This is a genomic window from Campylobacter sp. BCW_6877, from assembly GCF_001762445.1.
Taxonomy (GTDB): domain Bacteria; phylum Campylobacterota; class Campylobacteria; order Campylobacterales; family Campylobacteraceae; genus Campylobacter_D; species Campylobacter_D jejuni.
Genome location: NZ_MJWW01000011.1, coordinates 1 through 107,569 on the forward strand (window position 1 = coordinate 1; position 107,569 = coordinate 107,569).

The 107,569-nt window shown below is 29.9% G+C and carries 109 protein-coding genes, 3 tRNA genes and 2 pseudogenes; 71 read left to right on the forward strand and 43 right to left on the reverse strand.

Annotated features, from left to right (window positions below; all coding sequences use genetic code 11):
- The first annotated feature begins 231 nt into the window (after positions 1-231).
- The gene (locus tag AJ936_RS10445) at positions 232-588 is read left to right on the forward strand and encodes a site-specific integrase (protein WP_148116010.1); all 357 of its coding nucleotides are present in this window, start codon (positions 232-234) and stop codon (positions 586-588) included.
- Positions 589-1,102: 514 nt separating this feature from the next.
- Here AJ936_RS10445 and AJ936_RS09835 read toward each other — a convergent pair.
- The 6 genes from AJ936_RS09835 to AJ936_RS00545 form a co-directional block, all read right to left on the reverse strand.
- A complete protein-coding gene (locus AJ936_RS09835) occupies positions 1,103-1,402 on the reverse strand; it encodes a hypothetical protein (RefSeq protein ID WP_002881695.1) in 300 nt (99 codons plus the stop codon).
- A gap of 8 nt (positions 1,403-1,410) precedes the next feature.
- A complete protein-coding gene (locus tag AJ936_RS09840) occupies positions 1,411-1,803 on the reverse strand; it encodes a tyrosine-type recombinase/integrase (RefSeq protein ID WP_079860827.1) in 393 nt (130 codons plus the stop codon).
- Positions 1,804-1,823: 20 nt separating this feature from the next.
- Positions 1,824-2,096 carry a phage integrase central domain-containing protein gene (locus AJ936_RS10730; protein ID WP_374220172.1) on the reverse strand — a complete coding sequence of 91 codons (273 nt, stop codon included), beginning with the start codon at positions 2,094-2,096 and terminating at the stop codon, positions 1,824-1,826.
- The gene (locus AJ936_RS09845) at positions 2,093-2,308 is read right to left on the reverse strand and encodes an Arm DNA-binding domain-containing protein (RefSeq protein WP_002881691.1); all 216 of its coding nucleotides are present in this window, start codon (positions 2,306-2,308) and stop codon (positions 2,093-2,095) included. The genes AJ936_RS10730 and AJ936_RS09845 overlap by 4 nt, the downstream gene beginning before the upstream one ends.
- A 182-nt stretch (positions 2,309-2,490) precedes the next feature.
- Positions 2,491-2,576 (reverse strand) — tRNA-Leu (locus tag AJ936_RS00540).
- A 36-nt stretch (positions 2,577-2,612) separates the two neighbouring features.
- The gene (locus AJ936_RS00545) at positions 2,613-2,951 is read right to left on the reverse strand and encodes a F0F1 ATP synthase subunit C (RefSeq protein ID WP_002853683.1); all 339 of its coding nucleotides are present in this window, start codon (positions 2,949-2,951) and stop codon (positions 2,613-2,615) included.
- 231 nt (positions 2,952-3,182) lie between these two features.
- Here AJ936_RS00545 and AJ936_RS00550 point away from each other — a divergent pair, with 231 nt between their 5' ends.
- Genes AJ936_RS00550 through argH form a run of 5 tightly spaced genes read left to right on the forward strand, consistent with a single transcriptional unit; the run spans position 3,183 to position 10,679 of the window.
- The gene (locus AJ936_RS00550; protein WP_044779223.1) at positions 3,183-4,517 is read left to right on the forward strand and encodes a sodium-dependent transporter; all 1,335 of its coding nucleotides are present in this window, start codon (positions 3,183-3,185) and stop codon (positions 4,515-4,517) included.
- A gap of 12 nt (positions 4,518-4,529) precedes the next feature.
- Positions 4,530-5,870, forward strand: a complete 1,341-nt coding sequence (locus tag AJ936_RS00555) for a sodium-dependent transporter (protein ID WP_044779224.1) — start codon at positions 4,530-4,532, stop codon at positions 5,868-5,870.
- 30 nt (positions 5,871-5,900) lie between these two features.
- Complete coding sequence (locus tag AJ936_RS00560) at positions 5,901-7,700, forward strand: biotin/lipoyl-containing protein (RefSeq protein WP_002861624.1); 1,800 nt, start codon at positions 5,901-5,903, stop codon at positions 7,698-7,700.
- 12 nt (positions 7,701-7,712) lie between these two features.
- Complete coding sequence (gene pckA, locus AJ936_RS00565; RefSeq protein WP_004305981.1) at positions 7,713-9,287, forward strand: phosphoenolpyruvate carboxykinase (ATP); 1,575 nt, start codon at positions 7,713-7,715, stop codon at positions 9,285-9,287.
- A 9-nt stretch (positions 9,288-9,296) separates the two neighbouring features.
- A complete protein-coding gene (gene argH / locus AJ936_RS00570) occupies positions 9,297-10,679 on the forward strand; it encodes an argininosuccinate lyase (protein ID WP_053872310.1) in 1,383 nt (460 codons plus the stop codon).
- Between the two features lie 21 nt (positions 10,680-10,700).
- Here argH and ychF read toward each other — a convergent pair whose 3' ends face one another.
- From ychF to rpiB, 6 genes are read right to left on the reverse strand one after another with little or no spacing between them, the layout of a single operon-like run.
- Entirely contained in the window at positions 10,701-11,804 is a 1,104-nt protein-coding gene (ychF, locus tag AJ936_RS00575; RefSeq protein ID WP_053872309.1) for a redox-regulated ATPase YchF, read from the reverse strand.
- Positions 11,801-13,252: a leucyl aminopeptidase gene (locus AJ936_RS00580; RefSeq protein ID WP_053872308.1), complete on the reverse strand. Its 1,452-nt coding sequence runs from the start codon at positions 13,250-13,252 to the stop codon at positions 11,801-11,803. Before AJ936_RS00580 ends, ychF begins: the two co-directional genes overlap by 4 nt.
- Positions 13,249-13,845, reverse strand: a complete 597-nt coding sequence (locus AJ936_RS00585; RefSeq protein WP_002861619.1) for a DedA family protein — start codon at positions 13,843-13,845, stop codon at positions 13,249-13,251. The genes AJ936_RS00580 and AJ936_RS00585 overlap by 4 nt, the downstream gene beginning before the upstream one ends.
- Positions 13,846-13,863: 18 nt before the next feature.
- Entirely contained in the window at positions 13,864-14,412 is a 549-nt protein-coding gene (gene apt / locus AJ936_RS00590; RefSeq protein ID WP_044779227.1) for an adenine phosphoribosyltransferase, read from the reverse strand.
- Entirely contained in the window at positions 14,409-14,741 is a 333-nt protein-coding gene (locus AJ936_RS00595; protein ID WP_002853247.1) for a membrane protein, read from the reverse strand. The genes apt and AJ936_RS00595 overlap by 4 nt, the downstream gene beginning before the upstream one ends.
- Complete coding sequence (rpiB, locus tag AJ936_RS00600; protein ID WP_002861617.1) at positions 14,741-15,178, reverse strand: ribose 5-phosphate isomerase B; 438 nt, start codon at positions 15,176-15,178, stop codon at positions 14,741-14,743. The genes AJ936_RS00595 and rpiB overlap by 1 nt, the downstream gene beginning before the upstream one ends.
- Positions 15,179-15,341: 163 nt before the next feature.
- Here rpiB and AJ936_RS00605 point away from each other — a divergent pair, with 163 nt between their 5' ends.
- The 9 genes from AJ936_RS00605 (at position 15,342) to kcuS (ending at position 23,282) form a co-directional block, all read left to right on the forward strand.
- Positions 15,342-15,896 carry a CheB methylesterase domain-containing protein gene (locus AJ936_RS00605; protein WP_053872752.1) on the forward strand — a complete coding sequence of 185 codons (555 nt, stop codon included), beginning with the start codon at positions 15,342-15,344 and terminating at the stop codon, positions 15,894-15,896.
- 15 nt (positions 15,897-15,911) lie between these two features.
- A complete protein-coding gene (locus tag AJ936_RS00610; RefSeq protein WP_053872753.1) occupies positions 15,912-16,700 on the forward strand; it encodes a CheR family methyltransferase in 789 nt (262 codons plus the stop codon).
- 135 nt (positions 16,701-16,835) lie between these two features.
- A complete protein-coding gene (locus AJ936_RS00615) occupies positions 16,836-17,564 on the forward strand; it encodes an amino acid ABC transporter ATP-binding protein (protein WP_052858624.1) in 729 nt (242 codons plus the stop codon).
- 21 nt (positions 17,565-17,585) lie between these two features.
- The gene (gene peb1A / locus AJ936_RS00620; RefSeq protein ID WP_070273946.1) at positions 17,586-18,365 is read left to right on the forward strand and encodes a bifunctional adhesin/ABC transporter aspartate/glutamate-binding protein PEB1a; all 780 of its coding nucleotides are present in this window, start codon (positions 17,586-17,588) and stop codon (positions 18,363-18,365) included.
- A gap of 1 nt (position 18,366) precedes the next feature.
- The gene (locus AJ936_RS00625; protein WP_002853332.1) at positions 18,367-19,119 is read left to right on the forward strand and encodes an amino acid ABC transporter permease; all 753 of its coding nucleotides are present in this window, start codon (positions 18,367-18,369) and stop codon (positions 19,117-19,119) included.
- Positions 19,120-19,129: 10 nt separating this feature from the next.
- Complete coding sequence (locus AJ936_RS00630) at positions 19,130-19,789, forward strand: amino acid ABC transporter permease (protein ID WP_053872756.1); 660 nt, start codon at positions 19,130-19,132, stop codon at positions 19,787-19,789.
- A gap of 107 nt (positions 19,790-19,896) precedes the next feature.
- The gene (locus tag AJ936_RS00635; protein ID WP_002861611.1) at positions 19,897-20,826 is read left to right on the forward strand and encodes a ribose-phosphate pyrophosphokinase; all 930 of its coding nucleotides are present in this window, start codon (positions 19,897-19,899) and stop codon (positions 20,824-20,826) included.
- 166 nt (positions 20,827-20,992) lie between these two features.
- Positions 20,993-23,104 carry a carbon starvation CstA family protein gene (locus AJ936_RS00640; RefSeq protein WP_070273947.1) on the forward strand — a complete coding sequence of 704 codons (2,112 nt, stop codon included), beginning with the start codon at positions 20,993-20,995 and terminating at the stop codon, positions 23,102-23,104.
- The gene (kcuS, locus tag AJ936_RS00645; RefSeq protein ID WP_002867452.1) at positions 23,085-23,282 is read left to right on the forward strand and encodes a KCU-star family selenoprotein; all 198 of its coding nucleotides are present in this window, start codon (positions 23,085-23,087) and stop codon (positions 23,280-23,282) included. The genes AJ936_RS00640 and kcuS overlap by 20 nt, the downstream gene beginning before the upstream one ends.
- 39 nt (positions 23,283-23,321) lie before the next feature.
- Here the strand turns inward: kcuS and AJ936_RS00650 are convergent, their stop codons facing one another.
- On the reverse strand, positions 23,322-23,735 hold the full coding sequence (locus tag AJ936_RS00650) for an acyl-CoA thioesterase (protein ID WP_052949397.1): 414 nt from the start codon (positions 23,733-23,735) through the stop codon (positions 23,322-23,324).
- Between the two features lie 61 nt (positions 23,736-23,796).
- On the opposite strand from AJ936_RS00650, the gene ciaB reads away from it, so the two are divergent.
- The 3 genes from ciaB to cysM all read left to right on the forward strand — a co-directional run bounded on the left by ciaB (position 23,797) and on the right by cysM (position 27,053).
- Entirely contained in the window at positions 23,797-25,629 is a 1,833-nt protein-coding gene (gene ciaB / locus AJ936_RS00655) for an invasion protein CiaB (protein WP_060816510.1), read from the forward strand.
- Positions 25,630-25,730: 101 nt separating this feature from the next.
- Entirely contained in the window at positions 25,731-26,027 is a 297-nt protein-coding gene (locus AJ936_RS00660; RefSeq protein ID WP_002861608.1) for an HU family DNA-binding protein, read from the forward strand.
- Positions 26,028-26,153: 126 nt separating this feature from the next.
- Entirely contained in the window at positions 26,154-27,053 is a 900-nt protein-coding gene (gene cysM / locus AJ936_RS00665; RefSeq protein WP_070210065.1) for a cysteine synthase B, read from the forward strand.
- 6 nt (positions 27,054-27,059) lie between these two features.
- Here cysM and AJ936_RS00670 read toward each other — a convergent pair whose 3' ends face one another.
- The 4 genes and pseudogenes from AJ936_RS00670 to AJ936_RS09850 form a co-directional block, all read right to left on the reverse strand.
- The gene (locus AJ936_RS00670; RefSeq protein WP_070210066.1) at positions 27,060-27,620 is read right to left on the reverse strand and encodes an SCO family protein; all 561 of its coding nucleotides are present in this window, start codon (positions 27,618-27,620) and stop codon (positions 27,060-27,062) included.
- Positions 27,617-28,069, reverse strand: coding sequence for a hypothetical protein (locus tag AJ936_RS00675; protein ID WP_053872823.1), 453 nt, complete (start codon positions 28,067-28,069; stop codon positions 27,617-27,619). The genes AJ936_RS00670 and AJ936_RS00675 overlap by 4 nt, the downstream gene beginning before the upstream one ends.
- Positions 28,070-28,072: 3 nt before the next feature.
- Positions 28,073-28,492, reverse strand: coding sequence for a copper chaperone PCu(A)C (locus AJ936_RS00680; RefSeq protein WP_053872822.1), 420 nt, complete (start codon positions 28,490-28,492; stop codon positions 28,073-28,075).
- A gap of 86 nt (positions 28,493-28,578) precedes the next feature.
- Positions 28,579-29,035, reverse strand: a pseudogene (locus AJ936_RS09850) (hypothetical protein).
- A gap of 153 nt (positions 29,036-29,188) precedes the next feature.
- Here AJ936_RS09850 and AJ936_RS00690 point away from each other — a divergent pair.
- From AJ936_RS00690 to AJ936_RS00705, 4 genes are all read left to right on the forward strand, one after another.
- Positions 29,189-30,166, forward strand: coding sequence for a murein L,D-transpeptidase family protein (locus AJ936_RS00690; protein WP_004305957.1), 978 nt, complete (start codon positions 29,189-29,191; stop codon positions 30,164-30,166).
- Positions 30,167-31,153 (forward strand): alanine racemase, encoded by a 987-nt coding sequence (locus tag AJ936_RS00695; RefSeq protein WP_002861602.1) that lies wholly within the window; start codon positions 30,167-30,169, stop codon positions 31,151-31,153.
- A 2-nt stretch (positions 31,154-31,155) separates the two neighbouring features.
- Positions 31,156-31,623: a tRNA (cytidine(34)-2'-O)-methyltransferase gene (locus tag AJ936_RS00700; protein WP_053872821.1), complete on the forward strand. Its 468-nt coding sequence runs from the start codon at positions 31,156-31,158 to the stop codon at positions 31,621-31,623.
- Between the two features lie 103 nt (positions 31,624-31,726).
- On the forward strand, positions 31,727-33,193 hold the full coding sequence (locus tag AJ936_RS00705) for a sodium:alanine symporter family protein (protein ID WP_070273948.1): 1,467 nt from the start codon (positions 31,727-31,729) through the stop codon (positions 33,191-33,193).
- 27 nt (positions 33,194-33,220) lie between these two features.
- On the opposite strand, the gene AJ936_RS00710 is transcribed toward AJ936_RS00705, so the two are convergent.
- On the reverse strand, positions 33,221-33,949 hold the full coding sequence (locus tag AJ936_RS00710) for an amino acid ABC transporter ATP-binding protein (RefSeq protein WP_070210068.1): 729 nt from the start codon (positions 33,947-33,949) through the stop codon (positions 33,221-33,223).
- Complete coding sequence (locus AJ936_RS00715; protein ID WP_002861598.1) at positions 33,942-34,685, reverse strand: amino acid ABC transporter permease; 744 nt, start codon at positions 34,683-34,685, stop codon at positions 33,942-33,944. The genes AJ936_RS00710 and AJ936_RS00715 overlap by 8 nt, the downstream gene beginning before the upstream one ends.
- Positions 34,686-34,767: 82 nt before the next feature.
- On the opposite strand from AJ936_RS00715, the gene AJ936_RS00720 reads away from it, so the two are divergent.
- Both AJ936_RS00720 and AJ936_RS00725 read left to right on the forward strand, forming a co-directional pair.
- A complete protein-coding gene (locus AJ936_RS00720) occupies positions 34,768-34,947 on the forward strand; it encodes a hypothetical protein (RefSeq protein ID WP_079860285.1) in 180 nt (59 codons plus the stop codon).
- Positions 34,940-35,509 (forward strand): DJ-1 family glyoxalase III, encoded by a 570-nt coding sequence (locus AJ936_RS00725; RefSeq protein ID WP_070210070.1) that lies wholly within the window; start codon positions 34,940-34,942, stop codon positions 35,507-35,509. Before AJ936_RS00720 ends, AJ936_RS00725 begins: the two co-directional genes overlap by 8 nt.
- Before the next feature lie 29 nt (positions 35,510-35,538).
- On the opposite strand, the gene AJ936_RS00730 is transcribed toward AJ936_RS00725, so the two are convergent.
- Positions 35,539-35,904, reverse strand: coding sequence for a histidine triad nucleotide-binding protein (locus AJ936_RS00730; protein WP_070210071.1), 366 nt, complete (start codon positions 35,902-35,904; stop codon positions 35,539-35,541).
- A gap of 123 nt (positions 35,905-36,027) precedes the next feature.
- Here AJ936_RS00730 and pheS point away from each other — a divergent pair, with 123 nt between their 5' ends.
- From pheS to abc-f, 10 genes are all read left to right on the forward strand, one after another.
- Complete coding sequence (gene pheS / locus AJ936_RS00735) at positions 36,028-37,020, forward strand: phenylalanine--tRNA ligase subunit alpha (RefSeq protein ID WP_002852567.1); 993 nt, start codon at positions 36,028-36,030, stop codon at positions 37,018-37,020.
- A complete protein-coding gene (gene pheT, locus AJ936_RS00740; RefSeq protein ID WP_070210072.1) occupies positions 37,017-39,338 on the forward strand; it encodes a phenylalanine--tRNA ligase subunit beta in 2,322 nt (773 codons plus the stop codon). The genes pheS and pheT overlap by 4 nt, the downstream gene beginning before the upstream one ends.
- Positions 39,335-40,621: a 3-phosphoshikimate 1-carboxyvinyltransferase gene (gene aroA / locus AJ936_RS00745; RefSeq protein WP_004305942.1), complete on the forward strand. Its 1,287-nt coding sequence runs from the start codon at positions 39,335-39,337 to the stop codon at positions 40,619-40,621. The genes pheT and aroA overlap by 4 nt, the downstream gene beginning before the upstream one ends.
- Positions 40,611-41,444 carry a 4-hydroxy-3-methylbut-2-enyl diphosphate reductase gene (locus AJ936_RS00750; RefSeq protein ID WP_002861592.1) on the forward strand — a complete coding sequence of 278 codons (834 nt, stop codon included), beginning with the start codon at positions 40,611-40,613 and terminating at the stop codon, positions 41,442-41,444. The genes aroA and AJ936_RS00750 overlap by 11 nt, the downstream gene beginning before the upstream one ends.
- Positions 41,445-41,576: 132 nt before the next feature.
- On the forward strand, positions 41,577-43,247 hold the full coding sequence (locus AJ936_RS00755) for a 30S ribosomal protein S1 (RefSeq protein ID WP_053872271.1): 1,671 nt from the start codon (positions 41,577-41,579) through the stop codon (positions 43,245-43,247).
- Entirely contained in the window at positions 43,247-43,735 is a 489-nt protein-coding gene (locus tag AJ936_RS00760; RefSeq protein WP_044780501.1) for a hypothetical protein, read from the forward strand. Before AJ936_RS00755 ends, AJ936_RS00760 begins: the two co-directional genes overlap by 1 nt.
- Positions 43,732-45,315, forward strand: coding sequence for a phosphoglycerate dehydrogenase (gene serA / locus AJ936_RS00765; RefSeq protein WP_044780500.1), 1,584 nt, complete (start codon positions 43,732-43,734; stop codon positions 45,313-45,315). The genes AJ936_RS00760 and serA overlap by 4 nt, the downstream gene beginning before the upstream one ends.
- Positions 45,302-45,964 carry a response regulator transcription factor gene (locus AJ936_RS00770; RefSeq protein WP_004305935.1) on the forward strand — a complete coding sequence of 221 codons (663 nt, stop codon included), beginning with the start codon at positions 45,302-45,304 and terminating at the stop codon, positions 45,962-45,964. Before serA ends, AJ936_RS00770 begins: the two co-directional genes overlap by 14 nt.
- Entirely contained in the window at positions 45,958-47,247 is a 1,290-nt protein-coding gene (locus AJ936_RS00775) for a sensor histidine kinase KdpD (RefSeq protein ID WP_044779238.1), read from the forward strand. The genes AJ936_RS00770 and AJ936_RS00775 overlap by 7 nt, the downstream gene beginning before the upstream one ends.
- Before the next feature lie 3 nt (positions 47,248-47,250).
- Positions 47,251-49,182: a ribosomal protection-like ABC-F family protein gene (gene abc-f / locus AJ936_RS00780; RefSeq protein ID WP_044779239.1), complete on the forward strand. Its 1,932-nt coding sequence runs from the start codon at positions 47,251-47,253 to the stop codon at positions 49,180-49,182.
- A gap of 30 nt (positions 49,183-49,212) precedes the next feature.
- On the opposite strand, the gene AJ936_RS00785 is transcribed toward abc-f, so the two are convergent.
- Together AJ936_RS00785 and AJ936_RS00790 are read right to left on the reverse strand one after the other, a co-directional pair.
- Positions 49,213-49,287, reverse strand: a tRNA-Gly gene (locus tag AJ936_RS00785).
- A gap of 10 nt (positions 49,288-49,297) precedes the next feature.
- A tRNA-Leu gene (locus AJ936_RS00790) sits at positions 49,298-49,384 on the reverse strand.
- 180 nt (positions 49,385-49,564) lie between these two features.
- On the opposite strand from AJ936_RS00790, the gene flgL reads away from it, so the two are divergent.
- Together flgL and AJ936_RS00800 are read left to right on the forward strand one after the other, a co-directional pair.
- Positions 49,565-51,814 carry a flagellar hook-associated protein FlgL gene (gene flgL / locus AJ936_RS00795; RefSeq protein WP_044779240.1) on the forward strand — a complete coding sequence of 750 codons (2,250 nt, stop codon included), beginning with the start codon at positions 49,565-49,567 and terminating at the stop codon, positions 51,812-51,814.
- A gap of 107 nt (positions 51,815-51,921) precedes the next feature.
- A complete protein-coding gene (locus AJ936_RS00800) occupies positions 51,922-54,762 on the forward strand; it encodes a DNA translocase FtsK (RefSeq protein WP_070273949.1) in 2,841 nt (946 codons plus the stop codon).
- A gap of 85 nt (positions 54,763-54,847) precedes the next feature.
- Here the strand turns inward: AJ936_RS00800 and rpsO are convergent, their stop codons facing one another.
- Complete coding sequence (gene rpsO / locus AJ936_RS00805) at positions 54,848-55,120, reverse strand: 30S ribosomal protein S15 (RefSeq protein ID WP_002852579.1); 273 nt, start codon at positions 55,118-55,120, stop codon at positions 54,848-54,850.
- A gap of 174 nt (positions 55,121-55,294) precedes the next feature.
- Here rpsO and AJ936_RS00810 point away from each other — a divergent pair, with 174 nt between their 5' ends.
- Genes AJ936_RS00810 through AJ936_RS00830 form a run of 5 tightly spaced genes read left to right on the forward strand, consistent with a single transcriptional unit; the run spans position 55,295 to position 59,776 of the window.
- Complete coding sequence (locus AJ936_RS00810; RefSeq protein WP_044780498.1) at positions 55,295-55,705, forward strand: RrF2 family transcriptional regulator; 411 nt, start codon at positions 55,295-55,297, stop codon at positions 55,703-55,705.
- On the forward strand, positions 55,692-57,866 hold the full coding sequence (gene flhA / locus AJ936_RS00815; RefSeq protein WP_002852599.1) for a flagellar biosynthesis protein FlhA: 2,175 nt from the start codon (positions 55,692-55,694) through the stop codon (positions 57,864-57,866). Before AJ936_RS00810 ends, flhA begins: the two co-directional genes overlap by 14 nt.
- 8 nt (positions 57,867-57,874) lie before the next feature.
- A complete protein-coding gene (locus tag AJ936_RS00820; RefSeq protein WP_070210076.1) occupies positions 57,875-58,921 on the forward strand; it encodes a DHH family phosphoesterase in 1,047 nt (348 codons plus the stop codon).
- Positions 58,905-59,147 (forward strand): hypothetical protein, encoded by a 243-nt coding sequence (locus AJ936_RS00825; RefSeq protein ID WP_002852415.1) that lies wholly within the window; start codon positions 58,905-58,907, stop codon positions 59,145-59,147. The genes AJ936_RS00820 and AJ936_RS00825 overlap by 17 nt, the downstream gene beginning before the upstream one ends.
- Entirely contained in the window at positions 59,144-59,776 is a 633-nt protein-coding gene (locus AJ936_RS00830; RefSeq protein ID WP_070210077.1) for a hypothetical protein, read from the forward strand. The genes AJ936_RS00825 and AJ936_RS00830 overlap by 4 nt, the downstream gene beginning before the upstream one ends.
- Here AJ936_RS00830 and AJ936_RS10170 read toward each other — a convergent pair.
- Entirely contained in the window at positions 59,764-59,904 is a 141-nt protein-coding gene (locus AJ936_RS10170) for a hypothetical protein (protein ID WP_002861506.1), read from the reverse strand. The two genes, AJ936_RS00830 and AJ936_RS10170, sit on opposite strands and share 13 nt — an antisense overlap.
- 201 nt (positions 59,905-60,105) lie before the next feature.
- Here AJ936_RS10170 and AJ936_RS00840 point away from each other — a divergent pair, with 201 nt between their 5' ends.
- On the forward strand, positions 60,106-61,092 hold the full coding sequence (locus AJ936_RS00840) for a c-type cytochrome (RefSeq protein WP_044779283.1): 987 nt from the start codon (positions 60,106-60,108) through the stop codon (positions 61,090-61,092).
- Between the two features lie 34 nt (positions 61,093-61,126).
- Here AJ936_RS00840 and AJ936_RS00845 read toward each other — a convergent pair whose 3' ends face one another.
- The 3 genes and pseudogenes from AJ936_RS00845 to dsbI all read right to left on the reverse strand — a co-directional run bounded on the left by AJ936_RS00845 (position 61,127) and on the right by dsbI (position 63,357).
- Complete coding sequence (locus tag AJ936_RS00845) at positions 61,127-61,768, reverse strand: thiol:disulfide interchange protein DsbA/DsbL (RefSeq protein WP_044779244.1); 642 nt, start codon at positions 61,766-61,768, stop codon at positions 61,127-61,129.
- An 87-nt stretch (positions 61,769-61,855) separates the two neighbouring features.
- Positions 61,856-62,405 (reverse strand): annotated as a pseudogene (locus AJ936_RS09855) (aryl-sulfate sulfotransferase); the annotation flags it as partial.
- Between the two features lie 160 nt (positions 62,406-62,565).
- The gene (gene dsbI / locus AJ936_RS00850) at positions 62,566-63,357 is read right to left on the reverse strand and encodes a protein-disulfide oxidoreductase DsbI (RefSeq protein ID WP_070210078.1); all 792 of its coding nucleotides are present in this window, start codon (positions 63,355-63,357) and stop codon (positions 62,566-62,568) included.
- Positions 63,358-63,917: 560 nt separating this feature from the next.
- On the opposite strand from dsbI, the gene AJ936_RS00855 reads away from it, so the two are divergent.
- The 6 genes from AJ936_RS00855 to AJ936_RS00880 all read left to right on the forward strand — a co-directional run bounded on the left by AJ936_RS00855 (position 63,918) and on the right by AJ936_RS00880 (position 70,353).
- A complete protein-coding gene (locus AJ936_RS00855) occupies positions 63,918-64,982 on the forward strand; it encodes a tyrosine-type recombinase/integrase (protein WP_002860519.1) in 1,065 nt (354 codons plus the stop codon).
- Entirely contained in the window at positions 64,972-66,756 is a 1,785-nt protein-coding gene (locus AJ936_RS00860) for a bifunctional chorismate-binding protein/class IV aminotransferase (RefSeq protein ID WP_070273950.1), read from the forward strand. Before AJ936_RS00855 ends, AJ936_RS00860 begins: the two co-directional genes overlap by 11 nt.
- The gene (locus tag AJ936_RS00865) at positions 66,753-67,319 is read left to right on the forward strand and encodes an aminodeoxychorismate/anthranilate synthase component II (protein WP_070273951.1); all 567 of its coding nucleotides are present in this window, start codon (positions 66,753-66,755) and stop codon (positions 67,317-67,319) included. Before AJ936_RS00860 ends, AJ936_RS00865 begins: the two co-directional genes overlap by 4 nt.
- Before the next feature lie 126 nt (positions 67,320-67,445).
- Complete coding sequence (gene fspA2 / locus AJ936_RS00870) at positions 67,446-67,874, forward strand: flagellum-secreted nonflagellar protein FspA2 (RefSeq protein WP_070233343.1); 429 nt, start codon at positions 67,446-67,448, stop codon at positions 67,872-67,874.
- A gap of 65 nt (positions 67,875-67,939) precedes the next feature.
- Entirely contained in the window at positions 67,940-69,196 is a 1,257-nt protein-coding gene (gene murA, locus AJ936_RS00875; protein WP_044780758.1) for a UDP-N-acetylglucosamine 1-carboxyvinyltransferase, read from the forward strand.
- On the forward strand, positions 69,193-70,353 hold the full coding sequence (locus tag AJ936_RS00880) for a molybdopterin molybdotransferase MoeA (protein WP_070252950.1): 1,161 nt from the start codon (positions 69,193-69,195) through the stop codon (positions 70,351-70,353). Before murA ends, AJ936_RS00880 begins: the two co-directional genes overlap by 4 nt.
- Positions 70,354-70,374: 21 nt before the next feature.
- Here the strand turns inward: AJ936_RS00880 and lepB are convergent, their stop codons facing one another.
- Together lepB and folD are read right to left on the reverse strand one after the other, a co-directional pair.
- Positions 70,375-71,223 carry a signal peptidase I gene (lepB, locus tag AJ936_RS00885; protein ID WP_070210083.1) on the reverse strand — a complete coding sequence of 283 codons (849 nt, stop codon included), beginning with the start codon at positions 71,221-71,223 and terminating at the stop codon, positions 70,375-70,377.
- Between the two features lie 9 nt (positions 71,224-71,232).
- A complete protein-coding gene (gene folD, locus AJ936_RS00890; RefSeq protein ID WP_070210084.1) occupies positions 71,233-72,081 on the reverse strand; it encodes a bifunctional methylenetetrahydrofolate dehydrogenase/methenyltetrahydrofolate cyclohydrolase FolD in 849 nt (282 codons plus the stop codon).
- Positions 72,082-72,160: 79 nt separating this feature from the next.
- Here folD and AJ936_RS00895 point away from each other — a divergent pair, with 79 nt between their 5' ends.
- From AJ936_RS00895 to AJ936_RS00925, 7 genes are read left to right on the forward strand one after another with little or no spacing between them, the layout of a single operon-like run.
- On the forward strand, positions 72,161-72,508 hold the full coding sequence (locus AJ936_RS00895; RefSeq protein ID WP_070210085.1) for a c-type cytochrome: 348 nt from the start codon (positions 72,161-72,163) through the stop codon (positions 72,506-72,508).
- The gene (hemL, locus tag AJ936_RS00900; RefSeq protein WP_070210086.1) at positions 72,505-73,779 is read left to right on the forward strand and encodes a glutamate-1-semialdehyde 2,1-aminomutase; all 1,275 of its coding nucleotides are present in this window, start codon (positions 72,505-72,507) and stop codon (positions 73,777-73,779) included. Before AJ936_RS00895 ends, hemL begins: the two co-directional genes overlap by 4 nt.
- A complete protein-coding gene (locus tag AJ936_RS00905; RefSeq protein WP_002852414.1) occupies positions 73,776-74,105 on the forward strand; it encodes an AtpZ/AtpI family protein in 330 nt (109 codons plus the stop codon). Before hemL ends, AJ936_RS00905 begins: the two co-directional genes overlap by 4 nt.
- A complete protein-coding gene (locus tag AJ936_RS00910; RefSeq protein ID WP_070210087.1) occupies positions 74,105-74,608 on the forward strand; it encodes a hypothetical protein in 504 nt (167 codons plus the stop codon). The genes AJ936_RS00905 and AJ936_RS00910 overlap by 1 nt, the downstream gene beginning before the upstream one ends.
- Positions 74,586-75,773, forward strand: a complete 1,188-nt coding sequence (locus AJ936_RS00915) for an MFS transporter (protein ID WP_070210088.1) — start codon at positions 74,586-74,588, stop codon at positions 75,771-75,773. The genes AJ936_RS00910 and AJ936_RS00915 overlap by 23 nt, the downstream gene beginning before the upstream one ends.
- On the forward strand, positions 75,766-77,940 hold the full coding sequence (locus AJ936_RS00920) for a flagellar hook-length control protein FliK (RefSeq protein WP_070273952.1): 2,175 nt from the start codon (positions 75,766-75,768) through the stop codon (positions 77,938-77,940). Before AJ936_RS00915 ends, AJ936_RS00920 begins: the two co-directional genes overlap by 8 nt.
- On the forward strand, positions 77,937-78,218 hold the full coding sequence (locus AJ936_RS00925) for a FlhB-like flagellar biosynthesis protein (RefSeq protein ID WP_002852641.1): 282 nt from the start codon (positions 77,937-77,939) through the stop codon (positions 78,216-78,218). The genes AJ936_RS00920 and AJ936_RS00925 overlap by 4 nt, the downstream gene beginning before the upstream one ends.
- On the opposite strand, the gene AJ936_RS00930 is transcribed toward AJ936_RS00925, so the two are convergent.
- Both AJ936_RS00930 and AJ936_RS00935 read right to left on the reverse strand, forming a co-directional pair.
- On the reverse strand, positions 78,215-79,015 hold the full coding sequence (locus AJ936_RS00930) for a phosphatidylserine decarboxylase (protein ID WP_070210090.1): 801 nt from the start codon (positions 79,013-79,015) through the stop codon (positions 78,215-78,217). The two genes, AJ936_RS00925 and AJ936_RS00930, sit on opposite strands and share 4 nt — an antisense overlap.
- Positions 79,012-80,136: a metallophosphoesterase gene (locus AJ936_RS00935; protein ID WP_070233334.1), complete on the reverse strand. Its 1,125-nt coding sequence runs from the start codon at positions 80,134-80,136 to the stop codon at positions 79,012-79,014. The genes AJ936_RS00930 and AJ936_RS00935 overlap by 4 nt, the downstream gene beginning before the upstream one ends.
- An 85-nt stretch (positions 80,137-80,221) precedes the next feature.
- Between AJ936_RS00935 and gltX the strand changes: the two genes are divergently transcribed.
- From gltX to AJ936_RS00950, 3 genes are read left to right on the forward strand one after another with little or no spacing between them, the layout of a single operon-like run.
- Positions 80,222-81,517 carry a glutamate--tRNA ligase gene (gltX, locus tag AJ936_RS00940; RefSeq protein WP_044780349.1) on the forward strand — a complete coding sequence of 432 codons (1,296 nt, stop codon included), beginning with the start codon at positions 80,222-80,224 and terminating at the stop codon, positions 81,515-81,517.
- Between the two features lie 2 nt (positions 81,518-81,519).
- Positions 81,520-81,801: a YggT family protein gene (locus AJ936_RS00945; protein WP_002852501.1), complete on the forward strand. Its 282-nt coding sequence runs from the start codon at positions 81,520-81,522 to the stop codon at positions 81,799-81,801.
- Positions 81,798-83,423: a lytic transglycosylase domain-containing protein gene (locus AJ936_RS00950; protein ID WP_074469977.1), complete on the forward strand. Its 1,626-nt coding sequence runs from the start codon at positions 81,798-81,800 to the stop codon at positions 83,421-83,423. Before AJ936_RS00945 ends, AJ936_RS00950 begins: the two co-directional genes overlap by 4 nt.
- Here the strand turns inward: AJ936_RS00950 and AJ936_RS00955 are convergent.
- Positions 83,320-83,805 (reverse strand): hypothetical protein, encoded by a 486-nt coding sequence (locus tag AJ936_RS00955; RefSeq protein WP_044780347.1) that lies wholly within the window; start codon positions 83,803-83,805, stop codon positions 83,320-83,322. The two genes, AJ936_RS00950 and AJ936_RS00955, sit on opposite strands and share 104 nt — an antisense overlap.
- Before the next feature lie 96 nt (positions 83,806-83,901).
- On the opposite strand from AJ936_RS00955, the gene mobB reads away from it, so the two are divergent.
- The 5 genes from mobB to AJ936_RS00980 are packed head-to-tail and all read left to right on the forward strand — an operon-like array spanning position 83,902 to position 88,268.
- On the forward strand, positions 83,902-84,393 hold the full coding sequence (mobB, locus tag AJ936_RS00960) for a molybdopterin-guanine dinucleotide biosynthesis protein B (RefSeq protein ID WP_002861481.1): 492 nt from the start codon (positions 83,902-83,904) through the stop codon (positions 84,391-84,393).
- Between the two features lies 1 nt (position 84,394).
- Positions 84,395-85,237, forward strand: a complete 843-nt coding sequence (locus AJ936_RS00965) for a class 1 fructose-bisphosphatase (protein ID WP_044780346.1) — start codon at positions 84,395-84,397, stop codon at positions 85,235-85,237.
- Positions 85,230-85,427, forward strand: a complete 198-nt coding sequence (locus AJ936_RS00970) for a hypothetical protein (protein WP_002867482.1) — start codon at positions 85,230-85,232, stop codon at positions 85,425-85,427. Before AJ936_RS00965 ends, AJ936_RS00970 begins: the two co-directional genes overlap by 8 nt.
- A gap of 9 nt (positions 85,428-85,436) precedes the next feature.
- A complete protein-coding gene (gene metG, locus AJ936_RS00975) occupies positions 85,437-87,323 on the forward strand; it encodes a methionine--tRNA ligase (protein ID WP_070273953.1) in 1,887 nt (628 codons plus the stop codon).
- Between the two features lie 3 nt (positions 87,324-87,326).
- Positions 87,327-88,268, forward strand: a complete 942-nt coding sequence (locus AJ936_RS00980) for a hypothetical protein (protein ID WP_044780343.1) — start codon at positions 87,327-87,329, stop codon at positions 88,266-88,268.
- Here the strand turns inward: AJ936_RS00980 and AJ936_RS00985 are convergent.
- Positions 88,260-88,712, reverse strand: coding sequence for a methylated-DNA--[protein]-cysteine S-methyltransferase (locus tag AJ936_RS00985; RefSeq protein ID WP_044780342.1), 453 nt, complete (start codon positions 88,710-88,712; stop codon positions 88,260-88,262). The genes AJ936_RS00980 and AJ936_RS00985 overlap by 9 nt on opposite strands.
- Positions 88,713-88,766: 54 nt before the next feature.
- Between AJ936_RS00985 and AJ936_RS00990 the strand changes: the two genes are divergently transcribed.
- The 5 genes from AJ936_RS00990 to trmA are packed head-to-tail and all read left to right on the forward strand — an operon-like array spanning position 88,767 to position 96,157.
- Positions 88,767-91,313, forward strand: a complete 2,547-nt coding sequence (locus AJ936_RS00990; RefSeq protein ID WP_044779266.1) for a bifunctional aconitate hydratase 2/2-methylisocitrate dehydratase — start codon at positions 88,767-88,769, stop codon at positions 91,311-91,313.
- Positions 91,314-91,372: 59 nt separating this feature from the next.
- Positions 91,373-92,611, forward strand: a complete 1,239-nt coding sequence (locus AJ936_RS00995) for an ankyrin repeat domain-containing protein (protein WP_044780338.1) — start codon at positions 91,373-91,375, stop codon at positions 92,609-92,611.
- Positions 92,608-93,357, forward strand: a complete 750-nt coding sequence (locus tag AJ936_RS01000) for an SDR family NAD(P)-dependent oxidoreductase (protein WP_002861474.1) — start codon at positions 92,608-92,610, stop codon at positions 93,355-93,357. The genes AJ936_RS00995 and AJ936_RS01000 overlap by 4 nt, the downstream gene beginning before the upstream one ends.
- Positions 93,354-95,087: a Na+/H+ antiporter NhaC family protein gene (locus AJ936_RS01005; protein WP_002861473.1), complete on the forward strand. Its 1,734-nt coding sequence runs from the start codon at positions 93,354-93,356 to the stop codon at positions 95,085-95,087. Before AJ936_RS01000 ends, AJ936_RS01005 begins: the two co-directional genes overlap by 4 nt.
- Positions 95,084-96,157: a tRNA (uridine(54)-C5)-methyltransferase TrmA gene (gene trmA, locus AJ936_RS01010; RefSeq protein ID WP_002861472.1), complete on the forward strand. Its 1,074-nt coding sequence runs from the start codon at positions 95,084-95,086 to the stop codon at positions 96,155-96,157. Before AJ936_RS01005 ends, trmA begins: the two co-directional genes overlap by 4 nt.
- On the opposite strand, the gene AJ936_RS01015 is transcribed toward trmA, so the two are convergent.
- Positions 96,144-96,560: a membrane protein gene (locus AJ936_RS01015; protein ID WP_002861471.1), complete on the reverse strand. Its 417-nt coding sequence runs from the start codon at positions 96,558-96,560 to the stop codon at positions 96,144-96,146. The two genes, trmA and AJ936_RS01015, sit on opposite strands and share 14 nt — an antisense overlap.
- A gap of 118 nt (positions 96,561-96,678) precedes the next feature.
- Between AJ936_RS01015 and AJ936_RS01020 the strand changes: the two genes are divergently transcribed.
- Together AJ936_RS01020 and ilvA are read left to right on the forward strand one after the other, a co-directional pair.
- Positions 96,679-97,092: a CoA-binding protein gene (locus tag AJ936_RS01020; protein ID WP_002861470.1), complete on the forward strand. Its 414-nt coding sequence runs from the start codon at positions 96,679-96,681 to the stop codon at positions 97,090-97,092.
- Positions 97,092-98,303 (forward strand): threonine ammonia-lyase, encoded by a 1,212-nt coding sequence (gene ilvA, locus AJ936_RS01025; protein WP_070273954.1) that lies wholly within the window; start codon positions 97,092-97,094, stop codon positions 98,301-98,303. The genes AJ936_RS01020 and ilvA overlap by 1 nt, the downstream gene beginning before the upstream one ends.
- Here ilvA and truA read toward each other — a convergent pair.
- From truA to glmU, 7 genes are read right to left on the reverse strand one after another with little or no spacing between them, the layout of a single operon-like run.
- Positions 98,300-99,025, reverse strand: coding sequence for a tRNA pseudouridine(38-40) synthase TruA (gene truA, locus AJ936_RS01030; RefSeq protein ID WP_079861673.1), 726 nt, complete (start codon positions 99,023-99,025; stop codon positions 98,300-98,302). The genes ilvA and truA overlap by 4 nt on opposite strands.
- Positions 99,022-100,047 carry an LptF/LptG family permease gene (locus AJ936_RS01035; protein ID WP_002856798.1) on the reverse strand — a complete coding sequence of 342 codons (1,026 nt, stop codon included), beginning with the start codon at positions 100,045-100,047 and terminating at the stop codon, positions 99,022-99,024. Before AJ936_RS01035 ends, truA begins: the two co-directional genes overlap by 4 nt.
- Positions 100,047-100,823, reverse strand: a complete 777-nt coding sequence (locus tag AJ936_RS01040) for an A24 family peptidase (protein ID WP_044780335.1) — start codon at positions 100,821-100,823, stop codon at positions 100,047-100,049. The genes AJ936_RS01035 and AJ936_RS01040 overlap by 1 nt, the downstream gene beginning before the upstream one ends.
- Positions 100,820-101,488 (reverse strand): polyprenyl diphosphate synthase, encoded by a 669-nt coding sequence (gene uppS, locus AJ936_RS01045; protein ID WP_044780334.1) that lies wholly within the window; start codon positions 101,486-101,488, stop codon positions 100,820-100,822. The genes AJ936_RS01040 and uppS overlap by 4 nt, the downstream gene beginning before the upstream one ends.
- A gap of 3 nt (positions 101,489-101,491) precedes the next feature.
- Positions 101,492-102,109 (reverse strand): hypothetical protein, encoded by a 618-nt coding sequence (locus AJ936_RS01050; RefSeq protein ID WP_002877171.1) that lies wholly within the window; start codon positions 102,107-102,109, stop codon positions 101,492-101,494.
- Positions 102,106-103,260 (reverse strand): bifunctional phosphopantothenoylcysteine decarboxylase/phosphopantothenate--cysteine ligase CoaBC, encoded by a 1,155-nt coding sequence (coaBC, locus tag AJ936_RS01055; protein ID WP_002866965.1) that lies wholly within the window; start codon positions 103,258-103,260, stop codon positions 102,106-102,108. Before coaBC ends, AJ936_RS01050 begins: the two co-directional genes overlap by 4 nt.
- Entirely contained in the window at positions 103,257-104,546 is a 1,290-nt protein-coding gene (gene glmU, locus AJ936_RS01060) for a bifunctional UDP-N-acetylglucosamine diphosphorylase/glucosamine-1-phosphate N-acetyltransferase GlmU (protein WP_002866966.1), read from the reverse strand. The genes coaBC and glmU overlap by 4 nt, the downstream gene beginning before the upstream one ends.
- A 143-nt stretch (positions 104,547-104,689) precedes the next feature.
- Between glmU and fliP the strand changes: the two genes are divergently transcribed.
- Positions 104,690-105,424 carry a flagellar type III secretion system pore protein FliP gene (gene fliP / locus AJ936_RS01065; protein ID WP_002852529.1) on the forward strand — a complete coding sequence of 245 codons (735 nt, stop codon included), beginning with the start codon at positions 104,690-104,692 and terminating at the stop codon, positions 105,422-105,424.
- A 15-nt stretch (positions 105,425-105,439) separates the two neighbouring features.
- Here the strand turns inward: fliP and AJ936_RS01070 are convergent, their stop codons facing one another.
- Both AJ936_RS01070 and AJ936_RS09860 read right to left on the reverse strand, forming a co-directional pair.
- Positions 105,440-106,210 carry a transporter substrate-binding domain-containing protein gene (locus tag AJ936_RS01070; RefSeq protein WP_002868799.1) on the reverse strand — a complete coding sequence of 257 codons (771 nt, stop codon included), beginning with the start codon at positions 106,208-106,210 and terminating at the stop codon, positions 105,440-105,442.
- A 93-nt stretch (positions 106,211-106,303) separates the two neighbouring features.
- On the reverse strand, positions 106,304-107,569 hold a 1,266-nt coding region (locus AJ936_RS09860), incomplete at its 5' end, for a Cj0814 family flagellar-dependent secreted protein (protein ID WP_083265133.1).

Genomic DNA, 107,569 nt, shown 5'->3' on the forward strand with positions numbered 1-107,569 from the left:
AAAAAAACAAAAATAACTTATTTGAGAGTATTAACTAGCTTTTTTTCTTTTATAAGCGATAATAATGATGATTTGTTTGTTTTTTCCTTTGATATGAAGAAAATTAGATTTAGAACAGAAAAATCAGAAGAAAATTAAATTATCTTAATGAAAATGAAATTATAAGGCTAAATAATGTTTTAGAGAAAGAAAAAGCAAAAAAGAAGTTTACAATAGTTTTAGAAAAAACTTATGCTTTATGGAGGACTTAGAATTTCTGAAGCTTTAAATGTAAAACTTTGTGATTTTGAAGAGGTTGATGATGAAATATTAAAAATATCCATAATAGGCAAGGGCGGTAAAGAACAATTTGCATTTATTAAAAAAGAAGAAGTAGATGATGAGCTTGAATATTTTAAAGAAAATATCCAAGATAGTGATTACATAATGCAAACTAGCACAGGAAAACATTTAAATAGAAGCAATGCTTTTTTGATTGTAAATAATATTTACGCTAAAGCTTTGATCAGCAAAAAAGGACTTCATTTGCTTAGACACACTTTAGCCATGAGATTAACAGCCAAAGGAACAAACCTTGTGGAATTCTAAGACATGCAAAACTAAATACTACTGCTATATATGCCAAAGCAACAAATGATACAATAAAAGCTGCGTTATTGAATAATTAATTTTTCTAAAATTGAGTATTTGCATAGACTTCAAGAAGAAGTCTATGTGTTTAAAATTGTTCTAATAAAAGTTTAGGTTCTCCGCCAAGTATTTTGATGAAATTTGCAATTCTTGATTGTATTATTTCTACGGAATACATACCTCCTAAACCGCCTAAAGCATAAAATAATTCTTCGAAAATGTCTTCTTTGTTAAATTCAAGTTCTTCTATGTCAATAAGAACAGGAGTTCGGCTACATTTTTGTAAATTTTGATATATTTTGACTAAAATCTTGATTTTTTGTAGATTACTTTCAGCCTCTAAATAAGAATTTAAGTGTATTATTAGGGTTTTTATGAGTTTTTCTCTATTTTCTTTATTTTCAAGAAATTCACCCCCCCCCCGCCCGAGTGAATGCTTCTTTTAAATATTTGTTTTTCATATTATTCCTTTTTATATAAAATCAAGTAAAATAAAATCTTTTAATTTTGGGCATATTTCGCACAAATAATCACTATACCATTGCATCAACTCCCTTCTCTCTTTTAAATTTTGTGCAAAATTATATGAAGCTTTAACCTTATTTTTTTCCGTATGCGCCAAACACATTTCTATAATATTGCTACTAAACTGATGTTTTTGAATATTTTCGTGAGCTAGAGTACTAAACATAGATCTAAAACCATGTGGAGTAAAATCTTCATTTGAATATCCCATTCTTCTAAATACCATTCTTACTGTATTATCACTCAAGATCTCATTTAGTCCATCGCCTTTCTTTTTTGTTTAATGGATTTAAATAAAAGATCATGATGACTTATTTGTTTGTATTCTTTTAATAATTGCACTGCAATATCACTTAGATGTATACAATGCGCTTTTTTCATTTTCATTTTTGAAGCAGGTATGTTCCACAAGCCATTTTCTAAATCAATATCTTCCCAAGCAGCACTTCTTATGCTAAAACTTCTTTGCGCAGTAAGAAGCGACAATAAGATTGCCATTTTTGTATTTGTATCACATTGTATATAAATAATATTTTCAATTAATTCTTTAATTTTTGAAACTTCCGTAATAGTCGCAAAATGTCTTGTTTTTTTGTTATAGACCAAATCCTTTCTTTTTATACCAAGCATAATATTATTTTCAATCATCTCTTTGTTAACTGCATAAGTTAATGTTGTAAATATTTTTTTACCGACTTCGGATTTTTTTGTAGTTTTATTTTTTCAAGAACATTTAAAATGTCGCTTCTTTTAAGATTACTAATGGGAATATCTCCTATAATAGGATAGCAATGATTTTCCATTCGCTTAATAGACTCATTGAGAGTGCGTTTTGTTATGTCGTTTTTTTGAAGAAAATACTGTTCAGCAATTTTTCTAAAACTTGTATCACATCCTTCTTTTTTTCTTATACTTTCATTAGTTTTTAGTAAAGTTTTTATCTCATTTTTTTATCTCGAGCTTCTTTAATTGATATTTGCGGAAATTGCCCCAAAGTTATTCTTTTTAATTTTCTTGTTTTTGGATCTTTACAATCAAATACAAAAGACTTTTTGCCGCTAGGATAAACTAATACAAATAAATTATCACTATCGCTAATTAAAAATTTTTTATCTTTTGGACTAATATTTACTATATCTTTCTGTGTAAGCATTTAAAAATAGACTCCTTGTGGTAATTTCTCCTAACTTTTTAGAATAAAAAATAAAAAGTTAGGAGAAAAGTTTCGAAATGAATTTTAACGGAAAAAACTTTAATTTAGGCTTTATATAGCTATAAATGCCTATTTTATCGATATTTTATAAGCATGATATTTATAGTAGTTTATAGTATCGATGGTGCGGTTAGCGAGATTTGAACTCGCACACGCGGAGCGCACCACCCCCTCAAGATGGCGTGTCTACCAATTCCACCATAACCGCATAGAAAAAAGCCCAAAAAAAGGGCTTTAATAAGTTTTATTGTAAAACTATAAAAGGATTTGCATAAAGTGCTATTAGCGCGATAACAAGAGCATAGATAACTTGTGCTTCAATCATCGCTAAAGCGATAAACATAGTTGTCATTAATTTTGGCCCAAGACCAGGGTTTCTAGCTGTTCCTGCAATTGTTGCCGCTGCAGTATTACCCATACCGATAGCACCACCAAGTGCTGCAACACCAAGACCTAAGCCTGCTGCAAGAACTGAAAATGCTTTAATCCATACATTAATAGCTTCTTGCTCTACTGGAGCATTAGTTTCAGCTGCAAAAGCTACTGCTGCACATGCTAATAATAAAAAAAGAACTTTTTTCATTGTCTTAACCTTTCTATAAAAAAAATTTTTCAATTTTTAAATCAGTTCGGCTTGCGTATCCCTACTTAAGACTTAAAAATAAAGCCGAATTATAACCAAAAGTATCTTTATTTTTATTGAAATTTACAAAAATTCACATTTTTGATTTAAATTTGATTGTTTTCAATAAAGCTTAAAAGTTTTTTTGCTTTAATAATATTTTAAAATAATTTTTAAGTTAAGGTTGTAACATTGAGTTCTAAATTTTCAAAAATAGGTTTCATTTTAGCGGTAGCAGGTTCAGCGGTGGGCTTGGGTAATGCTTGGAAATTTCCAACATTAGTAGGTCAAAGTGGTGGATCTGCTTTTATCTTGCTTTATATAATTCTTACTTTAGGTGTAGGTTTTGTGATATTTTTAGCTGAGCTTAGCATAGGAAAAATTAGCGAAAAAGATCCGGTTAATGCCTATGAAAAGTTAGCACCTTCAAATAAAAAAGCTTGGTCTTATGTTGGTTTTACTATGGTGGGGGCGATTTTAATAGTTTCTTTTTATACCTTGGTGATTGGCTGGATAGTTAAATATGTGTTTTTAAGTATCACTGGAAATTTGCCTATGGATCTAGAAGTAAGTAAAGCACAGTTTGGATTTTTTACAAGTGAGGATTTTTTAAGTCAGTTTATTTGTTTTACTTTGGTTTTTTTATGTGTTTTTTATATTGTTTCTAAAGGTGTTAAGAATGGGATTGAAAAGTTAAATGTTTGGATGATGCCTTCATTGTTTATTTTACTTATTTTGATGCTTGTTTATGCTATTAGTAAAGATGGTTTTATGATGGCGGTTAAATTTCTTTTTGTACCTGATTTTTCCAAAATCAACACTTCAAATGTTCTTGAAGCCTTAGGACTTGCTTTTTTTAGTCTTTCTTTGGGCGTTGGAACGATTATTACTTATTCTGCTAGTCTGCCTGATAAAACCAATTTTATTACCAGTACTTTAAATATTATTTTTATCAATCTTTTAGTTGGTTTATTAATGGGTTTGGTTGTTTTTACTTTTATCTTTGAATTTGGCTACAATCCTAATCAGCAAGGACCAGGACTTGTTTTTATTTCCTTAGCTACTTTATTTGAAAAAATTGGGGTGATTGGTTGTATTTTTGGAGCAGCATTTTTTATTTCTTTAATCTTTGCTGGTATTACTTCAGCTGTTTCAATGATAGAGCCTTTTGCTTTTTATCTTATTAATACTTTTGGCATGAGCCGTAAAAAAGCTTTGATTTTAATAGGAATTGTTGTTTATATTTTAGGAATGTTGTGTATTTTATCTTCTTTAAAAAGTACTCAGTTTGGATTTTTTGGAATGAGTTTTTTTGATTTGCTTGATAGTGTTTCAAGCAAGGTTATTATGCCTTTAGGTGGAATTTTGGCAGCTATTTTTGTGGGATTTGTGATGAAAAAAGATGCTTTAAAAATTTTATTTGAACCTTATATGAGCGGTATATTTTTTGAACTTTGGTATGTGTTTTTGAGATTTATTTCCCCTTTGGCTGTTGTTATAGTTATGATAGCCGCTTTTTTAAAGTGAGTTTGAAAAATAATGAGAACATATTTTTCAAAAATCGGTTTTGTATTGGCTGTTGCTGGTGGAGCCGTTGGTTTAGGTAATGCTTGGAAATTTCCAACTTTAAGTGCAGAAAATGGTGGTTTTGTTTTTGTGCTTTTATATTTGTTTTTTACCTTAACTATAGGATTTAGTATTTTTTTGGCTGAAGTGGCTATGGGACGTTTAAGTAAAAGTGATCTTGCAAATGCTTATTCAAATCTTGCTATAAAATATGGCAATAGATGGCGATATGGCGGCGTTTTTATGTTAGGTGGTATTTTTGTCCTCTCTTTTTATCTAGTTATCATGGGATGGGTTTTAAAATATACTGTAGTGAGTCTTTATTATCTTCCTAAAACTTTAGATGAAGCAGCAAGTAATTTTCAGAATTTAATCACTACAAATTTGACAAGTTCTGTTTTTTTCTTCACTTTATCTTTTTTTCTTACTTTATTGATAGTATCTAAAGGTTTAATCAAAGGGATTGAAAAATTAAACGTTGTTATAATGCCTAGCTTATTTTTAATGCTTGTTTTTATGTTGTTTTATTGCATGGGATTTAAGCAAGGTTTTGCAAATGCTTTTTCTTATTTATTTTATCCTGATTTTTCACACTTTAAATTTAGCTCTATTGCCGAAGCCTTAGGGCTTGCATTTTTTACCTTATGCTTGGGAATAGGTTGTATAGTTACATATTCATCAGCCTTGGATAAAAAAACAAATTTTATAAAAAGTTCAGTGTATATTGTTTTGATTAACTTATTGATTTCTTTTATTATGGGACTTATTGTTTTTACTTTTATCTTTGAATTTGGAGCCGATCCACATACTCAAGGAGCGGGGATTGTTTTTGTATCCTTGATGAGTTTGTTTAATCAGCTTGGGATTTTAGGCTATATTTTTGCATTTTGTTTTTTCTTAGCACTTTTTTTTGCTGGTATTACTTCAGCTGTTTCAATGATAGAGCCTTTAACTTTTTATATGATTAATAACTATCAAATTTCTCGTGCTAAAGCTCTATTTTTAATAGGTTTATTTGTTTTTGTTTTTGGAATTTGTTGTATCTTGTCGTTAAATTTAAATTTTTTTTCTATGTTTAGTTTTTTTGGCAAAGATTTTTTTACTTTATTAGATAAATTAACTTCAAATTTTTTACTTCCACTTGGTGCTATAGCATGCTCTATATTTGTAGGTTTTTTTATGAATAAAAAACAAATTTATAAAATTTTTTCTAAATTTATAAGTCGAAAAATTTTCTTAATTTGGTTGTTTTTTATTCGTTTTATATCGCCTATAGCAATAATTTTGGTAATGTGTTATCAAATTTTTGTATAATAATGAAAAAATATTTTTTAAGGAAAAATAATGGCTAAAAAATTCATCGATGTAATGGATACAAGCTTTAGGGATGGTTTTCAGTCTGTTTATGGAGCTAGGGTTTTAATGGATGATTTTTTTCCTGCAGTAGAAGCAGCAAAAGAAGCAGGCATTACACATTTTGAATTTGGCGGTGGTGCTAGATTTCAAAGCTTGTATTTTTATCTTAATGAAGATGCTTTTACCATGATGGATAAATTTAGGGCTATTGTAGGAAAAGATACCAATCTTCAAACTTTAGCAAGAGGGGTCAATACCGTTACTTTAGATACTGGAAGTAGTGAACTTATTGATTTGCATGCAAAACTTTTTGCAAAACACGGTACTACAACGATAAGAAATTTTGATGCCCTTAATGATGTAAATAATTTAAAATTTAGTGGTGAATGTATAGTAAAACATGGGTTAAAGCATGAAATTACTATCACTTTAATGGATTTACCGCCAAATTGTAAAGGTGCCCATGATGTGCCTTTTTATGAAAAAATTTTAAAAGAAATTTTAGCAGCAGAAATTCCTTTTCATAGTATTTGTTTCAAAGATGCAAGTGGGACTTCTAATCCAAATAAAATTTATGAAACCATTAAAATGGCTAGAAAAATTTTACCTCAAGATACACACATTAGACTTCATACGCATGAAACTGCAGGAGTGAGTATAGCCTGCTATCTTGCAGCACTTGAAGCAGGGGTTGATGGTATCGATTTGGCTGCGGCTCCAGTAAGTGGCGGAACCTCTCAGCCTGATATTTTAACCATGATGCATGCTTTAAAAGGCAAAGATTATGATTTAGGCGGACTTGAGGAAGAAAAAATTCTAAAATACGAAGAAGTTTTAAAAGATTGTTTAAAAGAATATTTTTTACCACCTGAAGCTACTATGGTAAATCCACTTATTCCTTTTTCTCCTATGCCAGGAGGAGCTTTAACAGCAAATACACAAATGATGAGAGATAATAATATCTTAGATAAATTTCCACAAGTCATTCATGCTATGAGAGAAGTTGTAGAAAAAGGTGGATTTGGTACTTCGGTTACTCCAGTTTCTCAATTTTATTTTCAACAAGCTTTTAATAATGTGATGTTTGGACCTTGGAAAAAAATAGCAGAAGGTTATGGAAAAATGGTGCTTGGTTATTTTGGAAAAACTCCTGTTACACCCGATGCAAATATTGTTGAACTTGCTTCAAAACAACTTAATTTAGAACCTACTACAGAGCTTGCTATTAATATAGCTGATAAAGATGAGAGTAAAAGTATAGTTTATACCAAAACCTTGCTTGAAAAAGAGAGTATAGAAACGAGTGAAGAAAATATATTTATTGCAGCAGCTTGTAAAGAAAAAGGTATAGCATTTTTAAAAGGAGAGGCAAAGGTAAATGTACGCAAATTAGCTAGTATGCCAAAGCCTATGAGTGTAGATGAAAACAAATTTACCGTAGCTGTAAATGGTAATAAATATCATGTAGAGGTAAGCTATGGTTTTGATAAAGATGTTAATGTTAAAAGTGTAAAAAAAGTAGAAGAAAATAAAAATATTGTTTCTTCAAATTCAACAAGTTCTGTAGATGCTGAAAATGAAGTTTTAGCAGGTATTTCAGGTAATGTCTTTAAAATTTATGTTAACGAAGGTGAAGAAGTAAAATCAGGTCAAGCCATCATGGTTTTAGAAGCAATGAAAATGGAGATTGAGGTTAATGCTCCAAAAGATGGAATTATTTCAGAGCTTTGTATTAAAATAGGCGATACTGTTAACGAAGGCGAAGTATTAGCTATCTATAAGAATTAAAGTGAGGGAAAGATGAAAAAATTTGATAATTTAGGTTTGGATAATATAAAAGAAATTTTTCATAATTTAAGTTATGATGAATTAAATGCTCATGAAAAAGCAAATAATGAAGGTTTAAGTACGGATAATGATACTTTTTGTGTAGATACAGGGATTTTTACAGGTAGAAGTCCTAAAGATAAATATTTTGTAAAACAAGATCCATCTAGTAAGTATATTGCTTGGGGAAAGGTAAATCAGCCCATTACAAAAGAATTATTTGATAAGCTTTTGACCAAAGCAAAACAAGAATTAAGTGGAAAGAAAATTTATGTTCAAGATGCTTTTTGTGGCGCTTCTTTGCAAAGTCGCAAAGCAGTAAGATTTGTTACTGAAATTGCATGGCAAGCGCATTTTGTTAAAAATATGTTTATTCGCCCAAGTCAAGAAGAACTTGAGAATTTTAAAGCAGATTTTATTGTTTATAATGCTTGCAAATGTATCAATGAAGATTACAAACAAGATGGTTTAAATTCAGAGGTTTTTGTAATCTTTAATGTTGAAGAAAATATAGCAGTTATTGGTGGAACTTGGTATGGCGGAGAAATGAAAAAAGGTATTTTTTCTATGATGAATTATTGGTTGCCACTAGAAAATAAACTTTCTATGCATTGTAGTGCAAATGTCGGAGAAAAAGGTGATGTAGCACTTTTCTTTGGACTTAGTGGCACTGGAAAAACTACACTCTCAACCGATCCAAAAAGAAAACTTATAGGTGATGACGAACATGGTTGGGATGATGAAGGTGTATTTAATTTTGAGGGTGGTTGTTACGCAAAAACAATCAATCTCGATCCTGAACATGAGCCTGAAATTTATGGTGCCATTAAAAGAAATGCACTTTTAGAAAATGTAGTTTTAAGAGCCGATAAGAGTGTTGATTATGCTGATGCTTCAAAAACAGAAAATACAAGAGTTTCTTATCCTATAGAGCATATTGAAAATCATGAGCCTAGTCTAAAAGCAGGGCATCCAAAAAATATTATATTTTTAAGTGCAGATGCTTTTGGAATTTTACCTCCAGTAAGTAAACTAAGCAAAGAGCAGGCTATGTATTATTTTTTAAGTGGTTATACAGCAAAAGTAGCTGGAACTGAGCGTGGTATTTTAGAACCTCAAGCAACTTTTTCAGCTTGTTTTGGAGAACCTTTTATGCCTTTGCATCCAACGGTTTATGCGAGATTACTTGGTGAAAAGATTGAAAAGCATGAAGCTAATGTTTATCTTGTTAATACAGGCTGGAGCGGTGGAAGCTACGGTGTGGGTAAAAGAATGAGCATTAAGGCTACTAGGGCTTGCATTAATGCTATTCTAGATGGAAGTATTGCAAAATGCGAATTTGAAAATTTTGAAGTGTTTGATTTAGCTATTCCAAAAGCTTTAGAAGGTGTAGAAAGCACGCTTTTAAATCCTATAAATACTTGGTCAGATAAAAATAATTATATTGCAACAAGAGATAAATTAGCACATATGTTTATACAAAATTTTAAACGTTATGAAGATGTCAAAGAAGGCATTGAATTTAGCAAATTTGGACCAAAAATTTAAGGCATTTAAATGAAAAATGAAATGTGGTCAGGACGCTTTAGTGGTGCAAGTGATGAGCTTTTAAAAGAATTTAATGCAAGTTTAAATGTAGATAAAACTTTGTTCAATGAAGATATACAAGGTTCTATAGCACACGCTACAATGCTTGAAAGTTGTGGTATTTTAAAAAAAGAAGAATTAGATGCTATTATAAAAGGTTTAGAGCAGGTTAGAAGTGAAATAGAGCAAGGCAAATTTATTTTTGATATTAAAGATGAAGATATTCATATGGCTATAGAAAAGCGTTTAAGCGAGCTTATAGGTAGTGAAATTGGTGGAAGACTTCATACTGCAAGAAGTAGAAATGATCAAGTGGCTACTGATTTTAAACTTTTTGTCAAAAAATCTCATATTGAACTTATAAAGCTTTTAAAAGAATTGATTCAAACCATGCTCGAACATGCCAAAGTGCATAAAAAAACTATTATGCCAAGTTTTACACATTTACAACACGCTCAGCCTGTGAGTTTTTCTTTTTATATTTTAGCTTATGCTTTTATGCTAATGCGAGATATTAAGCGTTTGCAAAATAGTCTAGAACTCGCTGATTTTTCGCCACTTGGGTCTTGTGCGTGTGCAGGAACAAGCTATGCCACCAATCGTGAGTTGAACGCTAAAATTTTAGGATTTAAAGATATTATGCCAAATGCTATGGATGGAGTGAGTGATAGAGATTTTGCTCTTGATTTACTTTATGATATAGCAGTTATTTTTACACACACTTCAAGACTTTGCGAGGAAATGATTTTATTTTCAAGTTCGGAATTTTCTTTTATATCCATAAGTGATAGTTTTTCAACAGGAAGTTCTATCATGCCTCAGAAAAAAAATCCCGATGTTTGTGAACTTATACGCGGAAAAACAGGGCGTGTCTATGGAAATCTGATTTCTCTTTTAACTATAATGAAAGCTCTACCTTTAGCTTACAATAAAGATATGCAAGAAGATAAAGAAGGGCTTTTTGATAGTGTAAAAACCGCTAAAGATAGTTTAATCATCTTAAATGCAATGTTAAAAGAAATACGAATTGATAAAGAAAATATGCTTAATGCTTGTAAAAAAGGTCATTTGTTGGCTACCGATTTGGCGGATTATTTGGTGCGTGAAAAAAATATTCCTTTTAGAAAAGCACATTTTATAGTGGGAAATGTTGTTGCACAAGCTGAAGCACAAGGTATTGATATAAGTGAAATTAAAGATCTTTCAAAAATAGATCCTGTATTTGATGAAAAAGCTATGGAACTTTTAAATTTTGAATTTTCTTTAAATTCTAAGCAAAGTGAAGGCTCAAGTTCTATTGCAAGCGTAGAAAAGCAAATTCAAATTTTGGAAGGTTTTATTCAAAATTTATAAATATTGTTTAGGCTATTTTGCCTAAACATTGAATCTAAAATGCATTACATCGCCGTCTAAAACGATATAGTCTTTTCCTTCAAGGCGTAGCTTTCCTGCTTCTTTGGCGCCATTTTCGCCTTTGTATTGGATATAGTCTTCATAGGAAATAACTTCAGCTTTTATAAAGCCTTTTTCAAAGTCATTATGAATCACGCTCGCTGCTTTTGGTGCTTTCCAGCCTTTTTTGATTGTCCAAGAACGCACTTCAACTACACCAGCGGTAAAATAACTGATCAGTCCAAGCTTAGTAAAAGCAGTGCGTATGATTTGATCAAGACCGCTTTCGTTAACTCCTAGAGAACTTAAAAATTCATGGCTTTCTTCATCGCTTAATCCTACTAATTCTTCTTCGATTTTTGCACAAAGCTTGATAACTTCATGATCATTTTTTTTAGCATATTCTTTTAAAGCTTTTACATAATCATTATCTTCACTAATACCATTTTCATCAACATTTGCACCATAAATCACTTCTTTAGCAGAAAGCAGTCTTAATTCTTTGCTTAAGGCTTGATAAATTTCGTTTTCTTTTTCAGGATAAGAACTTGCAGCTAAGCCTTTGTTTAAATGATCAAGTAAAGAATTTGCAAGTTCGAGGCTTTCTTTAGCACCCTTTTGGTTGGCTTTGGTTTCTTTGGTGAGTTTTTCTATTTTTTTACTAAGTTGTTCAATATCTGCTAAAATAAGCTCTGTATTGATAATTTCTACATCACGCAAAGGATTAACTCCACCTTCAACATGGGTGATATTTTCTTCATCAAAACAACGCACTATGTGTAAAATAATCTCAGTTTCGCGTATATTTGAAAGAAATTTATTTCCTAAGCCTTCACCCTTACTTGCACCTTTAACAAGTCCAGCGATATCTACAAATTCTATTAAAGAATGCATAATTCTTTCAGGTTTTACGATTTTAGCAAGTTCATTAAGTCTTAAGTCAGGAACTTCAACCATGGCTTTGTTAGGCTCTATGGTACAAAAAGGATAGTTTGCACTTTGGGCATTTTGTGCTTTAGTTAAAGCATTAAAAGTCGTTGATTTGCCAACATTTGGAAGTCCTACTATACCTACGCTTAAACTCATTTAGCTTTCCTTAAAATTTGAATTAGATAATTAACACACATTCTAACTCCAGCTCCACCTGCACCAAAACTAGAATATCCCCAAGATTTTTCCGTATAAGCAGGTCCTGCTATGTCAAGATGTAACCATTTGTCTTTATATTCTTTACGAATAAATTTATCTAAAAATAACCCCGCGGTAATTGCGCCTCCATAGCGACTAGAGGCAGTGTTGCTAATATCGGCAATATTTGATTTTATAAGTTCTCTTAAGTGGGGGTTAAAGTGTAAGATTGTAGTATATTCTCCACTTTTTTTAGAGCTTAGATAAAAATCATTTTGCAATTCTTCATTGTTTCCCATAATAGCACTTGTAAATTCTCCAAGTCCTACAACACAAGCTCCAGTAAGTGTTGCCATATCGATAAGTAAATCAGGTTTTAAATCTTGTGCAAAAGAAAGACAATCAGCTAAAACCAAGCGTCCTTCTGCATCTGTATTTCTTACTTCTATACTTACGCCTTCGCGACTGATTAACACATCATCAGGCTTATAAGCATTGCCGCCTATCATATTTTCAGTTGCACCTAAAATACAATGCACTTCTAAATCTAAAGCAAGCTCGGCTACGGCTTTTATGATCCCCATTGCTGCTGCTGCACCGCTTTTATCAGCTTTCATTGTAAGCATAAAATCAGCTGGTTTTAAGCTTAATCCACCGCTATCGTAAGTTAAGCCTTTTCCAACAAATACAACACGTTTTTTTGCATTTTTGGCTTTATAGCTTAGATGAATGAGGCGTGGTGGATGTACCGAGGCACGATTGACTGCCAAAAAAGCATTCATTTTTTCTTTGGCCAAAAATTTTTCATCATAAATTTTACAAATAATGTTTTTATTTTCTTTAGCTAAATTTTGCGCATCTTCTGCCATTTTTAAAGGGGTGTAAATTTCAGGAATTTCATTGACTATATTTTTGGTAAAATTTGTAGCATTGGCTAAAATTTCTCCACGCTCTAAACCTATCTTAGCTTCATCTTTATTAAATTTCTTACCATTTAATTCTTCACTTGAAATAATAAATCTTTCTAAAGTTCTTGTTTTTTTCTCGCTTTTATATTTGTCAAATTTATAAGCTCCAAAAAGTACGCCTTCAACTAAAGATGTAAAACTTCTAACTACACAATCTCCTATTATGCTAGGAAGTTTTACGCTTTTTATATTAAGCTTTTCAAGAGTTTTATATGCTGTGCAAAGACTTAATCTTATATCCTCATAAGCAAGGCTTTTAAGCTCTAAATAAAGCTTTTTATTGTTTAAGTCTAGTAATACACCTTCGCCTTTGTAATTATTAAGTTTAAAAAAATCTTTTTCTTTGTTAAAATTTTTTAAATTTTTATCCTGTATAAAAATAAGTTCAAAGTCTGCTTTTATAGCATCTAGTTTTTTATCGTTTAATTCAAATTTCATGATTTTTTCCTTTTATCTTTAAGTATAGCTTTTTCCATTTGTTTAAAACCAAATAATAAAAGGGATAAAAAAGCTATAATAATAATGGCTGCATAATACCAATGTTCTTCAGCCCAAGTCACCATCTTCCAAATTTGTTCTCCAAAATACCAAGCTAAAAGTATAGTGATTGATGCCCAAACCCAAGCACTAAAAAGATTGATAATAGCAAATTTTTTTGCACTATAACGCGTGACTCCTATACTCATAGGTATAATGGTTCTAAAGCCATACATATAGCGTTGTATAAAAATAATAGGCCAACCAAAACGTTGTAAAAGTAAGTGTGCTACTGCAAATTTACGCCTTTGGGTTTTTAATTTTTTTTGTATGTAGCGTTTATTATATCTTCCTATATAGAAATAAATTTGATCGCCTACAAAACCACCAAGTCCTGCTATAAATATAACAAAGCCTAAATTTACATGTCCTTGATGGGCAAAAATACCTGCCAAAATTAAAGCCAACTCCCCTTCTAAAATACACCATAAAAAAATAATAATATATGCTAGATCTTTGTATTGGTAAAGTAAATTTTTTAAAAATTCTTCCATTTGCGCCTTTCTATAGTTTTAAATTTCTAAAACACTATAAACTGAAGTAAGTTTTTCAAGTTTATTTGCTCCATTTAAATCTTTAAGATTCATTAAAAAACAAGCTTCAACGCATTTTGCTCCAGCTTTTTGAATGAGTTCATACGAAGCTATAGCTGTTCCGCCAGTTGCTATTAAATCATCTACAAGTAAAACCTTTGCATTTTGAATATTTTTAAATGCATCTTTATGAAGTTCTACTTTATCGCTGCCATATTCAAGATCATATTCGCAGCTAAAGGTTTCAAAAGGGAGTTTTCCAGGTTTTCTAATAGGCACAAAAGGAAGATTAAGTTTTGCACAAATCATAGATGCAAAGATAAATCCTCTGCTTTCTGTTCCTGCTATGAAGTCTAGATTGTAATCTTTGTAGCGTTCTTTTAAATGTTTAAGTAGAAAATTTAAAGCCTCTTTGTTATTTAGTAGAGTGGTAATATCTCTAAAAATAATTCCTTTTTTTGGAAAATCAGCAATAATTCTAATGCTATCAAGCAGGTATTTTTGTTCTTCTTGTGTTAGTTTTATCATAATAATGCCTCGATTTTTGCTTCTAATTCTTTAATTCTTTGTCTTAGTTTGTCATTTTCTAAACGATATTGAGAATTTCTAGTTCTTAAAGATGTAAGGTCTGCTTTGATTTTATTAAGCTCTTCTGTGAGTATATCTATATTTCCAAGACTTCTTTGAAGTTGGATTTGTAGTTTTCTAATAACAATCTCAGTATCATCAAGATTGTTTTTGATAAAATCTTTTGATGTTTTTTCTTTATTAAGTAGAGTTTTATAGTAAAACAACATTACAATCAGATAGATAGTTGCACAAATTAATATAGTTAAAACAAGCCAGTTTGTAAACATTATATTTTTACCTCAATTTTTTGAATTCTTTGCATATGTCTCCCTTCTTCAAAAGGAGTTTGAATGAATTTTTCTATAATATCTGTAGCTAATTCAATCCCGATTAATCTTCCACCTAATGCCAAAACATTGGCATCATTATGTCTTCTTGCAAGTTCCGCACTTAAGCTTTCATGGCATAATGCGCAGCGAATGTTTTTATGACGATTTGCTGCAATAGAAATTCCAATTCCACTTCCACAAATAAGAATGCCAAAGCTTCGTTTGTCTATTTTTTCGGCAAGTAAATGTGCATAATCAGGATAATCACAGCTTGCGCAAGTGTTTGTTCCTAAATCGTTAAAAATTATATTTTTTTCTTTTAAAAATACGCAAATTTTTTCTTTTAATTCAAAACCAGCATGATCACTAGCAATATAAATTTTTTCCCTAAGCATTGGTTTCCTAATTACTATATAAAATAAGATAAAAATCTAATCTTATCATATTAAATCATAAAAACAGCTTTTCTTTTTTTAAAAATAAGCTTTATTTTTCTTTATATATGTTAGAATTTGCGACAAGAAAAATAAAATTTCAATAAATTAAGGGGAGAAGAAAATGAAGCTCATACTCATAGGATCTTCAACAGGTGGTCCTAATCAGCTTAAATTTCTTTTAAAGGATATTGATATAAAAAATACTTGTGTAGTTATAGCTCAACACATGAGTGTTAGTTTTATTCCATCTTTTGTGAGGCAATTTAATAAGGAGGCTTTTAGTGAAGTGTGCTTATTGAACGATAAAGAGATATTAAGCAATAAAATTTATATTTGCCCTAAAAATACTATTTTATCTGGAAATTTAAATATTGTAGCCTCTTGGCAAGATGTGGTATCAAGTTTTAAGCCAAGTGTAGATTTGCTTTTTCATTCCGCTGTTTCTTTGGCAAAAACAAATAAAATACTTGCTATTATTTTAACGGGTATGGGAGATGATGGCGCAAAAGGTTTATTTGAGCTTTATAAAACAGGGGTTAGATGTTTATGTGAGAATGAGGCAGATAGCGTCGTTTATGGTATGCCAAAAAGAGCAAAAGATATGAATCCACATTTAAAACCTATGAGCTTAAAAGAAATTAAAAAAGAAATTATAAATTTTATTGATCAGGATTAATAAAAGGAAAATTACATGGAAAAAAAAATAACTCCTAGCGAATTAGAACTTAATGAATTTATAAAAATTATCAACGAAATGAGCGGTATTGATTTAACCGATAAAAAAAATATATTAGCTTTAAAGTTGAATAAATTTCTTGAAGGAACTAATACTAAAAATTTTTCCGAATTTTTGGGAAAATTAAAAAGTAATAGACAACTTAAACAAGAAACTTTAGATTTTGTAACCATAGGTGAAACTTATTTTTTAAGAGAATTGGCTCAATTGAAAGAAATAATTTATTATGCCAAAAGCTTAGAAAAGAGAGTAAATATCCTAAGTGCCCCTTGTTCAAGTGGAGAAGAAGTATATTCTTTAGCGTTACTGGCTGCACAGAATTTTATTAAAGATATGTATGTTTTAGGCATTGATATTAATTCAAGCGTGATTGAAAAAGCAAAACTTGGAAAATATCAAGGAAGAACTTTACAGCGATTGAGTGAGAGTGAAAAAAGAAGGTTTTTTTTAGAAAGCGAAGATAAATTTTATACTATTAATAAAAATGAGCTTTGTACCTGTAAATTTGAACTTTGCAATGTTTTTGAAGAAAAATTTTCAAGATTGGGAAAATTTGATATTATAGCTTCTAGAAATATGATTATTTATTTTGATCATGAATCAAAACTAAAACTTATGGAGAGATTTCATAGAATTTTAAATGACAAAGGAAGGCTTTATATTGGCAATGCTGATTTGATTCCAGAGACTATTTATTTTAAAAAGATTTTCTCTCCAAGAGGTGTTTACTATGAAAAAGTATAAATTCTAAAAATTACTAAAAGTTACACTTTGGAAATTTATTGGTAAAAATAAGTTACATTTTGAAGTAGTTTTCTTTATTTAATGATAAAATAATTTTAATTAATTTTATATTTAGTTAGAAATAAAGGAAAAAACTTGATTGAATTAAAAAATGTAAATAAATACTACGGAACTCATCATGTTCTAAAGAATATCAATCTTTCTGTTAAAGAAGGTGAGAAGCTTGTTATTATAGGTCCAAGTGGAAGTGGAAAAAGTACAACTATCCGTTGCATGAATGGGCTTGAAGAAGTTAGTTCAGGCGAGGTAGTAGTTAACAATCTTGTTTTAAATCATAAAAATAAAATTGAAATTTGTCGAAAATATTGTGCAATGGTTTTTCAGCATTTTAATTTATATCCACATATGACGGTTTTGCAAAATTTAACCTTAGCTCCAATGAAACTTCAAAAAAAATCTAAAAAAGAAGCTGAAGAAACAGCTTTTAAGTATTTAAAAGTCGTAGGTTTAGTGGATAAAGCAAATGTTTATCCAGCAACCCTTTCAGGCGGACAACAACAACGCGTTGCTATAGCAAGATCACTTTGTACTAAAAAACCCTATATTTTATTTGATGAACCTACTTCAGCCCTTGATCCAGAAACCATACAAGAGGTTTTAGATGTAATGAAAGAAATTTCACGCCAAAGCAATACTACTATGGTGGTTGTTACACACGAAATGGGTTTTGCAAAAGAAGTAGCAGATAGGATTATTTTTATGGAAGATGGCGCTATTGTGGAAGAAAATATTCCTAGTGAATTTTTCTCAAATCCAAAAACCGAAAGAGCGCGACTCTTTTTAGGGAAAATTCTTAAAAATTAACCAAAATTGAAAGGAGAAAAAATGGTTTTTAGAAAATCTTTATTAAAGTTGGCAGTTTTTGCTCTAGGTGCTTGTGTTGCATTCAGTAATGCTAATGCAGCAGAAGGTAAACTTGAGTCTATTAAATCTAAAGGACAATTAATAGTTGGTGTTAAAAATGATGTTCCACATTATGCTTTACTTGATCAAGCAACAGGTGAAATTAAAGGTTTTGAAGTAGATGTTGCCAAATTGCTAGCTAAAAGTATATTAGGTGATGATAAAAAAATAAAACTAGTCGCAGTTAATGCTAAAACAAGAGGCCCTTTGCTTGATAATGGTAGTGTAGATGCAGTGATAGCAACTTTTACTATTACTCCAGAGAGAAAAAGAATTTATAATTTCTCAGAGCCTTATTATCAAGATGCTATAGGGCTTTTAGTTTTAAAAGAAAAAAAATATAAATCTTTAGCTGATATGAAAGGTGCAAATATTGGAGTAGCTCAAGCTGCAACTACAAAAAAAGCTATAGGTGAAGCTGCTAAAAAAATTGGTGTCGATGTTAAATTTAGTGAATTTCCTGATTATCCAAGTATAAAAGCTGCTTTAGATGCTAAAAGAGTTGATGCGTTTTCTGTAGACAAATCAATATTGTTAGGTTATGTGGATGATAAAAGTGAAATTTTACCAGATAGTTTTGAACCACAAAGTTATGGTATTGTAACCAAAAAAGATGATCCAGCTTTTGCAAAATATGTTGATGATTTTGTAAAAGAACATAAAAGTGAAATTGATGTTTTAGCGAAAAAATGGGGTTTATAATATGAATGAAAGTGTAGGTTTTGTTGAACATTTAAGACAAATTCTTACTTCTTGGGGTTTATATGATGAAAATAGTATAAGCCCTTTTGCGGTATGGAAATTTTTAGATGCTTTGGATAATAAAGATGCTTTTATTAATGGTTTTATTTATACTTTAGAAGTAAGCATTCTTGCTTTGCTTATAGCTACAATTTTTGGAACTATAGGCGGAGTTATGGCTACAAGTAGATTTAAAATTATCAGAGCCTACACTAGAATTTACGTAGAGCTTTTTCAAAATGTTCCTTTGGTAATACAAATTTTCTTTTTGTTTTATGCCTTGCCTGTTTTAGGTATAAGGCTTGATATATTTACTATTGGTGTATTGGGTGTTGGGGCTTATCACGGAGCTTATGTAAGCGAGGTGGTTAGAAGTGGAATTTTGGCTGTACCAAGAGGTCAGTTTGAAGCTTCTGCGTCTCAAGGGTTTACTTATATTCAACAAATGCGTTATATTATAGTACCTCAAACCATTAGAATTATTTTACCACCGATGACCAATCAAATGGTAAATTTAATCAAAAATACCTCTGTATTGCTTATTGTAGGTGGAGCTGAGTTAATGCATTCTGCTGATAGCTATGCAGCTGATTATGGAAATTATGCGCCAGCTTATATATTTGCAGCGGTTTTATATTTTATAATTTGTTATCCTTTGGCTTATTTTGCAAAAGCTTATGAAAATAAATTAAAAAAAGCACATTTAACGAGATAAAGGGTTGTTAATGGAAAATGTTTTTAATGCACAAAATATTGAATTTTTAATGCAAGGTTTATTTCTGACATTAAAAATAGCCTTAGCAACTTGTATTATTTCGATTATTTTTGGAACTTTTTTAGCTATAACTAAAAATTATGGGGATAGATTAAGTAAATTTTTAGCAGCTTGCTATATAGATATTTTTAGAAATACTCCTTTATTATTATGGATGCTTGCAGCTTGTTTTGTTCTACCTGTATTTTTTGGACAATTTCCTCAAGCTTTTTGGGGTACTATAGGATTTTCACTTTATACGAGTTCGGTTATGGCTGAAATTATTAGAGGTGGATTAAATTCTATACCAAAAGGTCAGTTTGAAGCAGCTTATTCTCAAGGTTTTGGTAAATTTTTTACTCTTTTTTATATTATTTTACCACAAACTTTTAGAAAAATAATACCTGCTTTATTATCTCAAATTGTAACCACTGTAAAGGATACAGCTTATTTAGCGGGTTTAGGTATAGCTGAACTTACTTATAATTCAAAAACTATATTGGCAAAACTAAGAAGTTTTGAAGAAATTTTAGCGATGATAGGTGTTGTTGCGGGAATTTATTTTATAATATGTTTTTCACTTTCTATGTTAGTAAGATATTATGCTAAAAAGACAGCTTACATTTCTTAAAAAAGCTTATATTTTTATATAAGCTTTTTAAATTTACAGCAGTTTTTAACATTTTTTTTATTAAAATCTTTTGTATTAATTCATAATTTTATTGATTAAGGTTTTTTATGCGAGGTTATAAAATTTTTTCAGGCTCAGCTAATGTGGAATTTGCAAGACAAGTTTCTAAATATCTTTCCCTGCCTTTAAGTGATGCTGGAGTAAAACGATTTAGTGATGGAGAGATTAGTGTTCAAATTGATGAGAGCGTACGCGGAAAGGATGTTTTTATTATTCAAAGTACTTGCGCTCCTACAAACGATAATTTAATGGAACTTTTAATTCTTACAGATGCTTTGCGTCGCTCAAGTGCAAATTCGATTACGGCTATTATCCCATATTTTGGCTATGCGAGACAAGATAGAAAAGCAAATCCTAGGGTGCCAATTACTGCTAAACTTGTGGCTAATTTGATTCAGGCAGCTGGGATTGATCGCGTAGCTACGATAGATTTGCATGCAGGGCAAATTCAGGGTTTTTTTGATATTCCAGTAGATAATCTTTATGGAAGTATAGTTTTTAATGATTATATTAAAGCCAAACATTTTAAAAATGCTATTATAGGAAGTCCAGATATAGGCGGTGTTGCAAGAGCTAGGAGTGTTGCAAAGCATTTAGGACTTGATATAGTTATAGTTGATAAGCGTCGCGAAAAAGCCAATGAAAGTGAAGTAATGAACATCATTGGAGATGTAAAAGATAAAGAAGTTATCCTAGTAGATGATATTATTGATACTGCTGGCACTATAGTTAAAGCTGCAGAAGCTTTAAAAGAAAAAGGTGCAAAATCTGTTATGGCTTGCTGTACTCATGCAGTTTTAAGTGGAAAAGCCTATGAGAGAATAGCAAGTGGAGCTTTAGATGAGCTTGTAGTAACAGATACCATACCTTTAAAAGAGCAATTACCAAATATTAAAGTATTAAGTGTTACATCTGTTTTTGCTGAAGTAATACGTCGTGTTTATCATAACGAAAGTGTAAATTCTCTCTTTATTTAGATTAAAAAAGCTTAAAGATTGTTTTTAAGCTTTTCATTTTTATGCTACTTAAAGAAACAAAAAACATATATTTTTTAAAAATGTGAAAAAACTAAACATCTTTCTATACAATTTAATCTATAAATCTGTTATTCTTTGAAAATATTTTATTTTCTTAGGAGAAATTATGACACAGTTAAGTACTAAAATTTTATGGTTGCTTGTTGCAACTTTAGGCGCTATTTGTTTTGGTTATTTAGCTTTACAAAATGGCGAAAGTGTATCAGCGATTTATTTGGTGGTTGCTGCTGTATGTATTTATATGATAGGATATAGATTTTATGGGCATTTTGTAGCTTATAAGGTTTTAGAACTTGATAAAAATCGCGCAACACCAGCACTTGTAGAAAATGATGGGCGTGATTTTGTGCCTACAAATAAGGCTGTATTATTTGGACATCATTTTGCTGCTATTGCAGGAGCAGGTCCATTAGTAGGACCTATCTTGGCTGCTCAAATGGGATATTTGCCTTCTATGCTTTGGATTTTAGTAGGAGGAGTTTTAGCGGGTGCTGTGCATGATTTTGTTGTTCTTTTTATATCTACTCGTAGAAAAGGTAGAAGTCTTGGCGAGATGATTAAGGATGAGATGGGTAAATTTACAGGTGGAGTTGCTATGGTGGCGATTTTTGGCATTATGCTTATTATTATTGCCATTTTAGCTATGGTGGTTGTAAAAGCTTTAGCAGAATCTCCATGGGGTTTATTTACTATCGCAATGACTATTCCTATAGCAATATTTATGGGAATTTATATGCGTTTTATCCGTCCAGGTAGAGTAGGGGAGGCTTCTATAATAGGTTTTGTGCTTTTAATTTTGGCTATTCATTATGGTAGCGTTATAGCTGCTGATCCTTATTGGGCTAAAATATTTACTTTAGAAGCTCCAACTTTGGCAATTGTTATGATGGCTTATGGTTTTATTGCTTCTGTTTTACCTGTGTGGTTTTTACTTGCTCCAAGAGATTATCTTTCAACTTTTTTGAAAATCGGTGTTATTGTGGTAATGGCTGTAGCTATTGTTTTGGTTGCTCCTGATTTGCAAATGCCAAAAGCAAATACTCAGTATTTTGATGGAACAGGTCCAGTATTTGCAGGTGGAGTATTTCCATTTTTATTTATTACCATTGCTTGTGGTGCGATCAGTGGTTTTCATGCTTTGATTTCTAGTGGAACTACTCCTAAAATGCTTGAAAACGAAACTCATGCCTTAGCTGTTGGATATGGCTCTATGCTTGCTGAAAGTGCTGTGGCGATTATGGCTTTAATTTGTGCTTGTATTTTACATCCAGGTCTTTATTTTGCTATAAATTCAAGCTCTGCTTTGATAGGAACAGATGTTGTAAGTGTAGCACAAACCATTTCAAGTTGGGGATTTAGCATTACTCCTGAAGAAATTACTACTTTGACTACAAATATAGGAGAGCATACTATACTTTCAAGAACAGGTGGAGCTCCAACTTTTGCTATAGGTGTAGCTTTGATCTTGCATGAACTTTTTGGCGGCGTGGATTTGATGGCTTTTTGGTATCATTTTGCTATATTGTTTGAAGCTTTATTTATTTTAACAGCGGTGGATGCTGGGACAAGGGCTTGTCGTTTTATGGTGCAAGATATATTGGGTAATGTTTATAAACCTTTAGGAGATATTCATAATTATCCAGCTGGACTTTTGGCTACGGCTTTAAGTGTTGCAGGTTGGGGATATTTTCTTTATCAAGGTGCCATTGATCCTAAGGGAGGAATTTATACGCTTTGGCCTCTTTTTGGCGTGAGTAATCAAATGCTTGCGGGTATGGCTTTGCTTCTTGCTACAACTATACTTGTAAAAATGGGCAAGGCAAGATATACTTGGGTTACTTTAGTACCTGCGGTATTTGTCTTAGTGGCAACTCTGTATGGAGGAATTCAAAAAATTATGCCTTATGAAGAAGGCAATAAAGTAGCAAATGCGGTAAGTCATGTAGCCGCCGTTAGCATACAAAGTCAAAAAATTAAAGATTTAGAATTTAAATTAAATAATACTAAAGATGAAAAAGAAATTTCTACAATTAAAAAAGAAATTTCAATAGCCACTCAAAGTAAAGTTGGAAATTTACTTAATGCAATTCTTTGTGTGTTCTTTATGATAGCTACCTTGCTTGTTATAATTTCTTGTATAGGAATTTGCTTAGGTAAAATTAAAATTCCTCTTAAAGAAACTAAGTATATTAAGATTGATGAATTTCAAAAAATTTAAGTATTATTATGAAAAAGCCGAAAGGTTTTTTCATCCCTTGGTGGGACTTTCTAGTTATGATAAGTATTTAGAACACATGAAACAAAAACATCCAGGAAAAATTCCAAAAACCAGAGGGGAATTTTTCAAAGAATGTCTAGATAAAAAATATAATAGTGGCGGTTTAAATAAATGCTGATAAGCTTAAAGGATAAAGTTTTATCATACAAAATAAGCTTTAAGCATTTAAAAAGCCATGAATTCTTTTAAGTTCTTCAGTAATAGGCTTTTTCTTTCCATCTCTTGTAACACTTACGTAAGTTACTAAAGCCGAAGTTACATTAATGCAAGAAGTACAACCTTGAGAATCCACTCTTTGAGCTGTGACTTCTACTTCAACGCTGATTGAAGTGTTGCCCACATTTACAACTTTAGAGTAACAAGAAATTATATCACCTATAAAAACAGGTTCTTTAAAAACTACTTTATCCATAGAGATGGTTACAACGCGTTCAGGAGAAAGTTCTCTTGCTGCGATAGCTCCTGCTAAATCGATTTGTGAAAGTATCCATCCGCCAAAAATATTTCCTGCTGGATTTGTGTCACTTGGCATAGCTACAATTTTTAATTTTGGTTCTCCCATATCTCTCATTTTTACTCCTTATTTTAAAAAATGAATTATAATTAAAAAAGTTAAAAAGGAGAATAAAAGTATGAATAATTTTAAAGAAATAGCTAAATTGGTTAGAAAATACAAAGAAAGAAATAATGCGTTATATGAGTTTTTAGACAAAGAAGATGTGAGCGAGTATTTTAGATCTTTGATTTCTTTAAGTGAGTTAAAACAAGATAAAACAACTATGCTAGCCATACTTAGGCGTTTGATTGATTTAAAAGAAGAAAATTTAGTTCAAGAGTGGAAAAAAAACAACTTTAAGGAAGATAAGATTATAGAGTTAAAACATAAGTTCTATGAAGAGGTTAGAAAGTTTTATGAAAAAGAACATCAAAATTTAATTAATGAAATAAAAGAGAAAAAACTTTTAAATAATTTTTATCAGTCTTTAATACAAGGAGTGCATAATATAGGTTTAATTATGAATATTTTTGAAATTTCTTGGACTAAAGAAATTATAGAAAAAAATAATAAAATTTTATCTACTCAATTCCCAAATTTAGATGATGCAATGGAATTTTTACGTAAAAATCATTTATATCAAAAAACTCCAGAAGGAGAAATTTGTGAGCGAAGCTATGGTGTTTTAGTTAGAATAGGAAATTTATGGAAATTTGTTCCTTATGCGAGATTTTTCGAGAATGAAATTTTAAAATTAGAATTTGCTTTTGAAAATATGATTGATCAGCTTAAAATATTTGCTAGCAGCGAAGAGGAAAAAGCTTATATAGAATATTTTGAAAAATTAAAATTAGCGTTTTGTGAAAAAGATGAAGATAGGGTTATAAAAGCTTGGCAAGAAGCTGAATTTGCTTGGATGAAAGTAAAATCACCTTTACAAGTGGGACATCCTTTAGAATATTATGAAGATAATTATACTCATGCGGTGGCATTAGAATGGGATATAAGAATAGAAGATGAGAATGATTTTGATGTTTTGAAATTTGGTAGTGAAATTAAGGAAAGTTTTGAACATGTTTATAAAAATATAGGACTTGAAGATTGTGAATTAGAAAAAGAAGTTTTATCTAATATAGAAAAAACTCAACTTTATATTTGCACTCCGATGATATTTTATGGTGCTGAACTTAAAGGTTTGTTTTCAGCTCAAGTCGTTCCAAATGATGAGTTTGTAAGTTCTAAGGCGGGTAAAAAAATATTTGCCTTTATAAATTTTGTATATGAAAATGCCAAAACAAAGCCTTTTATGAAAATTTCTAGCGAGGTTTTTGATAAAGAATTTTTGGATTTTGGAAGAAATATTTTATTTTATCAGGAAAAAATTTGGAAAAGGGTTTATGAAGTATCGACCATAGGCCATGAATTTGGTCATATATTTTTTATTGCTAATGATACTGAAAAAACAATGAATCAGAGTGGTTTTTTTAAAAATATAGAAGAATATAAAGCTACTACAGGTGGACTTATAAATTTCTTTTATCACGAACAAGATGACTTGATAATGCCTGTTTTTCATGAACTTATAAAAAGAGCTATTGGACTTATTTCTTGGCAAAGAGTTGATGAAGTTAGACCTTATTATACAGAAGGACTTATTCATCTTAGTTTGCTTTTTGAAAGTGAAGTATTGATTTTTGAAAATAATAATTTGAAGATAAATTTTGATTTAGGACATTATGAAAAATTTAAAGAACTAACTTTAAAAAATTATCATGAATTGGCAAAACACTATGCTTTAAGACTTGATGCAAAAGAGTTTTTAAGTAGATTTTGTGAAATTGAAGATAATATTTTTCTTCCTATTATGCCTAAGTGTAAAGAATTTGTTAAATTTTATTATGATTTATACGAGAAAATTGGTAATGAAATTGATAATAGCGGAGAATTTGAAAGATATAAGAAAAAATAATAAAGTTTTTTGAAAAAAACTTAAAAAAAGCTGTTTTTTACTTGATATTGTTTTTTAAATATGCTAAAATTAGGCGTTTCAATTAAAACAAAGGAGCTTTTATGACTAAAGCAGATTTCATTTCATTAGTTGCTCAAACAGCTGGGCTAACAAAAAAAGACGCTACTACTGCTACTGATGCAGTTATTTCTACTATTACTGATGTTTTAGCTAAAGGTGATAGCATCAGTTTTATTGGTTTTGGTACTTTTTCAACTCAAGAAAGAGCTGCTAGAGAAGCTAGAGTACCAAGCACAGGAAAAACAATTAAAGTTCCTGCTACAAGAGTTGCAAAATTTAAGGTAGGTAAAAACCTTAAAGAAGCTGTTGCAAAAGCAAGCAACAAAAAGAAAAAATAAAACTTCGGCTAGATAAATTCTAGCCTTCTTTCTTGATTGATTCGGATATTTTGCATCTTTTATTTACTTTATTTTTTTAAACTTTTATAAAACTATCATTATTAAATAAAAAAGGATATTAAAATTATGAAAGTACATGAAAAAGTAAGTGAGCTTATAGGAAATACTCCCATTATACATTTGAAAAAATTTGGTATCAATGTTTTTGCTAAATGCGAATTTTTAAATCCTAGTCATTCTATAAAAGATAGAGCAGCTTTTGAAATGATTAAAGATGCTTTAGATAGTAAAAAAATTAATCAAGATACTACAATAGTTGAAGCAACTAGTGGGAATACTGGAATTTCTTTGGCTATGATTTGTGCAGATTTGGGACTTAAATTTATTGCTGTAATGCCTGAATCTATGAGTTTAGAAAGAAGAAAAATGATAACACTCTTTGGCGCTAGGTTAGAATTAACTCCTGCAAATTTAGGAATGAAAGGAGCGGTTGATAAAGCAAATGAAATATTGTTAAATACTCCAAATTCTTTTATGATTTCTCAATTTGAAAATATTTCAAATAAAAATGCGCATCGTAAGAATACGGCTTTAGAAATTTTAAGAGATTTGGATAATAAACTTGATATTTTTGTAGCTGGTTTTGGAACTGGCGGTACTATTAGTGGAGTTGGGGAAATACTAAAAGAAAAATTAGAAAAAGTGCATATTGTTGGAGTCGAGCCTCTAAATTCTCCATTGCTTAGCAAAGGTGAAGCGGGAAGCCATAAAATACAAGGAATAGGGGCGAATTTTATACCTGCTATTTTAAATAAAGAAGTTATAGATGAAGTGATCACGGTAAGTAATGAAGATGCTATAAATACAGCCAAAGAACTTGCCAAAAGTGGTTTAATGGTAGGTATATCAAGTGGAGCAAATGTATTTGCCGCAAGTATGCTAGCAAAGAAATTTCCAGATAAAAGAATTTTAACTATGCTAAACGATACGGCTGAAAGATACCTCTCAACTGATCTTTTTGCTTAAGTATGATTATTGAGAATTTAGAAAAATTCTAAGTTCTCTTAAAATTTCTTGTGGATTTAAATCGCTAATTTCTTTATAAAAATGACCTTTTTCATCAATAAGATAAAGCATATTGCTATGTGCTATAGAATAACCCATAAAAGAATCATTTAGATCTATTTTTTGATATTGAATATTATATTGTTTTGTTATTTTTTGAAGAGTTTTTTCATCTTTTGCAATTAAAGCATCTGCTTTTGGGTAAAAGTATCGTAACCATTCGTTTGTATTACTTAAGTTATTATCTCTATTTAGATCTAAAGAAATAAAAAGAAGGTGAGCCTTAGGATTATTGATTTGCTTTAAGGCTTTGCCTACTAAACTAAGAGTTGCCGGACAAACATCAGGGCAATAAGTGTATCCAAAATAGATAATAAGCTTATCTCCTTTAAAATCTTTTAGGGTGGCTTCCTCTTTTAAATCTGATTTCAAGATAAAATCATAAGAATTTTGATGATTTTTAATAAAAAATATTACACCTAAAATAATGGCAACTATAACTATAAATAAAATAATATTTTTTTTCATTTTTTTAGCTCAAAATCAAAATAAAACCCTATGGGTTTATTATTATCCATAAATTCTACCCTAAAACGCATAGTATCTAAAACACAAGTAGCAAGAACTATTTTGCTTTCATAGTCTGTTGAATTTAATCGATGTATTTTAGGCTTAATTTCACCCATATACATATTTAATCCATAAATTTTAATTCCTAAGTTGTTATAATTTCCTAGATTTACAATCTTTAGATTTGTAACATCTAAAGATTGTAAGGGTTTAGGATTTAGGGAAATTAAGACTTCTTTATTATTAAAACTATATGTGCAGTCTTTAACATTAAGATCGCAAGTCAATGGGGTGGAAAAATCAGCTTTTGTTATTTTTTGAGAATCTTTTATTATATAAAAATCAAAAATAATATATAAAGTAGCAATAACAAAAGCAAAAGCTAGGATAAAAATAATTTTTCTCATTAATTAGAATTCTTTAGAATCAATATTTTTTAACTCTATGGTTTTGTGATTATTAAATTTTAAATCTAAATTTACCTTCATATCTTTAATAATAGGTTTTTTTAGTTTTAAAAGCATTATATGGTAACCTCCTGATTTAAGCTCTGTGCTTGAATGAGCTTTTATAATAATTTCAGGAATTTTTTGCATCATCATTTTTCCATCTTTGTGTATATGTGTATGCAGTTCACTTGCTTCACTGATATCGCTTTTGACGCCTATTAAAGCAATATCTTTATCAGTATTATTAAAAATGGTAAGAAAAATAGCACTATTTTTCGCATGAGGTGGAGTTTGTTTTACAAAAGCATTTTTTACCTCTATATCATTAACAGCCCAAAGATTTACAGCAAAAAGAGCGCCTAAGAGAAGAATTTTTTTCATATTTGCATCCTTATTTTTATAATATTAAATATTTGTTCATTATATCAAAAAATATTTTTATTTGAATATAAATTTTTTAAAATCTTTCAATGTGTATTACCTGTTTGAAAATTTTTTGCATAGTAACATCACAATCAAAGAAAAAACCAGCTGGATAAAAATTCAACCCTAAATCTAGAATCATTGGTAATACTTCTATCTATAAAATTTATAAGAATATCACCATTAACTATATAAATTTTTTAGGAATGATATCGCCTATATTAGGAATTTAAACTATAAATTTTAATCTTTAAATTAGAATAATGAGGAGAATTTTTAATTTTTATAGTAGTTTTATTGAAAATTTTTATAGGTTTTGGGTAGGCTGAAACTTCAATATTTTTTTATTAAAAGAAAAAACACAATCTTGTAAATTTAAGTCACAAGCTAGATCTTGGCATGTATTTAAGCTAAATATACTTTCTTTTTATCATATAATGCATAAAAAGCTAAAAACAAAATGCCTAAAAAGATATTTCTATAAAAATTTCTTACCACTATAGACAACCTTTTAAAACAAGCCTTTATGATTTATAAAAATTATATCATAAATAAGGTCGCATTATTAATATAATTAATATTTTTTAAGAAAAAAAATATTATAATCACAAACATTTTTGACTTAAAAAATTTTGAAATACCTAAGGAAAAACATTGTTAAAACGACTTACTTTATTAATTACACTTTCTTCATTGATGTTGCATGCCTCAGATCTTGTTAAAATTTATCTTAATCAAGGGTTAGATGCTGTTGGCGTAGCGATTGAAAAAGAATTAACTCAAAAGGATTTTTGGTTAAGTGAAATAGGAGATAAAAATATTTCACTCGGATATTATGATGATAATGTTGCTATCGTGCTTGCAAATAAAACAGATAAAATTCTCCGTGTTTATTCTTACGAGGATGGAAAAATAAGAAAAGATTTTGAACAAAAAGAAATAATAACTGGATTAATGGGCGATAAAAAAATAGAAGGAGATTTGAAAACGCCAGTAGGTTTTTATGAGCTAGGTCGTAAGTTTAATCCAGGTGATCCTTATTATGGTCCCTTTGCTTTTGCTACAACTTATCCAAATTTACTTGATAAAGTACAAGGAAAAACAGGTGGTGGTATTTGGATCCATGGCTATCCTTTAGATGGTTCTAGACTTGATGAATTTAAAACAAGAGGGTGTATTGCTTTATTTAATAACAATTTGGAGAAATTTGCACAAGTTGTGCAAGACAAAAAAGTTTTTGTTATGACAGAAGAAAAAGAAAAAATTAGAGCTAAAAAGGATCAAATAGCTAGTTTATTGGCTGATCTTTTTACATGGAAACTAGCTTGGACAAATAGTGATACTAATACCTATTTAAGTTTTTATGATGAGCAAGAATTTAAACGTTTTGATAAAATGAAATTTGAACAGTTTGCTTCCATGAAAAAATCTATTTTTTCTCGTAAAGAAGATAAAAAGATTAAATTTTCAGATATTAATATCAGCCCTTATCCGAATTTAGAAAATGAAACTATGTATAGAATTTCATTTTATGAGGATTATTACACTAAAAACTATCAGTTTAGAGGCGATAAAATTTTATACGTTAAGATAGATAGTAAAGGTAAAATGAAAATTTTAGCAGAGCAATAAATGTCTTTAATAAAAATTGATCAAAAAGCTTATGAATATAATTTAAGACATATTGCTAAAAAAATAGGGAGTTTTCAAAGATTAATTTGCGTTTTTAAAGATAATGCATATGGACATGGAGCTAAGCTTTTAGCTCCATTAGCCAAAAATTTAGGAGTTTCTTTTGTTGCTGTTAAGAGTGAAGAAGAAGCTCAAGAAATCGAAGAATTTTTTGAGAATATATTAATACTATCACATCGTCCTCATGGTAATGAAAATTCTCGATTTATTTATGCTTTAAATGATATTTCCCAAGTAAAAAAATACAAGCAAGATATAAAAATACATCTAAAAATAGATACAGGCATGCATCGCAACGGAATTTGTGTAGAAAATTTAGAGCATGCTATAAATCTTATTCGAAGTAGTGATTTAAAACTTACTGGAATGTTTACACATTTTGCTAGTGCAGATGAAATGGATGGAAGTTTTTTTGTTCAAAAAGAAAATTTTCAAAAAGCTAAAAAGATAGTAAAAAAATATTTTTCAAATTTATTATTTCATTCGCATAATTCTGCAGCATTATTTAGAGGGAAAATTCCTGAAGATGAATATTGTAGAGTTGGGCTTGTTCAATTTGGATACGGGGAATCAAATTTAAAAAGAGTTTTAAGTTTGTATGCTCATAGATTAAGTCAAAGGATTTTACAAAAAGGACAGAGTATAGGATATGGAGGCATTTTTACTGCTGCAAAGGATATGGAAGTAGCAACTTATGATTTGGGTTATGCTGATGGTCTTTTCCGTTACAATGGAAAAGGGGAGTTAGTGCTTGGAAATGGAAAAGTAATACTTGGAAAGATGTCAATGGATAGTTTTTCTTGTGAAAATTCTGGCGAGGAAATTTGCGTGTTTAAAGATGCTGATATTTGGGCTGATTTTTTTCATACTATTAACTATGAAATTTTAGTAAAATTAAACCCTAACATTCAAAGAGTTTTAGTATAAATATGTTTAATATAGTTTTAGTTCACCCTAGAATACCGCAAAATACAGGTAGTATAGGTAGAATGTGCTTTAATGCTGGTTTTAAACTTCATATTGTTAAACCAACTGTTTTTGATGTTTCTCAAAAAGCTGTTAGAAGAGCAGGGCTTGATTACTGGGATAAATTAGAGCCTATTATTTGGGAGAATCTTGAAGAATTTTTAAATGAAAATATTATTTATAAAAATCGCTTTTTTTTCGCAACAACTAAGAGTCAAAAAGCTTATTTTGATGCAGAATTTCAAAAAAATGATTTCTTATTCTTTGGAAGTGAGAGTTATGGCTTACCTATGGAATTAATGCAAATAAATTGGGAAAATGCTATAACTATACCTATGAAATCTTATGGAAGAAGTTTAAATTTAGCTACAAGCGTTGGTATAATTTCTTATGAAGCTTTAAGACAAAATTTTAGCAATTTTGTTTCTTAAAAGTTTCAAATTTACACAATAACTTAAAACAAATAAAATCATAAAGTCCTTTTTATAAAAATTATGTTAAAGTAAAATTTAGATTATTTTTTGAGGAGTTTGGATGAATTTAGATATTATGCTAGATTTTGCCAATAAAGCGTCTGATATTATAGCTAATAAGATTGTCCCAAATACAGACATTATTATGGTAGTTTTACTTATTGTTTGTGGGCTTTATTATAGTTTTTTAACTCGCTTTGTTCAGTTTCGTATGTTGAGTTCTGTATTTAAAATTCTTACAGAAAAAAACAAAGGACACACTAAAGAACATATTTCACCTTTTCAGGCATTGATGATCTCAACTGCTTCTAGAGTTGGTATAGGAAATATCGCTGGAATTTCTTTGGCATTGGCTACAGGTGGCGCTGGTGCTTTATTTTGGATGTGGGTTATGGCATTTTTTGGTGGTGCCTCAGCATTTGCTGAAAGTACCTTAGCTCAAGTTTACAAATCAAAAGATGATACAGGTGGTTTTAAAGGTGGTCCAGCTTATTATATAAAAAAAGCCTTAGGCTCATATTTTTTTGGAGCTTTTTTTGCTTTTATTCTTATTATTACTTATGCTTATGGATTTAACGGACTTCAAAGTCAAACAATGACTTCGTCTTTTAAAGTTTATTATGATATGTTTAATCCAAATGCTGCTGTAGATTTTGCATCAAGTTCTTGGCCAATGATTATTGGTATTGTTTTAACTATTTTTGGTGCATGGATGTTTTTTTCTCACCATACTAAAATAGGTAAAATTAGTTCTTTAATTGTTCCTTTTATGGCTTTAGCTTATGTTTTACTTGCCGTGATTGCTGTTTTAATGAATTTTGATAAAATTCCTTCTGTGGTTCATATGATTTTACAAAGTGCTTTTGATTTTAAAGCGATTTTTGGTGGTTTTGCTGGTTCTGCTTTAGTTATAGGGATTAAAAGAGGACTTTTTTCAAATGAAGCGGGTATGGGCTCAGCACCTAATGCAGCTGCAGCAGCTTTGACAAGTCATCCAGCCAAACAAGGTGTTATACAAGCCTTTTCGGTTCTAATTGATGTTGTTGTTTGTACAAGTTCTGGATTTTTAGTTCTTTTTTCTATGGCATATTTAGGGCTTGGAGAAAGTAAAATTGATGGTGGAATGCCTTTAGTTCAAGAAGCTATGCGTGAGTATTATGGTAGCTTTGGAATCCATTTTATTACTATAGCTATTGTTCTTTTTGCAATAACTTCTTTAATAGGAAATTATTATTATGCTCAAGCTAATGTTAAGTATTTAACAAATTCCAAATTTGCAATGAATTTGTTTAGAATTACAGCTGTGGCTATGATTTTTATAGGTTCTCAAATGAATTTAAAACTTGCTTGGAATTTGGCTGATTTGACTATGGCCTTCATGGCAACGACAAATATTATATCTTTATTGCTTTTAGGTGGTATAGTAAATAAAGTTTTAAAAGATTTTAATACACAACAAAAATCTGGTATAGATCCTAAATTTAACGCTAGCAAACTTGGAATTAAAAACGCTGAATGTTGGGATTAAAATTCATAAGCCTTAGTGGCTTATGAATTAATGATTTAAAACTTTGTTTAAAAATTCTCTCAATCTTTCATTGTTAGGATTTTCAAATACTTCTTTAGGGCTTGAATCAACAGCAATTTTTCCTTTATCCATAAAAAATATACGATTGGCAACATTTCTAGCAAAACCCATTTCATGGGTTACCACAAGCATAGTTAAACCTTCTTTTGCAACATCTTTCATAATGCTTAGAACCTCACCTATCATTTCAGGATCTAGAGCTGAAGTAGGTTCATCAAATAAAATAACATCAGGATTCATCATCAAGCTTCTAGCAATAGCTATGCGTTGTTTTTGTCCACCAGAGAGCTTATGGGGCATTATATTTTCTTTGTCTGCTAAACCCACCTTAGCAAGAAGTATTTTTGCTTTTTTTATGGCTTCTTCTTGACTTAAAATTCCTGTTTTAATGGGCGTTAAACATAAATTTTCCATAACATTTTTATTAGCAAAAAGATTAAAATGCTGAAATACCATGCTAACTTTTTGCCTGATCTTATTAATATCAATTTCTTTATCAAGTATGTTTTGCTTATTGATTAAAATTTCCCCACTATCAGCTACTTCTAAGCGATTGATGCAGCGTAAAAATGTACTTTTTCCGCCTCCACTTGGACCTATGATAGCTATTACATCGCCTTTTGAGATTGTAGTGTTAATATTTTTTAAAACTTCTAATTCTCCATATTTTTTTTGTAAATTTTTAACTTCAATCATTTTTATTCATCCTAAGTTCAAGTTTTTTTGCAAAATAACTAAAAATTTTTACACTTACGTAATAAACAAGTCCAGTGAAAATAATAGGTTTTGGATTGTAAAGTACGGCTTGCAAGCTTTGACTTTGCATGGTAATATCAACAACACTAATAAATCCTACAACAGAAGTTTCCTTAAATAAAGAAATAAATTCATTAGCTAATGCAGGTAGAATGTTTTTAGTAGCCTGAGGAAGAATAATTTCTTTCATTGAAGTTTTGTAATCAAGTCCCATTGCTCTTGCAGCTTCCATTTGTCCTTTATCCACACTATTAATGCCACTTCTTACAATTTCTGCTATATAAGCCGAGCTATTAAGTCCTAGTGCAAGAATGGCTGCATAAAGGTTATCTATAAAAGTAAAAATTACAAAAGCAAAAATCATCAATTGTAAAATTACTGGTGTTCCTCGTATAATGTCTATATATTCATCTATAATAAAATTAAGTGTTTTAAATTTAGAGAAGCGTAAAATAGCTAAGCTAAAACCAATAATCACTCCGATAATAACAGCACAAGCAGTTAATAAAAGCGTAATAAGATAACTTTTTAAATAAGCTTTTGCGTTTTCTGTATAGCCATAGCTTACAACTCCACTAGGATCTTGAATTTTTAATATTTCTATCGGGAAAGAAAAATAGCCCCATAAAATAATAATAACAAAAAAAACAAAAATTCTTATATTTTTCTGATTCAATTTGTAAACCTTTTCAGAGAAATTATTTAAAAAAAGATTTTATAGAAATATCTTTGAATTTTCTCTAAAGATTTAAAAAAATATGTTAGAATTTCCTAAAAATAAGGTTGTATTTATGGAAATTTTAGATTTCATTCTAATAGCTATTTTTGTGTTTTTAATGATTGTTTTGGTCATAGGATTCAATCATCAAATGATGCAAAAAAACAAAGAAAGAGAAGAAAGATTTAAAAAATATAAAAAAGGAGAACAAAATGAGTAAAAAAGTATTAATTCCATTGGCTCAAGGTTTTGAAGAAGCTGAATTTATAGGAATTGCAGATGTTTTAAAACGAGCAAGAGAATTAAATCCAGATTTGGAAGTTGTTATAGCTTCGCTAAATAGTGAGTTATTAGTAAAGGGTGCTAATGGCATTAGTGTAAAAGCAGATTATTCTATAGAGGATGTTGATATAGAAAATTTAGATGCCATTGCTTTGGCGGGTGGTTTTGAAGGTATGATGAATCTTAAGAATTCAAATATTATTTTAAATATCATTAAACAACTTCATAGCAACAATAAAATTGTTGCCGCAATCTGTGCTTCTCCTATAGTCTTAAATGAAGCAGGTGTTTTAGAGGGCGAGTTTGCTTGCTATCCTAGTTGTGAAGTTGGACTTAATGGAAATCGTGTTAACAAGGCTGTAGTTGTAAATAAAAATGTTATAACTTCAGCAGGTCCAGCTACGGCAATTCTTTTTGGTTTAGAATTAGCTAAAAAGTTATGCGGTGATGAAATTTATCAAAAATTATATGAGGGAATGTTGCTACCTTTGACAAAATAGTTTAAATGGTAGTTTTTCTACCATTTAAATTAAAATAAAGCTTGAGGATTTTCTTTTTTTGTTTTTTCCTTAGGCAGTTCAAAACCTCCAAGCATATGAAAATGCAAATGAAAAACTTCTTGTCCACTATTTTTTCCACAGTTTGTTACCAAGCGATATCCACTTTTATCTACACCTAAAAGAACAGCTAGTTCTTGTATGAAACTTGTCATTTTGGCCATAAGTTCAGGATCAAATTCTTGAAAGTCTTTAAAATGTTTTTTAGGGATTATAAGTATATGTATGGGTGCTTTGGGTGCAATATCATGAAATGCTAGAAAATCGTCACTTTCAAGTACTTTATTGCATGAAAGTTTACCTTCAACTATGAGTTCAAAAATTGTTTTTTCTTGCATTATTTATCCTTTTTTATTGTTGGTTTGATACAATTATATCTTTAAAGTTTGGTTTTTATGCTGAATTTAAAATAGTTTTTAATAGAATTAGAACTTGAAATATTTTATTTTAAGGTGAGAAAATTGCAAAATTTTATAGAACAGATTCAAAAATGTGAGAATTTAAATGATTTGGAAGCTATTAGGATTTCCGTTCTTGGAAAAAAAGGTATTTTAACAGAAGGCTTTACAAAACTTAAAGAGTTAGAAGATGAGGCGAAAAAAGAATTTGCTGCTAAACTAAATGCACAAAAAGAAATATTTAATGAGGCTTATTTAGCCAAATTTAAAGATTTGGAAAATCTTGCTTTAGAAGAAAGAATGAAACAAGATGCTTTAAATTTTAACTATTTTGATGAAAGTATTACAACGGGTGCCTTGCATCCTGTTATGAGCACCATGGATAAAATCATAGAGTATTTTATAGCTTTGAATTTTAGCATAGAAAAAGGGCCTTTAATAGAAGATGACTTTCATAATTTTGAAGCGTTAAATTTGCCTAAATCTCACCCTGCAAGAGATATGCAAGATACCTTTTATTTTGATGATAAAAGGCTTTTAAGAACACAAACTTCGCCAGTGCAAATACGGACAATGCTTGCACAAAAACCTCCTATTAGGATGATAGCCCCTGGTGCTGTATTTAGAAGAGATTTTGATATTACGCATACTCCTATGTTTCATCAAGTTGAAGGCCTTGTGGTGGAAGAAGGGCAAAAGGTTAGCTTTGCAAATTTAAAAAGTGTATTGGAAGATTTTTTGCGTTATATGTTCGGAGATGTGAAAGTTCGTTTTCGTCCAAGTTTTTTCCCATTTACAGAGCCTTCTGCTGAAGTTGATATTTCTTGTGTGTTTTGCAAAGGAAAGGGTTGTAGAGTTTGCAAACATACAGGTTGGCTTGAAGTTTTAGGATGTGGAATAGTTGATCCTAATGTTTATAATTTTGTTGGTTATGAAAATGTAAGTGGTTATGCCTTTGGATTGGGAGTAGAGCGTTTTGCAATGCTTTTGCATCAAATTCCAGATTTAAGATCTTTATTTGAAGGTGATTTGAGATTATTGGAGCAGTTTAGATGATAATTACTAAAAGTTGGTTGAATGATTGGTTAGAACTTGAAGAAATAAGTTCGGATAAAATAGCTAAAACTTTAAACTCTATAGGTATAGAAGTTGATAGGGTTGGCGCTTTAAAGGCTCCAGATAAAGTTGTTGTAGGCTATGTTAAGGAAAAAATTAAACATGAAAATTCAGATAAATTAAGCATTTGTCAAGTTGATATCGGAAGCGAAACCTTGCAAATTGTCTGCGGTGCTGCGAATGTTGATGCAGGACAATTTGTAGCTGTTGCAACTAAAGGTGCTATCATGCCAAACGGTATGGAAATAAAAGAAGCAAAATTACGAGGAGTGGATTCTTGTGGTATGCTTTGTTCTAGTTTAGAACTGGGTTTTGAAAAAATCAATGAAGGAATTATGCTTTTAGATGAGAGTATAGGGAAATTAGAACTTGGGAGACCTTTAAATACTTATGAAATTTTTAATGATGAGCTAATAGAAGTAGAACTTACTCCTAATAGGGGTGATTGTTTAAGTATTTATGGCATTGCTCGTGATTTAGCTACAGCTTTAAATTTAAATTTAAAAGAACCAAAACCATTCAAAGAAAGTGAAAATGTTTTAGGTATTGGTAGAATTTTGCGCTTAGCAGCTGAGAAAGAACTTAATGGACTTTATAATTATCGAGCCATAGAGCTAAAAGAAGAAATTCGAACAAATTTATTGCTTAGTTTAAGACTTGCTCAAATTGAAAGTTTGGGAAAAAATTCCATAGAAAATTTATTAAATTATGCAACGCATTCAACTGGTGTTCTTTTTAATGCTTATGATTTAAGTAGTTTTTCTGAAAAAGATGAAGAATTTACCATCAATTTAAGCAAGCAAATGCATGGAGAAACAAAAGTATCTTACAAAGATAAACTTTTAAGCTTTAGCGGAATTTTCCAAAATAATGAAAGTAGATGCAAAGATGATTCTAAAATAATTATTATTGAGGCTAATTATACCGATCCATTGGTGATTGCAGATGCTAAAATATATCATAAAGATCAAGATGAAAAAATACTTTATAGAAGTTTTAGGGGAAGTGAGCCTAAATTAAATTTAGGAATGGATTTTTTACTTAGTATTTTTGAGCAGATTCCAAATCTTGTTATTTATAGTTCTTCTCAACAAATTTTAACCGACAAAGAATTACCAATCATACCAATAAGTATTGAAAGTATTGGCGATATAATAGGGCAAAATGTTGATAAAGATGAAGTATTAAAAATATTGAAAAAATTAGGTTTTGAACTTATACTTTCAGGCGAAGGGCTTATAAATGTTAAAGCACCTTTACATCGTCCTGATATTAAAAATTTATCAGATATTTGCGAAGAAGTTGTAAGAATTATAGGTATTGATAATATTGCTTCCAAGGGTTTAGAATTTGTAGAAAAAAATCGTTTAAATTCTGCATATAAAAATTATATTGAGTTTTTAAATTTAAGGAAAAGAGCAGTAGCTAGTGGTTATTTTGAAAGCTTACATTATGTTTTAGACAATGAAGAAGAACTTAAAAGATTGGGTTTTGACTCTGTTAAATTAAAACTAATCAATCCAATTACAGCAGAACTTAATACTTTAAGAACAACCCTTTTAAATCATTTATTGAATGCAGCAAGTTTAAATGCAAAAAATTCTAAAAAAATTATTAAACTTTTTGAACTAGGGGTTGTTTTCAATGTCAATAATCAAGAATTAAATCGTATCGCATTTATCCATTCTGGCTTAAAAGAAGAAGCTAAAATTTCCAACAAGGCAAAACCTGAATCGGTGCAATTTTATGATTTTCTTTTAGACATTAAAAATATTATAGGCGATTTTAAACTAAAATCATCAAAATATAATATTTTAAGCCCTTATGAACAAGCAGATATTTATCTATCAGATATTAAAGTAGGTTTTATAGGCCGTTTGCATTTAAAAATAGAAAATGAGAGAGATTTGCCAAAAACATATATTTGCGAACTTGATTTAGATTTAATTAAGCAAGATTTTAAAATAGCTAAGCCTTATTCCAAATTCCCAGCTATCACCAGAGATCTTAGCGTGTTAATACCTAAAGGTTTTGAATACAATCAGATTAAAAATTGTATCGAAGAATTAAATTTAGAAATACTTGAAAATTTTCGTTTAGTTGATATTTATAGCGATGAAAACCTTAAAGAATTTTATAGCATTACCATAAGTTTTTCTTTTAGGGATATAAATAAAACTTTAGAAGATAATCAAGTAAATGAATGCATGGATAAAATTTTAAATACTCTTAAAAATTTGGGTCTTGGTTTAAGATGAAAATTTACAAATTGCAAACCCCTGTAAATGCTACACTTGAAAATATAGCAGCAGATAAAAGCATATCTCATCGTTTTGCTATATTTTCGCTTTTAACACAAGAAGAAAATAAGGCTCAAAATTATCTCTTAGCTCAAGATACTTTAAACACTCTTGAAATTATAAAAAATCTTGGAGCTAAAATTGAAGAAAAAGATTCTTGCGTCAAAATTATACCCCCTAAAGAAATTTTATCTCCAAATTGTATTTTAGACTGTGGAAATTCAGGAACTGCTATGCGTTTGATGATAGGATTTTTAGCAGGAATTTCTGGTTTTTTTGTTTTAAGTGGAGATAAGTATTTGAATAATCGTCCTATGAGAAGGATAAACAAACCACTTACTCAAATAGGCGCTAGAATTTATGGAAGAAATGAGGCAAATTTAGCTCCACTTTGTATAGAAGGTCAAAATTTAAAAGCTTTTAACTATAAAAGCGAAATTTCTTCAGCTCAAGTTAAAACAGCTATGATTTTATCTGCTTTTAGAGCTGATAATGTATGCACTTTTAGTGAAATTTCTCTTAGTCGAAATCATAGTGAAAACATGTTAAAGGCTATGAAAGCTCCGATAAGGGTTAGTAATGATGGCTTAAGTCTTGAAATAAGTCCTTTAAAAAAACCTTTAAAAGCTCAAAATATAATCATTCCTAATGATCCTTCTTCGGCTTTCTATTTTGCTTTAGTAGCTATTATTTTGCCTAAATCTCAAATTGTTTTAAAAAATATTTTACTTAATCCTACTCGTATAGAGGCGTATAAAATTTTGCAAAAAATGGGCGCCAAACTTGAAATGACAATAACTCAAAATGATTTTGAAACTATTGGTGAGATCAGGGTAGAGTCTAGCAAGCTTAATGGCATAGAAGTTAAAGATAATATCGCTTGGTTGATAGATGAAGCGCCTGCTTTGGCCATAGCTTTTGCTTTAGCTAAGGGTAAATCTAGTTTAATAAATGCTAAAGAATTGCGCGTTAAAGAAAGCGATAGGATTGCTGTGATGGTTGAAAATCTAAAGCTTTGTGGTGTTGAAGCTAGAGAACTTGATGATGGTTTTGAAATAGAAGGTGGATGCGAACTAAAATCTTCAAAAATTAAAAGCTATGGGGATCACCGTATTGCTATGAGTTTTGCTATTTTAGGTTTGCTTTGTGGAGTTGAGATTGATGATAGTGATTGTATAAAAACTTCTTTTCCAAATTTTATAGAGATTTTATCAAATTTAGGAGCTAGGATTGATTATTGAATTAGCAAAAAACTATGGTTTTTGTTTTGGTGTTAAAAGAGCTATTAAAAAAGCAGAACAAATAAAAGATGCCGCAACTATAGGTCCTCTTATTCATAATAACGAAGAAATTTCTCGTTTACAAAAAAATTTTAATGTCAAAACTTTGGAAAATATAAAAGCTTTAAGCAATGAAAAAAAGGCTATTATAAGAACTCATGGTATTACAAAGCAAGATTTAGAAGAATTGAGAAAAAAAGATATAGAAATTTTTGATGCCACTTGTCCTTTTGTTACAAAGCCACAACAAATTTGCGAGCAAATGAGCAAGGAGGGTTATGAAGTTGTTATTTTTGGAGATGAAAATCATCCCGAAGTTAAAGGAGTAAAAAGTTATGTAAGCACAAAAGCTTATGTAGTTTTGGATAAAAAAGAGCTTCAACATATAAAACTTCCTAATAAAATAGCTGTAGTAAGCCAAACAACTAAGAAGCCTGAACATTTTATGGAGATAGTAAATTTTTTAATACTTAAAACCAAAGAAGTAAGAGTTTTTAATACTATATGTGATGCAACCTTTAAAAATCAAGATGCCATTAAAGAACTCTCGCTTAAAAGTGATGTTATGGTTGTTGTAGGGGGTAAAAACTCAGCCAATACAAAACAACTTTTTTTGATTGCAAAAACCAATTGTGAAGATAGTTATCTAATTGAAACCGAAGAAGAGTTAAAAAAAGAATGGTTTTTAGATAAAAAACATTGTGGTATTAGTGCAGGTGCTAGTACTCCTGATTGGATCATACAAAAAGTTATCGCCAAAATAGAAAATTTTAAAATTAATTAAAAAATGTTTTCAATATAGAATAAAAAAGTCAAAAATTTAAAAAAAATTAACAAAAATAAAAAAACTTAACACTAATTAAAGAAAAATAAGGTAAAATCAATCAATTTCTAAAAATTATTTTAAAGGACCATAATGAGCGAGGTGAACAAAAAAGTTCAAGGCATTGTAGACGATTATCTTGAGGAAGAAGATTTTGGACAGCTTTTAGAGGCTTTTGATAAATCAAGAGAAGAGGCTACAACAGAGGGTGTGATTGTAGAGATCAAAAATGATGAAGTTTATGTAGATATAGGTAAAAAATCTGAAGGTATTTTAGCTCTTAGCGAAATACAAGATGACAATTCTAAGTTATTATTTAATGTAGGCGATAGTATTAAAGTTTCTGTTATGGGTTCTCGTGGTGGCAGATCTTTACTTTCTCATAAAAAAGCTTTGAGAAAAGAAAAAGTTATTGAATTTATTAAAAACTATCAAGAAAATCAAGATGATATTTTTACCGTAAAAGTAGTTGGAAAAAATAAAGGCGGATTGATAGTTGTTGATGAAAATGATGTTGAATTTTTCTTGCCAAAATCTCAATATGGCTTCAAAGAAACAAATAACATTATAGGCAAAACGTTTAAAGTTAAAATTATTAAAATCGACAAAGATGAGCAAAGTATCATTGTTTCTCGTAAAAAAACTTTAGATGAGGAGAGAAGAAAACGCAAAGAATTGATCAATAATGTAGCACAACAAGAAGATTTAATTGAAGGTATTGTGAAAAAAATTACCACTTATGGTATGTTTGTAGATGTAGGAGGTGTTGATGGCCTTGTTCATTACAGCGAAATTTCTTACAAAGGACCTGTAAATCCTGGAACACTTTATAAAGAGGGCGATAAAGTTCCAGTTAAAGTAATAAAGTATGATAAAGAACGCAAACATTTATCCTTATCTATAAAAGCGGCTTTACCTGATCCATGGAGCGAGATAAAAGATACTCTTGATGTAGGTGATACCATTAAAGTAATAGTATCAAATATAGAGCCTTATGGTGCTTTTGTAGATTTAGGAAATGATATAGAAGGATTTTTACATATCAGTGAAATTTCTTGGGATAAAAACATCAAAAATCCAAAAGATTATATCAACAAAGGTCAAGAAATTGATGTTGAAGTAATTGAAATCAATCCGAATGAAAGACGCTTAAGAGTATCTTTAAGAAATTTACTTTCTAGACCTTTTGATGAATTTATGAAATCTTACAAAATTGCAGATGTGGTTGAAGGAGAAATTACCTCGGTAACTTCTTTTGGTGCATTTGTTAAACTTGGCGGTATTGAAGGTTTATTGCATAATGAAGATGCTTCTTGGGATAGAAACGATAAGTGCAAAGATAAATTCTCCCAAGGGGATAAAATCAAAGTAAAAATTATCAAAATAGACGAAGAAAACCAAAAAATATCATTAAGCACAAAAGAATTAAGCAGTTCTCCAGTGCAAGAATATGCCAAAATTCATAAAGTCGGCGATATTGTAAAAGGCGCTATCCGTGATATTAAAGATTTTGGTGTTTTTGTAGAGCTAAGTAAAAATGTTGATGCTTTAATTCATAAAGAAGATATAAGCACTTCTATGCTTGAAAATTTGAAAATTGGCGACGATATTGAAGCTGCTATAGTTTTTATTGATGAAAAGAAAAATAGAATTCGCCTAAGTGTTAAAAATCTTATTAGAATGAAAGAAAGAGAAGTTCTTAATGAAATCAATAATGATGATAAAGTGACTTTAGGTGATATCATTAAAGATCAGCTAACTTAATGAAAAAATACATTACAATAAGCATTTTGAGTATTTTATTACTCATTTTGCTTGCTGTTGTTTTTACATTGCTTTGGCAATTTAAAGCTAATGTAAATTTCATTCCACAATTTGCTAAAGATACAAATACGCAGCCAAGCATTCAAACCCAAAATCAAGATCTTTCATGGCAAGAAGAATTAGCAAAATGGCCTACACGAGATTTTACCCCAGCAGCAGAAAAATTTACCTTATATTTTGATGCGGATACTAGCGAGCTTAAGGAGAAAAATAAATATTATCAACTTATAGTTGGAAAATATGATATTTATTCTATGTTTTGCTTAAGACAGACTTTAAATTCTTTTAATGTGAAGTATTTTCTTCTTAAATCAGGTGATAGTCCAGAAATCTTTTTGGATACAGGTAATGAAAAACTTATAGATGATATTATGAAAGAATTAAAAAAATATAAAATAAATACAGAAGTAAAGGAAATTTGGTTATGAAAAAAAAGATTATAGTATGTGATGCTATTTTGGATAAAGGTATCGATATTCTAAGAAAAGCTGAAGATATTGAGCTTATAGAAGCTGCAAAAGTTCCAAAAGATGAACTTATGCAAATGCTAAGCGATGTTGAAGTTGCTATTACTAGAAGTTCTACAGATGTAGATATAAATTTCTTAAATCATGCCAAAAAATTAAAAGCGCTTGTGCGTGCTGGGGTGGGCGTAGATAATGTTGATATTCCAGAGTGTTCTAAAAGAGGAGTGATTGTGATGAATGTCCCAACTGCAAATACTATTGCCGCAGTTGAACTAACAATGGTACATCTTTTAACATCAGCTAGAAGCTTTGTCAATGCTCATAATTTTTTAAAAATTGAAAGAAAATGGGAAAGAGAAAAATGGTATGGCATTGAATTGATGAACAAAACGCTAGGGGTTATAGGTTTTGGAAATATAGGTTCAAGAGTAGCTATCCGTGCTAAAGCATTTGGTATGAAAATTTTAGCCTACGATCCGTATATTTCTGCTTCTAAGATTACAGATTTAGATATGGAGCAAGCAAAAAATTTGGATGAAATTTTAGAAAAAAGTGATTTTATTACCATTCACACACCAAAAACCAAAGAAACCAATGGTATGATAGGAAAGCAAGAAATTGCAAAAATGAAAGATGGAATAAGATTAATAAATTGTGCTCGCGGAGGATTGTATACAGAAGAGGCTTTATATGAAGGTTTAAAAAGTGGTAAAATAGCATGGCTTGGTATAGATGTATTCAATAAAGAACCTGCGACTAATCATCCTCTTTTAGACTTTGAAAATATTTCAGTTACTTCTCACCTAGGAGCAAATACTTTAGAAAGTCAAGACAATATCGCAAGAGAAGCTTGTGAGCAAGCACTAAGTGCAGCACGAGGCGTGGCTTATCCTAATGCCTTAAATTTGCCAATTAAAACCGAAGATTTACCACCTTTTGTAGCTCCTTATATAGAACTTGTTTCTAAAATGGCTTTTTTAGCTGTTCAAATTGATAAAAATCCTATAAAAAGTATTAAATTAGAGGCTGAAGGAATTATTGGCGAGTATGCAAATTCTATGCTAACCTTTGCAGCTGTTGGTGCTTTGGGTGGAATTTTAGGAGAGAAAATTAATTATGTTAATGCAGAATTTGTTGCCAAAGAAAAAGGAGTTGAATTATCTTGCGAAACTCTTCCAAATAGTGGTTATAATAATAAACTTAGCGTTAAAATTATCACCGAAAATTCAAATATCAGTGTTTCAGGAACAGTGTTTAATGAAAATGAACAACGCATAGTTGGATTAAATGGCTTTAAAACTGATTTTAAGCCAAAAGGGAAAATGATTATTTTTAAAAACAAAGACATACCAGGAGTTATAGCTAAAATCAGCTCCGTTTTGGCAGCTAAAAATATCAATATAGCTGATTTTAGGCTTGGTAGAGATGGTTTTGGGTATGCTTTGGCTGTTGTTTTGATTGATGAAAAAGTTCAGAAAGAAGTATTAGATGAACTAAAACAATTAGAGGCGTGTGTATTTGTCCAATATGTTGAAATTTAAAATTTTAATTATAGAAGATGATATAGATTTAAACGAACTGCTTGTTTTAAAGTTAAAATCTAGTGGTTATGAAGTTATATCTTTAGTGGATTTTTTTGGAGTTGAAGATTTGCTCGATAATGAGCAAATCGATCTTTTAATAGTCGATAGAAATTTGCCCAGTGGAGATTCTTTAGAAAAAATTCAAGATTTAAGAGAGCAAGGATATAAAGAAGCAGTTATTTTTCTTACAGCCAAGGCTTTGCATCAAGATTTGCTCGAAGGCTTTGAAAGTGGTTGTGATGATTATGTTTGTAAACCTTTTGATTTTAATGAGCTTTTGCTTCGCATTAAAGCAATTTTAAAACGCCATAAAAAAGAAGAAGAAAAACTATCTTTTGGTGATTTTATTTTAGATTTGGCTAATTATGAATTCTTTTACAAAAATCAAAAATTAGAAATCTCAAATCTTGACTATGAGCTTTTAAAATATTTTTTTGAAAATCCAAATACCTTGCTTACTAGACAATTTTTAAGCGAAAGCGTTTGGAAAGATGATACTACAAGTGATAAAACAATCAATATAGCTCTAACAAGACTTAGAAATAAATTTCCAAAACTAAAAGATCATATTATAAGCGTTAGAGGTGTTGGCTATAAATTATGCTAAAAACTAAAAATATTTTTATAGTTTTTTTTGTTGTATTGGCTTTGATTTTTGGGTTTATTTTTTGTACTTTTACTAACTCTTATCTTAATTTCTTGCTTATAAAACAATATGAGCAAAAAATCAAAAGCCTTGATGATGTTTTAAAATTTTCTCTCTTAGAACATTTAAATGATGCTAATATCAAGGATTTTGCTAAAGATACTAGGGCTGATTTTATTATCCTAAACAATGATATGAAAATAAGTTCTGTAAAAAATCCTGATTTTTTTTCTAATCTTAAAGAAGGAAAAATTTTAAATTTCGATTCAAAAAAAATTCTCACTAAAAGCTTTATTTACAAAGGATATAAATATATTATTATTGTTTATCCTCGTTTTTTAGATTTAGAACTTTTTTGGACAAAAATGGCAATCGGTTTTGGAGTGTCCTTGCTGTTTGTTTTTATTTTAATGTTGTTGCTAGGTAGAAGAATAGAGAAAAATTTTAATAAAATTTTGGATTTTTTAGATTCTATAGGGGATCATAAAGTTGTTATATTAGAAAAAGGAATGTTTAAAGAATTTAATTTGCTAAATGAGAAGCTTTTAAAAACTAAGGATAAAATTCTAAAGAATACCCAGAAAAATAAAAAACAAAGCGATAAAATCACTTTAAAAAATACTCAGCTTGCTAGTGTGATTTCTGCTATTTCTCATGAGCTTAAAAATCCATTAAGCGTGATTGATCTTAGCTTAGAGATGCTAAAAGATGAGAAATTGGAAGATAAAAAATTAAAAAAGGAATTGCTAGAAAAAATTTCGCGTCAAAGCATTAAGCTTAATGCTTTGACCCATAAGCTTAATTTTGTTTTTAATCTTAATAGTGAAGCCTTGCAGATGCAAGAATTTGATCTTTTTTCTCTGTGTGAAAAAATCACTAAAAACCCAGGCTTTGAAAGAGTTGTATTGCAAGGTAAAAGCACGAAAGTTAAGGCTGATGAATTTTTAATCGAGCAAGTGATTATAAATTTGCTTTCTAATGCTTTAAAATATAGTCAAAAAGAAGTCATTTTAACAGCAAGAGATCAAAAGATAATAGTGCAAGATTTTGGAAAAGGTATAGAAGAAGATAAAATAAAATTGATTACAAAAAAATTTTATAAAATTGATGTAAAAAGTGATAATTCTTTTGGTTTGGGACTTTTTTTAGTAAAGAAAATTTTAAGTATACATAAAAGTTATCTTGAAATTTCTAGCACTTTAGGCTATGGTTCTAGTTTTAGTTTTAAACTCAGTCAAGGATAAAAAATGGCTCTTATAGATTTAATTGAAGCTTCAAAAAAATTTGGAGACAAAATAGTTTTAAATGAAGTAAATTTTAGCGCAAACGAGGGAGAAAAGATTGCCATTATAGGCAAAAATGGAGAAGGAAAATCTACTTTTTTAAAAACGCTTTTAGGCGCACTTCCTTTAGATAGCGGTAGAGTAATAAGACAAAATGGAAAAAGCATAGCCATGCTTTCACAAACCGTTGATTTTAACGCAAATTTAAGTGTAAAAGAAGCCATCAAGCAAGAGCTTGCAGAAATTTACAATGCCTTAGAAGAATATGAAATACTGCATAAAAAATTAGAAGAAGATCCTAGCAATAAAGATTATCTTAAAAAAATAGATACGCTTATGACTTTGATTGATAGTAAAGATGCTTGGAATATAGAATCTAAAATAATACGCGTTTTAAAAGAATTTAGTTTGCTTGAGTATGAAAATCGTATTATATCTACTTTAAGTGGTGGAGAAATACGCCGCGTTGGCCTTTGCATACTTTTACTAAAAAATCCTGATATTTTATTGCTTGATGAGCCAACTAATCATTTAGATGTATATATGACAAGCTTTTTAGAAGAATTGCTAAAAAATTCAAAGATGTGTGTGATTTTTATTTCCCATGATAGATATTTTATTGACGCTATAGCACACAAGTGTATAGAAGTGGAGCAGGGTAAACTTAGTATTTTTAAAGGCGGATATGCAAACTATTTAGAGAAAAAAACACAAATTTTGCAAAGCCTTGCTAAGAGCCATGAAACTCTTTTAAAGCAATTAAAAAGCGAAGAAGAATGGCTTAGAAGAGGGGTTAAGGCAAGACTTAAAAGAAATGAAGGACGAAAAGAACGCATTTTTAAAATGCGTGAAGAAGCGAAAAAAAATCCCGGAGCAATCAAACGCTTAAAACTTGAAATTTCAAGAGCGGCCTTAAATTTTAATGGAGGAAAAACGATCAATCGTAAAAAAATGCTTTTTGAGCTTAAAAATATAAGCAAAAATATAAACAATAAAAATCTTTTTAAAGATTTTTCAACGCGTATTTTACAAGGTGAACGCATAGCTATCGTAGGAAGAAATGGTTGTGGAAAATCGACATTGTTAAAAATTCTTCTAGGGCAAATAAAACAAGATAGCGGTGAAATAAAACGCGGAGAGCTTAAGATAGGATATTTTGATCAAGCTAGAAGCTTGGTAAATTCTGATAAAAGCTTGCTTGAAATTTTTTGTCCCAATGGTGGAGATAGGGTTGAAGTTCGTGGTAAAAATATGCATGTTTATGGATATTTGAAAAATTTTTTATTTCCTAAGGAATTTTTAGATAAAAGTGTGGCTCTTTTAAGTGGTGGAGAGAAAAATCGCGTTGCTTTAGCCTTGCTTTTTACTAAAGAATATGATGTTTTGATTTTAGATGAGCCAACTAATGATCTTGATATAGCTACGATTAATATACTAGAAGAATACTTACTTAGTTTTGAAGGGGCTATTTTGCTAGTATCACACGATAGATATTTTGTTGATAAAATCGCAACAAAACTTTATGCTTTTGAGGGAAATGGATATATAAATATTTTACACACTCTTTATACTGAATATCTTGAAAATGAAAAAGAAATTGAAGAATTGGATAATTTTGCTTTAGAGCTTCAAACCCAAGAGCAAAATAATAACCAAAAAGAAAAAAGCTCTAAAAAATTAAGCTACAAAGAAAATGAGATATTAAAAAACCATCCTGAAAAAATAGATTTTTTAGAGCAAAAGATAGCTAAATTAAATCAAGATTTATCCGATCCAAATGTATATCAAGAAATAGGTATTAACAAGCTTTATCAAGAGCTTGAAGTAATGCAAAAAGAACTTGAAATTTTAGAAAATGAGTATTTTTTAGTATTAGAGAAAAGTGAGAATTTATAATTAATAAAGATTTTATATTTTTTTACTCTATGGAGCGGGAAACGAGATTCGAACTCGCGACCCCAACCTTGGCAAGGTTGTGCTCTACCCCTGAGCTATTCCCGCAAAAAATAAGTGGTGCCCGAGGTCGGACTCGAACCGACACAAGGTTGCCCTTACCAGATTTTGAGTCTGGCGCGTCTACCAGTTTCACCACTCGGGCTCATTTTTAAGATTTAAAGTTGAAATTATACTTTTTTAGACTAAAAAATACTTTAAAAATAAAAAGTATTTTCAAAAAGATTATATAAAATTATGTAATTTAAATTTTTGGAACAGTTATTGCTTTTGTTTATTAGCAATGTTTGAAAAGATTTTAACTTTAATACTTTAGAGGAAAAAAATGAGAATTACAAATAAACTTAATTTCACAAATAGTGTGAATAATTCTATGGGCGGTCAAAGTGCTTTATATCAGATATCTCAACAACTTGCTTCAGGTTTAAAAATACAAAATTCATATGAAGATGCAAGCATTTATATAGATAATACGCGTCTTGAATATGAAATTAAAACATTAGAACAAGTAAAACAAGCAACAAACAGTGCAAAAGAAATGACTCAAAACAGCATGAAAGCTTTGCAAGATATGGTAAAACTTCTTGAAGATTTTAAAGTTAAAGTAACTCAAGCTGCAAGTGATGGGAACTCTCAAACTTCAAGGGAGGCTATAGCAAAAGAATTAGAACGCATAAAAGAGAGTATAGTTCAGCTTGCAAATACTAGCGTTAATGGTCAGTATCTTTTTGCAGGCTCACAAGTTGCAAATAAACCTTTTGATTCCAATGGTAATTATTATGGAGATAAAAATAATATCAATGTAGTAACTGGAGCTGGAACTGAAAGTCCTTATAATATACCTGGATGGGATTTATTTTTCAAAGCAGATGGAGACTATAAAAAACAAATTACTACTAATATCAGTTTTACAGATAATCGTTATACAGATAAAGATAAACAAGAGTATTTAAACGGGGATTCTGCTTGGAAGCAGCTTATCGGGCAAAATTATGTAAAAGATGGAAAATTAGATCCGGATATAGATTTTGAAGATAAAGACCGAAAACTTAATTTTCCACCTTCAACACTCTATGTTCAAGGAACAAAACCAGATGGAACAAGCTTTAAAAGTGCAGTTTTAGTAAAACCAGATGATAAAATAGAAGATGTATTAGAGCAAATTGGTGCACTTTATGGCAACACTGCTAATAATAAAGTTGTAGAAGTAAGCATCAATAATAGTGGTCAAATTCAAATCACAGATTTAAAACAAGGCAATAATAAATTAGACTTTCATGCCGTAGCCTATACTCCACAAATGGACAAAACAGAAAGTTTCAAAGCAATGGAAAAATTTGTTAAGGATAATGATCTTAACATGGATAATGTTACCAATGCTGTTATGCAAGAGGCTATGAAAAATGGTGATATTACCAATCCAACTAGTCCAGTTACTATTAAATTAACAGGAAAAGATGGAAAAGAGCAAGAGTTTACCTTTAGTTTAGCTCAAACTGATTTTATTAAAAGCAATATGACTGATTCAGCTGGCAACAAAGCCAATGGTGCAGATTATGATAATGTTTATTTTGAAAAAGATGGAAATACTGTTTATGGTAATGTTTCTCAAGTTATTAAAGGAAGTAATGCTTATGCAACTGATTCAACCAAACTTAGCGAGGTAATGGCAGGAAATAGTCTAAATGGTACTACTTTAAATTTAAAAGTCAATTCCAAAGGTGGAAATTCTTACGATGTTACTATAAATTTACAAACTTCAACTGTAAGCTATCCTGATCCTAATAATCCAGGTCAAACCATAAGTTTTCCTATAACCCATACTGATCCTGCAACTGGAAATAGTGGAGTTGTTACAGGATCAAATGATATTACTTATGGTCAAATCAATGATATTATAGGTATGTTTGCCGCAGATAAAATTCCAACCCAAAGCATAACAGCTACAAATGGAAAAGTTGATGCAAATGGTTATAATAGTTTACAACAACTCATGAAAGATTCTCAAGCTACTGTTGATGTAAGCATGGATTATAAAGGTCGCATTAGCGTTACCGATAAGCTATCCTCAGGAACCAACATAGGAATTTCTTTAAGTGATTCTCAAAGTGGACATTTTCCGCAACCACCTTATACTACAACTGCGCAAGTAGAGAATGGTCCAAATTTTAGTTTTAGTGCCAATAATGCTTTAGTTATAGATGAACCAAATGTTGATCTTATAAAAGATTTAGATACTATGATAGATGCGGTTTTAAGTGGTAATATGAGAGCCGATGGAAATTCGGCCGATCCAAGAAATACCGGAATGCAAGGAGCTTTAGAAAGACTCGATCATTTAGCAGATCATATCAGCAAGCTTAATACAACCATGGGAGCTTATCATAATACTATAGATGGTGTCAATACTCGAGTAAATTTCTTAAGCGTAAATGTGCAAAGCATTAAGTCAAATGTTATTGATGTAGATTATGGTGAAGCTATGATGAATTTAATGCAAGTTCAACTTGCATATCAAGCTTCTCTTAAGGCTAGTACAACAATTTCTCAACTTAGCTTATTAAATTATATGTAAAAATTTATGGTATAATTTGGCTTTGATTTTATTTTTAAGGAAAGAATATTAAAAAAGAAGCCATTTTTACCAGCTCTACACTTGTTATTTTTTATATTTGTCTTTGTATGCTAGCACCTAGCATGGGAGAATGGGTTTACAAGGCTAATTTATTTTTATTTGGAGAATTTGGGTATTATTATCCATTTTTTTTACTTGTGTTAAATTATCTTTACTATAGAAAAAATTATAAAATAGAAAATTTTAAGCGTAGAGAGCTTTTTGGTTTTTCTTTGGCCTTTTTTTCTACTTTGCTTTTATTTTCTGTCTTTTATAGAGAGTTTGGGTATATTTTAGAAATTGTATATGGATTTTTTTCTATAATCTTAGGACATACAGGGAGTGGAATTTTTGCTCTTTTACTTTTGCTATTTTCTTTGATCTTATTGTTTCCGAAATTTGCAAAAGAAATTTTAAAAATAGAATTAGATTTTACTTTTTTATTAAAAGTAGAGCAAGCTTTTAAATCTTTACTTATGCGTGTATTTGGCGGAGAAAATGAGAAAGAAGATGTAGGTAAATCAGAACCTATGGCTCCAAAATTAAATATTTTGCAAGATAGTATTTATGAGAATTTGCAAATAAATAAAAAAGAAAAAACCAATAACTTAGAACAGATAATCAAAGATTGCAATATCAATGCAAGTAAAAATTCAATTACCACAGCTAAGGAAAACTTTGAAAAACTAAAAAATCAAATTTTAGATGAAACCATAGAGATTGATACACAAAGCTTAAAAGAATCAAGAAGTTTTGTTTATGAGCATTCTCAACAAGTGCGAAATTTCGCACAAAAGGCTAGCAAAATGAGCATTAGCCTTGATGAAGATTTTAATTTTATTTCAGAAGAAGGGGTAGATATGATTCCTGAACGTTTTTTAAAACCTAAAAAACTTGAAGATATAAAGCAAATAGATACAAATAAAAATTTAGATGAGCCAAGTTATAAGCGTAAAAATATTGAAATTCCAGTTTCTAAACAGGAAGTTAAACCAAAAATTTTCACAAAAGAGCTTGAACTTAGAGAGAATTTGATAAAAAAAGAAAAACTAGAACAAGAATACAAAGCCTATCAAAATGAAATTTTAGAAAATAAAGTAAAACAAGAAATTAAAAAATTAGAAGAATATGATGCGATAAATTCAAGCGATATTATAGAAGGGAATAAATACAGTTTTAATAACTCAAAGACAATCAAAACAGAAACAGAAGAATCAAACAAAATAAATGAAAATAAAAATCCAGATAAAGCAGACAATATCTTCGAATTTACTCCTATTGTAGAAGAGTTAAATCATCCTTATATAGAACCTACTCCTATAAAAAATATAAATGAAATAGTTATAGAAGAAAAAAATACACTCGATTTTATCCAAAATACAGAAATTAAAATCGATAATGAAAAAACAAATGATCAAGAAATTAAACTTCAAAAAGCAGTTTTAGCCAAAGAAATTGCTATTAACCAAGCTTTATTGCGTGAAATAGAGCAGGGTGAGATAGAAAAACCAAAAGATTTCACCTTGCCACCATTAGATTTTTTAGCTAATCCAAAAGAGCATAGACAAGAAATCAATGAAAGTGAAATAGATAAAAAAATTTATAATCTTCTTGAAAAGTTGCGTCGTTTTAAAATAGGTGGCGATGTTATAAGCACTTATGTTGGTCCTGTTGTAACTACTTTTGAATTTCGTCCTAGCGCAGATGTAAAAGTAAGTCGTATTTTAAATTTACAAGATGATTTAACTATGGCTTTAATGGCAAAATCAATCCGTATTCAAGCTCCAATACCAGGAAAAGATGTTGTAGGCATAGAAGTCCCAAATGATGAAATTCAAACTATTTATCTAAGAGAAATTTTACAAAGCGAAGTTTTTAAAAATGCTAAAAGTCCTTTAACTATAGCTTTGGGCAAAGATATAGTAGGCAATGCTTTTGTAACCGATCTTAAAAAACTTCCGCATTTACTCATCGCAGGAACTACAGGTAGCGGTAAAAGTGTGGGGATAAATTCTATGCTTTTAAGTCTTTTATATCGTAACTCTCCTAAAACCTTGCGTTTGATGATGATAGATCCTAAGATGCTTGAATTTAGCATTTATAATGATATTCCTCATCTTTTAACTCCTGTTATCACAGATCCAAAAAAAGCGGTCAATGCGCTTTCAAATATGGTGGCTGAAATGGAAAGACGTTATCGTTTAATGGCAGATGCAAAAACCAAAAATATAGAAAATTACAATGAAAAAATGAAAGAATTAGGCGGCGAAGAGCTCCCTTTTATTGTAGTAATTATTGATGAACTTGCCGATTTGATGATGACTGCGGGTAAAGATGTAGAATTTTATATAGGAAGACTTGCACAAATGGCAAGAGCAAGTGGAATTCACTTGATTGTAGCTACACAACGACCTTCTGTTGATGTTGTAACAGGGCTGATCAAAGCGAATTTGCCAAGTAGAATTTCTTATAAAGTAGGGCAAAAAATTGACTCTAAAGTTATTTTAGATGCTATGGGTGCTGAGAGTTTACTTGGAAGAGGGGATTGTTTATTTACTCCTCCTGGAACAAGCTCTATAGTGCGTTTGCATGCGCCTTTTGCAAGCGAATTTGAAATAGAAAAAATCGTGGATTTTCTAAAGGATCAACAAAGCGTAGAATATGATGAAAGCTTTTTAAAAGATCAGCAAAGCGTGGGTGTTACAACAAATGAAAGCTTTGATGGGGAAGTAGATGAGCTTTATGAAGAAGCCAAAAGAGTGATCTTAGAAGATGGAAAAACAAGCATTTCTTATTTGCAACGCCGTTTAAAAATCGGCTATAACCGCTCTGCAAATATTATTGAACAACTTACGCAAAACGGGATTTTAAGCGAACCTGATGCCAAAGGACAAAGGGAAATCTTGTAAGATTTTTCTTGTATTTTTGATATATAAAACTGATTACAAAAGAAGAAATTTAAAAAGAAAAAGCCCCGTAAAAAGGGCTTAAAAATTATTTATCTCTAAGATTTAATTCAGTAATTAACTTACTATAAGAATTATAATCTTTTCTTTTAAGATAAGATAAAAGTCTTTTTCTTTGACCTACAAGTTTTAGAAGTCCTAGTCTTGATGAAAAGTCTTTTTTGTAGATTTTTAAATGTTCTGTAAGTTCTGCAATTCTTGCAGTTAAAAGAGCTACTTGAACTTCTGTTGAACCAGTATCACCTGGTTTTTTAGCGAATTTCGCAACTATTTCTGCTTTTTTGGCCGAATCCAAAGCCATGATAGACCTCCTGATTGGTAAAATAATAAAATTAAAGAACTGTAATTTTATCTTAAAAAGCAAAAAATAAACTGAATTTATCCTTTTTAGAAGGTTTTGTCAAAATTTAAGTCTTTTTCTAAGAATTATTTATTATAATTACAGCTATTTCTGTAGTTATAATAAGGAGAATTTGTGCTATTTACCAAAGCTAGCGAATACGCTTTACTTTCTTTAATTTATATTTCTCAAAAAGAAGCACCTCAAGATGTAGATTCTTTAGCTTTAGAGCTTGATATTCCCAAAAGTTTTTTAGCTAAAATTTTACAAACTTTAGCTAAAGATGGCTTGTTAAAATCCTTTAAAGGGGCAAAAGGTGGTTTTGCATTAATCAAAGAACCAAATCAATATACTATAAAAGAAATTGTTAATAGTGCTGAAAAAAAGGATATCAGTGTATTTGAATGCAGCGGTGGTACTTGTCCAAATAATAAAGAAAAAAATTGCACCTTAATGCCTATGTTAGTAAATTTACAAAATAAAGTAGATGAATTTTTAGATTCTATTACTTTAGAAGATATTATGAAAAATAATGGCAAAAAATAAAATAGTCGATTTAGTTTTTCCTTTTTTGGGGCCTTTAATTGCTCCTGTTTTAAAAGCTAAAAGCTTAACTATTGTTGGTTTTTTAGTTTGCATTTTAGCTATTATTATAGTTCCTTTACCAAGTCCTATTTTGGACTTTTTCTTAGCTTTAAGTATAGCTTTATCGGTATTAATTATTTTAATTTCTATTTATATACCTAAACCGACAGATTTAACAACTTTTCCAACTTTAATCTTGATTATTACTTTATTTAGACTTTCTTTAAATATAGCTACTACAAGGATGATTTTAAGCGAAGGGCAAAACGGCCCTGAAGCTGTGAGTGAGATTATAGCAGCATTTGGAGAATTTGTTGTTGGTGGAAATATGGTCATTGGTGTGATTGTATTTTGTATCTTAGTATTGATTAATTTCATGGTTGTAACAAAAGGTAGTACAAGGGTTTCTGAAGTACAAGCAAGATTTACACTTGATGCAATGCCGGGTAAACAAATGGCTATTGACGCGGATTTAAATGCAGGACTTATCGATGAACAAACCGCTAGAGCAAGACGTCAAGAAGTTATTGCTGAAGCAAACTTCTATGGTGCAATGGATGGTTCTTCTAAATTTATCAAAGGAGATGCTGTTGCAGGAATTATCATAACTATTATAAATATCATAGGTGGTTTTTTAATAGGATCTTTTCAGCACGATATGGCTTTAAGCGATGCTGCATCTACTTATACTATTTTAACCATAGGCGATGGACTTGTATCGCAAATTCCAGGGCTTATTACTTCTACTGCAACCGCTATAATTATCACTCGTGCAAGCAAAGATGAGGAAAATTTTGCAGAAGGAACTTTAACTCAACTTTTAAGTGAATATCGCACACTTTTAATAGTAGGTTTTGTACTTTTTATCTTTGCGTTAGTACCTGGTTTGCCAACTTTATCCTTGGGCTTTATGGCTTTAGTTTTTTTAAGTCTTGGCTATCTTACCAAGCAGGTTAAGGAAGGTAAAATTGATATAACCACAGTTAAAAAAAGCAAACCAAGTGCCGCAGCTGCATCTCAAAGTGGAGCAGGTGGGACAACGGCAGCACCTGCTAAGAAAAGCGAAGAGGAAATTCTCAAAGAAGAAGAGCACAAGATTAACGACATACTCAAAGTTGAAATTTTAGAACTTGAACTTGGATACGGACTTATTAAGCTTGCTGAAAACGAACTTACAGAAAGAATTCGCTCAATGAGAAGAAGTATTGCTGAAAGTTTAGGATTTTTAATGCCAAAAATAAGAATAAGAGATAATTTAAGACTTAAACCAAATGAGTATAGTTTTAAACTCAAGGGCGTGTCTATAGCAAGTGCTGAAATTTATCCGGATAAATATTTAGCCATGGATAGTGGTTTTATCACAGAAGAGATAGAAGGGATTGCTACAAAAGAACCTGCTTTTAACTCTGATGCACTTTGGATTGATGCGAATTTAAAAGATGAAGCAACATTAAATGGCTATATAGTAATAGATCCTGCAAGTGTTATTTCAACACATATGAGCGAACTTATCAAAGCACACGCAAGCGAACTTCTTACACGCCAAGAGGTGCAAAATCTTCTTGATAAGGTTAAAAATGATTATCCAATCATTGTAGAAGGTGCTTTAGGTGTTGCACCTGTAAGTCTTATTCAAAAAATTCTCAAAGACTTGCTTAAGCATCACATACCAATTAAAGATATGCTTACTATTTTAGAATCTGTAAGCGATATAGCAGAAGTAAGCAAGAGTTTTGATATGATTATTGAACATGTAAGGGCGTCTTTAGCTAGGATGATTACAAATATGTATTTAGATGATAAAGGAAATTTGGATATTTTTATCTTAGACTCTGCTAGCTCTGCAGTTTTAATGGAAAATGTACAATTTAGAGATGGAAGTTATCACTTGCCTTTAAGTGTAGCTCAAACAGGCACTTTAGTAGATACTCTAAGGGCTGAAGTTGCCGCGGTAGCAAATGGTCGTATCAAGCCTTTTATACTTTGCGTTGAACCGCAACTTAGAAAATTCATTGCTGATATTTGTTATAATTTTAGCATTAATATAGTAGTGTTAAGTTTTGCAGAAATTGCAGAAAATACAAATTTTAATACCGAGGGTATTATTAGGATAGAACTTTAAGGAATATAATGAAAATTTATCATCTTTCGCACACAGATCTTGATGGTTATGCTTGTCAATTTGTAGTAAATTTTTATTTTAAAAATGTGAAATTTTATAATTCTAATTATGGTAAAGAAATTAATGAAAATTTTAACTCTATTATAGGCGATATAGAAAAAGATGAAAATTTCGGAAAAGCTATTATTCTAATAACAGATTTAAATTTAAATTTAAATCAATGCGAAGAATTTGAAAAAATTTGTAAAGAGAAAAATATTAAAATTTTTCTTCTTGATCATCATCAGAGTGGTGAAGAATGCGCTCAAAAATATTCTTGGTATTTACTTGATTCTAAAAGATGTGCAACTAAAATCGTTTATGATTTTTTCTCTAAAATCTGCACCCCAGTTTTAAAACTTTCAAAATTTGTTGATGTAGTTAATGCTGTTGATATTTGGCTAAGCGAGGATGAAAATTTTGAACTTGGAAAGGTTTTTTTAGGCTTGATTGCCAATGCAAAAGAAATAAATCGCGTGATGTTTAAAGAATCTCAAATCGATTATATGTTTTTCTTGCTTGATAAGGCTTGGAAATTTATAGGAAAAGAAAATGCGAATATTTTACTCGATAATGCTACTCATTTTATAAAAAAGGATTATTTTGCCAGAAAAAATGATGATACTCTTTCTAATTTAATTTCTTATTTTGTAGTTGAAAAACTAAGTGAGCTAAAAGAAAATTTCAGTATAGAATATGAAGGCCATAAAGGCATCTTAACTTCAAATATAGGCAATACTTCTGTTATTGGAAATGATTTTTTAGTAAAAAATCCTGATTATGACTTTTTTATTGATGTTAGTTCTAGAAAAACCTTAAGTTTTCGTGCAAATGGAAAAATAGATGTAAGTTTAATGGCTAAAAATTTAGTAGGTGGTGGTGGACATAAAAATGCTAGTGGTGGACTTTTTGCGACATTTAAAGATGGAGCAAATTATAATCATATTAAGGCTCAAATTATTGATTTAATTAAAAGCAAAAAACTTAAAAAGGAAAACAATGAATCAAAACAATAATAAAACCTTAAAAAATGAACTAGAAGATTTACAATATGAGCTTAGCATAGTTTTAGAAGCTATGCTTTTATACGCTGGAGTTAAAAGAGAAAAATTAGAAAATGCAATAGAAGCTTATATTGATAATATAGATAATGTGCTCGAAAATTCCAACAAAGAAGGGGTTGATGAAATTTTAGAAGTGGTGGAATTTCTAAAAAATAAATACAAAGATTTTTTTCAATGAAAAAGTGTATTTTAATTTTTTTTAGTTTATATTCTTTAAGTTTTGCTAATATTTACGAAAAATTAAATGATTTTGCTTATGAAAAAAAACCGAACAAAGATTTTAAGATTCAAGAAGTTAAATTAGTACAATTTTCACAAGAAAATAAAGATTGCCTTGAGCTTTTAATAGAAGCTGGTCAAGTTAGAATTTTAAATAGCTATAACTCTTGTCAAAAATTATCTAAAGATGAAAGTTTTCAAAAATTTCTTAATGAAGATTTTTTAAAACTTTATAAAAATAATGGATACTTGATTAATGAAAATTTACAAAATTTGAAAAATACCATGCAGGATATTATGATATATTATAAACTCCGATATTCTTTTAGTAAAGATATAAAAGATATGAGTAAAAATAAGAATTTGGATGTTTTAAATATAGATGAAAAAGATGGTGGTACTTTGCTTTATAAAATCAACAATCAAGCTTGCGTTGGAATAGAACTTACAAGACATGACTCAAGAATGGCTATGAAAATATACGGAATAGAAAATTTGGATAAAGAGTGCAAACTATTTATCCAATCGCCTTCTTTTAAAGATCTTTCTTGCACAAAAAAAGATTTTAAGTGGTATTATTTAGAATAAATAAATGCTTTAATTTTTAAATAAAAATTTTTAAAAATCGCACTTAAAGTAAAAGTATCTTGCCTTCCAAGATTTTGAAAAACGCAGTTATCTAAGTCTTTTTTTTCTTGAATGCTTAAATTTTTCATTAAACCAACCTCTAAAAATATTGCAAACTTCAATTTTATCAAAAAAACTTTATTTTTATTTTAAAGTTTTAATTATAAGGCAAATAAATATTGTTTTAAGAATTTGAAGTTTTTTATTGAAATATTATTAACTTTTATTGACTTTTTTGAAGCAAAGTTATATACTGAATTCGAATTAGACAAATTTAAGGAGGAAAAATGATGAATAAATTTTCTATAGTTTTAACTTTGTTGTTATGTGGAAGTTGTGCTTTAGCCTTAGATCCAAATTTGGAAAAAACTAAGAGTGCAACAGGTATTGATCTACCTACTGCCAAATGGAATTTACCTAAGGCTTTAAATGAAGATGGTACCATAGATGAAACTAAAATGCCAAAAAATTCAGAATATAGCAAAATGGTTATTTTGGGAAATAAAATTCTTAATGAAACAAGCAAATATGTAGGTCCACAGGCCAAAGATCCTAAAAAAAGATTTGCGGGAAATAATCTTTCTTGTTCAAGTTGCCATGCTAATGGTGGAAGTGTACAAAATCAATCAGGTTTTGTAGGAATTTGGGCAAGATTTCCACAATATAATGCCAGAGGAGATAAAGTAATTACCTTAGCAGATAGGATCAATGGCTGTTTTGAACGCTCTATGAATGGCAAAAGAATGCCTAGTGATGCGCCTGAAATGAAAGCCATGCTAACTTATATGCAATGGTTATCTCAAGGAGTTCCAGTAGGAGCTAAGATAGAAGGGCAGGGGCTTAAGAAGATAGATTTCATCTCGAGAGCAGCTGATCCTAAAAAAGGTAAAGCAATTTATATGGATAAATGTGCCGTTTGTCATCAAGAAAATGGATTAGGGCTTAAAAATGAGGATAGCGCAGGCGCGTATTATCTTTATCCACCACTTTGGGGCAATGATAGTTATAATACAGGAGCTGGAATGTATCGTCTTATCAAAGCTGCTTCTTATATTAAAGAAAATATGCCTCAAGGTGCGCCTGACTTAAGTCTTGAAGATGCTTATGATGTAGCAGCTTACATGAATTCACAAGCCCGTCCTATTAAAGCAAATAGAGATAAAGACTTTCCAGATAGAAAGGTTAAGCCTTTGGATATGGATGTAGGACCTTATGATGATAGCTTTTCTACAACCCAACATCGCTATGGACCTTATACAAATATGATCAAAAAATAATTTTAAGGCAATTTTTATTGCCTTAAAAAATTTATTATTTCATATTACTTAATTTTTTAACTAGATCTTCTAAATCTTGCATCGAATTGATTGCACTTGGGTTAATTTGATATTTTCCATTAACAACAAAAGCAGGGGTGCCATAGGTTTTAGCTATATCATTAGCTCTTTGAAACTCGCTTAAAATTTCTTTAGCTTTTGGGGTATTTAAAAAATTTAATACTTCATTTTTATTTACATTCATAGCCTTTAAACCTATGTCGTAAAATTCATCTAAATTCGAAAAATTTCTTTGCTTGTTTAAAAAATAAGAAACAAAATAAACATCAGCAAGTTTATGAGATAAACTATCAGAATAACTCGCGTCTTTACCATTTTGCTCATCTTTGTATTGAGCAAAGGCAAAAAGATCATTCATTTCTTTGGAAAAATCTCCATTCATTAAACTTACAGGATAGAGTTTAAAATGTAAATTTGGAAAAGCTTCTCTTAGTTTTTCAAGGGTTCCAAATTTATGATGATTATAACAATGTATACATTTATAAGAAAATGCTTCTATTACACTATTTTCGGAGTTGGGTAAATTTGGATTAAGAGTAATAAAACTATTATTTGCTAACGCAAAACTTGAGCAAAATACAAGCGCTAAAACAAATTTGCAAAAAAAATTACGCATACTATATCCTTGATTAAATAAAATTTTCAGAGATAATTTTATTTAAAAAAAATAAATAAGCCCAAATTTATTTTTGGGCTTATTGTTTTATTTTTTAGGATTGAATGCTTGATCAACGCTAAAAGGCATTGCTTGATAACCCGTGCCTGAACCGCTAAATTGAATTTGAACCGAAGGCTCCTTAGCGCCCCAGTTAAATTCATCAATTTCAGGTTTTGGTTCCCCAAGAATTACGCCTTTGTAAGATCAAAAGCCATTCCAGCTGTTGCGCTATAAACCATAATAGAATCTTTGTCTGGCTCATATTGAATTAGAGAAGTTACAGGAGAAAACCATTCATTTCCACGATTTTTACCATATTCCCACAAATTTGTTCCACAGTTTTATTTTGCTGATCGATTTTATAAATTACAGCACGAGAATATTTTTGACTCGCAAATGCAGGTTGCTCAGCTTCTCTTGCATCACCATTATCAAAAAAACTTATATAGATATAACGCTTGTTTGATTTGCTATCAATTCTCCAGCCTGTATGCTGCGTCCAAGTGAAATCAAATCCACCATTTTCATTTTCATAACCTGGGCATTTGCTATAATCATCATCGCAAACAATTTTTTTGCCATTTTTATCTACAGGTTACAAATAACCATTATCCATGATAATAACAGTTAAAGGAGCAATCCATCAAAAGTGCCATGCAAAGAGTTTTGCTAAGTCTCATGATAAATCCCTTAAAATTATTTAAGCCATCCTAAAATATTTAATAATACGCAACAAAAATAATTTATTGCGTATTTTAAGAGCATCTTAAAACGACTTGATTTAAATGATTTAAACTAGCTATATTTTGATTTGGATTTTTTGATTCGCCTATAAATTTAAGCACCAAAACCAAAATAACAATCACCAATGCAAAAATTTTAACATTAGGTTTATTTTTATCTAAAACATAGGCTATAAACATTGTAAAAAGCACAATAAAGCAACATAAAAATGCTATAAGACAGGAAATTGCCATATTCATAAACTTTAAACTAGGTATCAAATACCAACCATTACTATAAAACCCATTTTCAAAATCAGGTGGAGTTCCTATAAAAAATTTTTGAAAAGTATTAAGATGATTATAAGCATTCTCTGGAACTACTGGGATATCCATCCCACATTCTCCTGCTGGCAAAAACCAACTAGGAGCCCATTCATGTAAAGGTAAATTAAATGGATAAATAGGAATTTCACGACATCCATCTACACCTGCAAAAGGATTTTCAGAATGAACCACTTCATGGATATGATTTAAAGTTATACAATGCTCCAAGCCAAGCCAAATTCCATAAAAAGCTAAGCTATAAGAAAAAATTTTTATAATATTATTTGTAGGATTGATTAGTGCAATCATACCACCTATAGCCATAACAAGCATATCGAATCTTATATATACACATTGTTCGCAAGGTTCCATAAAAAGATATTCTTGAAATAAAAAATGTGCTATACAGGTAAGTCCTATAGTAACTATGATCAAAATCAACCAAGGTTTACGTGTATCTTGCCATTTGGAAATATTAATTACAAAATTATTTCTCATTAGTCTTTTGCCTATTTCATTAGTATTAAATTTCTAAAGCAAATTTTAACCAAAAAAATATTAATCAAGAATAGGGGATTAAAAAATTGAATGCACAAGTTATCATTTTTATATATATTTTGATAATAATATAAAATAATTTAATTTTTAAATATTCTTTATAGTTTTCAAGAAAAGTAAAATATAATTTTAATTTACAAAATAAAATTATCAATTTTTTACATTATATTTTGTGGATAAGTTTATTTCACTCAAAAGGTAAAATCATAAAAGTATGTAAAAATAGTAGCTTAATCTATATCAAAGTAGAATAATCTAGGTATATATAAAAAAGTTTGAAAATTACAGTTTTCAATACAAAATTATAAATTTTACATATTTTTACCTTTTATCATATCTTTTTATGATTGATATAAGATTTATTTAATAAAAATATTTCAATCTTTTTGGCTTGCATATAAAAACAAACTTTTTCCTAAAAAAGCTTTTTTTTACTAAGTTAATACTAAAATACCTTTTCTAGTTAAAAAGCTAAAATTTTAGATTTAGGAAAAGTTTTTATGAAATACCCTTTGGATTGTGAAGAAAATTTTGAAAAATCATTCTTATTTTGGCTAGCAAAATATGTAAAATTTAAACTCAACTCGCTATCTAACAAAGAATTAAAAAATCCACAAGCTTTAGCAGAAGTTAATTTTGCTCTTACAAAAGGTGTAAAAAATATTGATGAACTTGATGCTCTAGCAAAAAAAGCAAGAAATGCTGGTTTAAGTGGAGTTAATACTTATTTTAATCCTTTAAAAAAAGTATTTGAATATTTAAATTTTTATAAGCTTTACTCTTTAAAACAGATTGATGAAGAACTCATTGTAGAAGTTTTAGCAAGTATAACAGGTGCTTTATCAGATGCAAGTAAAAAAAATTACCGTATTGCTGTGATTAATTTTTTTGATTTTTTAGACAAGCAAAACGAAGAAGATGAAAAAGCACATATTTTCGATATCAATCTTAAAAACTGGGCAGGTATAGCAGGTTCTAAAGGGGTAAAATTACCTGAATTTATGAGTGAAGAAGAGCTTAAAAAATTTCTTGATGCTATTGAAAATGCAGATTTTAAAAACAATACCATACGCAATAAACTTATTATTAAAATCATCATTTTTACAGGCATACGGGTAAGCGAAGCTATCAATATCAAAATGGGTGATATTAGCGAAGAAAACGATCTTTATATCATAAGAATAAGAGCTAAAGGCAATAAATATCGTGTTGTAATGATAAAAAAAGAACTTATTTACGATTTGCTTAAAAATGTAAGTATTAATTATATGAGCAAAGACGCCCTACTTTTTGTCAATAAAAAAGGCACTCCACTGACTCAATCTTATGTCAGTCGCATAGTAGAACAGCTTTTATTTCGTGCAGGGATTCGCAAGCAAAAAAATGGTGCTCACATGTTGCGTCATACTTTTGCCACCTTGCTTTATAAAAAGCAAAAAGATTTAGTTTTAGTTCAAGAAGCTTTAGGACATGCAAGTTTAAACACCTCAAGAATTTACACTCATTTTGATAATGATAAATTAAAACTTGCCGCACAAGTTGCAAAGGAATTAAGTGACTCTTGAAGACTACGCTGTTTTTGGTAAATATTTTTACCATGATTTAAAACACATTTTAAAAGCCTTTAATCACAAAGAAAGTAAAAAATGCTTTAAATTTATAGAAAAATATAAAAATGATTTTTATATTTTAATGCTTGCTGATTATGAGCTATATAGATATTTTCAAGATAAAAATTTCACAAGCAAAAAAGCTTATTTGTCGGTATTTGCTTTTAAAAAAAGAAAAAAATTTCAAAAAGAAGATATTGATGAAGAAAAATTTATTCCTGAATTTATAAATTTTTTAGATCAAGATAATTACAAAGAAAATTTCATCAAGGTTAAAGAGGCAATCTCCAAAGGAAGAGTTTATCAAATCAACCTCACTCAAAATTTTAAATTTCATAGCAAAATGGATTCTTTTGAACTTTTTAAACTTTTGCTTTCTAGACAAGATACTGAATTTAAAGCTTTTATAAAAGATGGAGCAAGAGAAATTTTGTCCTTCTCTCCTGAACTTTTCTTCAAGACCAAAAAAAGAAAAATATTTACAAAACCTATGAAAGGCACAATTAAGCGTGATAAAGATCCTATAAAAGATGAAGAAAATAAAATTTTCTTGCAAAATGATACAAAAAATCTAAGTGAAAATGTTATGATTTGTGATCTTTTGCGCAATGATCTTTCAAAAATCATCACAAAAAAAAGCTTAAAAACCAAACTTTTTGAAATTCAAAGTCACCCTACTTTACATCAAATGACTTCAAGTGTACAAGGAAAACTTAAAAAAAATATTTCTTTATATCAAATTTTTAAAGCTCTCTTTCCTTGCGGTTCTATTACAGGTGCTCCAAAGCTTGAAAGTATTAAATTTATTGAAGAATTAGAACAAAGAGATCGTGGTATTTACTGCGGAACCATAGGTTTAATACATAGAAATAAAAATAAATTTAGCGTAGCCATACGCACCTTAGAAAAACAAGATGAAATTTATACTTATAGTACGGGTAGTGGCTTGGTTTGGGACTCAAATTTCAAAGATGAATTTGAAGAATTAAAACTTAAAAGCGCGATCTTAAATCCTTGTGATTTTCATCTTTTTGAAACCATGTATTTTAAAAATTCTCAAATTTTATTTTTAAAAGAACATTTATTAAGGCTTATAAATTCAGCTCTTAAATTTAATTTTAATACTCACAAGCTCTTTAAAGATTTTTATAATATTTTAAATCAAAAAAGTTCTTATAAAGAATATCAAAATTTTACACTTTTTAAACTCGATGAAAAAATTTTTCACAAAAAACACTCTTTATTTTATCATTTTCCCCTACCCTTTAAAAATCCACACAAAGGAGGAATTTTAAAACTGATTTTATATAAAGACGGAAGATATGAATTCCAACAAAGCGCCTTAAAACAAAATTCAAACGATATTTTGCTTTTAAGTGATGATAAAATTAACTCAAAAAGTGACAATCCCTATCACAAAAGCTCTTTGCGTACTTTTTATAATCAACACTCATACAAATGGCATCAAAACTTGTGTTACGACATAGCTTTTTTTAACGAAAAAGATGAACTTTGTGAAGGCTCAAGAACCAATCTCATTTTAGAAAAAAACGCTCAATTTCATACTCCACAAATTCAAAGCGGTATGTTAAATGGCGTATATAGAAATTTCTTAATCAATCTTGGTTTGATAAAAGAAAAAGCATTATTTAAACAAGATTTATTTGAAGCAGAAAATATTTATTGCATTAATTCCGTGCGTGGTTTAAAAAAGGTAAAATTACAATGAAGAAAATTTTATTTATAGATAATTATGATTCTTTTAGTTATACCATCATCTATTATCTTAAAGAACTTGGCTTTGAATGTAAAGTGATAAAAAATGATGCCTTTAAAAAAGCTAAAGAATTAGAAAAATTTGATTTCACTCATCTTATCATCTCTCCTGGCCCTCATTCTCCCAAGGAATCTAAATTAAGCTTAAAAGCAATCAAATATTTTAAAAAAAATAAAAAAATTTTAGGTATATGTTTAGGACATCAGTGTATAGCTGAAGTTTTTGGCGGCAGGGTTTCTAAAATACAAAATCCCATGCATGGTAAAATTTCTAAACTTTATTTTAAAAAAGATCCTATTTTTAAGGGTATTAAAAAAGAAATTGAAATTTGCTTATATCATTCTTTGTATATTAGTTCTATGCCTAAAAAATGCAAAATTTTAGCTCATAATTCAGAAAATATTATTATGGCAATTAAACATAAAAAATATCCTATTTATGGATTGCAATTTCACCCCGAAGCGGTTTTAACTCAAAAAGGTAAAAAAATACTTAAAAACTTTATGAAGCTTTAGTCTTTTTTGCATTTAAAATATAAATATGAAAATCTAAAATAAAATATCCTTAAAATAATTATCATTAATATAAATTTATAAATAAAAAAACCGATAACAATATAAATTAATTTAAAAAGATTTAAGATGAAAATAGATACTTTGACAAAAAATTTTAGCAATTATCAAACACAAATAAACAAAGACAATGATTTGGTAAGTAATGTTCATAGTGACAATGTGGTTAAAATTCAAATTTCAGATGAAGCAAGAAGTTTAAGTCAAACAAATTCAAAAAATGAAAAAGAATATGAAATCAAAGTAAGTCAAGAAAAAATAGAAAACCACAAAGACCAAAATTCCATCCAAAGTAGCAAAGGTGGCGTAAATCCCGCATTAGAGGCTTTAATAGCAAAATTAGCTGAAATTTTAGCTAAAATTGCAGAACTTACTCAAAAAATGACAAACGCTAACGAACAAATGAAAACGACATTTCAAAAACAAATTGATGTGCTAAAATCTCAAGCAGATGTAATTCAAGCTCAAATTCAAGAACTCCAAAGCCAACAAGCTTGATTATATTTTTTCAAAAGTTTAAGAATGCTATAATGATGCATTTTTAAACTTTTTCAAGGAAAAATATGACTTATCTAGAAATCGAAGGCACAAATCATCTAAGCGGAAATGTTACAATAAGCGGAGCAAAAAATGCCGCCCTACCCTTGATTGTTTCAAGCATACTTGCCAAAAATGAAGTAAAAATCAACAATGTTCCTAATGTTGCTGATATAAAAACTCTTATATCTTTGCTAGAAAATTTAGGAGCTAAGGTTAATTTTCAAAACAATAGTGCTTTTTTAAACACAAACACTCTTAATCAAACCATAGCCAAATATGACATTGTGCGTAAAATGCGTGCTTCCATACTTACTCTAGGGCCTTTACTTGCTCGTTTTGGACATTGTGAAGTATCTTTACCTGGAGGATGCGCTATAGGACAAAGACCTATTGATTTACATCTTTTAGCCTTGGAAAAAATGGGGGCAAATATACAAATCAAACAAGGCTATGTCGTAGCTAGTGGAAATTTAAAAGGCAATGAAATTCTTTTTGATAAAATCACGGTTACAGGTAGTGAAAACATCATCATGGCAGCAGCTTTAGCTAAAGGTAAAACCAAGCTCTTAAATGTTGCAAAAGAACCCGAAGTAGTTCAACTTTGCGAAGTTTTAAAAGACGCAGGACTTGAAATCAAAGGCATAGGTACAGATGAGCTTGAAATTTATGGTAGCGATGGGGAACTTTTAGAATTTAAAGAATTTAGCGTTATACCTGATAGAATTGAAGCAGGAACTTATCTTTGTGCAGGGGCTATTACAAATTCTAAAATTACTTTAGATAAAGTTAACGCCACTCATCTTAGTGCAGTTTTAGCAAAACTTCATCAAATGGGTTTTGAAACTTTGATTGCAGAAGATAGTATCACCCTACTTCCTGCTAAAGAAATTAAACCTGTAGAAATCATGACAAGTGAATATCCAGGCTTTCCAACCGATATGCAAGCGCAGTTTATGGCATTAGCCTTAAAAGCTAATGGAACTAGTATTATCGATGAAAGACTATTTGAAAATCGTTTCATGCATGTAAGTGAACTTTTAAGAATGGGCGCAGATATTAAACTCAATGGTCATATTGCTACTATAGTAGGCGGAAAAGAACTTAACGCTGCTGATGTCATGGCTACAGATTTGCGTGCTTCCTCAGCCCTTATCTTAGCAGCTCTTGCAGCCAAAGGCGCAAGCAAAGTCCATAGAATTTACCATCTTGATAGGGGTTATGAAAATTTGGAAGAAAAATTTAAAGGTTTAGGTGTAAAAATCACAAGGCTTGAAGAATGAAAAATATCTTTGAAACCTTAAAAGACTTAGAAGATCAAATTTCATGCTTAGATGAAAGTGAGCTTATTAGCCTTGAAAAAGCAAAAGATAGAATTTTAGCTAAAGATTTATACGCTAGAAAAAATCTACCCAGTTTTGACAATGCTGCTCTTGATGGCTATGCTTTTAATTATGCTGATATCAATGAGGCTTTGGAGATTAAAGGGACTATTTTTGCAGGAGATAAAAATTTTTATACAGTTGCTAAAAATGAATGCTATAAAATCATGACAGGGGCTAAAATGCCCAAAAATGCTGATACTATCTTAATGTTAGAAGATGAGTATATAGAAGAAAATAAACTCATCATTAAAAAAGCCCCTAAACAATACAATGCCTATCGCTATAAAGGCGAAGAATTAAAAAAAGGTGAAATTTTACTTCAAAAAGGCACCAAACTTAATGATAAACATATCGCCCTGCTTGCTTCTCAAGGGCTTTATAAAATAGAAGTCATAAGAAAAATTCGCATAGGTATTTTTTCAAGTGGAAATGAGCTAAAAGAACCTTGGCAAGAATGTGATGAAGAAAGTATTTATAATGCCAATGCTTTGCCTTTACTAACCATGCTTCAAAATGCTTCTTATTTAGGTATTATCAAAGATAATTTTAAAAGCACTAAAGAGGCTTTAGAAAATACAAATTTTGATCTTTTAATCACTTCAGGGGGTGCAAGCGTTGGCGAGGCTGATTTTATGGAAAAAGCTTTAGATGAATTAGGCTTTACTCCGCTTTTTAAAGGTTTAAAAGCACGCCCTGCAAGGCCTACTAAGCTTTATCAAAAGGGTAAAAATTTCGTATTGATTTTACCAGGAAATCCTATGGCAGCTTATCTTTCTTGTTTTATTTTTGCTAAAAAAATCATTGATTTATTAAGTGGAAACCTAGATAATCCTTTAACATTTTACGCCAAAATGGGTATGGATTTAAAGCTTAAAAGTGGAAGAAATAATCTCATCTTAGGAAATTTAGAAAAAGATATTTTTACACCATTTAATGAAAACAAATTTGGCTCTGGTATGATACTTCCACTTATTAAAAGTGAGTTTTTACTTATAAGCGAAGAAAATACAAGCGAATTAAAAAAAGGTGATGAAATCACGCTTTTAAAAATATAATGTTTGTGTTTTTCACAAACATTAGCTTAATTTATCCTCATCGTCATGATCATGGATATATTGTTCATCATTGTCCAAGGTATCAACAAAACGCCCTATCCTTTCCCAGCGAACATTTTTATCTTTATCCCAAGAGAAATATACAAACCAAGGTTTACCTACTATCAAACTATAAGGAACAGAACCCCAAAAACGACTATCATAAGAATAATCGCGATTATCACCCATCATGAAATACTCATTTTCAGGTACATCAAAAACATAAGCATTTCCGCCGCTAAAACCTATATGATTTCCAAGTTCTTTAATATAAGTTGGAGACATAGCAAAATCACCTATGCTAAGAAAGCGCAAGATATCACTTTCTATATCTTTTTTTGGATCATAATGAATACCTTTTTGTTTATAAGGTTCTTTTACATAAATTTGCCCTCCAAGAGTAACAAGATCATTTGGATAATGTTCTTTCATAAAATCATCACCTTCATGCATTCTCACATAAAGTGTTTTATTTGCGTAAACCATCCTATCTCCTCCTGTACCTACACAACGCTTTACAAAGTGTTCTTTTTCATTTCTAGGGTTTCTAAAAACAACTATATCTCCTCTTTGTGGCCCTTGTGCTTTTATCAAATGTCCATTTTTATTAAAATCCGGCAAAACAGGAATTTCCAACCAAGGAATATGAGGAGTTGGGATACCATAGCTAAATTTTTTAACAAATAAAAAATCCCCCACTAATAAGGTGTTTTTCATAGAACCAGAAGGAATAACAAAAGCTTGTATAAAGAAAAAAATCACCAAAAGAACAATAACTACAGTTCCAGTCCAAGACTGCGAAAATTTATATAATCTCTTTAAAATTTCCATAGATTTTCCCTAATTAAGTCTATTTTTAGCAGATTTAACTGTGTTTTCTAAAAGCATGGCTATAGTCATAGGACCTACTCCACCTGGAACAGGAGTTATATAACTAGATTTTTTAGATACCTCTTCAAAATCTACATCTCCAACTATCTTTCCACTTTCAAGACGATTGATTCCAACATCAACAACAATCACTCCTTCTTTTACCATATCTGATCGAAGTAAATTCACACAACCTGCTGCTACTATAATCAAATCAGCCTGTCTAGTATAAAGGCTCAAATCTTTGGTTTTAATATGACAAACGCTTACTGTAGCTCCAGCGTTTAAAAGCATAGTAGCCATAGGACGACCTACTATATTTGAAGCACCTATAATAACAGCGTCTTTTCCTTCTAAATCAACTTCATAAGCCTTTAAAAGCTTCATAACTCCAAGTGGAGTACAAGGCAAAAACCCACTTTCTAAGCCTAAATTTAAATATCCTACATTAATAGGATGAAAACCATCAACATCTTTACTACTTATAATACTTTCAAGTATTAAATCTTTACAAATATGATCAGGTAAGGGAAGCTGAACCAAAATTCCATGAACACTATCATCGTGATTTAAGGTATTAATCAATGCCAAAAGTTCATTTTGTGTAGTATTTTCATTAAGATGATAAACTAAAGATTTAATTCCACATTCTTCACAGGCTTTAGCCTTAGATTTTACATAAGTTTGACTTGCAGGATTATCTCCAACTAAGATAACAGCTAAACAGCTTTCAATCCCTTTGCTTTTCAAAAATTGATTTTTTTCTTTTAATTCTTCTTTGATTTTTGCGCTTAAAGCTTTACCATCAAGTAAAGTCATTATTTTCCTTCTATAAATTTAATCACTTTTTTAAAGTAAAAATTGTATCATATTAAAACTTCATTAACAAGGTGAAACTTTGAAAATTGTTTTAATGTTTTTTTTATTTAATATCAGTCTTTTTGGTGCTGATTTTATTACTCTTAAAGAATACTCTAAAATGCTTTATGAAAATCCAAGAGGCATTAGTTGTAAAGAATGTCATGGAGCAGATGGAAGCGAACAAATTTTAGGATATTATATGAAAAATGGTATTAAAACAGCTTATAAAGTTCCAAGTATACAAAATCTTAGTTTTGAGAATTTTAAAAATTCTCTTAATCAGAGTAAAGACGCAAAATCAATCATGCCAAATTACTCTTTAACAAATGATGAAATTGTAACTTTATATAATTACATCAAGCAATTTAGCAAGGAAGAAAAATGACAAACAAAAAAGCTTTTAAAGAAGCGTGTAAATTCATCGCAGGTGGTGTAAATTCTCCAGTTCGTGCTTTTGCAAATGTTCAAAGTGAGCCAAAATTTATTTCCCATGGAAAAGGTGCTTATATTTTCGATATAGATGGAAATTCTTATATAGACTATGTTCAAAGCTGGGGGCCTTTACTTTTTGGACATTGCGATAAAGATATACAAAAAGCTTGTCAAAAAGTACTTCATAAAGGTTCAAGTTTTGGAGCTCCAACTTTATTAGAAACTGAACTTGCCAAGCTTGTTTTATCTGATTTTCCTCATTTAGAAAAGATCCGCTTTGTAAGCAGTGGAACAGAAGCAACCATGAGTGCTATTCGTCTTGCTCGTGGTTTTACTAAAAAAGATAAAATTTTAAAATTTGAAGGATGTTATCACGGGCATTCTGATTCATTATTGGTGAGCGCAGGAAGTGGTGCTGCTACTTTTAACTCTCCTAGTTCTTTGGGTGTTTTAGAAGATGTAGCTAAACACACTTTAGTAGCAAAATATAATGATATAAATAGCGTTAAAGAGCTTTTTGAAAAAAATAAAGATATTGCATGTGTTATCATTGAGCCTATTGCTGGAAATATGGGGTTAGTTCCAGCTAAACAAGATTTTTTAGAAGAACTTGCTAAGATCTGCAAAAACAATCAAACTCTGCTGATTTTTGATGAAGTAATGAGTGGATATAGAGCATCTTATCTTGGTTCCTATGGAATCAATCATATTCAAGCAGATATAATTACTTTTGGTAAAGTAATAGGAGGTGGTCTACCTGCAGCAGCGTTTGCTTCTAGAGCTGAAATTATGGATATTTTAAGTCCTTTGGGTGGAGTTTATCAAGCAGGAACTTTAAGTGGAAATCCTTTAGCAATGGCTGCAGGCATAGCAAGTCTTACAAAAGCCAAAAAGAAAACCAAGCTTTATGACAAGCTTGGAAAATTAGCAAAAAAACTTACTCAAGGAATGAAAAAATTAGCAGATGAAAAAGGACTTCCGCTGCAAGTTTGTCATGTAGGTTCTATGTTTGGATACTTTTTCACCAAAAATCCTGTATCAAACTACCAAGATGCATTAAAATCTGATCTAGCATTATTTTCAAAATTTCACAAAAATATGCTTGAAAATGGAATTTATTTAGCGCCTTCTCAATTTGAAACAGGCTTTATATGTTCAAAAATGGATGATAAAATTGTAGATACAACATTAGAAGCTGTTAGGGAAAGCTTTAAAAGAATATGAGCAATATTTTAAAAGAAGAAAAAAATCACTTAGAAAATTCCAACAGCAAAAGACAAAAAATCATTCGCAAAACTCTTGAAGCTGCGGATGGTTTAAGTCTTGGCATCTCTATGGTTGTTGCTGTATTTATAGGTGTGGGAATAGGATATTTACTTAAAAAATTTACTCCTTATCCTTGGCTTTTTTGGCTTGGAGTTTTTTGGGGGATCAGTGCTGCCATACTTAATGTTTACAAAGCTTATAAAGTTCAAGTAAAAAGCTATGAAGAATTTAAAGAAAGAGATGAGTTGATCAAAGAAAAAATTCAAAAAGAAAAGAATAAATAATGGAACATAAAAAAGCTCTATTTTGTATTTTTGCCATTATTCATTTATTTTTTTGGATCATATTTTCATTGTTAAATCATTTTAAATTAGATACATTTTTAAGCTATGAAATAGCTTTTTTTAGTGTTTTATTGATTATTTTTGCTTCTTATTTAAATTATAAAAAAGTCATTATAAAAAAATCAAAAAATTATGAAAAAGATTTTAATTTCATTTCATCGCTTTTTATCAAAAAAAAACAAAATTTATCAAAAATTATTCATTTTAAAGTTCTAAAAGACGATTTAAAGCCAAATATTAAAGAGAAAATCCATTTTTTTACTATGTTTTTTACTCTCTTTAAATTGATGGCTTATGTAATATTGGTTGCTGGATTTTTATTTTTACATCGCCAAGATAAATTAGATATCTTTGCTTATATTTGTGGAATTTCATCCTTGCTAGTTTGTGTGTTTATTTTTATTTTATATATAAAAAAGTATGAGTCCAAAAAAAATTATTAAATCAATGACAGCACTTTTTGCTGGTATGGCATTTTTATTTGCAGGTAATGCCTTGATAGTAAGCTCTATAGGTGTTATATTAAAAGAAAACGGAGAAAGTTCTTTAGCTGTTGGAGTGGTAAGTTCTTGTTTTTTTATAGGCGCTCTTGTTGGAACCATCGGTGCTCATAAAATTATTTCTCGTATAGGTCATATACGCTCTTTTGGGCTATTTGGGGCTATTTTTGGAATTTCAGTTATGCTTCATACAGTAAGCGAAAATCTTATTTTTTGGGCTGTTTTAAGATTTTTCATAGGGATTTGCTACTATGGTCTTTTAATGGTCATAGAATCATGGCTTAATGAAAAAAGCAAAAATGCCATTCGATCTAGAATTTTAGGTTTTTATGAAATTGTTTTTTATCTTGCGTTTGGTATTGGAGTTTTAATCATAGCGTTAAATTTAAGCAAACATAGTGTATTTATTCTCAGTGCAACTTTAATTTTACTTTCATCTTTGCCTTTAAATTTGATTAAAATCAAAGAACCTGTTTTGCCCGCATCAAGTCCTATTTCTATACCTAAAATTTTTGATATAGCCCCTTTGGCTATCGTCACAAGCTTTATAGCCGGAATGCTTATAAATGGCTTTTTTTCTATGGCATCTTTATTTATACTTTTGCAAGGTTTTGATGCAAAAGCGGTTTCTTATTTTATATTTTGTGGGGTTTTAGGTGGTTTTATTGCGCAAACCATCATAGGAACTATTTCAGATAAACTTGGTCGCAAATTTGCCATTATCACTTGCGCAAGCATAGGATTTATCACTATGCTTATATTTATCTTTTTTAAACTTCACTTGCATATGCAATATTTTTTAGGAATTACTCTAGGTATAGGAATATTTTGTTTATATGCTTTAGCACTTGCTAGAGCAAATGATGTTTTAGTAAGCAAAAATAAAGGCGTAGAGTTAGGTCGTGGGGTTCTTTTTTGCTATTCTTTGGGCTCTTTGTTTGGTCCTTTAATTTTAGGTTTTTTAATGCAATACTTTGAAATCAAAGGTTTTATATGGTTTTATATAGTTTCTTTAGCATTTTTAATTCTTTTTGCTATCAATAAACCAAATATTTTAAATAAAAAATTTAAGAAAAAACCTGGAAATATGGTGATATTTGATGATTAATACTCAACTAGCAAGTCAAATTGCCAATACGCAAAAAAATGATTTAAAAGTAGATAACTCTACTTCAAAAGATAAAACAAATTTAAAGGACAATCCAAAAGAAGCACTTGCGCAAGCTTTAAAGCAAAATTTAGGTTTAAGCAAGGACGCTAGCAGTGAAGAAATACTAGCAAAATTTGTTCAAAATGAAACAGGCACCAAATTAAAAGAACTTGTTAATAAACTTTTAGATCAAATCAATGCTCAAAAAAACCCCGATTCCCCTGTACTTAAACAAGGAAAAAATTTAAATTTAGCTCCTAATTTTGCTAATGAATTAAAAACTTTAAGCACAGAACTTGCAAAAAGCGATACTTTTACACAAGTTTTAGACAGATTAAATCAAATTTTAAAACCTGCCAGTGAAATAAAAAACAACAACTTAGCTCCTTTGTTTAAAAATTCAGGCGTATTTTTAGAAGCTAAATTAAAAGATGCCCTAAACGAAGAATTGCTGCCCAAAAGTTTTCACTCTCTTTTAAGTACAATCAAAGGTCTTAGTAGTGAAAAACTAAGTATTCAGATAGCCCAACTTGCAAATGCAAATTTAAACCCAAAAGACACTTTAAAAGAATTAAAAAATATTATTAATTCTAGCAAAAATGAAAATAAGCAAATTTTAAATCAAAGTTCTTTTAAAGCACTTTTAAATTTAAGTTCTAAATTGGACAATTTTAAAAATTATATAAGTAAAAATCCCAGTCATGCTCAAGAAAAAATCACCCCTATGGCTAATAAAATTTTAAAAGAATTAAATTCCATCAAAAATGATTTTTTCAAAGCTCTTAATAAGCCAGAAAATTTAATGATAAAAGATCCAAACATCCTTAAGCAAACTGCTACCGCCTTTGAAAAACTTGAAAATACTTTAAAAAATATACTAGGCAATCAAGCTTCTAAAATACAAGATAAAGAAAATATTTTAGAAAATCTTTTAAGTAACAAAGAAAATATCAAAGAAGAAAAACTTAATCATAACACAAAAAACCAAGATGAAGAAAAACATATAAAAGCATCAAAAGAAGAAAATCTCACAGATGATACCAAGCAAGATTCAAAATTAGATTCTGATATAAAAACCCACGAAGAAGATACCCAAGATACAAAAAATGATATTCAAAACAATGAAACAGAAAATAATCCAGACAATGATATAAAAAATTCTACTCCAAACCAAGAAAAAATTAAAGATGAAAAACAAGAAAAATCAAAAGAAAATATCAAAGAAAATCCAAAATTTTATGAAACAAAAACAGAAAACAAAACTTCAATCAATACAAATAATCCTAACACAAACAATATGCAAAATTTAAATAATTCTCAAAATATTCAATCTAACAATAACCAAACTATGCAAAATATTTTTAAAAATCAGGAATTTATAAAACAAAATATTGTAAAAAATTTAGCATTTAATGTAGAAAATTTAGATCTAGAACAAGTGCAAGATTTAAGTAAAAATTTAAGCAATCTTTCTCGTAGACTTAATGAAAGCTTAAAAGAACTTGAACCTTATACTCAAAATGCCAAACTTAATCAAGCAGAACTTAAAAATCTCGAACACAAACTCAATCTTTCTACCAAAGATCTAGCGCAAATTAAACCAAAAACAGAACAAGATATAGCTGAATCTTTACATCATGATGTAAAATCAACACTTTTGCAAATTTCAAATTTAGCTAAAAATGAAGGCAATGAAGCTATATATAATCAAGCTAATCGTCTTTTAGCGCAAATTGAAATCAATCAGCTTATGTCTTTAGCTAATGATTCTATCAATACTTATCTGCCTTTTTCTTGGGATGATTTAAATGATTCTAAAATTATGTTTAGACGCGGAAAAAAGGACAAATTTTTTGCTCAGATTAAACTCGAATTTGCAAAACTTGGGGATTTAGAAATTCTTATTTCTTTAAATAATGAAAAATATATAGATATTAATATTATGGCAGAAAATATTGAATTTAGAAAAACCATCTATGAAAATGCCCATGAGCTTAAAAGAAATATCAATAAAGCAGGACTTTTAAGTGCAAATTTCTTTGTAGGTGATATCATAAGAAGTAAATTTGATACTAGAAATATGAAAAATTTAGATCTTGAAATGGGTATGGATAAAAAAGTATGAGCAAAATCAAAAGATCGATTAAAAAAGCTGTAGCTCTAGGCTATCAAAAAGAAAAAAACTCTGCACCAAAAGTGCTTGCAAGTGGCAAAGGCGAAAGTGCTGCTAAAATTATTTCTTTAGCCAAGGAACACGGAGTTCCTATTAAAGAAGATGAAGATTTAATAGAAATTTTAAGCAAGCTTGACTTAGGTGATGAAATTCCACCTAATATGTATAAAGCTGTAGCTGAAGTTTTTGCCTTTATCTATCAAATGGCAAATAAAACTCCTAAAAACTAATCCGCTATTTTTTCTCCAAATTTAATACCCTGCCCTACTTTTAAATTAAAAGTTAAAAGTCCTTTTTGAGAGATTAAAACTATAGTAGAACCTAGCTCAAAATTTCCTAGTTCTTCGCCTTTTTTGAAATTTAAATTTTCATATTTTCTAGTAAAATTATGAGAAATTTTAGCATTGGTTTGTATGCTTGCATCAAAATTAAAACGCATTTTTCCTACATTTTGCGCTCCTACAAAAACAAGCCAAAAAATACCTTTTTCATTTTGACATTTCAAGCTCACTCTTTCATTTTTTACATATAAATTACCAATGCGTTCTAAATGTTTTTCATTTACGCTATAAAGGGCGCCACTTGTGTAAGTTGCACTTAAAATTTGCATATCACAAGGGCTGTGATAACGATGATAATCTTTTGGAGAAAGATAAATATTGACATAATCAAGCCCATTTTTAAGTTCATCTTTTTCAAAGCTATCTTTTAAAAGCTCCTCAACGCTATAAGCATGTCCTTTTATAGAAAAAGCAAAATGTTCTTCATTTGCTAAAAAAGTACTTCCACACTCTAAAATTTTACCATCACTTGGACTGATAAAACCTTCTTCAAATTTTCTTGGAATTTGCAAAGTTCTTGTAAAAAGAGCATTTAAACTCTCATATTCACAAGGAGCTTTAAATTCACTCATATTGATATTAAAATACTTAACATAATTTTCATTAATAACTTTTTGTATCATTTTAGGAAATTTAATCCCTGCTACAAAACCAAAAAGTCTCGAACTTTCTTTTGAAAAACTCATTTTTTTCCTTTTAAATTTAAAATCACTATTTCACTCGGAGCAAAAACTCTAAGACTTGGCCCCCAAAATCCTGCTCCACTACTCACATAAAGCTTAGTTTTTTCTCCTAAATCATAAAGCCCATGAACAAAACCTTGTTGAAGTTTAACTAAAAACATAAAAGGAAAAATTTGCCCTCCATGCGTATGCCCACTTAAAACAAGGTCAAAATCACTTAAATCATAAAGCAAAGCTGTTTTGGGTTGATGTGTGAGTAAAATACTAGCTTTACTTGTATTTAAATCCACTTTTATTCTTGCTAAATCAGGAGCATATAAACCCTTATCAAGCCCGGCTAAATCTCCAAGTCCAGCAATATTTATAAAACCTAAATCTAAATTTTGATTGACTAAAATTTTCATATTAGTATGTTTTCTAAGTAAATCCAAAACTTTATTGATACCATGATAATACTCATGATTTCCCAAGGCATAAAAAGTTCCATAAGTGGAATTAAAATCATTAAGTTTTGAGATGTAATTTTTTAAATCTTTAGGATTAGTATCAATCAGATCTCCTACTATTACAACCATATCAGGACTTTGCAAATTCACTTTAGTGATGAGCTTATCTAAAAAATTTTCATGCAAATTTTTACCCAAATGTATATCAGTAAGCATGACAATTTTTAAATCTTGTTTAAGATTTGGTATTTCAACATCAACACTCTTTACTTCAGGTGTTTTTAGAGCATTATTTATACTTATATAAATTAAAAACACACTTAAAACTATAAGAGAAAGCTCAAAAATCAAACGCAAAATAAGATTATATTTTTTATCTCTTTTACCCATAAGAGCTAAAATCAATTTAATAAAATCCCAAGCTAAAGTCATAAAAAACAAACAATAAGTTGGCGCATAAAGCATGGCTAAAATTTCATACCAAGTATCACTTAAATATTCATCTCTACGAAATATTAAAAACACAGCTTGGGCTAAAAAAAGCACAATAAAAATAAAGGCAAAAATTTTATAAAAATACTTAAAAAGAGTAATTTTCTTGATTAATCTTTTATAAATATAAACATTTGCTAAGCCAAAAATCAATAATACAATGAAAGAAAAAATTAAAAATATCATAAAAGTATTATAACCAAGTAAAATTAAATATCCGTATAAATTTTTCTGTTATAATAAACTTTTAAATAATTTTAAAGGCTATAAAATGTACCGTTTTGCACCTTCTCCCACAGGTGATATGCACATAGGAAATTTACGCGCAGCAATTTTTAATTATATCTGTGCAAGACAAAAAAATATGGATTTTATCTTACGTATTGAAGATACTGATAAGGCTAGAAATATAGCAGGAAAAGAAGAAGAAATCAAAGAAATTTTAAATCTTTTTGGTATTTCATGGCAGCATTACTATATACAAAGTGAAAATTTAAAATTCCATCGCCAAATGGCTTTAAAACTTATAAGTGAAAAGAAAGCTTTTGCTTGTTTTTGCACCGAAGAAGAACTTGAAGCAAAAAAAGAGCTAGCTAAAAAACAAGGTAAAGCTTATCGCTACGATGGCACTTGTGAAAAACTAGCCGATATCGATGTTTTAGAATGTGAAAAACCCTTTGTTATCCGTCTTAAAAAACCTACTCACACTATGAAATTTACAGATTTTATCAAAGGTGAATTAAGTTTTGAACCTGAAAATATAGACTCTTTTGTGATTATGAGAACGGATAAAACTCCAACTTATAATTTTGCTTGTGCGGTTGATGATATGCTTGAAAATGTTACTTGTATTATACGCGGAGAAGATCATGTTTCAAACACTCCAAAACAAGAACATATCCGCGCAAGTTTAGACTATAACAAAGCCATAACTTATGCGCACTTGCCTATCATTTTAAACGAAGAAGGTGTTAAAATGAGCAAAAGAGAAGCACATTCTTCTGTAAAATGGCTACTTGAAAGTGGAATTTTACCTAGTGCAATCGCAAATTATCTTATCATGCTAGGCAATAAAACTCCTTGTGAAATTTTTACCTTAGAAGAAGCTATAAAATGGTTTGATATTTCTAAAGTTTCAAAAGCTCCAGCAAGATTTGATCTTAAAAAACTTTTGCAAATTAATCGTGAACATATCAAAATGATAAAAGATGATGAGCTTAATAAAACTTTAGATTTAAACAAAGATCTTGCACAACTTGCTAAATTTTACACTCAAGAAGCAAGCACCACAAAAGAACTTAAAGAAAAAATGCGAGCTATTTTCAACACAAAAGACTTTGGAGAGTTTGAAACAGAATGTAAAATTTTAAAAGAACTCTTAAAAGATATTGAACTTTTTGAAAACTATGAAGATTTTAAAAATGAACTTTTAAGCAAAAGCGGCTTAAAAGGTAAAAAATTTTTCATGCCTTTAAGGATAATTTTAACAGGAAATATTCACGGACCTGAGCTTAGCGATCTTTATCCTTATATTAAAAATTTTATTCACGAATTAGCAAGGATTTAATTATGGTTATAGACTCTTTTATTATTTCTATTTTTCAAGTACTACAAATTGTCATTAACATTTATACTTGGATTATTATTATCACGGCACTTTTAAGCTGGGTAAATCCTGATCCTTATAATCCTATAGTGCAAATTTTATATAAACTAAGCTACCCTGCTTACGCCTTAGTTAGAAAAATTCCAACACGCATTGGTAATATTGATCTTGCACCTTTGATTATAGTCTTAGCATTGCAGTTTCTTGGTATTTTTCTTGGGAATATCTTAAGGAGTATATTGTGATAAAAAAAATACTCGTTTTTTTATTTATTTTTTCAAGTTTAAATGCTACACAATATAGCATAGAAAAACTCAAAAAAGAAGAAAATTCACTTGCTAAGGATTATTATATTTATAGGCTTTTAGAAAAAAATAAAATCAGTAAAAAAGATGCACAGGATTTAAATTCTCATATTTTTCGCTATATAGGAAAAATTAAATCCGAACTTGAAAAAATCATCCCCTTAAAGCCTTATATCAACCCAAAATATGCTAAATGCTATACCTATACAGCAAATACTATCTTAGATGCAAATTTAACTTGTCAAAGTGTGCGCTTAAATTCATTAGTTTTTATAGCGAGTTTAAATTCCAAAGACCGAACTACTTTAGCTCAAACCTTTGAAAATCAAAGACCTGATTTGACAAATTTATTGCTAGCTTTTAATACTTCTGATCCTATGAGCTATATGGTACAAAAAGAAGATATTAATGGTTTTTTTAAACTTTATAATTATTCTAAAAAATACGACTTAGATTTAAATACAAGTTTAGTCAATAAACTACCAAACCACATTGGTTTTAAAGATTTTGCACAAAATATTATTATTAAAAAAGAAAATCCAAAATTTAGACATTCTATGCTAGAAATAAATCCTGAAAATGTAAGTGAAGATTCTGCTTTCTATTTAGGAGTCAATGCCTTAACTTATGATAAAACAGAGCTTGCTTATGACTTTTTTAAAAAGGCGGCTCAAAGTTTTAAATCGCAAAGCAATAAAGACAATGCTATATTTTGGATGTGGTTGATTAAAAACAATGAAGAAGATTTAAAAACTTTATCGCAAAGTTCTTCTTTAAATATTTATAGTCTTTACGCAAAAGAACTTACTAACACACCTTTTCCAAAGATAGAAAGCCTTAATCCAAGCAAGAAAAAAAATAATTTTAATATGCAAGATCCTTTTGCTTGGCAAAAAATAAACAAACAAATTCGCGATGCTAATGCAAGTCAACTAGATGTCTTGGCAAAAGAATTTGACACACAAGAAACCTTGCCTATTTATGCTTACATATTAGAACGCAAAAATAATTTTAAAAAACATTATTTTATAATGCCTTATTATGACAATATAAAAGACTATAATAAAACAAGACAAGCTTTAATTTTGGCTATTGCCAGACAAGAAAGTCGTTTTATTCCAACTGCTATTTCAGTTTCTTATGCTTTAGGCATGATGCAATTTATGCCATTTTTAGCCAATCACATAGGAGAAAAAGAATTAAAAATTCCAAATTTCGATCAAGATTTTATGTTTAAACCTGAAATAGCATATTACTTTGGAAACTATCATCTAAATTACCTTGAATCACGTTTAAAATCTCCACTTTTTGTCGCTTATGCTTATAATGGTGGTATAGGATTTACTAACCGTATGCTTGCAAGAAATGATATGTTTAAGACGGGCAAATTTGAACCTTTCTTGTCTATGGAGCTAGTTCCTTATCAAGAAAGCCGAATTTACGGAAAAAAAGTTCTAGCTAATTATATTGTGTATCGACATCTTCTGAACGATAGTATAAAGATTTCGGATATTTTTGAAAATTTAATTCAAAACAAGGCAAATGATCTAAACAAATCTTAGCTACAAGCCTAGTCTCTTCCTTGACACTAGGAAGAGATACTTTAAAATAATCAGTATAGTTATTTTGTATTATATATTTTAAATACTCATCATCTAATTTTTCAATATTGGCTTTTTTATTATTGATAAAAACTTCTAAATTTTGAATTTTTAATGTATTTGGAGTAAAAGACAAGGCCAATACATCATCTTTACTTGTCTTATCTAGAATTGGGTTTAAATAAGACATGGTTACAATGGCATTAATCTTATCTTGTGTGATTTTGTATTTTTGAGTAAACATTAAAGTTTGAGATTTTAAATTTGTATCCACAATCGCCTGATCTTTTAAAGAACAAGCTCCAAGCAAAAAAGTACCTAAAATTACACTATAAATTTTCATTCTTTTTCCATATTTTTTAGTATTATTGTAGCCTTTTAACCCTATTTTTTGGTTTAAAAAGATATAATTTTACAAAAAAAATTAAGAGTATATTTTATGAAACAACTTATCATAGCTTTTAGCGGGCCTTCAAATTCAGGAAAAACTACACTCATCACCAAAATAGCTGATAATTTTTTGCAACAAAATTTAAAAGTTTTAATCATTAAACATGATCCTGCCGATAAAGCTCAATTTGATTTTAACGGTAAAGATAGTTTTAAATTTTTTCAAAGCGGAGCTGAAGTCATGGTTTTAAGCCCTACAAGAACAACTTTTTTTTCTCATGAAAATAGAGATATTTTAAAAGCTTTAAAATTAAGCCCTGATTTTGACATTTGTTTGGTTGAAGGATTGAAAACTCTTGATTTACCACGCATTAGCGTATTTTGCAAAGAAATTGATGAAAGTTATTTTACTTTTTCAAACGCCATTGCAAGCTATGAAAAAATTTCTCACCCTTATCTTACTTGGCTTGATTTAAACGATATACAAGCTATTTGTCAATATATACTTAAAAATGCTAAAAATTTACAAGGAGAATTATAAAATGCAAGAAGTGATTTCTTATATACAAAAAGCTGTTTTAGAAATTTCTAACGCTTTAAAATTTCCCGATACAAGCTACAGTCAAAATCAAAATTTTACAGGCGATACCCAACTCAAATTTGATGTTTTAAGCGATGAAATCATCACAAAAACCCTAAGTCAATGTTCAAGGATTAAAGCCATCATAAGTGAAGAAAAAGACGAAATTTTAACGCTTAATAAAAAAGCAAATTTTATCGTAGCTTATGATCCTTTAGATGGTTCTAGCTTAATGGATGTTAATTTTGCTATAGGTTCTATTTTTGCCATCTATGAAGAAAAAGCAAATGCCAAAAATTTAAGAGCTGCACTTTATAGTATGTATGGAGCGCGCTTAGAACTTGTGATTTGCAAAGATCAACCAAAACTTTATCGCCTAAATGCAAATAATGAATTTATTTTTATAAAAGATCTTAAAATGAATGAAAAAGGCAAAATTAATGCTACAGGCGGAACGCAAAAATTTTGGGAAGAAAAACACGCTAAATTTGTCAAAAGTCTTTTTGATGAAGGATATCGCTTAAGATATTCTGGGGCTATGGTAAGCGATATCAATCAAATTTTATTAAAAGGGGGTGGGATTTTTAGTTATCCTGCAACACAAGATGCGCCTAATGGCAAACTTCGTGCTTTTTTTGAAGTCTTTCCTCTAGCCTTTATCATAGAAAAAGCAGGCGGAAAAACTACAAATGGAAAAAATCACTCCTTGCTTGAACTTGAATTTGATAAAATCCATGCGACAACTCCTTGTTTTTTTGGCTCAGAATATGAAATTTCAAAACTTTTAAAGGCTTACAATGAATGAGATTAGAGATGAATTTGAGCAAGATATGGATAAAAAGAAAGAAATTTTACTTTCATGTCAAAACTCAAAAAACCTAAACTCTTGTTATAATTGCAATGAAATTTTTAACTGCCAAACTAGAAAAAATTATGTTGATGCAGTCTATAATAGTATGTCTAAGGGTAAAACCGAAGGCGGATTTGACTTTTAAAGGAAAAAAATGCGTTATATTACAACACCAATTTATTATGTAAATGATGTACCTCATTTAGGTCATGCTTATACTACCATCATAGCCGATACTTTAGCAAGATTTTATCGTTTGCAAGGACATGAAACAAGATTTCTAACAGGAACAGATGAGCATGGACAAAAAATCGAAGAAGCTGCCAAACTAAGAAATTCCACTCCTCAAGAATATGCTGATAAAATCAGTTTTGAATTTAAAAAATTATGGGATGAATTTGAAATCACCTATGATATTTACGCAAGAACAACTGATACAAGGCATATTGAATTTGTTAAAGCTATGTTTTTAAAAATGTGGCAAAAAGGTGATATTTATAAAGATGAATACGAAGGACACTATTGTATTTCTTGTGAAAGCTTTTTTACTCAAAGTCAGCTTATCAATGATTGTTCTTGTCCGGATTGTGGCAAACAAACTAGAATTTTAAAAGAGGAAAGCTATTTTTTCAAACTTTCAAAATATCAAGATAAAATTTTACAATGGTATGAAGAAAAAGATCCCATCCTACCAAAAAACAAAAAAAACGAACTTATAAATTTTGTCCAAAGCGGCCTTAAAGATCTTTCTATTACAAGAACAAGTTTTGATTGGGGGATTAAACTGCCTCAAGAAATTAATGATGATAAACATATTATTTATGTATGGCTTGATGCACTTTTTATCTATATAAGTTCGCTTGATTTTCAAAGCAAGGGAGAAAATGCTAAATTTTGGCCTGCGCATGTGCATTTAGTAGGAAAAGATATCTTGCGTTTTCATGCCATTTATTGGCCAGCTTTTTTAATGAGCGTGGATTTGCCTTTGCCAAAATTTATAGGTGCACATGGCTGGTGGACTAAAGAAGGTGAAAAAATGAGCAAATCTAAAGGCAATGTTGTAAAACCTAAAGAAATAGTTGATGCTTATGGAAGCGAAGCTTTTAGATATTTCTTGCTTAGAGAAGTGCCTTTTGGTAATGATGGGGATTTTAGCGAAAATATGCTGATAAATCGTATCAATGCTGAACTCAGCAATGAATTTGGAAATTTACTTAATCGCATTATAGGTATGAGTACAAAATATGATCAAGGAAATATTTCAAAAGAAGGTGTTTTAAAATTTTACAATGCCGAACTAAATCAAGCAAAAGAACACTTAAATTTAGCGGTAGAATTTTTAGAAAACTTACAGTGTAATCGTTATATAGAAGAACTTTTTAAAGCCTTAAGTGTGGCAAATTTAGCCATTAGTAAATACGAACCTTGGAATTTAATCAAAGAAAACAAACACGAACAAGCTAATGCTTTAGTGGCACTTTGTGCAAATATTTTAGCCAAAACAAGTCTTTTGCTAAGCCCTGCTCTACCAAAGTCTTGTCAAAAAGTAGCTTTGGCTTTAAATTTTGAAATTTCGTTTGTAAATTACGCAAAAATGATACTTGATAATGAACTTTTAGATTTTAAAGCAAATCCTTGTGAAGCTTTATTTCCAAAAGTAGAAAAAGCTCTTTTAAAACAAGAAATTAAAGAAGAACCTAAAAAAGAAGAAAGTCCTAAAATAAAAATCGATGATTTTGCAAAAATTGAAATCAAAGTTGCTAAGGTGCTTGATTGTCAAAATATAGAAGGGAGTGAAAAACTTTTAAAATTTCAACTCGAACTTGACAATAAAGAGATCCGTCAAGTACTCTCAGGCATAGCAAAATACTATAAAGCCAGTGATTTAATCGGTAAACAAGTATGTGTTATAAGTAATCTTAAAAAAGCTAAAATTTTTGGACATGAAAGCGATGGTATGATACTTTCTGCAAAAAGCGGAGATAAACTTGTTTTAATCACTCCTGAACAACTTGTGCAAAACGGTTCTTTAGTAGGCTAAAATATGCAAATTAGCAATTTAGGCGAACTTTTAAACGCAACGCTCATTCATGAAGGTAGCGTTTTAAGTGTGGAAGGTTTTGCCATAAATTTAAACGAACTTAAAGCAGGCTTTGCTTTCTTTAATAACGATAAAAAAGAAATTGCCCAAGCTATAAAAAAAGGCGCTTATGCTATAATTACAGAAAATGACATTGCTATTGAAGATAAAGACATTTTTTACTTTAGAGTAGAAAATCTAGAACAAGCTCTTGTAAGATTTTTACGCTTTTTTTGTGAAGATAAAGAATGTGAATTTTTGCTTTTTAAATCTTACGAACTAAGTCTTTGCAAGGCTTTTTATTTTAACATTTTAAAAGGAAATATTTTTGCTGATTTTGAAAAACTAATCAAAGCAAAAAAGGGTGAAATTTTTTGTTACTGTGAAGAAAATTACTTAAATAAACTTTGCGCCTATTCTCATAGTCTAAAAGATGCTAATTTTACTTTATTATCGCGATCTAGCTTCTTTTTTACAACTTTGATTTGTGAAAATTTATATTTTAAAAATCTTAATTTGCCTTTTTTTTACGCAAATAGTTTTGCAAAAATTATTTCTTTTTTAAAAGAAAAAAATCAAAAAATAATATTTGACTTTAATAAGATTGATGATTTTAAAATTTATTTTATTGACGATAAATTTGAAATCACTCCTTTTGGTTCAAGCTCTCAAGCGTTTATTGTAAGCAACAACCAAAATACCTTTGAATTCTGGAAAGAAAAATTTAAAAACATAAAAGACTTTAAAATTGCTTCTAAAAATTCTTTATTTTGCGATTTTTCCTATAATCAGCTTTCAGATTTAAGAAAATTAAAAAATTTTAAATATTGTTTAATTCTTGAAAATTATGATATTTTTGAGCAAGAATTTGAAAACAAAGAAAATCAAACCCCAAGCTTATTTTAAATTCACTCCTTCATTTTCAAGCAAAAATCTTTTTATTTCAAGCCCTCCATTATATCCTCCTATGCCATTGCTTGCAATAACTCTATGACAAGGTATAAAAATAGGAATTTGATTTTTAGAATTTGCATTTCCGACAGCTCTAAAAGCTTTTGGATGATTAATTTTTTCTGCTATATCTTTATAAGTAGCTATTTTACCATAAGGAATTTTCATTAAAGCCTTATAAACCTTTGATTCGAAATCTGTACCTTGTATCAAAACAGGAATGCTAAATTTTCTAAGCTTATGAGTAAAATATAAATCAAGTTCATATTTTGCTAAGTCAAGCAAACTACAATTTTTTTCTGATCTTTTATTATTACAAAAATCGACTCTAGTTAAAAATTTTCCATCACTATGTAAAGATAGGTAACATAAAGGCATTTTATAATAAACTTTAAACATTTTTTATCCTTCAAAGAGCTACAATTATAATAAAAAATATTTAAGGAGTAGAAAATGTCTTTTATGCAAGAATACAATAAACTTGTTGAAGAAAGAGCCGCTTTGGGTATACCACCCCTTCCTTTAAATGCAAATCAAACTAAAGAACTTTGTAAACTACTTGAAAATGAAAATAATGAAGAGCTTGCAAATCTTTTAGAAAATAGAGTAAATCCTGGTGTTGATGATGCAGCTTTAGTAAAATGTGAATTTTTAGATTCTATACTTAAAGGCAAAATCAGTGCTCCAAATATAGACAAAAAAAGAGCCTTAAGAATGCTTGGAACTATGCTAGGCGGATATAATGTTAAAGTTTTAATCGATGCCTTAAAAGATGAAAACATAGCCAAAGATTCTGCAGAAGTGTTGAAAAATATTATTTTTGTTCATGATAATTTTCATACCATAGCTGAACTTAGCAAAAACAATCCACACGCTAAGGAAGTTTTACAAAGCTGGGCAAATGCGGACTGGTTTAACAAAAAAGAAAAATTACCTCAAGTGATTAAATGTATAGTTTTCAAAGTAGCAGGCGAAACAAATACCGACGATCTAAGCCCTGCAGGAGATGCTTTTACAAGAAGCGATATTCCTTTGCATGCAAATGCCATGCTAAAGGTAAGACAAGCAGGATCCTTAGAAAAAATCAAAGAGCTTAAAAAAAGCGGTCGCGAAGTAGTTTATGTAGGTGATGTTGTAGGAACAGGTTCAAGTAGAAAATCGGCAATAAATTCTATACAATGGCATTTAGGAAAAGAAATAGAAGGTGTGCCAAACAAGCATAGCGGTGGTATAGTAATGGGTTCAACTATAGCACCGATTTTCTTTAACACTGCTCAAGATAGCGGGGCTTTACCTATCATCTGTGATGTAACAAACTTAGAAATGGGCGATGAGTTTGAAATTCATCCTTATGAGGGAAAAATCATAAAAAATGACTCTATAATTGCAGAATTTACACTCAGTCCAAACACTCTCTTAGATGAAGTTAGAGCAGGAGGAAGAATCCCACTTATCATAGGTCGCGGGCTTTGTACTAAGGCTAGAGAATTTTTAGGAATGGAAAGTGAAAATATCTTTACCAAACCTGAACAACCTAAATCTTCAAGCGGTGGTTATACCTTGGCTCAAAAAATACTAGGTCGTGCCTGTGGAGTTGAAGGCGTGCGTCCAGGTATGTATATAGAACCTATAACTTTAACTGTGGGCTCTCAAGATACCACAGGTCCTATGACTAGAGATGAAATTAAAGAACTTGCAAGCCTAGGTTTTAATGCAGACTTTGTGATGCAAAGCTTTTGCCATACAGCTGCTTATCCAAAAGTAAGCGATTCAAATTTACATAAAACCTTGCCCAATTTCATGACAAGTCGTGGTGGGGTAAGTTTAAAACCAGGTGATGGGGTTATTCACTCTTGGCTTAATCGTTTTGTATTGCCAGATACCGTAGGAACGGGTGGGGATTCTCACACACGCTTTCCTATAGGAATTTCTTTCCCTGCAGGAAGTGGACTTGTGGCTTTTGCTGCAGTTACTGGTTCTATGCCTTTAAATATCCCTGAAAGTGTTTTAGTGCGTTTTAGCGGGGAATTACAAGCTGGAGTTACCTTAAGAGATTTGGTTAATGCTATACCTTATTATGCAATCAAACAAGGACAACTTACCGTTGAAAAGAAAAATAAGAAAAATATTTTTGCAGGAAAAATTTTAGAAATAGAAGGCTTGCCAAACTTAAAAGTCGAACAAGCTTTTGAACTTAGTGATGCAAGTGCTGAAAGATCTGCAGCTGCTTGTAGTGTGGATTTAAGCATAGAAAGTGTAAGCGAATATATCAAATCCAATATTTCTTTAATTGAAGCTATGATAGAAGCAGGATATGAGAATAAAGCTACCCTTGCTAGAAGGGCTGAAAAAATGAGAGAATGGCTTAAAAACCCTACTCTTTTAAGAGCAGATAAAGATGCAAAATACGCTTATATTATAGATATTAACCTTAATGACATTAAAGAGCCAATCCTAGCTTGTCCAAATGACCCTGATGATGTAGCAACCTTAAGTGAAATTTTAGCCGATGATAAGCGTCCAAAAAATATAGATGAAGTTTTTGTAGGTTCTTGTATGACAAATATAGGACATTATAGAGCTTTGGGAGAAATTTTAAAAGATAAAGGCATACTTAAAACCAGACTTTGGGTAGTGCCTCCAACAAAAATGGATAAAGCACAACTTACCAATGAAGGTTATTACAGCATCTTTGGTGCAGCAGGTGCTAGAATAGAAGTTCCTGGTTGTTCTTTATGTATGGGTAATCAAGCTAGAGTAAATGATGGAGCTGTAGTTTTCTCAACTTCTACAAGAAATTTTGACAACCGTATGGGAATGGGTGCTAAAGTATATTTAGGCAGTGCAGAACTTGCGGCAGTTTGTGCGATTTTGGGTAAAATTCCAAGCAAGGAAGAATACTTACAAATTGTCAGCGAAAAACTAAGTGATGAGCATAAGGCAAATATCTATAGATATTTAAATTTTAATGAGATTGAAAATTTCAAACTTGAAAATTAATTCAAATTTAATACTTATTTGGATTAAATAACAAAATTAAAATTTTCAAAGGAAAAATATTGAAGTTATTATTCACTTCCTTTTGTTGTTTTGCAAGTTTAATGGCTAGCGATGCCATTAACTGCGACAACATTAAAAATAATAAAACATTGCTAAATAAAAGTTCAAATTTAGATTATTTAAATATAGCTTCAAGCTGTAAAGAATCTTTAAAAAATCGAGATTTTACAAAAAAACTCTATGCGATTTCCAATGAAATTCGCGGAAGCAATAGCTCTTGTAATGGTGTGGCTTATTTGCCCAAATTACAACAATTTGATTTTTTATTATTAAAAATAGCTATCGATCCCATCGCTTATCAAAAAACTTTAGATACACCCGAAAATTTAGAAAAAAAATATGATATTTTAAAATCTTATTTTAGATATTGGGCATATCAAAGTATAGGAAATTTTAGACTTTACAAAGCTTTTTGGAAAGAATATAACAATGCTATAGAACCTTTAGAAAAGTATTTTGAAAGTAATTTTAATTTTGACAAAGGTAGTAATATTTACTATACTAGCAATGCTTTAAACGAATTTTTAAATTGGGCTGTTGGTGAAACAAAAATTTACAAAGACATTAGTCCTTTAGCAAAAATCATGTCAAATAAAAATTATTCGGTATCTTATATACAAGATTTTATTTTTTCAAATAATCCAAGCCAAGATGATCTTACGATAGCCTTGCAAGCAGCGCTTCTAAATCAAAGAGAAAAAGAAATTTTAGAACTTTTGATTCGTTTTGGTGCTAGGATTGACGAAGGTTATGAAAGTGCTATTTTTTACGCATTGGAAAATTATGAAAATACAAATTTTTTAATCCAAAATGGAGCGAATGTTAATCAAGCCAATGCCTTTGGTAAAACCCCACTTTTTTATGCCATAGAGTTTAATCGCCTTGATATCATAAAACTACTTCTTGATAATGGAGCAAATTTTAATCAAAAATATATTAATAACAATGAAAAATTAGCATTAAGTGCGAACATAGGTTCAAATACGCCTTATTTTATTACATTTTGTGCTCTAGAGCACACTTCAAAAAATGTTTTAATGCATGCTGCAGCCTATGGAAATGTTGAAATTTTAAAACTTCTTATTTCAAAAGGAGCAAATTTTAATGCTGTTGATGATCTTGGTTTTAATGCGCTTGACTTTGCGCTAGCAGCAGGTAAAAAAGAAAATGCTGATTATCTAAAAAGCTTGGGTTTAAAAGCAAACGAAAATCTATTTTACGGAGGTAGTTTAGAATGAAAACCGCATTTATTACAGGAGCTAGTTCAGGTTTTGGTAGAGCTTGCGTTGAAGCTTTTATACAAAAAGGCTACAAAGTAATCGCCCTTGCTAGACGCAAAGAGCGTCTAGAAGAGTTAAAAAATGCTCACAAAGATAAGATTTATACGCTTTGCATAGATGTAAGAAATCAAAAAGAAATCTTTGAGGCTATTGAAAATTTACCCAAAGAATTTCAAGAAATTGATGTGCTTTTTAATAATGCAGGTTTAGCTTTAGGGGTAGATGAATTTGATAAATTAAACCTTGAAGATATTAACACTATGGTAGATACAAACATCAAAGGATTTTTATATGTTGCAAAAGCTGTTATTCCTATACTTCGTAAACAAAAAAATGCTTATATTTTTAACTTAGGTTCAGTTGCGGGACGCAATCCTTATTTTGGAGGCAATGTGTATTGTGGAACCAAAGCCTTTGTAGGACAATTTTCATTGGCCTTAAGAAATGATCTTAGAGGAAGCAATATCAAAGTAACAAACATTGCTCCAGGACTTTGCAAAACTGAATTTAGTGAAGTGCGTTTTAAAGGAGATATCCAAAAAGCTGATGCAGTGTATGAAAATACGCAATTTATCAGTGCTAATGATATTGCCAAAGTGGTAATGTCTATTATTAACCTACCAAGCCATATTAATGTTAATGAAATCGAGCTTATGCCGGTAACACAAACTTGGAATGGATTTTATATAGAAAGAGATGAATGAATAAATTTTTAGTTTTATTGTTTTTACCTTTAGTTGCATTTGCAAACTCCTCAGAAGCAGCTGCAAATGCTAATTTATTTGGAGTTTTTACGCTTATACCACCTTTAGTTGCTATTGCTTTAGCCTTTATCACAAAAGATGTTATTTTGTCACTCTTTGCTGGAGTTTTAAGTGGAACTTTTCTACTTAGCCTTTCTGCAAATATTTTCAAAGCACAACATTTAGCTTTTGTAAATTTTTATAATACTGCAGTAGAATCTTTTTCAAAGATTATTTCTTATATCTTAGGTTCAACTTCTGATCCAGTAAATGCGGGAATCATTTTACAAATTCTTTGTATAGGTGGTCTTGTGGCGCTTATCACAAAAATGGGTGGTGCAAAAGCTGTAGCATTAAAATTTGCCAAAAGAGCCAAATCAGCTGTATCAGCTCAAGTTAATACTTGGTTTTTAGGGCTTTTAATATTTTTTGATGATTATGCTAATTTACTGATCGTAGGTCCAATTATGCGTCCTTTGGCGGATAAATTTAAAATTTCTCGTGAAAAATTTGCCTTTATTATCGACTCTACCGCAGCTCCTGTGGCAGGAATAGCTGTAATTTCCACTTGGATAGGCTTAGAAGTTTCCTTAATTAAAACCGCTTATGAACACATAGGCATTAGCGATATTAGTGCTTTTGGAATTTTTGTCGAAACCATACCTTATCGTTTTTATAATATCTTCATGCTTTTTTTTGTAGTCATGACTGCAATCATGGGACGTGAGTTTGGCTCTATGTACAAGGCTGAAGTGCGTGCAAGAACCACAGGACAAATTGCACCTCTACCTAAATCAGGCACGCTAGATACTGCTGAATTAGAAGATCAGTTTTTAGCGCCAAAAGAAGGTATTAAAATTCGTGCTTTTGATGCTATTGTTCCTATTTTTACTTTAATCATTTTAGCTATATTAGGATTTTATTTTAATGGACTTAGCACTTTAGAAGGCGAAGAACTTGCAAAAGCAAGTGCCAATCCTTTGTCTTTTGAAACTTTTAGGGCTGCTTTTGGAAATGCTGATTCTTCTGTGGTGTTATTCCAAGCTGCTTTGTTTGCTGCTATTGCAGCGATTTTTATCGGGGTGCGTCGTAAAATTTTCAATCTTAAAGAAGCGGTAGAAACTTGGATATATGGCTGGAAAACCATGATTTTTACCATAGTATTGCTTTTATTTGCTTGGTCGCTTTCAAGTATAGTAAAAGATCTAGGAACTTCTTTATTTATCACCAGTCTACTTGCAGATAAATTGCCTGAGTTTATTTTACCTGCTACTATTTTTGCTTTTGCTTCAGCCATTTCTTTTGCCATAGGAACAAGCTATGGAACTATGGGGATTTTAATGCCTTTGGCTGTGCCTTTAGCTCATGAAATCGCCAAAATCAATGGTATGGATGCAAATGCTATGCATCATTATATGGTCATTAATATAAGCTGCGTTTTAACAGGTGCGATTTTTGGAAACCATTGCTCACCAATTTCAGATAATGTAATCCTTTCATCTATGAGTGCAAAATGCGATCATATGGAGCATGTAAGAACACAAATTCCTTATGCTCTATTTATCTGTGGTATTTCTTTAATCGCTGGATATATTCCTGTATCTTTAGGACTTAGCGTTTGGTTTGTCTTGCCTTTAAATTTTATACTTATTGCGCTTTTACTAAGACTCATCGGAAAGAAAGTTCCATGAGTCTTGAAAATTTTGGAAATTTTCTTACTTTAGATGAAAAACACTCTTTCATAAAAAAATATTTTAAAGAATTTTATACAAAGGAATTTAAACTTTTTGCCTCAAAAGATAAACATTATCGTACAAGAGTTGAACTTTCATTTTATCATGAAAATGATACTCTTTTTTATGCAATGTTTGATCCAAAAAGCAAAAAAAAGTACATTATAGAATATTTAGATTTTGCTGATGAAAAAATTTGCGCTTTTATGCCAAAACTTCTAGAATGCTTGCGTCAAGATAGCAAATTAAAAGAAAAACTTTTTGGCGTGGAGTTTTTAACCACAAAGCAAGAACTTAGCATAACTTTACTTTATCATAAAAATATAGAAGATATAAAGTCAAATTTAGAAAATTTAAGCAATATTCTTCATATCAACCTTATAGCAAGAAGTAAAGGCAAAAAACTTATTTTTAAAACAGAAAATCTAAGACAAACTTTAAATATTCAAGATAGAAAAATATTTTATGAATTTAACAACGATTGTTTTATTCAGCCTAATACTGCTATAAATGAAAAAATGATTACTTGGGTATGTGAAATTTTAAGCACTCAAAAAAGAATGGATTTACTTGAGCTTTACTGTGGATATGGAAATTTTACTTTAGCTTTAGCACCATTCTTTTTTAAAATTTTAGCCACTGAAATTTCAAAAAGCAATATTAATTTTGCTTTAAAAAATTGCGAGCTTAACAATACAACAAATATCCACTTTGCAAGACTTTCAAGCGAAGAATTAAGTCTTGCTATCAAAAAAGAAAGAGAATTTTTTCGTTTAAAAGATATTCGATTAGATGATTTTAATTTCTCTCATGTTTTAGTTGATCCACCCCGTGCAGGACTTGATAAAAGCGTAATTGACTTAATAAAAAAATATGAAAATATTATTTATATTTCTTGCAATCCTATCACTTTAAAAGAAAATTTAAAAGAATTAAGTCTAACACATAGAGTGGAAGAGTTTGCTCTTTTTGATCAATTTGCCAATACTCCACATCTTGAATGTGGAGTATTTCTTAGCAAGGTATAAAAAAATAATTCATTAATTTAGCCAGTATTACTATCGCGATACAAAGCACAAATACAAAAGGATGGATAAAAGCACCAAGCGGGTTTTTCTTCTTTAATATAAAATGACAAAATAAAGAAAAAACAACTAAAGATAAAATTCCAAAAGCCAAAATAATTTTTATAGCAAAAAGTAAATTTAAAGGTTTAAAATGAAAACCTGCCAAAGCACCTCCGCTTAAAAAAAGCAAAAGAACCACAAAAGGCATTATTTTAACCCCAGTAGCACTAAAAAGACTTTTGTCAAAATTAGGATTTTTCTTTTTAACTACGCCCAAAACAAATACATCAACAAACAAATAACCTATAAACAAAATAGCACAAAGAAGATGGATTGTTAAAGTATATGGATAAAATTCTTCCATTTTTCCCTCCTTATTAAACTTCGGAATTTGCTATATTATAACACTTTTTTCATTTTTTGAATTCACTTTAGTTAATTTTTTAATCATTTAAGATAAAATACCAAAACAAAGGTTAATAATGAATGAAAAAGAAACTATCTCTTATATTATAAATACAAGTAAAAATATTGCCATATTTGCTTTAAGTCCAGATAAGACAAAAGCTTCTTATAGGGTAGCAGAATTTTTACAAAGAAAAAATTATAAAATTTTTCCTATTTATCCTAAAGAAGAGTTTATTTTAAATGAAAAAGTTTATAGAAATTTAGATCAAATAGAAGAAAAAATCGATACACTTATACTTTTTAGAAAAGGCGAAGCGGCACTAGAAATTCTTCCTAAGCTTGTTGAAAAAAATATTAAAAACCTATGGCTTCAACTTGGTATTAGTAATGAAACAGCCAAAGAAGAATGTAAAAAATTAGATATAAATTTTATACAAAATCGTTGCATTATGCTAGAATATCCGTATTTTAAAACAAAGGAAAAATAGTGTTAGAGCTTAATAAAATTTACAAAGCAAAACAACAAATTTCAGGGTTTGTAAACAAAACTCCTTTCATATACTCTTCTTTTTTAAGTGATATTTGTCAAAGTGAGATTTATCTTAAAAATGAAAATTTACAAATTACAGGTGCTTATAAAATTCGTGGAGCTTATAATAAAATAGCCAATCTTAGCGCTGAACAAAAACAACATGGAGTCATTGCCGCAAGTGCGGGAAACCATGCTCAAGGCGTGGCCATTAGTGCAAAAAAATTTGGCATTAAAGCGGTTATTGTAATGCCAGAATCCACTCCGCTCTTAAAAGTTTCTGCTACAAAAGCCTTAGGAGCAGAGGTGATACTCAAAGGGGATAATTTTGATGAATCCTATACTTTTGCAACCTCTTATGCTAAAGAAAATAATCTTAGTTTTATCCATCCTTTTGAAGATGAATTTGTAATGGCAGGACAAGGAACTTTGATGCTTGAAATGCTTGATGAAATAAGTGATCTTGATATGATTATCGCACCTGTTGGAGGTGGAGGACTTATAAGTGGTATCGCAAGTGCAGCTAAACAAATCAATCCAAACATTAAAATCATCGGCGTTGGAGCCAAAGGAGCTCCTGCAATGTATGAAAGTTTTCATGCTAAAAAAATCAAAAATGCAAAAAGCGTACGCACTATAGCCGATGGTATTGCTGTGCGTGATGCAAATCCTATTAATTTTAATATTATTTTAGAATGCGTAGATGATTTTATCCAAGTTGATGATGAAGAAATCGCTAATGCGGTATTGTTTTTACTTGAAAAACATAAAATCATAGTTGAAGGCGCAGGAGCTGCGAGTGTAGCCACCCTACTTCATCAAAAAATAAATACACAAAATCATAAAAAAATTGGCGTAGTTTTAAGCGGAGGCAATATCGATGCACAAATGCTAAATATCATCATAGAAAAAGGTTTATTTAAATCTTACAGAAAAATGCAAATTCATGTTACTTTAGTAGATAAACCTGGGGCATTATTACACCTTACAGACAGCTTAAAAATAGCCAATGCAAATATAGTAAAAATCGACTATGATAGATTTTCCACCAAGCTTGATTATGGCGATGCGATGATTTTAATTACCCTAGAAACCAAAGGCAAAGAACATCAAGAAGAAATAAGAAAAATTTTAACCCAAAAGGCGTTTAATTTCTATGAAAGTTTTTAATAACATATACGGCTTAAATAAAGCCCATTTGGTGGTGCTAAAAAGTGATTGTATTGCTTTTTAGCTTCAATCTGTTCTTTGAGTTCTTTTTCACTCATTTTTCCTTCTAAAACCTTTAAAACACTTGCTACACTTAATCTAATTTGCCCTCTTAAAAAACCATTGGCTTTAAAATGAAAAATGCTAAAATCTTTATAAGCATAAGCTCTAGCAATAAAAATTTCTCTTAAAGTCGTTTTATTATCCCCTCCACTTTTACAAAAAAACTTTAAATCCTTTTTTCCTACAAAAAAACCCAAAAGCTCGTTAGCCTTATCTAAGTCAAATTTAGGATAAAAATGTACATAAGAAGCCATAAAAGGACTATAAGAAGAGTGAGAAAATATATAGCGGTATTCTCTACTTTTTACATCAAATCTTACCTCAAAATCATCTTTTGCTTTTTCAATTTTTTTGATATGGATAAAAGGATGGGAAAATTTATTAAGTTGTTTTTGAAGATATTCTAAATTTGTAAAATAATCTCCGCATTCTACACTAGCTACAGCATAGCTTGCATGCACTCCTTTATCCGTGCGTGAAGCCATTAAAAGAGGTGAAAAAATACCCAAATGTGATAAGGCCCCACTTAAAGCATCTTGAACACCTTTTTTATGAGGCTGAGTAGCAGAACCTAAAAAAGCAGAGCCATCATAAGAAAATATAATTTTTATTTTCATCAATAACGACTCAAAATCATTTTCTTAAAACAATAAGCCGAAACAAATAAACTTAAAGAAAAAATTCCAAGGCAAGCCAAAATTGGAGGTTGAGAAAAAGAACTTAAAAGTCCAAAATATATAGCAATCACTCCAAACATACCTAAATACACATAGCCTTTTTCATAACGATAAGTAACCAAACCAAAACAAAGTGCAAAAAGCGTACTAGCAAGTGGAAACAAGGCTATAGTTGTATAAATCACAAATTCTCTTGCTCTTTGTGGATTTTCGTTTAAATCATTCCAGTATTCATAAAATTTCTTCGTTTGAAGATTGTCTGTATTAAACTGAGTATTTACTACTAAAGTGTCAAATTCTCCACTAAAAATACTTTGACCTTGCTCAAAATTATACATTTTGCCTTGATTTAAGCTAAAAGCAAAGCTATCATCTTTTCTTTGCACATGCGCTTCTTTGGCTATGATAAGCTGTTCTTTATCATCTGCTTTATGTTTAGGGCGATACATAATTATGTTTTCATACTTATCACTATCTTGTTTTTCTATAAAAATCATCCAGTCTAAAAATTTTTGTCCAAATTCTCCTGTTTTATAGTTAAATTTCACTTGGGTGCTTTTATAGTTTACAAAGTTATCCTGAAGTTCAAATACTATAGGTATCATTACCAAAGCCACAACAAGCATAAAAGCACTAATCAAGCTTGCAATTTTAAGGAAAAATTTTGCCAAAATCATTGGTGAAAACCCCAAAGTAAAAAGTACTATGCTTTCATTTTCCTTAGAAAGCCTAAACAAAGCCAAAGTTAAAGAAATAAAAAAAGATATAGGCAAGGTAAAAATTAAAATTCTAGGCAACATAAATCCATAAAGCTTTAAAAGATCCAAAAAACTAATCTCTATACTTGAAGTAAGTTTTGCAAGTTGAATAAAAAATACCATAGATACAATAGCAAAAAGTACGAAAAATATAGACAAATTCGTACTTAAAAATTGATTTAAAACATATCTTAAACTAAGCTTCATTAGAATAATCCTAAGTTTTTATAAAATAAAACTGCCACAAAAGCGATATTTAAAAAGGGTATCATAGCAAGTTCTTGCTCTTTTATTGCTTTAATTTTAAAAAAAATAAAAAAAGGCAAAGTTAAAATAGAAGCTATAAGTAATACTAAAAATCCATACTCAAAACCTAAAATTCCACCTATACAAGACATAATGATAATATCAGCATCACCCAAATTTTCTAAAATTTCATCTTTTTTTTGGAAATTCATTAGAAAAAAAACTAAACTTTTTAATAAAAAAACAAATCCTCCAAAACTAAAAGCATTTAGTAAAAAACCTCTGCTAAACTCTTTAAAAATCAAAAAATGTAAAATTTCACTTTCCCTAAAGGCGTAAAAAAAAGCAAATAAAAAAGCGCTCCAAAGTAAGATTTGTGGTACGGCTTTGAGTTTAATATCAATTAAAGAAAGCAAGAAAAGATTAAATAAAAATAGAGATAAAAATAAAAAATCATAAAAATTTTGACTTAAAAAATAAACCAAAATAAGCAAAATTATGCCTAAAATTTCATTGATTAATAAAGAAATAGGTAAATGACATTTGCAAGTTTGACATTTTGCCTTTAAAAAAATATAAGAAAAAACAGGAATAATTTCATAGTATTTTAATTTTGTATCACAAGAAAAACAAAAAGAGCGCGAGATAAAAAAAGGTTTTTTTTCAATTATCCTACTTGCCAAACTTGCGCAAAAAGAACCTAAACAAGCCCCTAGAATTATTATGAAAAGTATCATTTTCCAAAAGTTCTTTCTCTATTTCTAAATTCTTTAATAATCCTTTTAAATTCTCTCTTGGTAAGAGATGGAAATAAAGTTTCACTAAAATAAATTTCAGCATATGAACACTGCCAAAGTAAGAAATTTGAAAGTCTTTTAGCATTTCCAACACGAAGCATCAAATCCACATCTAAAGGTAAATCTAAATTTTGCGTTAAATTTTCTTCATTTAGCTCAAGTTTTTTTTCGATCACACGCTTAGCAGCTCTTATAATTTCATCTCTTGCACCATAACTTATAGCCAAATTAACACAAAGTGCGTCACAATGCTTTGTTTCTTCTTCAACTAAGGTAATTTTTTCTCTTACTTTATCTTCCAAACGCGATAAATCACCTATAGCTCTTAAACGCACATTATTTTTTTCAAATTTTTCTAAAGCTTCATCCAAACAACGATCTAAAAGTTCAAAAATAAAATCAATTTCATCTTTAGGGCGCTTCCAATTTTCCGTACTAAAAGCAAAAAGGCTTAAATTTGAAATATTTTCCTCCATGCAAACTTCCATCAATTTTTGCATAGTTTTGACTCCTTGGGAATATCCAAGTTTTGCCAAAAAACCCTTAGCTCTAGCCCAGCGCCTATTGCCATCCATAACAACAGCAAGGTGTTTTAATTCATTCATTTTTCATCCTTTAAAATCAAAAAGCCTTTTAAAAACAAACAAAGGTTCAATCTTGTTTTCTTGCGATACATTAAAATCTAAATGTTCATTTAAAAATTTTTGCACCTTAGCAAAAGGTGTAAAAACACTAATGCCTTGCGAGTCTATTAAAATTTTCAAAGCTCCAAAAACACTAAAATATAAGTAAATTTCTAAATATTTTGCTCTTTTACGCATTTGAAATAAGCAAGATTTATTTTCAAAGATAAAAGGAATATGATAAATATTTTCAAAACTTGCAAAAAGCATTTCTTTTAATATCTGATAACGCTCTATATCTTTACAATCTAAAAGATTTTGTATGATAAATTTTTTATAAGAAATTTTATCCTCTAAAATAGCGATTATCAAAGCCAATCCCTCTTCAAAAGGTTTGAAATTAGGACGCTTTGAAAGATGTTTAAATTGTATAACTCCACCATTTTGCATATAAAGTTCGGCTAAATATTCAGCACCAATTTCAAGCTCTATCATGCTTTTGGTTTGAATCTTTTTGTGATTTAACAAAAGCGTATAATGTCCATAACCTGATTTAGCCAAAACTTTCATTTGTATAGGCAAGGTAGAATTAATCATACTCATAATTTTTCACACCATTTTACTAATTCAAATGCCAATTTTTCTTTGCTTTGCAAAGTGCTTTTATTTTCATTGTTTAAAGTGATAAAATAAAGTTCATTTTGATCACTTCCAAAATAATTTTTTTGATCAATGATATTAAGACAAACCATATCAAGTTGCTTATCTTTTAAAGATTTTTTCGCATTTTCTAAGGCATTTTGAGAATCAAATTCCATCTTAAAACCTATCTTTTTGCCTTGAAATTTACAAGTTTTAAGCAAATCTTCATTTAAAGATAGATGTAAATTTAAACCCTGCAAATGCTCATTTTTTTTAATTTTTCCTTTTACACTTTGTGGGATAAAATCACTCACTGCAGCTGTCATAATCAAAAAGTCATGACTTAAATTTTTATCCAAAAGCTCCTTTAGATCCTTAGAACTTTCAAATTTGCAAAGCTCATAAGGCGTATCAAATTCCACAGAGCTTAAAAGTTTTACCCTAGCTCCTAAAAAATAAAAAGCATCAGCTATGGCCTTTGCCATTTTTCCACTTGAAAAATTACTCACACAACGCACATCATCGATTCTTTCCCTTGTGCCACCACCTGTGATAACTACGCTTTTATTGCACCAAAACTTTTCTTTTAAAAGCTCTCTTTTGGTGATATTAAAAATATCCTTAACTTCAGCTAAGGCTCCTACGCCTTCATCTTTACAAGCTAAAACTTTACAAATAGGTTCTATAATCAAAGCTTTATTTTCTTTAAGTATCTTTAAAGAATTTTGCGTGCTGAAATGATGAAACATATTTGTATTTGCCGCAGGAGCAATGATAAGAGGTTTATTTGCTGCGATTAAGGTTTGGATAAAAAGATTATCCGCTATACCAAAAGCAAGTTTATTGATAGAATTAACACTTGCAGGAGCAAATAAAACAAGATCTACATCCTTGCTAAAAGCTATGTGATTGTTTGAATTTTGCCAACTTTCATTTTCCTCGCATAAAATCTCATCAGCCAAGGCTTCAAAACTCATTTTGCTAGCAAATTTTAACAAACTATTAGAAAGCAAAACTTTCACCCTAAAGCCTTCTTTTTTAAACAAAGAAATAAGCTCGTAAGATTTATAAAAAGCTATACTGCCACTAATGGCTAAAAGTATGGTTTTCATTTTTGAAATTTCTTGTAATAATAATCTTTTATCATCTTATGCTCTGCTCTATTGATAAACAAAGCACCTTTTTCTACATTGACACTTACTGTGCTTCCTGCTGCTATGATCACTTCATCTTCGATTTTTACAGGTGCGATAAATTGCGTATCCGAACCTACAAAAACATTTTTTCCTATGATGGTTTTATGCTTTTTTACCCCATCATAATTACATGTAATAGTCCCACAGCCTATATTGGTTCCACTATCTATCTCACAATCTCCTAAATAACTCAAATGCCCTGCTTTTACGGTATTTAACTTTGCATTTTTGCATTCTACAAAATTTCCTATATGAGTGTTTTTTAACTCACAATTTGGACGCAAATGTGCCAAAGGCCCCACATCGCTATTTTCTACAATGGAATTTTCTATCACGCTTGAACTTTTAATGATAGAGTTTATAATCTTACTTTTACCCTCTATCCTTACATTTTCATATACTTCGCATTCACCCATAAATTCAACATCTGTACCTATAAAAGTGCTTTGCGGTAAATGAAAAATCACACCCTGTTGCATCCAGTATTTTTTAATTTTTTCTTGCATGAAATTTTCAGCTATACTGAGTTCAAATTTATCATTGATCCCCATAAATTCATCTTCATCTACAAAAACCGCTTTAATCATCACATCTTTTTCTTTTGCTAGTTTTACAATGTCGGTTAAATAATACTCTTTTGCCGCATTATTGTTATCAATCAAAGGTAAAAGCTCTTTTAAAAGCCTAGAGTCAATCACATAAACCCCAGCATTGCAAGTATTTATCTCTTTTTCTTGTGTATTTGCATCTTTAAATTCAACAATTTTTTCAACGCTATCGTTTTTTATCACCACTCTGCCATAACTTTTAGGATCTCTTGCTTTAAAAACTGCTAGATTTAATTTTGCATTATTACTCAACAAAGCTTCCAAACTTGTTTGCTCAACCAAAGGCATATCGCCACAAAGAATCAACACTCTTTCATTTTTAGGCTCAAACCCCCTTAAAGCTCCCGCAGTTCCTGGATAATTTTGCAAGTCTTGCTCTAAAATTTGTGTTTTTGGAAAATATTCTAAAATTTCTTTTTCAACGCGTTCTTTTTGATGCGATAAAACTACACTTACATCATCACTTAAAGCAAAAGCCTTTTTTAAAATGTGTAAAATCATACTTTTTTGACAAAGCTCTTGCAAAACCTTTGGCTTTTGTGATTTCATTCTAGTGCCTAATCCTGCCGCTAAAATCAAAATAGAAGTTTTCATTTTTTACCTTTGTTATTAAGAAGTCTAAAAGACTATTTTAGCAGTTTAAAGTTAAAATCCTAATACCCTTAAACTAGTTTTTAGTCATCAAAAGATAAAATTTAAATTTCTTTAATAAAAAACAAAAAAAAGGTTTTTAAATTTTGAAAAAAATATTATTATTTTTACTTTTAAGCATGAGCTTATTTGCTGCTGAAGCAACTATCCCTACAGTAAATTTAAGCTTAAGTGCACCCAATACACCTAATCAGCTTGTTACTACTTTAAATATAGTGATTGTTTTAACCATACTTGCGCTCGCTCCAAGTATAGTTTTTGTTATGACTTCTTTCTTGCGTCTTATTGTGGTATTTTCATTTTTGCGACAAGCTATGGGGACGCAAAGTATGCCACCTAACACTATTTTAGTAACCTTGGCTTTAATTTTAACTTTTTTTATCATGGAACCTGTAGCTACAAAATCCTATAATGAAGGTATAAAACCTTATTTAGCAGAAAAAATAGGCTATGAAGAGGCTTTTATAAAAGGAGCAAAGCCTTTTAAAGATTTTATGCTTAAAAATACTCGAGAAAAAGATTTAGCCCTTTTTTATCGCATACGCAATCTACCCAATCCCAAAACCATAGATGATGTTCCCCTTACAGTTTTAGTTCCTGCTTTTATGATTTCAGAGCTTAAAACCGCTTTTGAAATAGGGTTTTTAATCTACCTACCCTTTTTAGTCATAGATATGGTTGTAAGCTCAGTTTTAATGGCTATGGGTATGATGATGCTACCTCCTACTATGATCTCTTTACCTTTTAAACTCTTGATTTTTGTATTAGTGGATGGATGGAATTTGCTAGTGCAAAGGCTTGTGGAAAGCTTTGTAACTTAAGAAGGAAAATCCTTCTTAGAAAAAGAATTCTAAATTATTCTTTTTAAAAGTATCTTTAACATCTTTAAGATATTTTTCTCCTAAAGAATCAAAAAGCCCATCTTTTTTGCTTTCTGCAATAAATTCATCAAGCTCTTTTTTAAGTTCTGCATTGCCTTTTTGTACTGCTATACCCCAAAACTCAGGATTTTCTTGAAAAGGCACCAAAATGGCTCTAGTTGTATCTTGATGTTTTTGCCAAGTGCGATAAATCGTAAGTTGATCATAAAAAAATCCATCAGCCTTACCTTGAATCACCTCCAAAATAGCAGCATTTTCTTTATCAAATAAATTAATAGTTGCATTTTTTAAATTTTTAACCGCATATAAATGTCCTGTAGAGCCACGCTTTAAAGCCAAAACTTTGCCCTTTTTATCTAAATCTTTGATATTTGTAATATCAGAGTTCAAAGGAGTTAAAATAGCCAAATTTGCCTTAGCATAAGGAATGCTAAAATCCACCACTTTCTTTCTCTCATCGGTAATTGTCATAGAAGACATGATAAGATCTATCTTGGCTGTTTTTAAAGCAGGTATCAAACCATCCCAAGCGATATTTTTTACTACAAGTTTATAGCCGTTTTTCTTTGCAAAAGCTTCTAAAAAATCCACACTAATTCCACTTGCTTTGCCTGTTTTATCGCTCATTTCAAAAGGCGGATATCCAAGCTCCATTCCTACAACCAAATCTTTTGCACTCAAATTTAAAGCAAAAAAAGAGATAAAAATCAAAATAATTTTTTTCATAATTTCCTTTCAAAATTTTTTGTAAAAAAATTATACTAATTTTATCTTATTTTGTTATTAGCAATTTGTTTCAAACTTAAAAAATTAAAACTTCTAAACCCTAGTTTGTCCTATAAGATTATTTAATCTATCCATTATAGAATCAGCGTAGGAATTAATGGTGCTAGGTTTTGCTTTCCAGCCATTGGCAATGGCTTGTTTAATTTCAGCATCTAAAGCCCAATTACCCATAGCAGATTCTTTAGAAATGTTATTTTCATACATATAAAGTTGCCCTTCTAATTTTCCATTTTTACTAGCTAGATATTTAAATAAACTTGCAAAATCAACCTTACCTGTCATGATATCAGTCAAATCAACGCTAGTGGTTGAAAAACTCTCCTTAGTCATAGCTGTATTGTAAGCTTCTACTTTTGGATTAAGTGTAGTTTTTGGACTCTCAACAGGTTGTCCATTTTGAGCTTTTAAAAAACTCATAAACAAAGCTTCTTTAGAATAACTTCCATCTTCATTTTGTGGATAAACTGACATATCAGGATTAAATTGCCAATCTTCACCTTTAGAAACATTTTTGATTTCTTCTAAGGATAAACCTAAAGTTTTAGGCAATAATCCATCAATCATATATCCTGAATCAACCCAAAGATCATCAGCTTCTTTTGCTTGTTCATGGGTTTTATAAACATTTGAAATTAAAGAATTTGAAAAATCTTTTAAACCTGTAATATTCATTCTATTATTTGGATCATTAAAATTCATACATTTATCTCCACCTACAGCATATCCACTAGGCATAGAATTTATATCTGCTTCACTAAAACTTGTTTTATCACTTGGAAAACTTTGACCTAAAGCATTAGAAAAAAGATTATAATATTGTTTTATGGTTTCAGCCATATCTATATTAGAATAATATTTATCTACACCTAGATATTCTCTTATATCAGAAACATTATATTCAGCCACTCTTTCTATCTCATCTAAAGTAGATTTATGTATCTTAAAATCTTCAGGAAGTCCTGCAGCTTTATTAAAATCACTTCCCATATAACCATCTTTATCTACACTATAACCATAAGCTGTATTAGTAGAAGTATTACTTATATCTGCTTGTTTATATTTTAGAGTATAAATAGAGTTTTTAAATTCACTAGATATATCATAATTAGGAGAACTTGTTTTACTACTTATACTAAAATTAGTATTATTGCTAGTATTTGTTGTATTAGTAGAATTTAATACTTCACTTCTTGCTAGAGTTTGTGAATTTGCATTTTGAATTTCATTTAACTTACTAGCATTTTGTTTTAAAAAAGCATTAGCAAAACTTATTTTAGAATTTTCTTTACTTTCTTTATT

Coding starts and splice junctions, on each gene's coding strand:
- AJ936_RS00990 (WP_044779266.1), top strand. CDS start 88,767: ATGTCTTTTATGCAAGAATACAATAAACTTGTTGAAGAAAGAGCCGCT.
- metG (WP_070273953.1), top strand. CDS start 85,437: ATGCGTTATATTACAACACCAATTTATTATGTAAATGATGTACCTCAT.
- AJ936_RS00930 (WP_070210090.1), bottom strand. CDS start 79,015: ATGAGTTTTTCAAAAGAAAGTTCGAGACTTTTTGGTTTTGTAGCAGGG.
- AJ936_RS00880 (WP_070252950.1), top strand. CDS start 69,193: ATGAAAAATATCTTTGAAACCTTAAAAGACTTAGAAGATCAAATTTCA.
- ychF (WP_053872309.1), bottom strand. CDS start 11,804: ATGAGTTTAAGCGTAGGTATAGTAGGACTTCCAAATGTTGGCAAATCA.
- AJ936_RS00910 (WP_070210087.1), top strand. CDS start 74,105: ATGGAACATAAAAAAGCTCTATTTTGTATTTTTGCCATTATTCATTTA.
- AJ936_RS00905 (WP_002852414.1), top strand. CDS start 73,776: ATGAGCAATATTTTAAAAGAAGAAAAAAATCACTTAGAAAATTCCAAC.
- cysM (WP_070210065.1), top strand. CDS start 26,154: ATGAAAGTACATGAAAAAGTAAGTGAGCTTATAGGAAATACTCCCATT.
- AJ936_RS00770 (WP_004305935.1), top strand. CDS start 45,302: ATGTTGAAATTTAAAATTTTAATTATAGAAGATGATATAGATTTAAAC.
- AJ936_RS00925 (WP_002852641.1), top strand. CDS start 77,937: ATGAGCAAAATCAAAAGATCGATTAAAAAAGCTGTAGCTCTAGGCTAT.
- AJ936_RS00560 (WP_002861624.1), top strand. CDS start 5,901: ATGGCTAAAAAATTCATCGATGTAATGGATACAAGCTTTAGGGATGGT.
- AJ936_RS00660 (WP_002861608.1), top strand. CDS start 25,731: ATGACTAAAGCAGATTTCATTTCATTAGTTGCTCAAACAGCTGGGCTA.
- flhA (WP_002852599.1), top strand. CDS start 55,692: ATGGCAAAAAATAAAATAGTCGATTTAGTTTTTCCTTTTTTGGGGCCT.
- AJ936_RS00820 (WP_070210076.1), top strand. CDS start 57,875: ATGAAAATTTATCATCTTTCGCACACAGATCTTGATGGTTATGCTTGT.
- AJ936_RS10170 (WP_002861506.1), bottom strand. CDS start 59,904: ATGAAAAATTTAAGCATTCAAGAAAAAAAAGACTTAGATAACTGCGTT.
- AJ936_RS00755 (WP_053872271.1), top strand. CDS start 41,577: ATGAGCGAGGTGAACAAAAAAGTTCAAGGCATTGTAGACGATTATCTT.
- AJ936_RS00725 (WP_070210070.1), top strand. CDS start 34,940: ATGAGTAAAAAAGTATTAATTCCATTGGCTCAAGGTTTTGAAGAAGCT.
- AJ936_RS01005 (WP_002861473.1), top strand. CDS start 93,354: ATGAATAAATTTTTAGTTTTATTGTTTTTACCTTTAGTTGCATTTGCA.
- AJ936_RS09840 (WP_079860827.1), bottom strand. CDS start 1,803: ATGATTGAAAATAATATTATGCTTGGTATAAAAAGAAAGGATTTGGTC.
- fspA2 (WP_070233343.1), top strand. CDS start 67,446: ATGAAAATAGATACTTTGACAAAAAATTTTAGCAATTATCAAACACAA.
- AJ936_RS01040 (WP_044780335.1), bottom strand. CDS start 100,823: ATGATACTTTTCATAATAATTCTAGGGGCTTGTTTAGGTTCTTTTTGC.
- AJ936_RS01015 (WP_002861471.1), bottom strand. CDS start 96,560: ATGGAAGAATTTTATCCATATACTTTAACAATCCATCTTCTTTGTGCT.
- AJ936_RS00945 (WP_002852501.1), top strand. CDS start 81,520: ATGGTTATAGACTCTTTTATTATTTCTATTTTTCAAGTACTACAAATT.
- AJ936_RS00555 (WP_044779224.1), top strand. CDS start 4,530: ATGAGAACATATTTTTCAAAAATCGGTTTTGTATTGGCTGTTGCTGGT.
- argH (WP_053872310.1), top strand. CDS start 9,297: ATGAAAAATGAAATGTGGTCAGGACGCTTTAGTGGTGCAAGTGATGAG.
- AJ936_RS00640 (WP_070273947.1), top strand. CDS start 20,993: ATGACACAGTTAAGTACTAAAATTTTATGGTTGCTTGTTGCAACTTTA.
- AJ936_RS00650 (WP_052949397.1), bottom strand. CDS start 23,735: ATGAGAGATATGGGAGAACCAAAATTAAAAATTGTAGCTATGCCAAGT.
- mobB (WP_002861481.1), top strand. CDS start 83,902: ATGAAACAACTTATCATAGCTTTTAGCGGGCCTTCAAATTCAGGAAAA.
- lepB (WP_070210083.1), bottom strand. CDS start 71,223: ATGGAAATTTTAAAGAGATTATATAAATTTTCGCAGTCTTGGACTGGA.
- gltX (WP_044780349.1), top strand. CDS start 80,222: ATGTACCGTTTTGCACCTTCTCCCACAGGTGATATGCACATAGGAAAT.
- coaBC (WP_002866965.1), bottom strand. CDS start 103,260: ATGAAAACCATACTTTTAGCCATTAGTGGCAGTATAGCTTTTTATAAA.
- AJ936_RS00545 (WP_002853683.1), bottom strand. CDS start 2,951: ATGAAAAAAGTTCTTTTTTTATTATTAGCATGTGCAGCAGTAGCTTTT.
- folD (WP_070210084.1), bottom strand. CDS start 72,081: ATGACTTTACTTGATGGTAAAGCTTTAAGCGCAAAAATCAAAGAAGAA.
- dsbI (WP_070210078.1), bottom strand. CDS start 63,357: ATGAGAAATAATTTTGTAATTAATATTTCCAAATGGCAAGATACACGT.
- serA (WP_044780500.1), top strand. CDS start 43,732: ATGAAAAAAAAGATTATAGTATGTGATGCTATTTTGGATAAAGGTATC.
- AJ936_RS00635 (WP_002861611.1), top strand. CDS start 19,897: ATGCGAGGTTATAAAATTTTTTCAGGCTCAGCTAATGTGGAATTTGCA.
- AJ936_RS00700 (WP_053872821.1), top strand. CDS start 31,156: ATGTTTAATATAGTTTTAGTTCACCCTAGAATACCGCAAAATACAGGT.
- abc-f (WP_044779239.1), top strand. CDS start 47,251: ATGGCTCTTATAGATTTAATTGAAGCTTCAAAAAAATTTGGAGACAAA.
- AJ936_RS01050 (WP_002877171.1), bottom strand. CDS start 102,109: ATGAGTATGATTAATTCTACCTTGCCTATACAAATGAAAGTTTTGGCT.
- AJ936_RS00580 (WP_053872308.1), bottom strand. CDS start 13,252: ATGAAATTTGAATTAAACGATAAAAAACTAGATGCTATAAAAGCAGAC.
- AJ936_RS00800 (WP_070273949.1), top strand. CDS start 51,922: ATGCTAGCACCTAGCATGGGAGAATGGGTTTACAAGGCTAATTTATTT.
- kcuS (WP_002867452.1), top strand. CDS start 23,085: ATGAATTTCAAAAAATTTAAGTATTATTATGAAAAAGCCGAAAGGTTT.
- murA (WP_044780758.1), top strand. CDS start 67,940: ATGACTTATCTAGAAATCGAAGGCACAAATCATCTAAGCGGAAATGTT.
- AJ936_RS00855 (WP_002860519.1), top strand. CDS start 63,918: ATGAAATACCCTTTGGATTGTGAAGAAAATTTTGAAAAATCATTCTTA.
- flgL (WP_044779240.1), top strand. CDS start 49,565: ATGAGAATTACAAATAAACTTAATTTCACAAATAGTGTGAATAATTCT.
- trmA (WP_002861472.1), top strand. CDS start 95,084: ATGAGTCTTGAAAATTTTGGAAATTTTCTTACTTTAGATGAAAAACAC.
- AJ936_RS00985 (WP_044780342.1), bottom strand. CDS start 88,712: ATGTTTAAAGTTTATTATAAAATGCCTTTATGTTACCTATCTTTACAT.
- AJ936_RS00710 (WP_070210068.1), bottom strand. CDS start 33,949: ATGATTGAAGTTAAAAATTTACAAAAAAAATATGGAGAATTAGAAGTT.
- AJ936_RS00825 (WP_002852415.1), top strand. CDS start 58,905: ATGAATCAAAACAATAATAAAACCTTAAAAAATGAACTAGAAGATTTA.
- AJ936_RS00595 (WP_002853247.1), bottom strand. CDS start 14,741: ATGTTTACAAACTGGCTTGTTTTAACTATATTAATTTGTGCAACTATC.
- AJ936_RS10445 (WP_148116010.1), top strand. CDS start 232: ATGCTTTATGGAGGACTTAGAATTTCTGAAGCTTTAAATGTAAAACTT.
- hemL (WP_070210086.1), top strand. CDS start 72,505: ATGACAAACAAAAAAGCTTTTAAAGAAGCGTGTAAATTCATCGCAGGT.
- apt (WP_044779227.1), bottom strand. CDS start 14,412: ATGATAAAACTAACACAAGAAGAACAAAAATACCTGCTTGATAGCATT.
- AJ936_RS00605 (WP_053872752.1), top strand. CDS start 15,342: ATGAAGCTCATACTCATAGGATCTTCAACAGGTGGTCCTAATCAGCTT.
- AJ936_RS00720 (WP_079860285.1), top strand. CDS start 34,768: ATGTTAGAATTTCCTAAAAATAAGGTTGTATTTATGGAAATTTTAGAT.
- glmU (WP_002866966.1), bottom strand. CDS start 104,546: ATGAAAACTTCTATTTTGATTTTAGCGGCAGGATTAGGCACTAGAATG.
- AJ936_RS09845 (WP_002881691.1), bottom strand. CDS start 2,308: ATGCTTACACAGAAAGATATAGTAAATATTAGTCCAAAAGATAAAAAA.
- rpsO (WP_002852579.1), bottom strand. CDS start 55,120: ATGGCTTTGGATTCGGCCAAAAAAGCAGAAATAGTTGCGAAATTCGCT.
- AJ936_RS00845 (WP_044779244.1), bottom strand. CDS start 61,768: ATGCGTAATTTTTTTTGCAAATTTGTTTTAGCGCTTGTATTTTGCTCA.
- AJ936_RS00680 (WP_053872822.1), bottom strand. CDS start 28,492: ATGAAAAAAATTCTTCTCTTAGGCGCTCTTTTTGCTGTAAATCTTTGG.
- AJ936_RS00830 (WP_070210077.1), top strand. CDS start 59,144: ATGAAAAAGTGTATTTTAATTTTTTTTAGTTTATATTCTTTAAGTTTT.
- uppS (WP_044780334.1), bottom strand. CDS start 101,488: ATGAATGAATTAAAACACCTTGCTGTTGTTATGGATGGCAATAGGCGC.
- AJ936_RS01035 (WP_002856798.1), bottom strand. CDS start 100,047: ATGAAGCTTAGTTTAAGATATGTTTTAAATCAATTTTTAAGTACGAAT.
- aroA (WP_004305942.1), top strand. CDS start 39,335: ATGAAAATTTACAAATTGCAAACCCCTGTAAATGCTACACTTGAAAAT.
- AJ936_RS00970 (WP_002867482.1), top strand. CDS start 85,230: ATGAATGAGATTAGAGATGAATTTGAGCAAGATATGGATAAAAAGAAA.
- AJ936_RS00695 (WP_002861602.1), top strand. CDS start 30,167: ATGTCTTTAATAAAAATTGATCAAAAAGCTTATGAATATAATTTAAGA.
- ciaB (WP_060816510.1), top strand. CDS start 23,797: ATGAATAATTTTAAAGAAATAGCTAAATTGGTTAGAAAATACAAAGAA.
- AJ936_RS00840 (WP_044779283.1), top strand. CDS start 60,106: ATGAATAAATTTTCTATAGTTTTAACTTTGTTGTTATGTGGAAGTTGT.
- AJ936_RS00630 (WP_053872756.1), top strand. CDS start 19,130: ATGGAAAATGTTTTTAATGCACAAAATATTGAATTTTTAATGCAAGGT.
- AJ936_RS00920 (WP_070273952.1), top strand. CDS start 75,766: ATGATTAATACTCAACTAGCAAGTCAAATTGCCAATACGCAAAAAAAT.
- pheT (WP_070210072.1), top strand. CDS start 37,017: ATGATAATTACTAAAAGTTGGTTGAATGATTGGTTAGAACTTGAAGAA.
- AJ936_RS00760 (WP_044780501.1), top strand. CDS start 43,247: ATGAAAAAATACATTACAATAAGCATTTTGAGTATTTTATTACTCATT.
- AJ936_RS00955 (WP_044780347.1), bottom strand. CDS start 83,805: ATGAAAATTTATAGTGTAATTTTAGGTACTTTTTTGCTTGGAGCTTGT.
- AJ936_RS00705 (WP_070273948.1), top strand. CDS start 31,727: ATGAATTTAGATATTATGCTAGATTTTGCCAATAAAGCGTCTGATATT.
- AJ936_RS00865 (WP_070273951.1), top strand. CDS start 66,753: ATGAAGAAAATTTTATTTATAGATAATTATGATTCTTTTAGTTATACC.
- AJ936_RS00935 (WP_070233334.1), bottom strand. CDS start 80,136: ATGATATTTTTAATTTTTTCTTTCATTGTATTATTGATTTTTGGCTTA.
- peb1A (WP_070273946.1), top strand. CDS start 17,586: ATGGTTTTTAGAAAATCTTTATTAAAGTTGGCAGTTTTTGCTCTAGGT.
- AJ936_RS00965 (WP_044780346.1), top strand. CDS start 84,395: ATGCAAGAAGTGATTTCTTATATACAAAAAGCTGTTTTAGAAATTTCT.
- AJ936_RS00915 (WP_070210088.1), top strand. CDS start 74,586: ATGAGTCCAAAAAAAATTATTAAATCAATGACAGCACTTTTTGCTGGT.
- AJ936_RS00625 (WP_002853332.1), top strand. CDS start 18,367: ATGAATGAAAGTGTAGGTTTTGTTGAACATTTAAGACAAATTCTTACT.
- AJ936_RS01070 (WP_002868799.1), bottom strand. CDS start 106,210: ATGAAAAAAATTATTTTGATTTTTATCTCTTTTTTTGCTTTAAATTTG.
- AJ936_RS00730 (WP_070210071.1), bottom strand. CDS start 35,904: ATGCAAGAAAAAACAATTTTTGAACTCATAGTTGAAGGTAAACTTTCA.
- AJ936_RS01000 (WP_002861474.1), top strand. CDS start 92,608: ATGAAAACCGCATTTATTACAGGAGCTAGTTCAGGTTTTGGTAGAGCT.
- AJ936_RS00670 (WP_070210066.1), bottom strand. CDS start 27,620: ATGAAAAAAAATATTATTTTATTTATAGTTATAGTTGCCATTATTTTA.
- AJ936_RS00980 (WP_044780343.1), top strand. CDS start 87,327: ATGCAAATTAGCAATTTAGGCGAACTTTTAAACGCAACGCTCATTCAT.
- AJ936_RS01020 (WP_002861470.1), top strand. CDS start 96,679: ATGAATGAAAAAGAAACTATCTCTTATATTATAAATACAAGTAAAAAT.
- rpiB (WP_002861617.1), bottom strand. CDS start 15,178: ATGCTTAGGGAAAAAATTTATATTGCTAGTGATCATGCTGGTTTTGAA.
- pckA (WP_004305981.1), top strand. CDS start 7,713: ATGAAAAAATTTGATAATTTAGGTTTGGATAATATAAAAGAAATTTTT.
- AJ936_RS00675 (WP_053872823.1), bottom strand. CDS start 28,069: ATGAGAAAAATTATTTTTATCCTAGCTTTTGCTTTTGTTATTGCTACT.
- AJ936_RS00585 (WP_002861619.1), bottom strand. CDS start 13,845: ATGGAAGAATTTTTAAAAAATTTACTTTACCAATACAAAGATCTAGCA.
- AJ936_RS00775 (WP_044779238.1), top strand. CDS start 45,958: ATGCTAAAAACTAAAAATATTTTTATAGTTTTTTTTGTTGTATTGGCT.
- AJ936_RS00610 (WP_053872753.1), top strand. CDS start 15,912: ATGGAAAAAAAAATAACTCCTAGCGAATTAGAACTTAATGAATTTATA.